Raw genomic sequence first — 115343 nt, 5'->3', positions numbered from 1 at the left:
GGATTGCGGGTTGCATACGCATTGCCACCGCGATATTTGAAAGCGGACCAACCGGCACCAGAGTGATATCGCCATCGCTTGCCATCAGGGTATCGATGATATATTTCACCGCATGGGTGTTTTCTGCCTGACGAGTCAGCGGTTCGAATACCGGGCCATCCAGTCCGGTTTCACCGTGAATATTATCGGCAACGATTTGTTGACGCATAATGGGTTGCGGCATCCCCGCATAAACCGGAACGTTAATCTCCAGTTTCTGGCAAACATTCAGGCCATTAATTAATGTTTTATCAAGCGTCTGATTACCCGCCACAATGGTGATACCTAATAAATCAATCGCCGGATGTTTCGCCGCCATCATTATGGCAATAGCATCATCATGACCAGGATCACAATCCAGAATAATCTTTCTCTTTTCCATTGTTTATTTCCTCTGTTTCCAGTTGCGTTATTTTTGCTACAGCAAAGAAATTTCTACCGGCCGATGATTGAATCTTAACAACAGCGTACGTATGCTAAATATGAGAAATCTCATAGCGGATAAACATCGTGAAAGAAATCCACAATAATGAATTGAAGCAACAACTGATTAACGAATCCGCATTTAAGGATTGCTTTTCAACGGATGTTTCAGCCGATGCACGGCTGTTTCATTTTTTAGCACGTGACTACATTGTGCAGGAAGGGCAACAGCCGTCATGGCTGTTTTACCTGACGCGAGGCCGCGCCAGGCTTTACGCCACGCTTGCAAATGGTCGCGTGTCGCTGATCGATTTCTTTGCCGCCCCCTGTTTTATTGGTGAGATTGAGTTAATCGATAAAGACCATGAACCACGTGCGGTGCAGGCGATTGAAGAGTGTTGGTGCCTTGCACTCCCCATGAAACATTACCGTCCGCTGTTATTAAACGACACGCTATTTTTACGAAAACTCTGCGTTACTTTAAGCCATAAAAATTATCGCAATATTGTTTCTTTAACTCAGAATCAATCATTTCCGTTAGTGAATCGCCTGGCAGCTTTTATATTACTCTCGCAGGAAGGTGATCTTTATCACGAAAAGCATACGCAAGCTGCAGAGTATTTGGGTGTTTCTTATCGACATCTTTTATATGTTCTCGCGCAATTCATTCACGACGGTTTATTAATTAAAAGTAAGAAAGGGTATTTAATTAAAAACAGAAAGCAGTTGTTAGGGCTGGCGCTGGAGATGGAGATGGACCCGGAGAATAAATTCTCCGGGATGATGCAGTAAAAAATAATCTGGAATAGTACGCGATTACCGGATGCAACGCTTAATAAGCGCGTACATCCGGCAATGAAACTCAAGCTAAACCAATAAAGAACCCGGCAATGGTCGCGCTCATCAGGTTGGAAAGCGTTGCTGCTGCCAACGCCCGTAACCCAAGCTGAGCGATTTCCGGCGCGCGTTTTGGCGAAATAGCCGAAAACGCCCCAACGACAACACCGATAGAACCAAAGTTAGCAAAACCACAAAGCGCAAAGGAGATAATCGCAATGGTTTTCACTTCCAGCGTGCCGCCCGTTTGCAGGTATGGGGAGAAACTCAGGTAAGCGACGAATTCGTTAATCGCCAGTTTCTGCCCAATCAGACTACCCGCAAGGTTGGCATCACTCCAGTCCACGCCCATGATCCACGCCAGCGGTGCCAGCACATAGCCAAAAATACTTTCCAGAGAGGCATTGGAAAAACCCAACCAGCCACCAATTCCGCCGATAATGCCGTTGATCAGCGCAATAATTGCCACAAACGCCATTACCACCGTCGCCACACCAGCGGCGATTTTCAACCCGGTCATCGCACCGCTCGCCGCCGCTTCGATAAAACTTTTTGGCGGCGTTTCGCTGAACGACAGATTTTCAAATGTCACCTGCGAAGGCTCGGTTGCCGGGCTAAGAATACGCGCAAACAGAATACCACCGGGGATCGCCATCAGCGATGCCGCTAACAGGTAGTCTATTGGTACGCCCATTCCGGCATAACCAATCATCATCGAACCAGCAATGGACGCCATCCCGCTGCAAATTGCGGTAAACAACTCGTTGCGATTCATGCGATCGATAAACGGTTTTACGATCGCCGGGATCTCATTTTGCCCAAGGAAAATAGTGGTAACCGCAACAAAAGATTCGATTTTGCTGATGTTGAGGGCTTTCTGAAAAATACTGCCAAGAATGCGGATTAGCAGCCCCATCACGCCAATGTAGTACAGCAGGCTGATGAGCGCAGTGACAAAAATAATCGCCGGAAGTACGCGAAAGGCGAAGATAAAGCCTGTGCCATCAAACAGGACATCCATTTTCGGCCCAACCAGCGAACCAAAAATGAAGGCGCTACCGGCATCACTGTAAGACATCACTTTATGAACGCCTAATGCCGCCTGCTCTACTGCCCATTATCCGGGTGGAAAATAGAGCATGATTCCGCCAATAGCGATTTGCAGCAGCAATGCAGCTCCGACCGTGCGTACGCTGATACGCTTTTTATTCACTGACAATAAGAATGCAATTGCCAGCAATACCACCATACCCACCAAACTTCTCATTATATCCATAATGATTTTCCTTTCATGCCAGTAAACCCGGCGCAAGCGCCAGGTTTCGGTATGTATGATCAGTACGGGCGACGGCTTTCTGCCCGTCAGAAATTAACCCGCGAGACGCTGGTATTCTTTGGCAATTTCGCTCGCCAGAATGGCGTTGTTGAACACCAGTTGGATGTTGGATTTCAGGCTGTCACCGCCAGTCAGCTCAGCAACACGAGCCAGCAGGAACGGTGTACTTTCTTTACCAATAACGCCCTGCTCTTCGGCTTCGGCGACGGCTTGATCTATGGCTGCATTGATAGATTCCTCCGGCATCGCAAACTGTTCCGGGATCGGATTCGCCACTACCAGGCCGCCGTTCAAACCGGTTTGCCATTTCACTGCCATTGCACGAGCGATTTCCGTGGCACTATCAAGGCGAATACTGACTTCAAATGGGCTGGTACGGCAGAAAAACGCAGGCAGCGCTTTTGTCTGATAGCCAATTAACGGCACACCGAAGGTTTCTAAATATTCTGTTGTTAATCCTAAATCGAGAATAGATTTTGCACCGGCACAAACAACGGTGACATTAGTATTTGCCAGTTCCTGTAAATCGGCAGAAATATCGAAGGTATGTTCCGCACCGCGATGCACACCACCAATACCCCCCGTTGCAAATACTTTAATTCCTGCCAGTGCCGCGATAATCATCGTTGAAGCAACGGTGGTCGCACCATTTTTCCCTGCGGCAACGACAAAAGGTAAATCACGGCGACTGACTTTCGTCACGTTATGCCCTTCACGGCCTAACAATTCAATTTCTTCTTTGCTCAAACCGACTTTCATGACACCACCAATAATGGCGATTGTTGCAGGTACAGCACCATTTTTACGAATTGTGTCTTCTACTTCAATTGCCGTCTGAGCATTTTGCGGAAATGGCATACCATGCGAAATAATGGTTGATTCAAGAGCAACAATCGGTTTTTTATTTTTTAAAGCTTCTTGTACTTCGGCAGATATTTGTAATAGTTCAGGGGACAGAGTTAATTCAGACATTCGGAGTTCTCCACTAACGATGTAACATTGGCAATTGATAATTCAGGGTTATTGGTATATTCACAGGCAAGTGCCATTGACGAACATCCTTGCGCAAATCGAACAGAATCGGTAAACGACATCCCATCTACCCAACAGGAGGCCAGCCCCGCCATCATGGCGTCACCTGCTCCGGTAACATTAATGACATTGGTTTTAATCGGCGCAGACCAGCCACTTTCACCGCCGATATCACTGTAATAAACACCATCACCGCCCATGCTCAGCACCAGGCGGTTCAGGCCGTGTTGATGAAACCAGGCAGCGACCTTTGCGACATCTTCACGCCCAGACAGTGCAATTCCACTCAGTGTTTCAGCTTCAAGACGGTTAGGTTTCAGAGTATGAATTTTGCTCAGATGATCGCGGATTTTGACGCATTTCCACGCCGATACTGGATCAATAAATACAGGTGTGTCCCCGGCATTCTGCATAACCCAGGCCATCGCGTCTTCACTCAGGTTGCAATCCGCGACAATAACATTTGCACCACGAATAAATTCCTGATGTTGAGACAGAAATTCCGCTGAAATACAGTCGCTAATATTCATGTCATTAATAGCAACAAGCATTTCTCCGGTATTATCGAGTAACGATAAATAACTGGAGGTATTTTCACCCGGCACAATTAAGCATTTATCGACATAAACACCAGATTGATTAGTTTGCGCCAGTAATGACTGTCCATAGAAATCACCGCCCACTGCACTTAAAAGCCAGGCATTTTTTCCCAGCAACGCCAGATTATGAGCGATATTTCTCCCCACACCGCCTGGGGTAAATTTTATTTTTCCGGGATTAGAATCCGCATAATTCAATGACTGGTGTGAATACCCCGCCACATCAATATTCGCCGAACCAATAATTACTATGTAGTCCTTTTCGCGCATAGCACGCCCCCTGGCAATAAATTGCCAACGAAGAAATTGGGTAAAATAGTCTTTATGAAAGATGAGACTATTAGAGCACATGTTCAGATTTAAACACGTGTTCATAATAGACCTGTTTAATGTAATGTAAATCGATCAGAAAAAGCGAAATAAGCCAGATATGAAGGCGGTCACAAAATTTGGTTGCTTATACAGCAATAAAAGGAAAAGTTGTGATGTGTAACACATTGTACTTGTCACACTTCACGTTGCATGTGCTGCGTCTGCGGGTTAATCGGCCTCAGGCCTCAGCCTTTCAGGACCAACACAAGCGTTGTTCAAAACGCCACTGCCGTTGTGTCCTGCAACTCGAATTATTTAGAGAATATAAGAACAGGGAAAGGAAAAGGGCAGAGAAGACTCTGCCCTGATGATGAAGAGGAATTATGCGGTTTTTTCTACTGCTTGTGTTTCGGGACGTTTGAGGAAGGCGTAAGACAAACCAGCCACCAACGTACCCGCGATAATTGCCACCAGATAACCCACTACTGGAGTGATTGCACCAGGGATGAGCAGCACAAACAGACCACCGTGTGGTGCCATCAGTTTCGCGCCAATCGCCATCGAAATTGCGCCTGTCAGCGCGCCACCAACGATACAGCACGGAAGTACACGCATCGGATCACGGGCAGCAAACGGAATCGCACCTTCAGAAATAAAGCACAGTCCCAGTACCAGAGCTGCTTTACCACCTTCCTGCTGCGCTTTGTCGAATTTGCGCCGTGCCACCATTGTTGCCAGCCCCATCGCCAGCGGTGGAACCATACCCGCAGCCATGATCGCCGCCATCGGTGCGTAAGTTTGTGTACTCAGCAGACCAACACCAAACGCATATGCTGCTTTGTTTACCGGACCACCCATATCGGTACACATCATGCCGCCGAGGATCGCTCCCAGCAGAACAGCATTCGCAGTACCCATGGTTTGCAGCCAGTGCGTCAAGCCTTCCAGAATACCTGCGACAGGTTTACCGATAAGGTAGATCATCGCCAGACCAACCACCAGGCTGGAGATTAGCGGAATAATCAGAATCGGTTTCAGCGCTTCCATACTTTGTGGCAGCTTAAGCTGAGTGCTAATGAGCTTCGCCATATATCCAGCCAGGAAACCCGCAATGATGCCGCCGATAAAACCTGAGCCGGTGCTGACAGCCAACATACCGCCAATCAAACCTGGCGTCAGACCTGGGCGGTCCGCAATAGAAAACGCAATATATCCCGCCAGTACCGGTACCATTAGCGCAAAGGCTGAGCCACCACCAATTTGCATCAAAGCCGCTGCCAGCGTACCCGGTTCTTTGAACGCTTCGATACCGAAGGCAAAAGAAAGGGCGATACACAGACCACCAGCAACCACCATCGGCAGCATATAAGAAACACCCGTCAACAGGTGACGATAGGCGCCAGCACTCTCTTTTTTACTTTCCGTTGGAGTGGCAGATTGCCCCGCAGGTTCATATGGTTTGGCTTCTGCTACTGCTTTATCCAGTTCCTGAGCGGTTTTCTTCAGCGCCAGTCCGGTTGAAGTACGGTACATCGGTTTACCGGCAAATTTGGCCAGATCCACTTCGATATCTGCCGCTACAATCACCAGATCTGCCGCAGCCACCTCTTCCGGAGTAATGGCATTACCCGCTCCCACAGAACCACGGGTTTCAACTTTCACCCACCAGCCGCGTTTTTTCGCTTCGGTTTCAATGGCTTCTGCCGCCATAAAGGTATGAGCAACACCTGTCGGACAAGCTGTCACCGCAACTACACGTTTCTGTCCGCTGGCAGGAACAGGCGTAGCAACAGCCGGAGAACTGTACAGTTTGGCATGACCTTTTGCTTCACTCAGAAACAGTTCAGGATGTGCAACCGCACGGTTGATATCACCCAGCCAGACCTTTTTACCGTTCAGGGCACTGTCGGCAGGCATAGTGCTACCCAGAATAATAGCCATATCGGCATCATTTGGGTTGTCGATAATATCCAGATTCGCTTTATGCGCCGCCGCGCCCAGCAGGGTTTTCGCCATATAGGCGCGAGCCTGACCGAGATTAGCGTCAATAATCAGCAGCGTTTTCATTATGCCTCTCCTGCTGTCAGTTAAACGGTTGTAAGTCGACGCGCGCCATCATTGCGGCCAACTGAGGACGATCAGTAATACCGACGTTACTCTGACTCACTGCCAGGGCAGCTACGGCGGTTGCCAGGCGTAACGTGTGTTCGCTGGATTCACGCATCAGCAGGCCGTAAATCAGGCCACCAACCATTGAATCCCCAGCACCTACAGTACTTACCACCTCAACAGCAGGCGGTTTTGCAATCCACTCACCAGACGCGTTAACCCACAGCGCGCCTTCTTCACCAAGCGAGATAACCACATGTGCAATGCCCTGTTCACGCAATGCATGTGCGGCTTCAATAACATCTTTCATTTCTGGCAACTTACGGCCTGCCCAGATTTCCAGCTCGCGGCGATTCGGTTTTACCAGCCACGGAGCGGCTTTCAGACCCGCGACCAGCGCTTCACGACTACTGTCGAAAATAATGCACGGACACTGGCTACGCAGGCGAGTCATCCAGTCAGTGAACGCCTCCGGGCTGACACCCGCAGGAAGGCTTCCGCTGACACAAACCATATCGAACTGCCCCAGCCAGCTCAGAGAATCATTGACAAAGCGCTCCCAGTCAGCTGGCGTCACTTCAAAACCAGAGAAGTTAAAATCAGTGACTTCACCATCTTTTTCCGTCAGCTTGACGTTAATACGGGTACGCCCCTGCACGACCTGAAAACGGTTAGCAATACCCAATTCGCTGAACAATTGCTGAAAACCGTCCTGATTATCTTTACCCAGAAAACCGCCAACGGTGACATCAATACCCAGATCTTTTAAAACCTTAGCAACGTTGATACCTTTACCCGCCGCATGCAGACCAGTGGTTTTCACCAGATTAACTTCACCACGTTCAATTTCCGGGCAGAAACCGACCAGATCATAAGCCGGGTTAAGGGTGATAGTGGCAACACGTCTGCTCATTACACACCCTCCCCAAGACCTGCTGCGATTGCATCGCCAATAGCATTCAGCGCCTGTTCAGCATCTTCACCTTGTGCGGTAAAGCGTAGACGATGACCTTTCTTAACTCCTAACGCTACGACTTTCATCAAGCTCCTTCCGTTCGCAGGTTTTCCAGTGCCATCAAGGTTTGTCACCGTGATTTCACTGTTAAATTGTTTAATCGTGTTCACCAACATTGTGCCAGGACGGGCGTGCAAACCGTGTTCATTACGCACTACAAATTCCGCACTTAACACGTCGTCAGTCGGCGCATCATCGCTGGTCAGCAGCGCCAGCAATGTCGCTGAATCTGCTTTCAGCAGACGATCTGCTTTGTTATCGAGCAGCAGATCGGCAACACGCTTCAGGACGGCTAACGGCTGTTCGTCATTCATGGCGACAGTCAGCAGTAATGCGGCAGGATCCCCTTCCACTTCAAATGCATTCGCTGCACGGCTGACCGCAACAGCGCTTGCCAGGTTGCCTTCAACACCATCATTGAGCCAAATCCCCTGTCCGAGATGCATCGGAGATTCATTGATAGCTTTAGCAACGAACACGGCATCAACAGCGCCAGCCTCTTTCAGACGTGCAGCATTCAACGCCTGTAAGGTGACCAGATCATTTGCAGCAACATCCAGCATCAGCATGTCATTATCTAATTTCAGCTGTTCGCTTTGCTTTTCACCCATCAGCAATGCCCGCAGCTCTTCCGCAGTCGTGGCTGATTTAAGTTGACCAGCAACAGAGTCATCACTCAATACGTGCGTTAACTGACGTAGCAAGCCGAGATGTTCATCAGAACTTGCCGCTATACCAATCGCCACATATGCGGTCTGCCCTTCGCCCCAGGTAACACCTTCCGGGAATTGAAACACCTGAACACCGGTTTTCAATACCTGATCACGCGTGTCAGTTGTGCCATGGGGAATAGCAATACCATTACCCAGGAACGTGGAGGTCTGCTGTTCGCGTGCCAGCATCCCATTGACGTAACCCTCAGCAACGTTACCGGCCTGTACCAGCGCAGCGGCAATGTGTCGAATGGCATCTTCTTTGTTTCCGGCCTGTTGGCCAGGATGAATATCTTGTACAGATAACTGGAACATGGTTCTCCTCTCCCGCTGAATTGAAACGATTCAGCCAACATGAGAAAAAAAGCGCCATTCGATCACTTGGTTGATAATACGATAGCGCTGAAACGTTTCAAGAAGTTTCGATCCATCTGCGGAACTTCGCAAGCAAAGCCGTAAAATTGATCACAAAAATTAGACACAATGCACATTTTTACGTCTAAAAATCTTATTTGCTGAACGATACATTACTTCAGCCAGCACGTTTTCAGCTGATTTCAGCCTTTGACATTTCGTGGCGTGCTTGATTTGGCAACCTGTTTATTTTCTGACAAGCCGCGTAAACTCCGCATCTCTTTACGTCACAGATACCGATGTATGCATAACTCCCCTGCTGTCTCCACGCCTAAGGCGTTTGATTTGACTGCCACGGCATTTCTCATCGTGGCCTTTCTCACCGGTATTGCCGGGGCGCTACAAACTCCCACATTAAGTTTGTTTCTGACGGATGAAGTCCATGCCCGGCCTGGTATGGTTGGTTTCTTTTTTACCGGCAGTGCGGTGATCGGCATTCTGGTAAGTCAATTTCTGGCAGGACGTTCAGATAAAAAAGGTGATCGTAAAAAGTTGATTGTCTTTTGTTGTCTGATGGGCACGTTGGCTTGTGTACTTTTCGCCTGGAATCGCAATTACTTTATTTTGTTGTTTCTTGGTGTATTTCTTAGCAGTTTCGGTTCGACTTCCAACCCACAAATGTTTGCTCTGGCGCGGGAACATGCCGATCGCACGGGTCGGGAAGCGGTGATGTTTAGTTCATTTTTGCGCGCTCAGGTGTCTCTGGCCTGGGTGATTGGTCCGCCGCTGGCTTATGCGTTAGCCATGGGGTTTGGTTTCACCGTGATGTACCTCAGCGCTGCGGTAGCATTTATTGTCTGTGGCGTGATGGTATGGCTGTTTTTACCTTCAATGCGCAAAGATGCTCCTCTCGCCGTTGGAACACTGGAAGCGCCACGTCGTAATCGTCGCGATACCCTGTTGCTATTTGCTATCTGTACGCTGATGTGGGGCACTAACAGCCTCTATATCATTAATATGCCGCTGTTTATCATTAATGAATTGCATCTACCGGAAAAACTTGCAGGTGTGATGATGGGTACAGCAGCAGGCCTGGAAATACCCACAATGCTGATTGCAGGTTATTTTGCTAAACGGTTGGGTAAACGCCTGCTGATGATCATTGCCGTAGCAGCAGGTTTTGCATTTTATGCAGGAATGTTGCTCGCTCACTCACCAATGGTATTGCTCGGCTTGCAGCTGCTGAACGCTATTTATATTGGGATTCTCGGCGGTATTGGAATGCTCTATTTTCAGGATTTAATGCCCGGACAGGCAGGATCAGCCACCACGCTCTATACCAATACGATTCGTGTTGGCTGGATTATCGCCGGATCGCTGGCCGGAATCGCCGCTGAACTGTGGAGTTATCATTCTGTCTTCTGGTTCGCATTAGCAATGACCGTTGCTGCCGTGTTTTGTCTTTTCAAAATTCGGGACGTTTAGGGAGCTGTCAGGGCTTCAAGTTCAATAAGCCAGGTCATCGCTTGCTGACGCGTTTGCCCGCACATTTCAGCACTGGGTTGTAACCCGGCACAGACTTTAGGGCGTAGTGGCGAGAGGAAAATTTTGCAGCGCTGTTGTTCATCAAGTTGAATACAAGGCGTATTTGCAGGTTTGCCGTCAGGCATTCCGGGGATGGGGCTTGATATTGAAGGCGCTGTGCAACATGCACCACAGTCCGGACGGCAATCCATAGGGTATTCTCTTGTTGGTTAACCACCGGAGTGATGAGCGCGCACATTAACACCTTTTTTACCACGACAAAAGTACGATTACCCCTTGCCTGAAAGGCCCGTCACGAGTAGTTTGACGCGATATTTTTGACACTTTGCAAAACAGGAATTTTTTCGATGCCAAGAGCGAACGAAATTAAAAAAGGTATGGTGCTGAATTACAACGGCAAACTGCTGTTGGTGAAAGATATTGATATTCAATCGCCGACGGCACGTGGTGCTGCAACGCTTTATAAAATGCGTTTTTCCGATGTCCGTACCGGGCTGAAAGTTGAAGAACGTTTTAAAGGCGACGATATTGTTGACACAGTAACGCTGACTCGTCGCTACGTCGATTTCTCCTATGTTGATGGCAACGAGTATGTCTTTATGGATAAAGAAGACTATACCCCGTATACCTTCACCAAAGACCAGATTGAAGAAGAGCTGATGTTTATGCCGGAAGGTGGCATGCCGGATATGCAGGTTCTGACCTGGGACGGCCAACTGCTGGCACTTGAATTACCCCAAACAGTTGATCTGGAAATTATTGAAACGGCACCGGGCATCAAAGGGGCTTCTGCCAGCGCCCGTAACAAACCAGCGACATTGAGCACGGGTCTGGTGATTCAGGTGCCGGAATACTTAAGCCCGGGCGAAAAAATTCGTATCCATATCGAAGAACGCCGTTATATGGGCCGCGCAGACTAATTTGCGCAATCTGAAACTGAGGGCGGCGCAGGCTGCCCTTTTTTATTAAACTTATTATACCAATCCCCCCTTCTTTCCGGCCAAAGATTGATATCCTTCACACTTCAGATTATTAACAAATCACACCAATATTATTTTCTGTCATATAACTTTAAAGTAACAATATTTAGTACAAACATTCTTAAGGTGTGCCATCAATGAAAACCATCGCCTCAGCCCAACTTCCCCAGGGAGTGCTGACACCACATTATGATCGGCAAAAGCTACAATCCCGTATTGTTCATTTTGGCTTTGGTGCGTTTCATCGGGCACATCAGGCTTTATTAACTGACCGGGTACTTAATGCCCGTGGTGGTGACTGGGGGATCTGCGAAATCAGCCTGTTTAGCGGCGATCATTTAATGCGTCAACTCCGTGAGCAGGACCATCTATTTACTGTTCTTGAGAAAGGCGCTGAGGGCGATCAGGCCATTATTATTGGCGCTGTTCATGAATGTCTTAATGCGAAACTGGATTCATTAGCCGCCATTATTGAGAAATTCTGCGAACCGCAGGTGGCGATTGTTTCACTGACCATTACAGAAAAAGGCTATTGCATCGACCCGTCTACGGGTGAACTTGATCTGCATAACGCAAGAATCCTTCATGACCTTGCATCTCCGCAAGAACCCCATTCTGCTCCAGGCATTCTGGTTGAAGCGCTGGCTCGTCGTCACCAGCGTGGCTTGCCACCCTTTACCGTGCTCTCTTGCGACAATATTCCTGACAATGGTCATGTTGTAAAAAATGCCGTGTTGGGAATGGCCGCAAGACGTTCACCAGAACTGGCAGAATGGATAAAAACACATGTCAGCTTCCCTGCCACAATGGTTGATCGAATTGTTCCTGCGGCAACGGAAGAGTCTCTGGCTGAAATATCTCAGCATCTGGGCGTTACTGATCCTTGTGCAATAAGTTGTGAGCCGTTTATTCAGTGGGTCGTGGAGGATGATTTTGTTGCCGGAAGACCTGAATGGGAAGTCGCAGGTGTACAAATGGTTCGGGATGTCGTGCCATGGGAAGAGATGAAATTGCGGATGCTTAATGGCAGCCACTCATTTCTCGCTTATCCAGGCTATCTCTCAGGCTTTGCACATATCAGCGATTGTATGCAAGACAAGGTATTTCGCCAGGCTGCGCGACGTTTAATGCTGCAGGAGCAAGCCCCCACGTTGCAAATTACGGATGTTGATCTCACGCTTTATGCCGACAAACTTGTAGAGCGCTTCGCTAACCCGGCTTTGAAGCATAAAACCTGGCAGATCGCGATGGATGGCAGTCAGAAATTGCCCCAGAGAATGCTCGCCAGTATTCGTATTCATTTGCAACGTGAAAGTACCTGGCCTCTGCTGGCGCTAGGTGTTGCAGGCTGGATGCGTTACGTCAGTGGCTTTGATGATGTAAACAAAACCATAGATGTTCGTGATCCGCTTAGTGACAAAATCGCCACACTCGTGGCAAAAAGCACATCGGCGCAGCGAGTAAAAACCCTGTTATCACTCAATGAAATATTCGGTGACGACCTGCCAGACAATCCTCGATTTGTTGAGGCGATTAGCGAAGCATGGCAGCAAATTGAGCAATATGGTGCTCATCAAGCCGTCGCTCATGCACTAAAAAATTAACAATTTCTGCGGTATAAGCGGGTGATCCCTCTGGTTACCCGCTCAGTTCTTCTCTTTTTGCTCTTTTTTGTCCAGGATTAATAGCAAATTTCGTTTCTCATCTTTTCTGGAGTGGCTGTGACCAGAACCAACCTTATTACCGGCTTTCTCGGCAGCGGGAAAACAACATCAATCCTTCATCTTTTAGCGCACAAAGATCCCGCTGAAAAATGGGCCGTCCTGGTTAACGAATTTGGCGAAGTGGGGATCGATGGTGCCCTGCTCGCGGATAGCGGAGCGTTATTGAAAGAAATTCCCGGCGGCTGTATGTGTTGTGTTAACGGCTTGCCCATGCAAGTGGGGCTGAATACTTTGCTGCGTCAGGGAAAGCCGGATCGTTTGCTTATTGAACCTACTGGACTGGGGCATCCTAAACAGATCCTTGATTTGTTAACCGCCCCGGTTTACGAACCCTGGATTGATCTGCGTGCCACTCTTTGCATTCTCGATCCCCGTCAGTTGCTGGATAAAAAAAGGGTTGATAACGAAAACTTCCGCGACCAGCTTGCCGCTGCGGATGTCATTGTGGCGAACAAAAGCGATCGGGCAACGGATGAAAGTGAAAACGCCCTGCAACAATGGTGGCAACAATATGGCGAAGATCGGCTACTGGTGCAGTGTGAACAAGGCCGAATCGATGGAAAACTCCTTGATCTGCCACGTAAAAATGTCACGGAGCTACCTGCCAGTGCAGCTCATAGTCATCAGACAGTAGAACGAAAAGGATTAGCAGCGCTAAGTTTACCAGCACATCAACGTTGGCGACGTAGCCTCAACAGTGGTCAGGGGCATCAGGCCTGCGGCTGGATATTCGATGCAGATACCGTCTTTGACACCATTGGTGTTCTTGAATGGGCTCGTCTTGCCCCTGTTGCACGCGTTAAAGGTGTAATGCGTATTGCCGAAGGTCTGGTACGGATTAATCGTCAGGGTGACGATTTGCATATTGAAACTCAAAATGTTGCTCCGCCCGATAGTCGTATCGAGCTTATTTCCAGTACCGATACCGACTGGAATGCCTTGCAGAGCGCGCTGTTGAAGCTTCGTTTAGTTACAGGTGAGTAAGGTTGCCCGCTGATTTTAGATAGTGAAGACGTAAATATGAAAATACAGCTAAACCGGATTCTGTTACTCAATTTATCAGGAGTGGGCTTATTCCTCTCCTGGTATCTTCCCTCCGAACATGGGATATGGGCAGCTGTTGATTCAGGCATTATCCATTATTTCAATCATAAGGTGATAGAAAGTCAGCCACTTCTCTGGTTGGTAGCAATAACCAATAATCGTGCTTTCGATGGCTGCTCGCTACTGGCTATGGGCGGTTTAATGCTCTGGTTCTGGTTGCAAGAATCAAAGGCTGGAAGGCGACGTATCGTCATTATTGGTCTGGTCATGCTGCTGACTGCCGTGATTTTAAATCAGCTCGGGCAGGCATTAATTCCGGTTAAACGCGCCAGCCCAACGCTCACCTTTTCGGATATTGTTCGCGTTAGCGAACTCAGTCAAATTCCTACAAAGGATGCTTCGCGTGACAGTTTTCCGGGTGATCACGGGATGATGTTGCTTATTTTTTCCGCTTTTATGTGGCGCTATTTTGGCAAAATCGCCGGAATTATCGGCCTTATTATTTTTGTGGTTTTTGCCTTCCCAAGAGTAATGATTGGCGCACACTGGTTTACTGATATCGCCGTCGGATCGTTAACAGTCATTTTGATTGGTTTACCCTGGTGGCTAATGACTCCATTAAGCGATCGTCTCATTTCTCTTTTTGGGCAATATCTTCCCGGCAAAAACAAACAAACTCAAAACAAATAACACACAGTGATTAACATGTTCATCAGGATTTAAAATGAATCCTGATGAATTTATCCTTATTCCGCCGCCATTCGTTCATCTTTTCATCATCTTATTCATGTTGAAAATTAATTAGTTGCTCAATTAACACACAACCTGATGTTTCTTTAGCCAATGCCGCTTATTAACTTTCTGTATCACTTTTTCTTATAAAAAATAGCGTAAAAGCACTCGCCAAGCCTGCTGTGATCGGGTAATCTCGAACTCGTTTTGCCTCGCCTGGTAATTATTCTTATCACGAATAAATTTGTGCGTTGTGCCACAGTTTTGTACATACACAATTGTCACCAGAAGCACAGGTAATTAGTCTCGTCACGTTTGGCATTTTTTATAACGATATTTATCGTTAAGGACTTCAAGGGATAACAAACAACATGGTCAAATCTCAACCGATTTTGAGATATATCTTGCGCGGAATTCCCGCGATTGCAGTTGCGGTTCTGCTTTCTGCATGTAGCACAACAAACACCGCAAAGAATATGCATCCTGAGACACGTGCAGTGGTTAACGATAATTCGTCACTGCAAGCTTCTCAGGATGAATTTGAAAATCTGGTACGTAATGTCGACGTTAAATCGCGAATTATGGATCAGTATGCTGACTGGAAAGGCGTACGTTATCGTCTTGGCGGCAGCACCAAAAAAGGTATCGACTGCTCTGGTTTTGTACAGCGTACATTCCGCGAGCAGTTTGGCTTAGAGTTACCACGTTCCACCTGGGAACAACAAGAAACCGGTAAATCTGTTTCCCGCAGCAATTTGCGTACTGGTGATTTGGTTCTGTTCCGCGCGGGTTCTACCGGGCGACATGTTGGTATCTACATTGGCAACAACCAGTTTGTTCACGCCTCAACCAGCAGTGGCGTTATTATTTCCAGCATGAACGAGCCGTACTGGAAAAAACGCTACAACGAAGCACGCCGGGTTCTGAGTCGCAGTTAATATTCGTTAGGTTGCTATCCCTTGGTTATCCTGACGAGAACATTAAAGCACTGCTTCGGCGGTGCTTTTTTGTTTCTGCCATTCGGCATAAGAAATGTATGACGATACAGCAAAATCCAGGCTATAGTCCTGCCTGATACCCCCTTTACTTACTGTAATTCTGCAGGATATCTTCAGTAACTATGTTTACAGCCGCCAACGCATCAGGTCGAAAAATCCTTCTTACCTGTTTCATTACAGGCCTGGTCGTTGCTGTTATCATCAGTTGCTTACAGTTTACAGTGAGCTGGCATAAACGTGAGGTGAAGTACGATACGCTGATCACAGATATCAAAACTTACCTGGTCCACTATTTTGCCGATCTGAAAACCTCTACCGACAAGCTGCAGCCATTGACGTTATCGTCCTGTAAAAAAGCAGCCCCTGAACTTACTGCCAAAGCTGCGTTCAGTCTTAATGTTCGGACCTTTTTGTTAGTCAGAGATAAAAAAGCATTTTGCTCGTCGGCAACAGGCAATATGGATATCCCCCTCGCCCACCTTGTTCCGGCACTGGATATTTCTAAAGATGTTGATATCGCCATCTTGCCCGGAACCCCCATGATGCCCGGGAAACCCGCCATGGTGATCTGGTATCGCAATCCGCTTATCAGCAACAGCGGTGTCTTCACTGCACTCAATCTTAATTTGACGCCTTATCTTCTTTATACCTCACGACAGGAAGATTTTGACGGGATTGCCATGATTGTTGGCGATACGGTGCTCTCAACATCTTCTTCTCACTTGCTCAATATCAATGAGCTAAGCGGTCCGCCAGCACGCCAGGTGAAAGTGGAAGGTATACCGCTGACAGTGCGCCTTTATGCTACTGAATGGACATGGAATGATTTGTGGTACGCCCTACTCCTTGGCGGTATGAGTGGTATCGCAGCGGGTCTGCTCTGTTTTTATATTCTGTCTGTTCGTCTGCGTCCCGGTAGAGAAATACTTACCGCGATTAAACGCGACCAGTTCTATGTGGTCTATCAACCGGCGGTAGATACACAAAGCCTGAAGGTAACCGGGCTGGAAGTACTCCTGCGCTGGCGTCATCCTGTAGCGGGCGAGATCCCACCGGATGCCTTTATTCACTATGCCGAAGCCCAGCGGATGATCGTACCGCTGACGCAACATCTCTTTGAACTTATTCGCCGTGATGCCCACGTACTGCAACGGGTACTACCAGTTGGCGTGAAGTTCGGCATTAACATTGCGCCTGACCATCTGCATGGTGAAACGTTCAAAAAGGATATCCGCCAGTTAGTCGAATCCTTACCGGCGCATCATTTCCAGATCGTTCTGGAGATTACCGAGCGTGATATGCTGAAGCAACACGAAGCTACGCAACTCTTTGAGTGGTTGCATTCCGTCGGTGTTGAAATCGCCATTGACGATTTTGGTACCGGGCACAGTGCATTGATTTATCTCGAACGCTTCACCCTTGATTACCTGAAGATTGATCGTGGCTTTATTAATGCGATTGGTACGGAAACGGTCACCTCACCAGTGCTTGACGCCGTACTCACTTTATCAAAACGCCTTAATATGCTGACCGTAGCCGAAGGTGTAGAAACGCCAGAGCAAGCCAAATGGCTGCGTGATCGTGGCGTTAATTTCCTTCAGGGCTACTGGATCAGCCGTCCATTGCCACTGAATGAGTTTGTGCAATGGCTGAAGAAACCAGACACACCGCAGTGGTAAGCCAGACAGGCGTCCATTATGATTAAAATATGACGCTTGCCGCTTGCGGAACAAATTATTAAGGAAAATCCCTTGCAGATGATTGCTCACCTGACGCTGATATTTGTCGCCCTGTTTAGTTTTGTGGCACAGGCGCAGGAAATTAAAGAAAGTTACGCTTTTGCTGTACTTGGTGAACCCAAATACGCCTTTAATTTTGATCATTTCGATTATGTGAATCCTGCAGCGCCCAAAGGAGGGGAAATCACACTTTCGGCAATTGGCACCTTTGATAACTTCAACCGCTATTCTCTACGCGGAAATCCTGGTGTACGCACCGAGCAACTCTATGACTCACTGTTTACCACCTCTGATGATGAACCTGGCAGCTACTACCCTCTGATTGCCGAAAACGCGCGCTATGCTGATGACTTCTCATGGGTCGAAGTCGCGATAAATCCCCGTGCGCGTTTCCATGACGGTACGCCCATTACCGCTCGTGACGTGGAGTTTACCTTTCATAAGTTTATGACCGAAGGTGTACCGCAGTTTCGTCTGGTATACAAAGGCACGACGGTAAAAACCATCGCACCTCTTACAGTACGTTTTGAGCTGGCCAAACCCGGTAAAGACGATATGCTCAGCCTGTTTTCTTTACCGATCATGCCGGAAAAATACTGGAAAGATCATAAACTCAGCGATCCGCTTTCAACTCCCCCCCTCGCCAGTGGCCCGTATCGTATTACGCAGTGGAAAATGGGGCAGAATATTGTCTATTCCCGTGTGAAGGATTACTGGGCGGCGAATTTACCGGTAAACCGTGGACGCTGGAACTTCGATACTATTCGCTACGACTACTATCTCGACGATAACGTCGCGTTCGAGGCATTTAAAGCAGGTGCTTTTGATTTGCGTCTGGAAAACGACGCCAAAAATTGGGCTACACGTTACAGTGGCAAAAATTTCGACCTTAAATACATCATCAAAGACGAGCAAAAAAACGAATCCGCGCAAGACACTCGTTGGCTGGCATTTAATATTCAACGTCCGGTATTCACTGATCGTCGTGTACGAGAAGCCATCACCCTGGCTTTTGATTTTGAATGGATGAACAAGGCGCTGTTTTATAACGCCTGGAGTCGTACCAACAGTTACTTCCAGAACACCGAATATGCTGCCAGAAATTACCCTGACGCAGCTGAGCTGGTATTGCTGGCACCAATGAAAAAAGATCTTCCCCCGGAAGTTTTCACCCAAATTTATCAACCGCCAGTATCAAAAGGTGAAGGTTATGATCGTGAAAACCTACTGAAAGCCGATAGTTTATTAAACGAGGCTGGGTGGGTAATGAAAGATCAGACACGAGTTAACGCAACCACAGGCAAACCACTCAGTTTTGAGTTGCTTGTTCCTTCCAGCGGCAATAACCAATGGATATTGCCTTTCCAGCATAGTTTGCAACGGTTAGGCATTACGATGAATATTCGTCGGGTCGATAACTCCCAAATCACCAATCGAATGCGTAGCCGCGATTATGACATGATGCCCCGACTATGGCGGGCAATGCCGTGGCCCAGCTCCGATTTACAAATTTCGTGGGCGTCACAATATATCGACTCCACTTATAACGCCCCTGGCGTGAAAAGCCCGGTGATAGATTCGCTCATTACGCAGATCATTGCAGCTCAGGGCGATAAAACCAAACTTGTGCCACTCGGTCGCGCACTGGACCGCGTTTTAACATGGAACTACTACATGTTACCGATGTGGTATATGGCAGAAGACCGACTGGCGTGGTGGGACAAATTCTCCCAACCGGCGATTCGCCCGATTTATACTATCGGGCTCGATACCTGGTGGTATGACGTCAATAAAGCCGCAAAACTACCTGCTGCCAAACGACAGGGAGAGTAAATGGGCGCTTATCTTATTCGTCGCTTATTACTGGTGATCCCGACTATCTGGGCCATCATCACAATTAACTTTTTTATTGTTCAGATTGCCCCAGGAGGACCGGTTGATCAGGCCATTGCCAATATTGAATTTGGCAATAGCAGCGCCCTGCCTGGCGCAGGTAACGGAGGGATGCAGGCCAGCCACGCGCAAACCGGTGTGGGTAATCTCAGCGACAGCAACTATCGTGGTGGGCGTGGCCTTGATCCTGAAGTCATTGCAGAAATTACCCATCGCTATGGCTTCGATAAGCCCATCCACGAGCGCTACTTCAAAATGCTCTGGGATTATATTCGTTTTGATTTTGGCGATAGCCTGTTTCGCAGCGCATCCGTGCTCTCGTTACTAAAAGAGCGACTGCCAGTTTCTGTCACCCTTGGATTATGGAGTACACTCATCATCTACCTGGTTTCGATTCCACTGGGTATCCGCAAAGCCGTACACAATGGCAGCCGTTTTGATGTCTGGAGTAGCGCATTTATTATTATCGGCTATGCCATTCCCACTTTCTTATTCGCCATTTTATTGATTGTATTCTTCGCAGGTGGCAGTTACTACGACCTCTTTCCACTGCGTGGGCTGGTTTCGGCAAACTTTGACACGCTACCGTGGTATCAAAAAATCACTGATTATCTCTGGCACATTACCCTGCCAGTCACAGCTACCGTGATTGGCGGTTTTGCCACACTGACAATGCTGACTAAAAACACTTTCCTTGATGAAGTTCATAAGCAGTATGTAGTCACCGCCCGTGCCAAAGGGGTCAGTGAAAAAAACATTCTCTGGAAGCATGTTTTTCGTAACGCCATGCTATTAGTGATCGCTGGCTTTCCTGCCACCTTTATCTCGATGTTTTTTACCGGTTCGTTGTTAATTGAAGTCATATTTTCACTCAATGGCATCGGTTTACTGGGCTATGAGGCAACCGTATCCCGCGATTATCCGGTAATGTTTGGCACTCTGTATATTTTTACCTTGATCGGCCTGCTGCTGAATATTATCAGTGATATCAGCTATACCCTGGTCGATCCTCGTATTGATTTCGAGGAACGATAATGTCGCGACTTAGCCCTATGAATCAGGCCCGTTGGGCACGTTTTCGTCGTAATCGTCGCGGCTACTGGTCGTTATGGATTTTTCTCATGCTGTTTGGCTTGAGCTTATGTGCAGAATTGATCGCCAACGATAAACCGTTATTAGTGCGCTACGATGGTAGCTGGTATTTTCCACTGGTGAAAAATTACAGTGAAAGTCAATTTGGTGGACCATTAGCCAGTGCTGCTGATTATCAGGACCCATGGCTCAAACAACGACTGGAAGAAAAAGGTTGGGTGCTGTGGGCGCCGATACGCTTTGGTGCGAACAGTATTAACTACGCGACAGATAAACCTTTCCCTTCACCACCTTCCGCACAAAACTGGCTGGGAACAGACGCTTACGGCGGCGATGTACTGGCACGTATTTTATATGGCACACGTATTTCAATTCTTTTTGGTCTGACACTGACATTTTTTTCCAGCGTAATGGGCGTCATAGCGGGTGCATTACAAGGATATTACGGTGGGAAAATCGATCTCTGGGGGCAGCGTTTTGTTGAAGTGTGGTCCGGGATGCCGACCCTGTTTTTGATTATTCTTCTTTCAAGTGTCGTGCAGCCGAATTTCTGGTGGTTGTTGGCAATAACCGTGATTTTTGGCTGGATGGGGCTGGTGCCTGTAGTACGTGCAGAGTTTTTGCGCACCCGAAACTTCGATTACATCCGGGCGGCACAAGCGCTCGGCGTCAGTGACCGTAGCATTATGTTTCGTCATATGTTACCTAACGCCATGGTCGCCACACTGACCTATTTGCCGTTTATTTTGTGTAGTTCGATTACGACCCTGACCTCGCTGGATTTTCTCGGCTTCGGTTTACCACTTGGTTCCCCGTCGCTCGGCGAATTACTCCTACAGGGGAAAAATAACCTACAGGCCCCGTGGCTTGGTATCACCGCTTTCTTGTCGGTGGCTGTTCTGTTGTCATTGCTGATCTTTATTGGTGAAGCAGTGCGCGATGCATTTGATCCCAGCAAGGCGGTATGAAATGAGTCAACCTCTGTTAACCATTGAAAATTTATCGGTGGGTTTTCGCAACCAGCAGACTGTACGCACGGTCGTAAATGATATTTCTCTGCAGGTTGCCGCCGGAGAAACACTGGCGCTGGTGGGGGAATCAGGTTCTGGGAAAAGTGTTACTGCTTTGTCAATATTGCGGCTGCTACCCTCTCCTCCTGTTGAATATCTGGCCGGAGATATTCGATTTCATGGTGAATCATTGCTTCATGCCAGTGAGCAGAAACTACGTGGTGTGCGTGGTAACAAGATCGCCATGATTTTTCAGGAGCCGATGGTTTCGCTAAACCCTCTGCATACTCTTGAAAAACAATTATATGAAGTGCTCGCGCTACACCGGGGTATGCGCCGGGAAGCCGCGCGTGGTGAAATTCTCAGTTGTCTGGATCGCGTGGGTATCCGTCAGGCAGCCAGGCGACTGAACGATTTTCCACATCAACTTTCTGGCGGTGAACGTCAGCGTGTCATGATTGCAATGGCATTACTGACCCGCCCTGAATTGTTAATTGCTGACGAACCCACAACGGCCCTCGACGTCTCGGTTCAGGCACAAATTCTGCAACTGCTGCGCGAACTGCAAGGCGAGCTGAACATGGGCATGTTATTTATCACACATAACCTCAGCATTGTCAGAAAACTGGCCGATAGTGTAGCGGTCATGCAAAACGGTCGCTGTGTCGAGCAGAATCGCGCTAAGGCGTTATTTGCTACTCCTGCGCATCCCTACACACAAAAACTCCTTAATAGCGAACCCGCAGGCGATCCCGTGCAGCTTCCCGAGCAAGCGGTCCGGTTACTCAACGTCAACCAGTTACAGGTGGCTTTTCCGATCCGCAAAGGTATTTTTAAGCGCGTGGTGGACCAAAACGTGGTGGTTAATGACGTGAGTTTTAACCTCCGAGCAGGTGAAACACTGGGGCTGGTTGGAGAATCAGGTTCCGGTAAAAGTACAACCGGACTGGCACTATTACGACTGATTAACTCTCAGGGAAGCATCGTGTTTGATGGTAAACCGCTGGAGAAACTTAGTCGCCGCCAGTTGTTGCCATTTCGTCATCGGATGCAGATTGTTTTTCAGGATCCAAATTCCTCGCTCAATCCCCGGCTGAACGTATTGCAGATCATTGAGGAAGGGTTACGGGTGCATCAGCCAGTACTTTCAGCAAAACAGCGTGAAGATCAGGTGATCGCGGTGATGAATGAAGTGGGGCTATTGCCTGATACCCGCCATCGTTACCCGTCAGAATTTTCCGGTGGTCAACGCCAGCGGATCGCTATCGCCCGCGCGTTGATCCTCAAACCTGCGTTGATCATTCTGGATGAACCAACGTCCTCACTGGATCGCACAGTTCAGGCACAAATTCTGGCATTGTTAAAATCGCTGCAACAAAAACATGGTCTGGCCTATATCTTCATCAGCCATGATCTGCACGTGGTACGTGCATTATGTCACCAGGTTATCGTTTTACGTCAGGGAAAGGTGGTCGAACAGGGGCCGTGCACACGCGTCTTCAATGCACCACAGCACGAGTATACCCGTCAGCTGATTGCCTTAAGCTGACGTTCAAAAAGGATTGTTGTTGGAAAAAGGCTCTGCTATCGCCACGCCGACATTTTTCAAACGACAGGTTGCAGCAAATTCATCCTGACGATTAACGAAAAGACACGGCTCGCCTTCACACTCCAGTACAGAACAGGAGAGTTTAATATCACTCAGGGCCTGGCTGAGTTTATGCATTACCGGCCATGCATTGTCGTCGTCCGGACTGAGCAGTTTGAGTGCCACAAGGCTGTTTTCGCCGCACTGACTGTTCTGCGGAATCGGTTCAACTTTTGAACCTGCGAAACCCGCCGACCAGCGATAGCTCTGCGGCAGACGATGAACGATTGAAAGTTGTAATGTAGTCACGATATTCCCCGGAAGCAAAAATACTTCACAATTTATTTACATCAATATTAACACATCATCAACAATCCGTCCTGAAACAGATTGCAAAGGTTATGCCCCGTCTGCCTGACCTGTTTGGCCATTGTTAAAATAATGTTTACAGACATAAGCAGATGACGGGCTATATGTACCCGTTTCTGCGATCCAACTCAACCTTTTTAAATACAATGGTGTGACTTTTTACATAAATTGATTTTACATAAATCAAACAAAAGGCGGAGAAATGATGAATTTGTCGTTGATATGCATCAACAAAGGGGGCCTTACGGCCCCCATATTGTGCAATTGATCACCGTTTTTTCGGTCGACTGGCGTACAAACAGAAGAGAATTGAACACGTCGCACAGAGAGCGATTGACCAGATCATTGGCCATGCGGAGTTGAAGGTTGCCAGCGATAGCAATGCACCAACAATGGCGCCAATACCAAAGCGGAAAGTGCCTGCCAGTGACGATGCCGTTCCTGCCATGTGTGGAAACTCATCCAGAATGACTGCCATCGCATTGGATGACACCATCGACACGCAGCCCACAAACGCCGCAACACCAACCACCAGAGACCAGAACCCCAGGCCCAGCAGCGCGCTAATGACCATCCATGCCGCCACCAGAAACTGGATCCATAATCCTGCCCGAAACATATTTAACGCGCCAATACGACGAACAAAGCGGCTGTTAAAGATGGTCATCACAAACAGGAAAACAATGTTCAGCGCAAAGTAATAACCAAAATTTTCCGGCGCGACGTGGTTAATTTCAATGTAGACAAACGGTCCGGCGCTTAAGAATGAGAACATCCCGGCAAAGCTGAAACCACTGGCCAGCATATAACTCAGGACACGCTTATGGCGGAACAGTGCCGCAAAGTTACCAATAGTGGTACGAATGTGAAATGGCTGACGGCGCTCTGGCGGCAACGTTTCTTTAATCAGGAAGAAAATCATTGCCGAAGCCAGAATCGCCGCCAATGCCAGGATCCAGAAGATATAATGCCAGCTTAACCATACCAGCACCCAGCCGCCGACAATCGGTGCCATCAACGGTGCAATAGTGGTCACCAGCATGACAAACGACATCATCCGCGAGAACTCTTCTTTCGGGTAGATATCGCGCATCAGGGCGTTAATGACCACGCTGGCCGCAGCTGCCGCCAGGCCGTGGAAGAAACGCATCACAATCAGCTGATCGATGGTTTGTGCCAGCGCACACGCCACCGCGGCGGCGGCAAACACCAGCGTACCGCCAAGAACCACCGGCTTACGCCCGAAGCTGTCTGCCATCGGCCCGTAGATTAACTGCCCTAACGCAAACCCCAGAATATAAGTACTCAGGGTCATCTGCGTACTACCCGCCGGTACGCCAAACTGCGCTGAAATTACCGGTAGCGCGGGTAGATACATATCAATCGACAGCGGCATCAACATGGCCAACAGGCCAAGGATAAAAACAATAGCAAACGATGAGTGCTGTCGAGTGGTCACAACGGGCTCCTGAAAGTCATTAAAGTGTTAGACGACGCTGGCAACTTCTTCTTCAGTTAACGGACGATATTCACCGGGGGCTAAATCTGCATCCAGGGTAATACCACCAATACGTTCACGATGCAGCTCAACCACGTGGTTGCCCACGGCGGCGAACATGCGTTTCACCTGATGATAACGCCCTTCGCTGATGGTCAGACGAACCTGCGTTGGGGTAATCACTTCCAGTACCGCAGGCTTAGTGAGATCTTTTTCATTATGCAACTGCACGCCTTTAGCAAATTGCTCTGCCGTATCGTCAGCTACGGGTGATTCCAGTGTCACCAGATAGGTCTTCTCGCAATGATGGCGCGGCGAAGTAATGCGATGCGACCACTGACCGTCGTCAGTCATCAGCACCAGACCGGTGGTATCGATATCCAGACGCCCTGCGGCGTGCAGTTTCCACGCTACCGGTTCATCAAGAAAATAGAGCACCGTTGGGTGATCCGGGTCATCAGTTGAGCAAACATAGCCCTGAGGCTTATTGAGCATGAAGTAACGAGGACCGTGTTGCTGCGCCAGCGGGTTGCCATCGTAAGCGACTTCATGTTCAGGTAGCAGTTTGAACGCTGCATTACGGACGATTTCGCCATCGACGGTGACACGATTGCCGCGGATTTCACGCCCGGCAATAGCACGGCTAACGCCGAGTTGCTGTGCGATAAATTTATCAAGTCGCATGTGTGTGATTTTGCCTGTAAAAACGGAGGTCGGGCATTGACCCGAAAATCTGAACTGTTGTCTGCCCAGTATAGCGGTCTAATAACATCCCTCAAGGGAAAAAGATCCATGGCATACTATTAGCAGAATAATCTACCTACGCGAGACCATGATTTTTACACTCCGTCCATATCAGCAAGAAGCCGTGGATGCCACGCTCAACCATTTTCGTCGTCATAAAACCCCTGCCGTTATCGTGCTGCCCACCGGTGCAGGTAAAAGCCTGGTGATAGCGGAACTGGCGCGGCTGGCGCGTGGTCGTGTGCTGGTGCTGGCACACGTTAAAGAGCTGGTGGCGCAAAACCATGCAAAATATCAGGCACTGGGACTGGAAGCCGATATCTTTGCCGCCGGGCTAAAGCGTAAAGAGAGCCACGGTAAAGTAGTATTTGGCAGCGTGCAATCGGTCGCCCGTAACCTTGATGCCTTTCAGGGTGAATTTTCACTGTTGATTGTCGATGAATGCCATCGTATTGGTGACGATGAAGAGAGCCAGTATCAGCAAATCCTCACTCACCTGACAAAAGTGAATCCCCGCTTACGCCTGTTAGGGCTAACTGCCACGCCTTTTCGGTTGGGCAAAGGCTGGATTTATCAGTTTCATTATCACGGCATGGTACGCGGCGATGAGAAAGCCCTTTTCCGCGACTGTATTTATGAGCTGCCGCTGCGTTATATGATTAAACACGGCTATCTGACGCCGCCAGAACGACTGGATATGCCAGTAGTGCAATACGATTTCAGCCGATTGCAGGCACAGAGTAACGGGCTGTTCAGCGAAGCCGATCTCAACCGCGAGCTGAAAAAACAGCAACGTATTACCCCGCACATCATCAGCCAGATTATGGAGTTCGCCGCAACGCGCAAAGGGGTGATGATTTTCGCTGCGACAGTCGAACACGCAAAAGAGATTGTCGGCTTGCTGCCCGCTGAGGATGCAGCACTTATTACTGGCGACACGCCAGGCGCTGAACGCGATGTATTAATTGAAGATTTTAAAGCCCAGCGTTTTCGCTATCTGGTCAACGTCGCGGTACTGACCACCGGATTTGACGCCCCGCACGTTGATCTTATCGCTATTCTGCGCCCTACCGAATCAGTGAGTCTTTACCAACAAATTGTCGGGCGCGGTCTGCGTCTGGCTCCCGGCAAGACTGATTGCTTAATTCTTGATTATGCGGGTAATCCTCACGATCTCTACGCGCCGGAGGTCGGTACACCAAAAGGCAAAAGTGACAACGTCCCGGTACAGGTTTTCTGCCCTGCCTGCGGTTTTGCCAACACCTTTTGGGGGAAAACGACCGCCGACGGGACATTGATTGAACACTTTGGTCGTCGTTGTCAGGGATGGTTCGAAGATGATGACGGACATCGCGAACAGTGTGACTTCCGTTTCCGTTTTAAAAATTGCCCGCAATGTAACGCAGAAAATGATATTGCCGCCCGCCGCTGCCGCGAATGTGACACCATACTGGTTGATCCGGACGATATGTTAAAAGCGGCGCTACGACTGAAAGACGCGCTGGTATTACGCTGTAGCGGCATGTCTTTACAGCATGGGCACGACGAGAAAGGCGAATGGCTGAAAATCACCTATTACGATGAAGACGGCGCGGATGTGAGTGAGCGTTTCCGTCTGCAAACGCCCGCCCAGCGTACCGCCTTCGAGCAGCTTTTTATCCGCCCGCATACGCGTACACCGGGCATCCCTCTGCGCTGGATCACCGCTGCTGATATCCTCGCCCAACAAGCGTTGCTGCGCCATCCGGATTTCGTCGTCGCACGAATGAAAGGCCAGTACTGGCAAGTGCGCGAAAAAGTGTTTGATTACGAAGGTCGTTTTCGTCGGGCACACGAATTACGCGGTTAATGGTAGTTTTAATTGATGTGCAAGGCGATTGAGTATAGAATCTCGCCCGCTTTTGCATATGCAAAGCAGATCACTTACCTGTTGCTGGGTCGCCTGTAGCAGGATTAATTTAAGAGAGAAAGAAATGTTTACTATCAACGCAGAAGTACGTAACGAGCAGGGTAAGGGTGCGAGCCGCCGCCTGCGTACCGCTAACAAATTCCCGGCAATCATCTACGGTGGCAACGAAGCGCCGCTGGCTGTTGCTCTGGATCACGACAAAGTCATGAACATGCAAGTTAAAGCTGAATTCTACAGCGAAGTTCTGACCATCGTTGTTGACGGTAAAGAAATCAAAGTTAAAGCTCAGGACGTACAGCGTCACCCGTACAAACCTAAGCTGCTGCACATCGACTTCGTTCGCGCTTAATCGCTGAATAAGTTGTAAAAATACCGCGCAGGCGGAAGTACTGTTTGAGCGTTTCTTCGCGAATCTTTAAATTCAGTACTAAAAAGCTCCCGATTTCGGGAGCTTTTTTATTGTTTCTTAGCGATGTTAATAAGTACTGTCTATAGTCACTCTCACTAGATCACTTATGTCTTCTGAAAGTAAATACTGTGATTTAGTCAACGTTTTGCCACTTGTTGTTTCAGGAACGCAGTAGTAGACATGTAAAAAAGCGTTGACTTATCAGGTGATTGAAATATCGCATGACCACTGCCTGGAATTATTGCCATCTCACCTTTTGGTAATAAATGATAGAGTTCTGTAACTTCTTCAACAGTAAAAAATTCATCACGATCACCCGCAATCACCATAACTGGCACTTGAATTTTTTTAACATCCTCAGCTATAGAGAATGGTGTTGTCCACATTGGCCAAATATTTTTTAAGAAAATTCGCCAATATTCAGGTTGCTCAGGATGATGCATATTCTGAAAAAAAGTCACCATTTCTGGCATGTCGCGTGCCATTTGACTCAAATAAGCGTCAGTCAATACTTGATGAGGCGCACCTTTGCCATAGAAAACCTCCATCCCCTTCATGTAATGAGCAGATGCAAAACGGTGTGTTGCACCTCCGACCACAGCAGCACTGGCTAAATCCGGGTAGCGACTTATCAGCTTCAGAACAACCATGCCGCCATCGCTGTACCCCATCACCAACGGCTTTTCAAGTTTTAGTGCTTTGATTAATTCAGCCATATCCTCGGCCATCAGGTCATAACTAAATTGACCATCAGGGTTATTTGTTAAACCATGACCACGACTGTCAGGCATAATGACACGAAAATTCTTCGCGGCAACAGCTGCCATTCCCTTCCAACTTTTTGAAGTCAGGCCTCCACCATGAATCAATAATAATGGAGGTCCGTTTCCCCCCTCCTGATAATGGATTTTAAGCCCATTAGCTTCGATAAATTTATCGGGACGTGATTCCGTTGCAGCTGTACTTAATGAAATTAAAGATGTGAATAGAAATATAATTAGCGCTTTAAATAAATTAACCACATACCCTCCTGATAATGGTACCAGGCTTTGACACCCAGATTATCCAATTCATTGTATTAACGATATTTTTCAAAACCTAATTTATATACACTGAATAATCAATAGTGGTAGCACCAAGTATGCGATCCAGTTTCGGACCTTCGTTTATTTGTGTTTTTTTAATTTGTGGGGACAAAAGAACGAGGTAAAAGCATTGTGGGAAGTTATTGATAAACAGGTTCAGAACAATTCACAGTATGCAGTTTAGAGCGCCATCGGATCATTCCAGATGGCGCTTAGCGCATGCAACTTGAAGTATGAAGAGTAGTGAAAGGTCGAGATTAGTTGCCAGACGTCCGGCGCTGCAATTGATCGCGCAGGTTCGGCGGCGTGCCTTTAATGGTCAGGGTATCGGTCGCCGGGTCCCAGAAAATACGCTCACCTAACAGCATCGCATCAAAGTTAATGGTTAAGCCTCCGCCGCTACCGGCAAACTTCGTCAACTGACGCAGCGTGCTGCGGTCTGCCGGGAAGCTCTCTTCCAGTTCGTAGCCTTTTTCCGCCGCAAATTCCGTGAAGCTCACTTCGCTGACGCCCGCCAGTTCTTTCGACAGCGATTCCAGCTCGATCTCTTCGCCCGCCTGCAATTGCTCATTACAGTAGCTATAGACCTGCTGGCGCACGTTCTGTCGTTCTGCTTTATCCAGTTGTGCTTCGGCAGTGAAATCATCGACCGCCTGTAACAGACCACGGTTTTGCGCTTTCGCATTCAACCCTTCGCTGGCACCAAGGAAATCCATAAAGAAATCCGCTACTTTGCGCCCTACTCGCCCTTTCAGGAAAGTCAGGTAGCGCGTTGATTCCGGGTTGGTTTCCCATTCGGTTAAATCGATGCGTGCAACGATATCAGCATGATTGATATCGAGATAATGGGTCGGGTTAATGTCGAGATTTTCATTAACACGCATACTGCTTAAATTGTTCAGCACGCAAATTAGCAAATACTCAACCGCCAGATAACGATAGTGGCAAAACAGCACAAAACCACCATCGGCAAAGGGATACTTTGCCAGTTCGTCACGCAGTCGCCCGGTTGCTGCCCGGCTAAAGGCGAGGAAATCCTCCTCCCCCTGCCGCTGCAAACGCAGAGCCTGCGCCAGTTCACTCTCTTCGCTGAACAGGCCATATGCTTTATTCTTGGCGCTGTAAACACGATGCAGTTCCGCCACCATTTCGCTAACGGTGTCAGTCGGTTCCAGTAATGAATCGCGCAGGACCAGCTCAAGATTTTGCTCATCGCGCTTGATAAGCTGGTGCAGGGCAATCTGGTTGATATCCAGACTCATGATAAACTCTCCTTTAAGACCGGGCGGTATTCAACCACCACCCGCGAGGCGACGCAACCGCCGAAGGCCGTCATTTTGCACCCTGGTCTGTAATACGTATGATTTAGGGTATAAAAAAGCAGAAAAAAAGCTGTTGCTACGGTAATATGTTGCCCTTTCATCAACTCATTGATTTTGATTTATGCCACAACTCTCTCGTTACAGTGATGAACAGGTTGAACAACTCCTTGGTGAGATGCTCAACGTACTGGAAAAACATAAGGCGCCTACTGATCTTTCCCTGATGGTTCTGGGAAACATGGTCACTAACCTTATAAACACCAGCATTGCCCCGGCCCAGCGCCAGGCGATTGCAAACTCTTTTGCCCGCGCACTGCAGTCATCGATCAACGACGACCCGGCGCATTAAGAGACGGCTTGGGGAAACGAACGACTCGTTATGGTAACTCATCGTCAGCGCTACCGTGAAAAAGTCTCCCAGATGGTTAGCTGGGGGCACTGGTTTGCACTGTTCAACATTTTACTGGCCATTGTTATTGGCAGTCGTTACCTGTTTGTTGCCGACTGGCCGACTACGCTTGCAGGTCGCATCTATTCTTACCTGAGCATTATCGGCCATTTCAGCTTTTTGGTGTTTGCCACCTACTTGCTGATTTTGTTTCCCCTGACCTTTATTGTCGGTTCCCAGCGGCTGATGCGGTATTTGTCAGCCATTCTGGCAACAGTGGGAATGACGCTGCTACTTATCGATAGCGAAGTCTTCACCCGCTTTCATCTCCATTTAAATCCTATTGTCTGGGAACTGGTCATCAACCCTGACCAGAATGAAATGGCACGAGACTGGCAACTGATGTTTATCAGTGTGCCCGTTATCCTGTTAATAGAAATGTTGTTTGCGACATGGAGCTGGCAAAAACTGCGCAGCCTGACGCGCAGACGGCATTTCGCCAAACCGCTGGCGGCCTTCTTTTTCGTCGCCTTTATCGCCTCCCATGTGGTTTATATCTGGGCCGATGCGAACTTCTATCGCCCTATTACCATGCAGCGTGCCAACCTGCCGCTTTCTTATCCGATGACTGCACGCCGTTTTCTGGAAAAACATGGGTTGTTGGATGCACAGGAATATCAGCGTCGGTTGGTTGAGCAGGGTAATCCTGATGCGGTATCCGTACAATATCCGCTAAGCGAGCTGCAATACCGTGATATGGGAACAGGCCAAAACGTCCTGTTAATTACTGTGGATGGCCTTAACTACTCGCGCTTTGAACAGCAGATGCCAGCACTGGCTGAGTTTGCTGAACAAAATGTGTCATTTACCCGGCATATGAGTTCAGGAAACACTACCGACAACGGCATTTTTGGCCTGTTCTATGGTATCTCACCGAGCTATATGGACGGTATTTTATCGACCCGTACACCAGCAGCGTTGATCAGCGCGCTCAACCAGCAGGGCTATCAGTTGGGGCTGTTCTCCTCTGATGGCTTTACCAGCCCGTTATACCGTCAGGCTTTGCTTTCAGATTTCTCGATGCCAAGCGTGCGGACACAGTCAGACGAGCAAACAGCCAGCCAATGGATCAACTGGCTGGGGCGCTACGCACAGGAAGATAACCGCTGGTTCTCATGGGTTTCCTTTAATGGCACAAATCTGGACGACAGCAATCAGAGTGGTTTCACCAGTCGTTATTCACGTGCAGCGGGTAAAGTCGATAAACAAATCGAGCGTTTAATCACAGCGCTACGAGATGCAGGAAAACTGGACAATACGGTGGTGATTATTACTGCCGGGCGAGGTGTTCCACTTACGGAAGAACAGCGTAATTTTGACTGGTCACGCGGTCATCTTCAGGTACCACTCGTGATTCACTGGCCAGGAACGCCAGCACAGCGTATTAACACTCTTACAGATCATACTGATGTCATGACTACGCTGATGCAGCGTCTGTTACATGTAAGCACACCTGCAAATGAGTATTCTCAGGGGCAAGATCTGTTCAACGCCAATCGCCGCCACAGTTGGGTAACGTCGGCAGACAGTCGTACCCTGGCTATCACAACCTCGGCCATGACGCTGGTCCTGAACAATAACGGCACCTACCAGACCTATAATTTGCAGGGTGAAAAACTTCGCGATCAGAAACCACAACTCAGTCTGCTACTGCAAGTACTGACTGACGAAAAACGTTTTATCGCTAACTGATTTATAATTAATCAGTTAGCCGTTTTCTCCCCTTGCAATCGGTGTGGAAAACGGTAGTATTAGCTCCCACGAGTCGGCACGTAGCGCAGCCTGGTAGCGCACCGTCATGGGGTGTCGGGGGTCGGAGGTTCAAATCCTCTCGTGCCGACCAAATCGCTCATTATTAATTATCGTTTTTATGAAATAAGCCCGCTAATTCATTGAATAGCGGGTTTTTTTATTGTTTTTAGTCATCGTTATTCGACGGTAACAGTGGTTTTCAGCCGTTTTTTTTAGTTATATGTTTAGTTATACGGGCTGGCGCATAGCTAAATCCGTATAACTAGAACCTGTTTTTTCCCGTGGATTCATAAACGTATGGCAAGAAAGGCGACCCCACTCACCACCACACAGATCAAAGCAGCTAAACCAGCGGAAAAAGAATACACCTTACAGGATGGCGGCGGGCTTTTTCTCGTTATTAAGCCGTCTGGTTCGAAACTATGGCGATTCAACTACTATCGACCATCGAACAAAAAACGAACAATCATTAGTTTGGGATCGCTTGATGAAGTCTCCCTGGCTGATGCCAGAAAACGCCGTAGCGAGTACAGGACGTTAATTGCGGCAGGAACCGACCCGCAGGAATACGAACGGCAAAAACTCGAAGCAGAGGCTCGACGACAGGGCAACACGTTCGAAAATGTGGCCGCATCGTGGTACGAAATGAAAAAAAACCAGAATCTCGCCCACAATACGATCAAGGACATCTGGCGCTCGCTAGAGAAATATGTATTCCCGTATATCGGAAACACACCGATAGATACTCTCACCGCTCGCCGCTTTGTTGAGATACTCACACCCATCAAGGCGCGTGGCAACCTGGAAACACTGAAACGCGTTTTACAGCGCATCAATGAAGTGATGGATTTTGCTGCCAACAGTGGACTGATTGACATCAACACCGCCGCGAACGTCCGCAAGGCATTCCCTTCCCCCACCAAAAAGCACATGCCAACTATTCGACCAGAGCAGTTGCCGCAACTTATGAACGATTTAACGATTGCCAGCATAGAACGACAAACCAAGTTGTTGATTGAGTGGCAGTTGTTAACCGCAACCCGTCCAGCCGAAGCCTCCGCCGCACGGTGGGAAGAAATCAATCTTGAGGCGGCAACATGGACGATACCAGCCGGACGCATGAAGATGCGCCGTGACCATGTGATCCCTCTTTGCACTCAGGCGATGGCAGTGCTTGAAGCCATGAAGCCGATTAGCGCACGAAGGGAGCATGTTTTCCCAAGTCTTAAAAATCCAGTGCAACCAATGAGCAGCCAGACAGCAAACGCAGCATTACGGCGAATGGGTTACGCTGGTGTGCTGGTATCTCACGGACTACGCGCAATATTCAGCACGGCGGCGAATGAGGAAGGATTTGAGCCTGACGTGATCGAAGCCGCACTAGCCCACGTAGACACAAACGAAGTTAGACGGGCATACAACCGAAGCAACTACCTGGAAAAACGTAAAGTGTTAATGTGCTGGTGGGGGAATTTTGTGGAAGCAGCCGCAACCGGAACAACCATCGCCAGCGGGCACAGGGGATTACGCGGAATAAAATAAAATATTTAAAAATTATTGGTTCCTAATTGACACCAACCAAGAGCCAATTTGGAGCCAATTTAAACCGCTTAGTTTTATGTTAGAAAAATACATTTAACTTTCTAACGCCCATTATTTAAAGTTAGAAGAAAAATAATTAGTTTTTGCCAAATGGCTCTTGACTTACTTTTTTATAGATTTGTATTCTTTTTATATGCTTCATGTGGTTACCGTCACTTTCATTCAAGAAGTGATATTTGCTGTCTTTAGGAGAAATAAGATGAGAGCTATTCTTTTACGACCAGAGGTAAAGGCCTTGCTACGCATCAAGTCTGACTCGACCCTAACGGAGATGATTAACAAGGGCGGGTTCCCCAAAGGATTCCGTATCGGGCTGCGTCGCATTGGCTGGTATGAAGATGAGGTGCTCGCTTGGTTGAAAGAACGTGAGAGAGAAACTCGCGAAGCGTAAGCGTGATTAACGCTCGCCTGATTACTATCAAGCAACAAGACAATTAAGAGAGAACATTATGAATACTGGCAAAAATGCCCAAACAGGGGCAGGTTTTCGTTCAACCATAAAAAATATGGCTGATGTTATTATTCAGTTCAAACCTTACGAAAGAATCAATTGAACTAATCGCACTTCCGTTTTAAACGGAAACGTACAATCGCATAGCTTAAACGACAAAAGAAATATGCTTGTTACAAATAAAATAAAGGCGACCGCAGAGGGCCGCCAGAGGACATGTATTAAACTTGAACGCATCGCTAACAATGCCACATTTGCGGCTGGTGGGCAAAGTAATTTGTATGGTGGACATACCATCAACACATCCGACCACATGAGCCGGAAAACGGGATATACTCACCGAATCCCTTATAAAACGGGGATCGGGATTACCACCCCGCTGAAGCAAAAGGCGATACAGACGCGCCACGCGTCTTTTTTTGTATCGACGCACACGCACACCTTATCAATGGTGGGCTGTATAGGGCTGACTTCGGTCAGGCTGGTTTCCTTTTGCGCCAGTTGTGGTAACCCTGTACAGTCCACCGCCAGCGAGCTTACCACCTCCTGCGGTGGGTATATCCCAACGCAAAAGGAGGCTGCCAAATGGCTACTATCCCTGCCCTCGCACATACTCAGAACGCCTTTATCTGGCGCTTTATCATCGTTAATCCGAGTGATTCCCGCGTCGTTCACGTCGTGGCGTCAACCGAGCAGGAAGCGCGTAACCGTTGCCCGTCCGGCTGTGTTGCTGTATTCGCTGCCCGTATTCGTCAGGGGGTAAGTCATGCTTAAGCGATTCCAGATAACCGCACGCGCTGTAAATCATCAAGGCCACGTTATTGATATTCGGCAAAACGTGAACGCCACCTGCGTTAGTGCAGCTATAGAAATATTGAAAGAAGAGTTAATCGGCTGTGGGTTCACGCAGGTGATGATCCGTGTCGTAGTTGAAGTGTCGACTATTCATTAATTCAGCTTTAACAAAACGTAATTCGACAAATGAAAGTAAAAAATTCTGGCTTTACTGCCAGCGGTAAAACTCGTCCTAAATTCATGCACGGCGATATTTACCGCGATAAATACGGCAGCACGGTAATGATTAAGGGCGTGAGTGAACGACGCATTACCTACCGCCGTGAAGGATACAAATATGACTGCGTGATGCCTGTTTATCAGTTCCAGCGTGATTTTACGCTGGTGGATCATCGTGAAACCGTAAATCAGAACCGTGCAGCAAGATACATCCGCAAAATCCGCGAAATGATGGTTACTGGGGGCAAGAAATGAAACGCGCACCGAACTTAAAGCACCAGCCAGCCGACAAAATGACGGAGGTTATCATTTTTGCGGGTAGTGATGCGTGGAGCCATGCGAAAGAGTGGCAGGAATGGGCAGGTAAGCATATTGCCGCCGACAATGTGCCGCCTGTCGTTCTGTCAGATGAACACCTGAAAGATATTACCGGTTATCAGATTATTGATGATAGCCGTCAGTGTGTGCGTGTTTACCGCGCAGGGCACATCACTGAACGTAGCCTTACACAGATCGTCACATTGCTGGCTGTGGCTGGCGTGAAGACCGTATACGAATATGCGGGAATAACTGACACCAGCCCGGCGGATTTATCCGACCAGTTGCCTCGCCTCAAAGACGAATACGAGCGCGGGGAAAGTCTGGTGTTGCCCTTAAAGAAAAAAATCACAGAAAGCCAGGGCGATGATGAATTAAAACCCCGCGTTGAAAGTCGCGCCGATGGTGTTTTCTGGGTAACGCCCAAAGTTGACAAACAATCAGGCGAAATTATCCGGCCTGAGACGTGGTTATGTTCCCCGCTTGAACTACTGGGAACGGGAACAATCGGTAAAGAGCATTACCGCGTGATGCGCTGGAAAAAACCGGCAAACCATGAATCCATCACAATGGCGATCCCGTGTGGTGGCATTGGCGACCGTGACGGCTGGCGGTTGCTTAAAGATCACGGCCTGAACGTGACAACAAACGGCAAATACAGGGCTATCCTGGCTGACTGGATGCAGTTAAGCGGAAACCATGAGGAATGGCAGTTAAGCACAACAACGGGGTGGCATTTTGGCGCGTACATCATGCCGGACGGTTCAGTCATTGGTGAGTCTGAAAAACCGATCCTGTTTACCGGAAAAACGGCAGCCGTTAATGGTTATTCCGTAGCAGGAACGGCGGAGGGCTGGCGCGATACCGTGGCGCGACTGGCTGGTGGTAATCCGTCCATGATGCTGGGTGTGGCGGTATCGTTATCAGCACCATTAATCGGGCTGGTGGGCGCTGACGGCTTCGGGGTACATCTTTTCGAACAATCATCAGCAGGGAAAACCACCACACAGAACATAGCATCAAGTTTATGGGGAGAGCCGGACGCGCAACGGCTGACCTGGTACGGAACGGCGTTAGGTATCGCCAACGAGGCAGAGGCACACAACGACGGGCTGTTACCCCTAGATGAAATAGGCCAAGCCGGAAACGCACGGGAGGTGTCCACGTCGGCTTATACGCTGTTTAACGGTTCGGGGAAATTACAGGGGGCGAAGGACGGCGGCAACAGGGAGATCAAACACTGGCGCACGGTGGCAATCAGCACCGGAGAAATGGACGTTGAGACATTCCTCAAAACGGAGGGGATAAAAGTCAAAGCGGGGCAGCTTGTCCGCCTGCTTAACGTGCCGATGGAGAAGTCTACGCAGTATCACGAATACAGCACAGGAAAGGCGCACGCAGACGCGTTAAAAGCCGCCTGGACAGAAAACCACGGGGCGGCGGGTCGTGAATGGGTTAAATGGCTGGCAGCCCACCAGCAGGAGGCTAAGGACACGGTAAGGGCGTGTCGTGAACGGTGGCGCAACCTGATACCGGAGTGCTACGGCGAACAGGTTCATCGCGTGGGGGAACGATTCGCCATACTGGAGGCCGCGCTTGTGCTGTCCGGTCATGTTACGGGCTGGAATGTTCAGACGTGCCGTGATGCCATTCAGCATAACTTTAATGCCTGGGTGAAGGAGTTCGGCACGGGTAACAAGGAACACAGGCAGATTATTGAACAGGCAGAAGCATTTCTTACTGCCTACGGCATGAGCAGGTTTGCGCCTGTCAATTATGACCCTGCAAGCCTGCCGATTTCAGAACTGTACGGCTACAGGGAAAGCGAGGGGCGTTACGGTGAGCCTGTTTTGTTTTACGTCCTGCCGGAGCCATTTAAATCGCATGTGGCGAAGGGATTTAACAAGGATGCCGTAGCAAGAGCCCTTCACGAAGCCGGAATGCTGAAAAAGCCAGCCAGCGGGGAAGGATGGCAAATCAGAACACCACGTCTTAAGCACATGAAGGGGGCACGACTAAGGGTGTACGGCCTTTTACTTGCACAGGATCATGATGATGAAGGTGGTTAATCTCTCGCGTGTAGGTATAAAAACTCTTGTCCCACCTGTCCCAACCTGTGAAAAACACACATAACACACTGAATTATACTGGGTTACATCAGAAAAAGTGGGACAAGAGCGGGACAAGTTAAGGTGATTTTGGGACAAGTTAGGAGCATTTTGGGACAAGTCAGCAGGCGTTATTTTTACCTGGCTGGTGGACATTAAAAATCCAACCAACATTTAAAACCAGAGAGCAGACAATATGACGGCACAAATATCAGCTTACGGGCGGCTGGTGGCTGACCCGCAGTTAAAGACCACCAGCAAGGGAACACCAATGGCGCTGGTGAGTATGGCTGTTCCCCTTCCGTGCAGTCAGGCATATGACGGAACAGCGACGATGTGGTTATCCGTCCTGGCGTTTGGCAGACAGGCCGATGCGCTGGCAAAACACCAGAAAGGCGAACTGGTGAGCGTGGCGGGTAACATGCAGATAAGCCAGTGGACAGACCAGAACGGGGAAATGCGACAGGGCTGGCAGGTCATCGCAGACAGCGTAATCAGTGCGCGAACCGTACGACCAGGAGGCAGGAAAGGACAGCAAGGGCAGGCTACTGACGCACTGAACAGGGCAAAGCAGCAGACGGGCCTGCAGGATGCCCCATATGAGGACGAAATACCATTTTAACTGCCAGTGGATTCACTAACAGAGGCTAACAAATAATGACTACACTGACTATTAGCAGAAAACCGAAAGGCATTTACGGCATACCACAGAAAAAGACACAGACGACACAGCAGCAGGATAAAACCACATCAGCGCATAAAGTGATACCCGGCAATCAGAACGCACCGCAGAGCCGCAAACAGAAGCCCACAGGGGCGACACCGTGGCGGCATATGACCAAACGCCAGGGCAAAAACCGCAGGCGCGTTAACCGTCTTATTGAACTATGGCCTGAATTATTCAGCCTGGAATCACCGAAGCCGCTTAAGGTAGGGATATTTGAAGACCTGATACAGGATATTGCCGTCAGGGCGCTGGCTTTTGGGTCAGGGGCATTACGTGCGGCGCTAGCATCTTATGCTCATTCTCCGGGTTATTACCGTGCCTTAATGGCTGGTGGCGTGCGTTACGATCTGAATTGCCAGCCATGCGGTGAGGTGACACAACAGGAACAGCAGGACGCGGAAGCACGACTGATGGCACTGAAAGAGAAGCGCAAACGTAAGTCGAACAAGGAACAAGCTGGCGTATGAGTATGATTCACGACAGTAAAGCGGAAGATCTGGAGGCTAAAGGCCTGTACCGGAGAGCGGCGACCCGATGGGCTGAGATCATGCAACAGGTGAACACCGATAAGGAGCGCGAACAGGCAGTAAAGCGTCGCGCGGAATGTATCCACAAGGCAGCACGTTCGCCCGTCATGCTGGATAATTTCGGGGGCTTGAGAGAGGCAGCAAACCGCACACAGGCGGATATGGGGATAGAAATCGCAAAATCTGTCTGGCGTAACTACCAGACAGACAAAGTTTTATAGTGGCAGTTCTGCATTATTTTTGTGTTATTGAGTTGTAGAGCGTTTCAGGAGTTTTTTGAATCACATGAACGTTTCGCTGGTGGATATTCTTGACAAGTTGCAGCCAGGCCGACGCGTGCCAGCTCGCCGCAGTGCCTGGCATCTTCCGTACATCGTCTTTCTCGAACGGCGCGGAAACGATTTGATTGCGTTGAATCCCGTCACAGAGGATAGCGTTACGCTATCTCCTGAGAGTCTACTAGCCACAGACTGGGAGTACTGCTAAACACAAACGCATCGAGGGTGCTGGCGTGTTGCCAGCCCCACCCCCTCCGAAATGATCCCCCAAAAAGTGCAAAATGACCCCCCATTAACGAACAGAAAACAAACAAACAAAGAGCAACAAATAAGCATTATTTACAATTCTTGACAAAAACACCCCCTATTTATAACCCTACCAAATTTAAAATTACATATACAAAACAATAAGTTACAAAATCAGCAACGGATCATTTCGGAAAAAACGGTTAGTCCCTTTTTCGAAAAGGGATCATTTTGTTGCTTAAACTCATATGCGGATTACATATCAATACGCTAGTGATAGCCGTTCTGGAATGCCACAGAAACGCGCTGTAATCGATTCTGGCGCAATTAGCTGTGCTAGGTAATGATTTACCTATCTGGGGATGTTGCGCACGTCTGGATTGCGTTACCACCGAAGATTGTGCGCGTATGGTGGCTGTTACGGTGGCCTCCCGACAACGCAAAATTGCGGCGGCACAGTCGGTTTACCGCGCTAACACGGCTTGATTCACTCGCTCGACTTGTCCCACCTCCCCCCAACTTGTCCCAAAACAGCCTAGACTTGTCCCACCTTACCTAATTTATTTCTAACAAAATCAATTTGTTAGGTGCTAGCGGGACAGGTGGGACGGGTGGGACGGGTGGTTTTGTATATATATACGAAAAATTGCATTCAGGAGGGGGGCGAAATTCCTGCAATCCATTACTTATGGAACTGTCCGCCCCGTCAAATTTTTACGCCCGCGCAATTAAAAAAATGCGTCACGCAGGTGGGCATGATGCCGATATGCTTGTCGGGTTCAGCTTTTTAAGGCGGCTGTAGATGTCAGGTTATCCGTGCTCATCCACCAGCCAGCTTCATAGCGGATAGCCGGAAAATGGTAACGGTTAAAGCTGTACATTTTTGCAGCAAATCATTTTAGTTATACGTTTAGATATACGATTTCAAAACTCAATCAATCTACATCTTTAAAATCATGCAGTTACAGAATCAATTAAACTACTCTCGTGAAATCCCAAGAAAACCAACCCATTGCGGTTGGTTTTTTTATGCCTGTTTTTTGTGCGGGGAATTATTGGGGAGTCACCGGGCGAAAACTGCCACGTGTTTGAGCTAACAACAACAGTGTCAGGCTCCTGGTCTCTGTAAATTCCCTTATTTGGTGGAGAAAGTAAAAATATTATTGAGAACTACCTTAAATTAATAAATACTTCTAAAAAACACCAACAAATAAATAACATAATCAATCACGCCTAATCACATATTGCCATAAAGCATCAACTATCCCTCATCATCAAATAATGTTATTGGTATTAAAAATTAGCACCCTATTTAAAAGTTTACTGAGCATAATATATTAATTATCGTTTAAGAGTATTCTTATACAGGATTAATTCCGCATCGTTACCATTGGTTCTGCGTTTATCAAAGCGCATTACCAGACGTTCTTTACTTAATTTTAATGAAGAAGAGAACCCTGCATGGATATTTCATCTAAACCTCGGTCATCTAATTTGAAGAAACATACGTTAGCTTTAGGGCTTATATCAGCTTTATTTTTTTCCTTTCAGGCTCACGCCGATCTGAGCAGAACTTCTAAAGGTGCATTATTAGGTGCCGGTGTTGGTCTGTTGTCGGGAAATGGCGTTAACGGTGTACTGAAGGGTGCCGCTGTTGGCGCTGGCGTTGGTGCCGTGACAGAAAAAGGAAAAGACGGAAAAAAAGCCCGTAAAGGGGCCAAAGTTGGCGCAACTCTCGGTGCTGTTGCTGGCGTTCTGATCGGTAATGGTCTGGAAGGCGCAATTAAAGGTGCAGTAATTGGCGGTGCCGGCGGTGCCATTGTTGGCAAAATGAACTGAGGAATGATTATGAAAAAAGTAGCATTATTAGCGGGCTTATTTATTTTTGCGCCAATGACCTTTGCGCAGAATTATGACATTAAAAACGGACTGCCTTCAGAAGCGTATATGACCTGTGCAGATGCCAATGAACTGGCTAAAACTGATAGCGCTTATGTGTCTGAAGTTGTAGCCGTGATGGGTAATGCCAGCGTCACCAGCAGAAACCTGAAAATTGAACAATCCCCGGAACTGAGCAACAAAGTCGTAGAAAAACTGAATCAGGCTTGTGCAAAAGATCCGCAAATGCTGTTAATTACCGCCATTGACGATACCATGCGCCAATTGAGCAAATAACAGACTTGTTCTGCCGGGCTTTGGTAATTAAGCCCGGTTTTGCATTAATAGCCCTTCAAAGATTTCCCCTCTTCTACTTGAAATAGTTTTTCACCGGTATAGATGAAAAACTTGATATTCTGCTGTGTTAATAAACAATTTTTACTACTTACCCATAAGGAAAATAGGGTAAAATTCCTGGTCTCGTCAGCATAATTAATCATGCTGATTTTCACGCCATAAACAATAACGATTCTAATAATTACTCAGGAGATGAATATGCCTGAAACAACACCTTTTCAGGTGCTGATCGTGGATGATCATCCACTGATGCGACGAGGAATTCGTCAATTACTGGAACTGGACCCGGCATTTGAAGTGGTCGCCGAAGCAGGCGATGGCGCAAGCGCGATCGATCTGGCTAATCGCCTTGATCTTGATCTGATCCTGCTGGATCTGAACATGAAGGGTATGAGTGGTCTGGATACCCTCAATGCTCTACGCCGGGATGGCGTGACGGCACAAATTATCATCATTACTGTTTCTGACTCTGCCAGCGATATCTATGCGTTAATCGATGCGGGTGCAGATGGCTATCTACTGAAAGACAGTGAGCCGGAAAGTCTGTTGGCCGCGATTCAAAAAGGGGCGAACGGTGGAAAAGTATTCAGCGCCCGCGTCAGTGAATATCTGCGCGAACGTGAACGCTTTGGTTCAAAAGATGATCCGTTCAGCACTCTTACAGAACGTGAGCTTGATGTATTACACGAACTGGCGAAAGGTTTATCCAATAAACAGATTGCCTCGGCACTGAATATTTCCGAGCAGACAGTAAAGGTACATATCCGCAACTTACTGCGTAAACTTAATGTCCGCTCCCGTGTGGCGGCCACCATTCTGTTCCTGCAACATCGCGGAATATAATAAAAAAATAGCCCGATGGATTTCCTATCGGGCTTGTTCTTATTTACTCTCCTGTGGTGATAAGTGCTGCATCGCCTGAGCGATACTACGTTCAATCACCGCACGGCGAGTATCGTTGGCAGGTAAGAGTTTCAACATCATCTCCCACGCGGCAACGGCTTCGCCAAATCGCTGCTGCTCAAAGGCATTGAACGCATACATGCTTAACACACGGATATTGCTGTGGTCGCTTCTTACTAACTGGCGTAGCAGTTCACCACCCAGGCGGTTGTCATTGGGATCAGATGAACGAGTCAACGCTTCAGCGTATCCGAGTACGGCATCACTGTTCTTCGGATCGAGGCGATACGCAGTGGCGTATGCATCGGTGGCGATACTGGCGTTACCCAGCGCCATGCCAACGCGGCCCAACATAATCCAGCCTTCTATATCTCCCGGATTTTTTTGCAGTTGGGTACGCATCCCCAGCGCAAGGCGGGACATCTCTTCTTTGTTGAGCGGATCGGCTTTCGGATCCAGCGCTCTGTCCAGCAACGCCGGAGCCTGTGCCGTGGCCTGCTGCCAGATTTTCACCTGCTGATAATTGCCGGTCTGGTAGTAGCTGACGCCAGCCACAATTAACGCGACTGCAATACCCGGCAGATAAACAACATATCCGGCACGCTTACCTTCCGGCACGCTTTGTTCAGGAAACGCTTCCTGCACCACGCGTACCCGACGCCGCGAGCGGGCGTAAATGACCCAACCGCCAATGCCAATAGCCACCACCGGTAGCACCCACAGCAGCACGGTCAGCGGCGTTAACGGCGGGTCGTAAGTGACGAAGTTGCCGTAACGCGCCACCATATAATCGACAATCTCTTTCTTACTTTTACCTTCCTGCATCAGTTCGTACACTTTCTGGCGCAGGTCGGTGGCAATCATCGAGTTGGAATCGGCAATGCTGTTGTTCTGGCATTTCGGGCAGCGCAGTTCTTCAGTAAGCTGACGAAACTGTTGTTCCTGTGCCTCATCTTTAAACTGCAACACGTCGATGGTCGCCAGCGCTGAGCCGGAGATCATCAGCATCAGCACGCCCAATAAAAACCTCATTGTGCGGCCTCCTTACTGTATTTCTCCCACAGCGGCTTGATCTCTTCTTCCCAGACGCGGGGGTTGAGATCGCCCGCATGGCGATAGCGAATGATGCCATTGCCGTCGATAAGGAACGTTTCTGGCGCGCCATAGACACCCAGATCCAGCCCTAACATGCCGTCACCGTCAAACAGACTTAACGCATAAGGATTACCCAGCTCTTTCAGCCAGCTGATCGCTTTCTGGCGATCGTCTTTATAGTTCATGCCGACGACTCGGATGCCCTGCGCAGAAAGCTGATTCAGGTATTGATGTTCCGCGCGGCAGGTCGGGCACCAGGTCGCCCAGACGTTGAGCAGTACCGGTTTGCCCTGGGTCAGCACGTCCGCCTGATAAAACTGACCAGGATTGTCCAGCGATTCGAGGCGAAACTTTGGCACCGGCTTGCCAATGAGCGCCGATTCCAGATTGGTCGGATCATCCCCTTCGGCATTACGCGCCAGCTGCCACAGCAACGCTGCAGCAATCGCCAGGAAGATAATTAAAGGAATTAACAATACTTTGCGCTTCATACAGCCTCCGGCGCAGTTTTTTGCGGGCTTACGCGCTTACGATAGCGAGGATCAAACAGGCACAGCAGCCCGCCCAACGCCATCATCAGCCCGCCCGCCCAAATCCAGCGAACAAACGGTTTGTAGTAAAGGCGCACAGCCCACGCACCGTTTTCCAACTCTTCACCGAGCGCTGCGTACAGGTCACGCGTGATGCCACCGTCAATCGCTGCTTCGGTCATCATCGACCCGGCTGTGTTGTAATAACGTTTTTCCGCATACAGCACCGTTTCCGGCTTGCCATCTCGCGTTACGCCGATAGTCGCCACACCGCCGCGCCAGTTCGGACCAGTCACTTCTTTGACATCACGGAAGGTGAAGTGATATTCATGAATATCGACGCTATCGCCGGACTTCATGCGCACATCACGCTCAACGCTATAGTTCTGGCTAAAGGCAATACCAACAATTGTTACCGCCAGCCCCAGGTGAGCCGCCACCATGCCCCAATAACTAAAGGTGGTTTTCGTGCCGAGTGAAATACGCAGCGCAGCTTCCGCAATGGCCAGCACTGCAATCCAGCAGGCCATTGCCAGGCCGAGCACCGTCATCGCCACAACTTTGCTTTCGAACAGCCACGGCACTATCAGCGACAACACCAGCGTAGAGATGAAAGCGATAATCAATAAATTGCGGATTTTACGTGGGCGATCGCGCCCCCAGCGCACCAGTGGACCGACACCAAGCAGTAGCGCAAACGGCACCATCAGCCAGGTAAACATAGTGTTGAAGAACGGTTCACCAATCGAAATACTGCCCAGCCCAAGTTGCTTATGCACCAGCGGCAGCAGCGTCCCCAGCAACACCACCAGCATTGCGGCGACCAGCAAAACGTTGTTCGCTAACAGCAAAGATTCCCGCGACCACAGCGCATTGTTTACGCGTGAGCGAACTTTGTGTCCACGCGCGGCAAACAGCAGCAGCGAACCGCCAATCACCAGCACCATAAAGGCGAGGATAAACATACCGCGCGCCGGATCAGACGCAAACGCGTGTACCGATACCAGCACGCCGGAACGCACGAGGAAAGTCCCCAACAGACACAACGAGAAGGCACTGATTGCCAGCAGTAATGTCCACGCTTTGAAGCTGGCGCGCTGTTCAGTGACCGCCAGCGAGTGCATCAGCGCAGTACCCACCAACCACGGCATAAACGAGGCGTTTTCTACCGGATCCCAGAACCACCAGCCGCCCCAGCCGAGTTCGTAATAGGCCCATGCGGAACCGAGCACAATGCCGAGCGTCAGGAAAATCCACGCCGCCAACGTCCACGGACGGGTAAAACGCGCATAGGTGCTGTCCAGACGTCCACTCAACAAAGAAGCAATGGCGAAAGCAAACGCCACCGAGAAACCGACATACCCCATATAAAGCAGAGGCGGATGGAAGATCAGCCCCGGATCCTGCAACAGCGGGTTAAGATCGCGCCCTTCAATCGGGAAGTTCGGCAACGTGCGTGAGAACGGGTTAGAGGTAAAGAGAATGAACAGCAAAAAGCCGACACTGACCATCCCCATTATCGCCAGTACACGGGCCACAATATCCAGCGGAATACGCTGACTAAAAATCGCCACCGCAAAGGTCCAGCCGCTCATCAGCAGCACCCACAGCAGTAGCGAGCCTTCATGCGCACCCCAGGTTGCCGCCACGCGATACCACACCGGAAGCTGGGTATTGGAGTTGCTGGCAACATAGGTGACAGTAAAGTCATTCACCACGAAAGCATTGACCAGCACCAGAAATGCGCCAGCCACAGACATAAATAGCAGCCAGGCAAACAAGCGCGAAGAAGCCATCATGCGCGCATCCCCGCGCGCCACGCCCCATAGCGGATACACGGACAGCAACAGCGCAATTCCTAGCGCCAGGCACAGCAGTCCGTTACCAATTTCTGGCATCATGATGCTGGGCCCTTATAAACACTCGCCGGGCGACGGTGATTAGCTTCCATCGCTTTCTCGACTTCTGGCGGCGTGTAGTTTTCATCGTGTTTCGCCAGTACTTCTTTCGCAAGGATATGATTGCCTTTTTCCAGTTCGCCCTGCACCACAACGCCCTGCCCTTCACGGAACAGATCCGGCAAAATGCCTTCGTAAGAGACATCTACTGAACCTTCAGCGTCGTAAATGGTGAACGTTACTTTTAGCGAATTCGGATCGCGCTGCACGCTACCCGGCATTACCATCCCGCCAACGCGCAGACGCTGACCGACTTCCGGCATCTGTTGAGTTTCACGCTTGCCGTAGAGAATTTCCCCCGGCGTATAAAAAAGATCGATATTCGAGCGCAGCGCATACAACACCAGGCCGATAGTCAGCGCCAGCCCCGCCAGCACGGCACAGGCAATCCACAAACGGTTTTTACGGCGAATATTCATGCAGCCTCCTGCTGTTGCGCAGCACGTAAACGCGCCTCACGCGCCCGCTGTTGCGCCACGCCACGCAGAATTGCGCGATGCTGCATCACCGAGTGCACGACCAAAACCACCAGCGGAATAACGGTCATCACCACCGCCAGCCAGACAAAAAAGGCGTAACCGCCCATTGCGAAAAATTCATTCCAGGAAGCAAATGCAGGGGTCATTTACGGCCTCTTTTTAGTATCAGTTCACTCACCCACGGACGGCGTTTTTCCATCAGCAAAATCAAATTACGCATCCGCATCAGCGTCAGCGTGGCAGACAGCAGCAGGAAACCAAAAATCGACCAGCGCAGCGGCGAACGCATCGCTGGATCAATACTTTGCTGCATCCGCGTAGATCCCTGATGCAGGGTGTTCCACCACTCCACGGAGTAATGAATAATCGGCAGGTTCACCACGCCAATCAGCACCAGAATACCTGCCGCACGGCCTGCCAGACGGCGATCGTCGAAGGCGTGCCACAGGGCAATCACACCAACATACAGAAACAGCAGCACCAGTTCAGAGGTCAGGCGTGCGTCCCATACCCACCAGGTGCCCCACATCGGTTTTCCCCATGCAGAGCCGGTAACCAGGGCAATAAAGGTAAACACGGCACCAATGGGGGCCATCGCCGCCACCGCCAGGTTGGCCATTTTCATCTGCCAGACCAGGCCAATAAACGCTGCCACCGCCATTGATGCATAAATGCCCATCGACCAGATCGCCGCAGGCACATGCAGGTAGATAATGCGATAGCTATTTCCCTGCTGATAATCAGCAGGAGCAAAGCCGAATCCCCAGATCCAGCCGACGGTAAGCACGACCACACTGGCAATTGCCAGCCACGGTATAAACCAGCCACAGATTTGATACAGCCGTGGTGGGATCGCCAGTTGATGCAGTGTTTTCCACATAGTTTCGATACCAGACTCGAACAAAAATCAGTAATCCAGCGTTATTGAATGCTGATTCGTAACGCTGCCGCCGTCGCAAAAGGACTTAATGTCGCGGTGCCTGCCAGCAACGCGCCTAAAATTGCCAGATACCCGTCAACGGGCAAATGCATCGAAGCCGCGTCCATCGCGGCGGTGGCAAAGATGAGTAATGGGATAGTCAGCGGTAACACCAGTATGCTGAGCAGCACACCACCGCGTTTAAGTCCCACTGTCAGCGCCACGCCCGGTGCACCGAGAAAACCAAGCGTTGGGGTTCCCAGCAGCAGCGTCAGCGCCATCACTTGCCAGCCATAAACATCCATTCCCAGTAGCATTGCTACCAGAGGCGAAAGGATGAGTAACGGCAGACCTGTTACCATCCAGTGCGCCATCACCTTCGCCAGCACAACGGCGGGCAAGGGTAACGGCAACAACATCAATTGTTCAAGACTGCCGTCCTGCAAATCGTCACGGAACAGTCGTTCCAGTGCCAGCAAGGATGAAAGCAGCGCGGCAACCCAGATAATGCCCGGCGCAATACGCGCCAGCAGTTGCGGCTCCGGACCGATACTGAGCGGAAAAAGGGTAATTACAATCAGGAAGAACCACAGCGGGTTGGCGATTTCGGCGCTATGGCGAAACGCTACGCGCAGCTCAAGACGGAAAATGCGCCAGAACATCATGCGGCCCCCGTTTGCGTCAGTGAAATGCGGCGAATTTTACTTTCAGCAACGTTGAGCGGCTGGTGGGTAGTCAGAATCACAATCCCCCCCTGCTCCGTATGCTGCGCCATACGCTGGGTCAGACGATCGACGCCGTTAACGTCAATCGCGGTAAAAGGCTCGTCGAGTATCCATAACGTGGCACGGGTCAGCCACAGACGCGCTAAAGCGACGCGGCGTTGTTGCCCGGCAGAAAGTTGATTTACCGGAATATCTTCGAATCCGGCAAGCCCGGCCTGCGCCAGGGCTTCCAGACATTGTGCGGTATCGCCATCGCGATGATAAAAGTGCAGATTTTCCAACGCCGTCAGCCGGGTTTTGATCCCCGGCTGATGGCCTATCCATAACAGGTTTTGATGGTAGCTGTCGCGTACCTGATGCAAGGGCTGCCCTTGCCAGAGAACCTCGCCTGCGTCAGGGCGCGATAACCCTGTCAACAGGCGGAGAAGTGTCGTCTTCCCCGCACCGTTACTTCCGGTAATCTGCACCCACTCCCCTGCTTTCAGGGAAAACGATAAATCACTGAACAACGTTCGTTCATCACGCTCGCAGAGCAAACCTCTGGCTTCAAGCATTACCACTCATCTTTACCTTGTCAGAAACCTGGCTCAACTTCGCGCATATCAGGCAGCTTATGTGCAATCCCTTTATGGCAGTCGATACAGGTTTGCCCAGCTTTTACTGCCTGGTCGTGCATTTTTGCAGCGACAGATTTCTGGGCAGTTGCATCCATATACTCGAAGTTGTGACAGTTACGGCACTCCTGCGAGTTGTTATCTTTCATGCGCCGCCATTCGTTTTGCGCCATCGTCAGACGATGTGCTTCAAACTTCTGCGGTGTATCAATGACACCGAAAATCTTGCCGTACAGCTCTTTACTGGCTTTGAGTTTACGGATCATCTTCGGCACAAACTCGTGCGGGACATGGCAATCAGGGCAGGTCGCACGGACGCCGCTACGATTGTTGTAATGCACGGAATCCATGTATTCCTGATACACCGTGTTACGCATTTCGTGGCAGCTAATGCAAAACTCTTCAGTGTTAGCTTTTTCCATCCCGGTGTTAAAGCCGCCCCAGAAGACGATACCGCCAACAAAACCGATCAACAGCAGCGTACCCAGCGCCAGACGGCTGGGGGTACGCCACCATTTCCACAGGCGCTTAATCAGACCAGGCTTACGGTCAGAATTTCCCATAATAACCTCTTATTTCCCGTAACCTTTTGACGGGGTAAAGGTATTCCCCACGATTGGCGCGGTATCAGCCTGCGGTACGTGACATTGCAGACAGAAGTAACGACGTGGAGCCACTTCCGCGCCCACTTTGCCGTCGCTGTCCATAAAGTGAGTAGGACTGATGCGCGGCGCGCCAGTGGTGCGATAGCTTTCGACACCGTGGCACTGCAAGCAGCGGTTGGTATTGGTCGTTACCTGATAACCTTCAACGCTATGCGGGATCATTGGCGGCTGATTCACATAGTTCAGCGGCATCCGTTCCTGCTCTTTTGGCATCCGAATGGCCCCTTCCTGCGTCCCGGATACTTCCGGCGACTGGCTAAAATCGACGCCATTAGCCGCCCAAACCGCGCCGCTCACCACCAGGGCCAGCATCGCCGTCCATTGACACAGCGCTTTCTTCAGGTCATGGCTTTTCATGATTTCGCTCCCGAACTCCATCGTGTAGTTATTGTAAATACATCCTCAGAACAGACATCCACGCAGCGACCGCACGTCATGCAATCGCGGCTGGTGACCTGCACCGGGCTTTGTTCATCCAGCACCGGGGCACGTAGCACATGCGGTTCCGGGCAAACATGAAAACAATCCATACAGCGGTTACATTTCTGCCGATCGGTGGCCGCAACGGTAATCACACCTTTGCTACCCAATACGCCATACAGCGCACCAACCGGACAAATGTGCCCGCACCAGCCGTGTTCAACGACCAGTAGATCAAATAAAAACAGCGCGAGAATAAGCAGCGCGCCGCTGCCGAAGCCCATTACCAGGCTGCGCCCCATCAGAGAAACGGGGTTGATCCATTCCCAGATGAGTGTGCCGGTTAAGGCCGATCCCAGCAGAATGACCACCAACAGCACGTAGCGAATGTGGCGTGGGATCGTCGCAGACTGATTGAGGTCAAAGCGCCTGCGTAACCAGTTCGCTAAGTCGGTAATCGGGTTCAGCGGGCAGACCCAGCTGCAAAATAATCGCTTTCCTGCCAGGGCGTAGAGCACGGTGATAATCACCGCACCGGTCAACGCCACCGTGGCAGGCAGATGACCGCTGGCAAGACTTTGCAGCGTCATCAGCGGATCGGTCAGTGGAACGGTGTCGAATAACAGGCTACTGCTGTAGTTGCCGTGCAAGATCCACACACCAAACCACGGACCGCTCAAAAACATCCCCAGCACGAAGAACTGACAAAGGCGACGTAACACCAGCCAACGGTGACTGCGCCACCAGCCTTTTTTCTCCAGCGCCTCGCGCCCGGCGTCACGTTTACGATTTGCCATTGTTCCCCTCCAGCCAGCCGAAGCGGTAATGGTGACCTAACTCCCCTTTCGCCAGTGACAGCGGTAACACCTTGATTGCCGGTTGTTCCAGCACGCATACTTTTTCGCACTTACCGCAGCCGGTACAGGCGTCGCTGTGAACCGTTGGCAGAAAACGGGCGTGCTTACCGGTACGTGTGTTGCGCTCCAGTTCCAGGGTGATGGCCTCATCAATTTTCGGGCATTCGCGATAACAAACATCGCAGCGCAGCCCCTGAAAGTTGAGACAGTTTTCCTGGTCCACCAGTACCGCCAGCCCCATCCGCGCGTCGTCGATCGATTCGATCTCTCGATCCAGCGCACCGCTCGGGCACACTTTGGCGCACGGAATGTCCTCACACATTTCGCAAGGAATATCCCGCGCGACAAAGTACGGCGTACCTGCCGACAGGCCAGAGGCCAGTGTCGCCAGTTTTAAGGTGTCGTAAGGGCAAGCCTGAACACACTGACCGCAACGTACGCAGGCACTGGCAAAGGCGTTCTCGTTTATGGCTCCGGGCGGGCGCAACCGCACACCAGATGCGCGTGCGGTTTGCTGTTGTAACCCCAGCGCCACACCCACGGCAGCCAACCCACCAGCTGTGCGAACGACATCGCGCAGAAAGCGGCGGCGACCATTTTGAGGTTTCGCTGACCGGGACATAATGGCTTACACCTTCTCCAGTTTGACCGCGCACTTCTTGAAGTCCGTCTCTTTCGAGAGCGGATCGGTCGCATCCAGCGTCAGTTTGTTAACCAGCTGTGCGGCGTCGAAGAACGGCATATACACCAGGCCCTGCGGCGGACGGTTACGACCGCGCGTTTCAACAATCGAGATCACTTCGCCACGGCGAGAAACCACTTTCACTTTGTCGCCACGACGCAGATCGCGCGCTTTCGCATCCAGCGGATGAATAAACAGTACCGCTTCCGGGAAGGCACGGTGCAGTTCCGGTACACGGCGAGTCATACTGCCGGTGTGCCAGTGCTCCAGGACGCGCCCGGTAGATAGCCACAGATCGTACTCTTCATCCGGTGCTTCCGCCGCCGGTTCGAACGGCAGTGCGAAGATCACCGCTTTGCCATCCGGTTTACCGTAGAACTTGTAGCCTTCGCCCGCTTTCACGTACGGGTCGTTACCTTCGCTGTAACGCCACTGCGTTTCTTTACCGTTCACCACCGGCCAGCGCAGACCGCGTGCTTTGTGGTAGTCATCGAACGGTGCCAGATCGTGACCGTGACCGCGACCAAACCATGCGTACTCTTCGAACAGCCCTTTTTGCAGATAGAAGCCCAGCTCGCGGGATTCATCGTTCAACTGATCTTCTGCCAGTTCGGATACCGGGAATTTGCTCACTTCCGGGGTAGCATACAGAACCTCATACAGCGTTTTGCCACGCAGTTCCGGTTTCTTCGCCAGCAACTCTTCCGGCCACACTTCTTCAGTTTTGAAGCGGCGGGAGAACTGAACTAACTGCCAGAGATCCGATTTCGCTTCGCCCGGTGCCTGTACCTGCTGACGCCAGAATTGAGTACGGCGTTCGGCGTTACCGTAAGCCCCCTCTTTTTCTACCCACATTGCGGTCGGCAGGATCAAGTCGGCTGCCAGCGCACTGACTGTCGGATACGGATCGGAAACGATGATAAAGTTGCGCGGATCGCGCCAGCCCGGCATACGCTCTTCATTAATGTTCGGCCCGGCCTGCATGTTGTTGGTACACATGGTCCAGTAAACATTCAGTTTGCCGTCTTTCAGCGCACGGTCCTGTGCCACCGCGTGCAGACCGATTTTCGCCGGAATGGTGCCGCTCGGGATATTCCACTTCTTCTCGCAGATATCACGGTGTTTCTCATTGGTCACCACCATGTCCGCAGGCAGACGGTGAGCAAAGGTGCCGACTTCACGCGCAGTACCGCACGCAGAAGGCTGCCCGGTCAGGGAGAACGGACCGCAACCCGGCTGAGAAATTTTGCCAGTCAGCAGGTGCAGGTTGTAGACCAGGTTGTTGGCCCACACGCCACGGGTATGCTGGTTAAAGCCCATCGTCCAGTAGGAGATGACTTTCTTGTTCGGATCGGCATACAGCTGCGCCAGTTGTTCTAGCTGGTCTTTCGGCACGCCGGTCATTTCAGCGGTTTTTTCCAGCGTATACTCGGCAACGAAGGCTTTGTAATCTTCAAAGCTCATCGGCTCGGAAGCGTCAGAACCTGGATTCTTTGCTGCTTTTTCCAGCGGATGGGTCGGACGTAAACCGTAGCCGATGTCGGTCGCCCCTTTGCGCAGGTTAACGTGTTTGCTAAAGAAGTCCTGATTTATCGCGTTGTTTTGAATGATATAGTTGGCGATGTAGTTCAGGATCACCAGGTCAGACTGTGGCGTAAAGATGATGCCGTTATCCGCCAGCTCGAAGCTACGATGCTGGTAGGTAGAAAGCACCGCCACGGTGACGTTCTGGTTAGAGAGACGACGGTTGGTGATGCGCGACCAGAGGATCGGGTGCATCTCCGCCATGTTAGCGCCCCACAGCACAAACGCGTCAGCCTGTTCGATGTCGTCATAGCAGCCCATCGGCTCATCCATACCAAAGGTACGCATAAAGCCAACTACCGCCGACGCCATACAGTGACGCGCGTTCGGGTCGATGTTGTTCGAACGGAAGCCCGCTTTGAACAGCTTGGACGCGGCATAACCTTCCCAGATAGTCCACTGACCAGAACCGAACATACCGATCGATTCCGGCCCTTTTTCTTTCAGGGCAGTCTTGAATTTTTCTTCCATCACATCGAAGGCTTGATCCCAGGTGATTGGGGTGAACTCGCCTTCTTTGTCATATTTACCGTTTTTCATACGCAGAAGCGGCTGCGTCAAACGGTCTTTACCGTACATGATTTTGGGCAGGAAATAGCCCTTAATGCAGTTCAGACCACGGTTAACCGGTGCGTCCGGGTCGCCCTGACAGGCCACCACACGCCCCTGCTGCGTTCCGACCAGAACGCCACAACCAGTACCGCAGAAACGGCATGGTGCTTTATCCCATTTAATGGCTTCCTGCTGACCAACAACGGCGCGGGCAACGCCCGGCACGCTGAGACCGGCAGCCGCCGCAGCGGCCGCAACGGCGTTAGCTTTCATAAAGCTACGACGACTGAGTTTCATGGTGTTTCCTCACCTTGCTCTTCCTGCTGGTGATAAACCAGCGACACCGCCAGCACGCCCTCTACGTTGCGTACTGACTCAATGGTTTGGATCAGCGTTTCGCTGTCTTCTGCTTCCACCACCACAATCAACTGACCGCTCGGCGCGTCGCTGACAGCGACTTCACAGCCGGGAAAGGCGTTCAGTTGGGTGCTGATGTCTGAAATTCGTTCGCTTTTGGCCTGCACGACCAGGCTGCAAACTTGCCAGTTAGTGTGCATGGAGATACTCCGCAGTTATGGCTGATACCGGACAGCTGGCTGCACATGCTCCACATCCGTTGCAAAGTTGGCTATTAAGTTGCGGCTGGTAGATCCCGGAGAGCGTCGGGCGAAAGATAATTGCCATTGGCTCACAGCTATCCTGACAGCGGCGGCATTCAACTGACTGATACGCCAGGCACGCGTCCCCAATGGTGAACTGCAAATCCCAGGCCCTGGTGTGGCGCGGAGAAAATAGCGATTCGGGGCAAGCTTGCGCGCAGGCATAACAGAAGCTGCACTCGTTGTTTTTGAAATTAACGCTCGGATAGCCGCCCGCGCCGCGTTGCAGAATGTTGTTTTCACAAGCATTAATACAGGCGTCACAGCGGGTGCAATGGGTCAGAAAATGAGATTCATCACCTGACCAGGGCGGACGGATACCGTTACTGGCTTTGCGCCAGCGACCAGTGAGTATGCCCCGACGGGATGCATCAATCTTCACATTGACCTTCCAACATTAACGCGCTCTGAAAATTGAGAGCGAGCAAATAAACCACACAACTAATAAGCTATTTTTATGCCCGCTAAGATATAAAAGGTTGTGTCAAAGATGCATACCCCGATCGGGGTAAAACATGTTGTCGGATCAAAAGAGCAGCAGTAAAGGAAGCAAAAATGCGATTTTACTCACATTTCATATGGTTAGGCATCTAATTATATAGCGCGCATTTAACCAAATAATTTCCTACCTTGAAATTTAATAGAAGCATATAACACCAATAGATTAGGTAAAACTGTCTGAATATTCTTTAAGTTATTCATAAAGCAAATTAATAAATACGATGAATATGTTAACCTTCAACGACATCATCGGTGAAAACCTATAAATGAAGAAGGAAAGCAAAAATGAAGACCATTCTACCTGCAGTATTGTTTGCCGCTTTCGCCACCACCTCCGCCTGGGCGGCAGAGAGCGTCCAGCCACTGGAAAAAATCGCGCCTTATCCGCAAGCTGAAAAAGGCATGAAGCGTCAGGTGATTCAGTTAACCCCGCAAGTAGATGAATCTACCCTGAAAGTAGAACTGTTAATCGGTCAGACGCTGGAAGTCGATTGCAATTTACATCGTCTTGGCGGGAAGCTGGAAAGCAAAACGCTGGAAGGCTGGGGCTATGATTATTATGTCTTTGATAAAGTTAGCTCGCCGGTTTCCACGATGATGGCCTGCCCGGATGGCAAGAAAGAGAAGAAATTTGTCACCGCGTATCTGGGCGATGCCGGAATGCTGCGTTACAACAGCAAGCTGCCTATCGTGGTGTATACCCCGGACAATGTGGATGTGAAATACCGCATCTGGAAGGCAGAAGAGAAAATTGACAACGCAGTAGAAAAATAAGTCGCTCACACCTGGTCATCTGCCAGTCTCGACGTGGTATTACCCATTCTCGTGACAGCTGATGGATGACCAGTTAAATCTTCACTGCCTGAAATAACCCCCCGGAATCCTCTCATTTAAAATCGCCCCTCCTCCAGCATCTATACTTATCTTTTTGCTCTGTTTTCTCACTGGAGGAGTCATGCGGTGGATCCTGTTCATCCTCTTCTGCCTGCTGGGCGCACCTGCCCACGCGGTATCCATACCCGGCGTTACAACCACACCGATAACAGACTCAACGACTGAACCGGCCCCGGAACCGGATATCGAACAAAAAAAAGCGGCCTATGGCGCACTGGCAGATGTGCTGGATAACGACACCTCGCGTAAAGAGTTGATCGACCAGTTGCGCACCGTCGCCGCTACGCCCCCGGCAGAACCCGTACCAAAGATCGTGCCGCCGACGCTGGTTGAAGAGCAAACCGTGCTGCAAAAGGTCACCGAAGTCAGCCGCCATTATGGTGAAGCCCTTTCTGCCCGCTTCGGACAACTTTATCGCAATATCACCGGCTCCCCGCATAAGCCGTTTAATCCACAAACCTTCAGCAATGCGCTGACCCATTTTTCAATGTTAGCGGTTTTAGTGTTTGGTTTTTACTGGCTGATTCGCCTGTGCGCGCTGCCGCTGTATCGCAAAATGGGCCAGTGGGCGCGGCAAAAAAATCGTGAGCGCAGTAACTGGTTGCAGCTTCCGGCGATGATTATCGGGGCGTTTATTATCGACCTGCTGTTACTGGCACTGACATTATTTGTCGGTCAGGTTTTAAGCGACAACCTGAATGCGGGCAGTCGCACCATCGCTTTCCAACAAAGTTTGTTTCTCAACGCCTTTGCCCTGATTGAATTTTTCAAAGCCGTACTACGCCTGATTTTTTGCCCCAACGTGGCGGAGCTGCGCCCGTTTACGATTCAGGACGAAAGCGCCCGTTACTGGAGTCGTCGCCTGAGCTGGTTAAGCAGCCTGATTGGGTATGGTCTGATTGTAGCTGTGCCGATTATCTCTAATCAGGTGAATGTGCAAATCGGTGCGCTAGCGAACGTCATCATTATGCTGTGCATGACCGTCTGGGCGCTGTACCTGATCTTTCGTAATAAAAAAGAGATTACGCAGCATTTGCTCAACTTCGCGGAACACTCGCTGGCCTTTTTCAGCCTGTTTATTCGCGCTTTTGCGCTGGTGTGGCACTGGTTGGCAAGCGCCTATTTTATCGTGCTGTTTTTCTTTTCGTTGTTCGATCCGGGCAACAGCCTGAAATTTATGATGGGTGCAACGGTACGCAGCCTGGCGATTATTGGTATCGCCGCGTTTGTTTCCGGTATGTTTTCCCGCTGGTTGGCGAAGACCATCACTCTCTCGCCACATACTCAGCGTAATTATCCGGAACTGCAAAAACGGCTGAATGGATGGCTTTCGGCGGCACTGAAAACAGCGCGTATTCTGACCGTCTGCGTGGCGGTAATGCTGCTGTTGAGCGCATGGGGATTGTTCGATTTCTGGAACTGGCTGCAAAACGGTGCGGGGCAGAAAACCGTAGATATCCTGATCCGTATCGCACTCATTCTTTTCTTCTCGGCGGTTGGCTGGACGGTGCTCGCCAGTTTGATCGAAAACCGGCTGGCTTCGGATATTCATGGCCGCCCGCTACCGAGCGCCCGCACGCGTACTCTGCTGACGCTGTTTCGCAACGCGCTGGCGGTGATTATCAGTACCATCACCATCATGATTGTGTTGTCAGAAATCGGCGTCAATATCGCGCCATTGCTGGCAGGTGCCGGGGCATTAGGTCTGGCTATCTCATTTGGTTCGCAAACGCTGGTGAAAGATATCATCACCGGCGTGTTTATACAGTTTGAAAACGGCATGAACACTGGAGATTTGGTGACTATCGGGCCGCTGACCGGCACTGTGGAACGGATGTCGATTCGCTCCGTGGGAGTGCGTCAGGATACCGGGGCGTATCACATCATTCCGTGGTCTTCGATTACCACCTTTGCTAACTTTGTCCGCGGCATTGGTTCGGTAGTGGCAAATTACGATGTTGATCGCCATGAAGATGCTGATAAAGCCAATCAGGCACTGAAAGATGCGGTAGCGGAATTGATGGAAAACGAAGAAATTCGCGGGCTGGTTATTGGTGAACCGAACTTTGCCGGGATTGTCGGCTTAAGCAATACCGCATTTACACTGCGAGTTTCGTTCACTACGCTGCCACTCAAACAGTGGACGGTACGCTTTGCCCTCGACAGCCAGGTGAAAAAACATTTCGACCTGGCTGGCGTTCGCGCGCCGGTGCAGACTTATCAGGTGCTGCCTGCTCCGGGCGCGGCCCCGGCTGAACCGCTGCCACCGGGAGAACCGACACTTTAACGCTGGCGATTAACAAAACGACGGCGCTGCTCGTCGTTCATAAAGGTCCAGGCAATAAAGCGACTCTGCTTTTGCCCCTGGGCCATCTCTTTTTTAACCACTTTCACCGCGCCCACGTCCGTCAGAGCACGATACAACGGCGGTAAGTTTTCGCCACGAGATACCAACGAGGTAAACCACATCACCTGCTTCGCGAAGCCTTTGCTTTCTTCAATCATCTTTTTGATAAAAGCCACTTCACCGCCGTCACACCACAGCTCCTGTTGCTGACCGCCAAAGTTCAGTGCATCGTCTTTGCTCAGCCCCAGGTTACGCCGTTTACGCTCACTACCCGCCCGTGCCGCAGCGGCGGAATCGTGGAATGGCGGGTTACACAAGGTCGCGTCGTATTGCTCGTTTTTGTGGATAATACCGTTAAAAATCGCCCCGCTCTCTTTCTGCCGACGCAGACGAATGGCGCGGTTAAGCCCCGGATTAGCACTGATGATCGCCTGCGCGCTGCTTAACGCCTGGCTGCTGGTTTCACTACCGGTAAAACGCCAGCCATATTCGTGTACGCCAATCAGCGGATAAATACAGTTCGCACCAACGCCAATATCCAGAATGCTGGCCCTGGCAGGGATCGTTCCGCTTGCTTCAGCCAGTAAATCAGCAAGATGATGAATATAATCCGCCCGGCCCGGTACTGGTGGGCAGAGAAAACCGTCTGGAATATCCCAGTTCGCCACAGCGTAAAAATGGGCCAGTAACGCCTTATTGAGCGCCTTCACCGCCAGTGGATTGGCGAAGTCTACGCTTTGTTCCCCGGCAGGCGTTAGCGTGAGGAATTGCTTCAGTTCAGGATTCACCTGACAAAGCGTGGCAAGATCGTAGCGGCTGTGATGACGGTTGCGCGGATGCAACCCCGGTTTCTGGGCGGACATAGCATTCTCCTTTAAGCAGCGGCGTAAGATACCCGCATAACGCGACAGGGTAAATATCTGGCTGCGTTTATCATTCTCCAAACCTTAACATGACTATGGTTTATGGCAATTCACCATAAAAATCAGCATCATGCATGTCATTGATTTGTCTTATTTTGTAAAAATATATCGTTCAAAAAATAAGCACATCTCTGTCAATTTTTTGCGTCATTTGCATCGCGCAGGCGACCTACACTTATCAGGCACTACCCGTTGTATTTATGAGGATGTCATTATGAAAAAGTGCCTCACACTACTGATTGCCACCGTCCTGAGCGGGCTCTCTCTCACGGCTTATGCCGCGCAACCAATGAGTAACCTGGACAGCGGTCAGCTACGGCCTGCCGGTACCGTTTCAGCAACTGGCGCATCAAACCTAAGCGATCTGGAGGATAAACTGGCAGAAAAAGCGCGCGAACAAGGCGCGAAAGGTTATGTCATTAATTCCGCAGGCGGAAATGACCAGATGTTCGGTACTGCAACCATCTACAAATAACCCCACCAACGTAACTGCATTCGCCTCTGGATGCAGTTTTCGCCTATTTTGTAATCAAAAAACATCAAATATGAACTTAATGTAAATAAATGTATTTCTTTTTCGCGCAATGGGTGATAGAAAATCGCGCCAAGTGATAATGCTTATCAAAATTATTATCACTTGCACGAATGCTATCACGGGATTAACAGTGGCATCGCATCCGCAGAGATGCTTTCTCGTGACAGTGAAAATTTCAACATATAAGAAAAAGTCACCTGCAAAATGGAAAACAATCGCAATTTCCCTGCCAGACAATTTCATTCGCTCACGTTCTTTGCCGGTCTTTGTATTGGTATTACGCCTGTGGCACAGGCACTCGCCGCCGAAGGGCAAACTAACGCGGATGACACGCTGGTTGTCGAAGCATCAACGCCTTCGCTTTATGCACCACAACAATCTGCCGATCCGAAATTCTCGCGTCCGGTAGCGGATACGACCCGCACGATGACGGTGATTTCTGAACAAGTGATTAAAGATCAGGGCGCAACCAACCTTACCGATGCGCTCAAAAACGTCCCCGGAGTGGGTGCGTTTTTTGCTGGTGAGAACGGTAACTCCACCACTGGCGACGCCATTTATATGCGCGGTGCCGATACTTCTAACAGTATTTATATTGATGGCATTCGCGATATCGGCAGCGTCTCGCGCGACACCTTCAATACCGAGCAGGTCGAAGTGATTAAAGGGCCGTCAGGCACCGACTACGGGCGCAGCGCGCCGACGGGCTCGATCAATATGATCAGCAAGCAGCCGCGCAATGATTCCGGCATTGACGCCTCCGCGAGTATTGGCAGCGCCTGGTTCCGCCGCGGCACGCTGGACGTCAATCAGGTCATTGGTGATACCACCGCGGTGCGGCTGAATGTGATGGGTGAAAAAACGCACGATGCCGGACGCGACAAAGTTAAAAATGAGCGTTACGGCGTCGCCCCTTCTGTCGCTTTTGGCCTTGGCACAGCGAATCGTTTGTATCTTAATTATCTGCATGTCACCCAGCACAACACGCCAGACGGCGGCATTCCGACCATCCGTTTGCCGGGCTATTCTGCCCCATCTGCGGGAACGGCGGCCCTGAATCATTCCGGAAAAGTTGATACGCATAACTTTTACGGCACGGATTCCGATTACGACGATTCGACCACCGACACCGCTACCATGCGTTTTGAGCACGACATCAACGATAACACCACCATTCGCAATACTACCCGTTGGTCGCGCGTAAAGCAGGATTACCTGATGACGGCGATTATGGGCGGGGCATCGAATATTACCCAGCCCACCAGCGATGTGAATAGCTGGACGTGGTCACGTACGGCGAATACCAAGGATGTGAGTAATAAAATTCTCACCAACCAGACCAACCTGACCTCGACGTTCTATACCGGTTCTATCGGTCATGATGTCAGTACTGGCGTGGAATTTACCCGTGAAACGCAGACTAACTATGGCGTTAATCCGGTCACGTTACCTGCGGTGAATATTTATCATCCTGACAGCAGCATTCATCCTGGCGGCCTGACGCGTAACGGCGCAAACGCCAATGGTCAGACGGATACCTTCGCAATTTATGCCTTCGATACGCTGCAAATCACCCGTGATTTTGAGCTGAACGGCGGGATCCGTCTGGATAATTATCATACTGAATATGACAGTGCCACCGCCTGCGGCGGCAGTGGCCGAGGTGCCGTTACCTGCCCAGCTGGCGTGGCGAAAGGTTCTCCGGTCACCACTGTTGACACCGCCAAGTCTGGCAATCTGGTGAACTGGAAAGCCGGGGCGCTGTATCACCTGACGGAAAACGGCAATGTCTATATTAACTATGCCGTTTCCCAACAGCCGCCGGGCGGCAACAACTTCGCCCTTGCGCAGTCTGGCAGCGGTAACAGTGCCAACCGTACCGATTTTAAACCGCAAAAAGCCAACACCAGCGAGATTGGCACCAAATGGCAGGTTCTGGATAAACGCCTGTTGCTCACCGCCGCGCTGTTCCGTACTGATATCGAAAATGAAGTTGAGCAAAATGACGACGGGACTTACTCGCAATACGGTAAGAAACGCGTCGAAGGCTATGAGATATCCGTAGCCGGGAATATCACTCCCGCGTGGCAGGTGATTGGCGGCTATACCCAGCAAAAAGCAACCATCAAAAACGGCAAAGATGTTGCCCAGGATGGTTCCTCATCGCTGCCGTATACCCCGGAGCACGCCTTTACCTTATGGAGCCAGTATCAGGCAACCGATGATATCTCTGTTGGCGCGGGCGCTCGCTATATCGGCAGTATGCATAAAGGTTCAGACGGCGCGGTGGGAACGCCAGCATTTACCGAGGGTTATTGGGTCGCCGATGCCAAACTGGGGTATCGGGTTAATCGCAATCTCGACTTCCAGCTAAACGTCTACAACCTGTTTGATACCGATTACGTCGCCTCAATCAACAAGAGCGGCTACCGTTATCACCCGGGCGAGCCAAGAACCTTCCTGCTCACGGCCAATATGCATTTCTGATTGAGATGTGGGGCGCAGGCCCCACTTTTTGGAGAACTTGTATGATGTACCACATTCCCGGCGTGTTATCGCCACAGGACGTCGCCCGGTTTCGCGAACAACTGGAACAAGCCGAATGGGTGGATGGACGCGTCACCACCGGCGCACAAGGCGCGCAAGTTAAGAACAATCAACAGGTCGACACCCGCAGTGCGTTATACGCCGCCCTGCAAAATGAGGTGCTGAACGCGGTTAACCAACATGCATTGTTCTTTGCCGCTGCCTTGCCGCGTACCCTTTCCACGCCGCTGTTTAATCGTTATCAGAACAATGAAACCTATGGTTTTCATGTGGATGGCGCGGTACGCAGTCACCCACAAAACGGCTGGATGCGCACTGACCTTTCTGCCACGCTGTTTTTAAGCGATCCAGAAAGCTACGACGGCGGCGAACTGGTCGTTAATGACACCTTCGGACAACATCGGGTAAAACTCCCGGCAGGCGATCTGGTGTTGTACCCTTCCAGCAGCCTGCACTGCGTGACACCCGTAACCCGTGGCGTACGGGTGGCATCATTTATGTGGATCCAGTCGATGATCCGCGATGATAAAAAGCGCGCCATGCTGTTCGAACTGGACACCAATATTCAGTCGCTGAAAAGCCGCCATGGCGAAAGTGAAGAGATCCTGTCGCTGCTCAATCTTTATCATAATCTGCTGCGGGAATGGTCGGAGATCTGACGCTTGAACTGCCCGAGTTCGTCCCTATATTAGCTACACTTAACTGTACAAGCATTGATATGGGGAGGACGATATGGCATCCGGTTGGGCTAACGATGACGCCGTCAACGAACAGATCAACAGTACAATTGAAGATGCGATTGCTCGTGCCCGGGGTGAAATTCCGCGTGGCGAGAGCCTGTATGAATGTGAAGAGTGCGGCGCCCCCATCCCGCAGGCCCGTCGGGAAGCCATTCCTGGCGTGCGCTTATGCATTCACTGCCAACAGGAGAAAGATTTACAAAAACCAGCTTATACAGGATATAATCGCAGAGGTTCGTAAGACAGCCAGTTACGTTAACTGTAACTGGCGGGATGTTTAGTGAGTGTAATTTGTATTTTGCGTGGCATTCCGTGCCTTTAACGCTGCCGTGAGCACCACGCGGTACAAAACGGATTCATAAATACAACAAATAAATGGTTTATCAGTATGTTAGAAATCAATCAATTTATTTGAACAAGGCGGTCAATTCTATTCGATTTTATCTCTCGTAAAAAAACGTGATACTCATCACATCGACGAAACAACGTCACTTATACAAAAATCACCTGCGAGAGATTAATTATGAAAACTATCAATACTGTTGTTGCTGCTATGGCTCTTTCAACTTTGTCATTTGGCGTGTTCGCGGCGGAACCGGTAACGGCATCCCAGGCACAGAACATGAATAAAATCGGCGTGGTTTCTGCCGATGGTGCATCCACCCTCGATGCCCTGGAAGCGAAACTGGCTGAGAAAGCTGCGGCAGCTGGGGCGAGTGGATACAGCATCACTTCTGCCACCAACAACAATAAATTAAGCGGTACTGCGGTAATTTATAAGTAATTCGTAAGCCGGATCAGGCGTTGACGCTACGTCCAGCAAAAGTATTTCCCTGTCTGTTTGCCGACAGACGCATATGCTCTAACCCTCATTGATCCTATGTTACCCTTGTTTGCCCGTCCGTCACTGGACGGGCTTTTTTTTTAGCTGGCTAACTGCTGACAGAAAGCCTGCAACGTCTCTTCCGGCATACCAATCTGCCGCGCCGCATCGCAAATGGCCTGCCAGCTTCCCGCGTCCAGTGGAATCCCCAACTCCTGCCGTTCGCAACGCGTGTTCACTTCCCACTCGCCCGGTAGCAAAATCGGCTTATCGTCATCATGCGGCGAGGCTTTCACCCACTCGGCAAAGGCTTCGGTCTGCGCACTACAATCCGGCGCGCCGAACAGTTCCGGGTTGATAATGATAGTGGTCATGCAGTTAATAATGGCATCGGGACTGGTTTGTAACGTTTCCTGATGCGTCGTTTTACCGCCGGAAAGCGCCCCGCCAAGAATTTCACACATCGCCGCGAGGGCGTAGCCTTTATGTTCGGCAAAGGTCAACAACGAACCCAACGGCGACTCCTGCATTACCGCCGGATTTGTCGTCGGTACGCCGTTAACGTCAATCAGACAGCCTGGCGGCACGGGTACGCCTTTATGCCAGGCGACGCGAGTTTTACCAAATGCGATGGCGCTGGTGGCGTAATCGAGCAACAGCGGGAAATTATCTTTACGTGGGAAAACCACACAGAACGGGTTGGTGCCAAAGCGGCTGTCGCGGCCGTGGAACGGCGCGACCATTGGAATACCCACCACGCTAACAAAGTGGATAGAGACAAACCCCGCCGCCGCGCACTGTTCTGCCCAGTAACCAATACGACCGATGTGATGCGAGTTATGCAGCGCCACGGCGGCTATGCCGTGCTGATGCGCTTTCTCAATCCCCAGCGCCATCGCTTCGTGTGCTGCTACCTGACCAAATGCGCGATCGCCATCGAGCGTGACCGCCGCCCCCGCCTCTTTAACGATTTTGGCATGGTGGTTAATTTGCAGATGCCCCTGACTCCAGGAGCGCACATAGCTTGGGATCATGCCAATACCATGTGAATCATGCCCTGCCAGGTTTGCCGCGATTAAATGATCGGCGACTAATTTCGCTTCCTGTTCCTCGCTACCCATCTGACGAAATACAGCCTGAATAAAACTGTGCAGCGTCTGAGCATCAAAGCGATGACCACTTTCCATGATTAACTCCTGTTTATGTTATGTGTTTGTTGTTTTTTTATGCTGCACGCCGGGCGCGGGAAGGTCAATAAAGATGCAGGAATTTCATATTGTTGTGGGGTAAAGGCCGGATGACATTGTTCATCCGGCTGAGAAAAGAATTAAAATGCCTGATGAACGCGCGCCAGGCCATCGCTAATAGTTGCCGCCTCACCTGTTGCCACCAGGCAGCAAGCCATCTGGATTTTCAGCGATTCGGGAATCGGCTCGCTGCCAGCCAGGCAACGCTCAATCCACTGCGCCGTGGTTTCCGGGTCTTTTGCTTGTGGCAGTCGCTCGCTGCCAGCAGTGTCCTGTTTTTCATACAGCACCCGCATCCCTTCGCGGTCAATGAGATTGATCTGCGGGCAGCGCTGCGGATTAGCATACACTTCACCTTCAGTACCATGCATTAGTAGCGCTCGCCCGCCGATATCGCTAAAGAACTTCGCGACGCGTCCAATGTATTCCGGATGCGAAACGCTGGAAAGACGCAGCGCCTCACCTTCGGCAAATGGTGTTGCCAGTTTCGCCAGGGTATGCGCACTGTTACGCACGCCCATCCGCCAGCGCATCGCCAGTTGTTTTTCCAGCGGCGGGCAAAACGCGCCGACTGGCATAAACACCGGTTGATGTTCGTCGAGCTTCGCCTGCGCCTGCCCGCCGTGCAACGTTGGCGTAATACCCATCAGTTCGAAAATGGTTTCTGTCAGCACGCGAGTTGGATCTTCGCTAACCCCGTGAACCACCACAGGAAAACCGAGTTTGTGCAGCAGAATCGCCAACAACGGCGTCAGGTTGGCCTGTTTACGCGCGCCGTTGTAACTGGGGATGACTATCGGCATCGGCTTGCTAACAGGCGGCGTCAGTTTGATGGTGTGATTTTGCATGGCTTCGTAAAAGCCGAGCATCTCTGCTTCCCCTTCCCCTTTGATACGCAGCGCAATCAATACGCCGCCCAACTCAAGGTCAGGGACTTCACCATTGAGCATATGGGCATACAGACCGCGCGCAGTATCCCGGTCTAAATCGCGCGCGTGGTTTTTCCCGCGCCCGATCTCTTTAATGATTTTGCGATAGTCCATTTACGACTCCTTACCTGACTCACATCATTAACGCCGCCGACGGCGTGGGGATTTCGTTTTTTCTTTCTTTTTAACTATACCTTCAGGGACTTCCGGTTGCTCTATCGGAAATACCGGTAATGCATCCAGTAGTCGCTTGCCATAATTTTTGGTCAGCAAGCGTTTGTCGTAAATCACCACTTCGCCCCAGCAACCGTGGCTTCGAATCAGTCGCCCAACCTGCTGAATCAGGTTAAACGAGGCGCTCGGCAGGCTTTGTACTTCAAACGGATAGCGGTTGAGGCTTTTCAGCCATTCACCTTCGGTGATCACCACCGGGCTGTCGATGGGCGGAAAAGCGATTTTGTGGATATGCACCTGGCTTAACAGATCACCTTTCAAATCAAGCCCTTCGGCAAATGACTGTAAACCCACCAGCACGCTGCGCTCACCGTTGGCAACGCGTTTGCGGTGCAGTTCAACTAAACGGTAACGCGGCTGATCGCCCTGCACCAGCAGCATCAGACGTAAATCCGTCACATAATCGAGAAACCGCTGCATCGCCCGTCCGCTGGCAAACAGTACCAACATACCGAGATGTTTTTTGCTCTCCACCTGCTTACGGAAAAAGGCCGCCATCTCGGCAATGTGCTGCTCTTCATTGTCGATGGAAGGCTCAAAGCGCATCCGGGGAATAACAATTTTGCCCTGTTCGCAGTGGTTAAAGGGCGAATCCAGCGCCACAAAGCGGTCACCCGCTTTCTCTTTCAGCCCGCTCATCTCCTGCAAACGCGAAAAACTGTTCAGCGAACGCAAGGTTGCGGAGGTAACAATAATGTGCGGAATACTGCGCCACAGCAGCCTTTCCAGTTGGTCGCTAACACGAATACCCACACAGTGAAACCACAGATGTAGCTGCCCTTCGCGTTCCTCCCGCGTCGCCCATTTGGTCACCGGCGCACCGGAAGATTGCGCCAGAGAAGCCAGCCGCCAGAGTTTGCTTTGCACCTCGAACATCCCCAACGCGCGGTTCATCTGCAAAATCAACCGATGCAGGCGTACAATGTCGTGACTGCCGGTTTTCTCGCTTAAATCGTTAAGAAATAACTCCGCCAGACCACGAAGCATCTCGGTGAGCTTTGCCAGCCGCTGACAGATTTCCAGCACTTCCTCAGGCAGTTCCCCCATCGCAAAACGGTGCTCTGCCTCCTGCCCGGCAGGCATGTAGAGATTGAGAATGTTGTTTAACGAGGCGATAAGCTCATACAGCTCTTCACAATGCGCATTCAAACGTTCAGGGATCGCCAGCGGTGGGATGGTCTTCGGGCGAAACTGCTCCATGCAGGTAGCGACCAGCTTCGTGAACAAGTCCAGCTGTAGCCGATACCACGGCGCGGTGATTTCGGCGCTCATCTCCAGCGCATCCCGCGCCACATCCGGCAGGTGATGACCTTCGTCCAGCACCAGCAGTAAATTTTTCGGGTCAGGCAATACGGCTTCGCTTTCCATCGCCGCCATCACCAGCGCATGGTTTGCCACCACCACTTCCGCTTCCTGAATTTCCCGACGAGCGACAAAAAACGGGCATTCGCGATAGTAGTAACAGTTGCGGTTGAGACAGCTGGCTTTGTCGGTACTCAAACGACGCCAGAGATCGTCATCTATAGCGATATCCGTATGATCGCGCAGGCCATCCCATTTATAAGTGTCGAGATCGCCCTTCAGCTTCGCACAACGTTTTTGCTCTTCCTGATTGTTCGGCGTCAGTTCGTCGTCAAGAAACGCCAGCAGATCCTGTTGCGTGGGTTCAGTGCTGGCGAGCGCCGTCAGATTACGCGGGCAAACATAGCGCCCACGCCCGAAAGCGGCGGTAAATTTAAGATCGGGAATGATCTTTTTCAGCAGCGGTAAATCTTTGCTGTAGATCTGATCCTGCAACGCCACGTTGGCGGTACTCACCACCAGCGTTTTTTGCTCTTCGCGGGCAATGGCGATACCGGGGATCAAATAGGAGAGCGTTTTCCCAACGCCGGTGGGTGCTTCAATCGCCAGATGCCGCCCTTCTTCTCCGGCCAGCGTTTTGGCGACGTCCGCAATCATCTGCCGCTGCGGCGCACGGGGAATAAAGTCGGGGATCTGTTCCTGAAGCGCCTTATACCAGGCGGCAATTTGCGCTTTAAGCGCGGCGGTTAATGCCATGAGAAAACCTGAAATACTGTATAAACAGCCAATATTGTGGCATTTTTCGGTTTTCAGGGGTAATGGTTTTTCTGTTTCTGGAAAGAGGCTCGCAAAGACGTTTTCCGGATGTGGGGTTTTCCTCTCATCCATTCAGGGAAAGGGGAACAGGCCAGGATTTTTGGGTCTTTGTCATCTGTTTTATGCCGGGCATAGCCCGGCATAAAAGATTACTGCGCAGCGGCAGGTTTACGCGGACGGCGGCGACGTTGTTGTTCGCCTGCCGGTTTGGCATCGCCGAGACGACGAGACGGTTTTTCTGCGGGCTTCGCGTTACCAGACTTCGTACCACTTTCCGTACGGCGTGGTTGCTGTTGACCGCGACCACCGCCTTGTCCACGACCGCCGCCACGTTGCTGGCGACCGTTCTGTATCGGTTCGGCCTTGATTGACGGGTCCGGCTCATAACCCGGAATCGCAATGCGTGGAATCTCTTTTTTCAGCAGTTTTTCGATATCACGCAGAAGTTTGTGTTCATCCACACACACCAGCGATAACGCTTCACCAGTTGCCGCTGCACGACCGGTACGCCCGATACGGTGGACGTAATCTTCCGGTACGTTTGGCAGTTCATAGTTGACGACGTGCGGCAACTCTTCGATATCCAGACCGCGCGCAGCGATGTCAGTTGCCACCAGTACACGAATATCGCCCGATTTAAAATCGGCCAGCGCACGAGTACGCGCACCTTGCGATTTATTACCGTGGATCGCCGCACTACGGATGCCATCTTTATTGAGCTGTTCAGCGAGATGGTTAGCGCCATGTTTGGTACGGGTAAACACCAGCACCTGCTGCCAGTTCCCTTTCCCAATCATGTGCGACAGCAATTCGCGTTTGCGTTTCTTATCAACAAAGTGAACGTGCTGGGTCACCTGATCAGACGCGGTATTGCGGCGTGCCACTTCGATTTCCAGCGGGTTGTGCAGCAGTTTTTCCGCCAGGGCTTTAATATCGTCAGAGAAGGTCGCGGAGAACAACAGGTTCTGGCGCTTCGCTGGCAGCTTAGTCAACACACGACGGATATCGTGGATAAAGCCCATGTCGAGCATGCGGTCAGCTTCATCGAGGACCAGGATTTCTATCTGGTCCAGCTTCACTGCATTCTGATGTTCCAGGTCCAGCAGACGTCCCGGCGTTGCCACCAGCACATCAACGCCGCCACGCAGCTTCATCATCTGCGGGTTAATGCTCACACCGCCAAATACGACCAGCGAACGAATGTTCAGGTATTTGCTGTAATCACGGACGTTTTCGCCAATCTGTGCAGCCAGTTCACGGGTTGGGGTAAGAATGAGCGCACGGACCGGACGACGCCCTTTGGCGTGCGGCTGGCGGGTAATCAAATGTTGCAACAGGGGCAGCGTAAAGCCTGCCGTTTTGCCGGTGCCAGTCTGGGCACTGGCCATCAGGTCGCGGCCTTCCAGCACCGCTGGGATCGCCTGCTGCTGAATAGGGGTGGGTTCACGGTAACCTTGCTCGGCAACGGCGCGCAAGATATCAGGGCTTAACCCCAAAGAATCGAAAGACATAACTACTCCGAACCGCCCCGACCGTTACCGGTGTAGTTTTCAGGGAGATACTGAAAAGGAAAATGACAAAAACCACAATGTCATGAGGGGGCGGAGTGTAGCAGTTTTTGTGACACAGCGCATAAATTATCCCTGTGACTGGCATAGCTAAAATTCTTAGCCATACTGGACAACTCCAGGATGGAGACATAATCTTAATCAATCATTTGATTAAGAATGGACTGTGCGATGAATAATCCTGCCATGACAATCAAGGGTGAACAGGCGAAAAAACAGCTGATTGCTGCCGGACTGGCGCAGTTTGGTGAATATGGAATGAACGCCACCACCCGCGAGATAGCCGCCCAGGCCGGGCAGAATATCGCTGCCATCACCTATTACTTCGGTTCGAAAGAAGATTTGTACCTCGCCTGCGCCCAGTGGATTGCCGATTTTATTGGCGAGCAGTTCCGTCCGCATGCCGAGGAAGCCGAACGCTTGTTCGCCCAACCACAGCCTGATCGGGCTGCCATCCGTGAACTGATCCTTCGCGCCTGCAGGAACATGATTAAGCTGCTCACCCAGGATGACACCGTCAACCTCAGCAAGTTTATCTCCCGTGAGCAACTCTCTCCTACGGCAGCATACCACCTGGTGCATGAACAGGTGATTAGCCCGCTACACAGCCACCTTACACGCCTGATTGCCGCCTGGACCGGCTGCGACGCCAACGACACCCGCATGATCCTCCATACCCATGCGTTGATTGGCGAGATTCTGGCGTTTCGTCTTGGCAAAGAAACTATTTTGTTACGTACCGGCTGGACCGCGTTCGATGAAGAAAAGACCGAACTGATCAACCAGACGGTGACCTGTCATATCGACCTGATTTTGCAAGGATTATCGCAAAGGAGTTTGTAGTGATGAAAAAACCTGTCGTGATCGGACTGGCGGTAGTGGTACTTGCCGCCGTGGTTGCCGGAGGCTACTGGTGGTATCAAAGTCGCCAGGATAACGGCCTGACGTTATATGGCAACGTGGATATTCGCACCGTGAATCTTAGCTTCCGTGTTGGGGGGCGCGTTGAGTCGCTGACCGTGGACGAAGGTGATGCGATTAAAGCGGGCCAGGTGTTGGGCGAACTGGATCATAAGCCGTATGAAATTGCCCTGATGCAGGCAAAAGCGGGCGTCTCGGTGGCACAGGCGCAGTATGACCTGATGCTTGCCGGGTATCGCGATGAAGAAATCGCTCAGGCCGCCGCAGCCGTAAAACAGGCGCAGGCCGCATATGACTATGCGCAGAACTTCTACAACCGCCAGCAAGGGTTGTGGAAAAGTCGCACTATTTCGGCAAACGACCTGGAAAATGCCCGCTCCTCGCGCGACCAGGCGCAGGCAACGCTGAAATCAGCACAGGATAAATTGCGTCAGTATCGCTCCGGTAATCGTGAACAGGACATCGCCCAGGCGAAAGCCAGTCTCGAACAGGCGCAGGCGCAACTGGCGCAGGCGGAGCTGAATTTACAGGACTCAACGTTAATAGCACCGTCTGATGGCACGCTGTTAACCCGCGCGGTAGAGCCGGGTACGGTGCTCAATGAAGGTGGCACGGTGTTTACCGTTTCACTAACGCGTCCGGTGTGGGTGCGCGCTTATGTTGATGAACGTAATCTCGACCAGGCTCAGCCGGGACGCAAAGTGCTGCTTTATACCGACGGTCGCCCGGACAAACCGTATCACGGGCAGATTGGTTTCGTTTCGCCTACCGCTGAATTTACCCCGAAAACTGTCGAAACGCCGGATCTGCGTACCGACCTCGTCTATCGCCTGCGTATTGTGGTGACCGACGCCGATGATGCCTTACGCCAGGGAATGCCGGTGACGGTGCAATTCGGTAACGAGGCAGGACATGAATGATGCCGTTATCACGCTGAACGGCCTGGAAAAACGCTTTCCGGGCATGGACAAGCCCGCCGTCGCGCCGCTCGACTGTACCATTCATGCTGGTTATGTAACGGGGCTGGTGGGGCCGGATGGCGCAGGCAAAACCACGCTGATGCGCATGCTGGCGGGATTACTGAAACCCGACAGCGGCAGCGCCACGGTAATTGGCTTTGATCCGATCAAAAACGACGGCGCGCTGCACGCCGTTCTCGGCTATATGCCGCAGAAATTCGGCCTGTATGAAGATCTGACGGTGATGGAGAACCTCAATCTGTACGCGGATTTGCGCAGCGTTACTGGTGAGGCGCGGAAGCAGACATTTGCTCGCCTGCTGGAATTTACATCTCTTGGCCCGTTTACCGGACGCCTGGCGGGCAAGCTCTCCGGCGGGATGAAACAAAAACTTGGCCTGGCCTGTACCCTGGTGGGCGAACCGAAAGTGTTGCTGCTCGATGAACCCGGCGTCGGTGTTGACCCTATCTCACGCCGCGAACTGTGGCAGATGGTGCATGAGCTGGCAGGCGAAGGAATGTTAATTCTCTGGAGCACCTCGTATCTCGACGAAGCCGAACAGTGCCGTGACGTGTTACTGATGAACGAAGGCGAGTTGCTGTATCAGGGAGAACCGACGGCCCTGACGCAAACCATGGCCGGACGTAGCTTTCTGATGACCAGCCCACACGAGGGCAACCGCAAACTACTACAACGCGCCTTGAAACTGCCGCAGGTCAGCGACGGCATGATTCAGGGGAAATCGGTGCGTCTGATCCTCAAAAAAGAGGCCACGCCAGACGATATTCGCCACGCCGACGGGATGCCAGAAATCAACATCAACGAAACTACGCCGCGTTTTGAAGATGCGTTTATTGATTTGCTGGGCGGTGCCGGAACCTCGGAATCGCCGCTGGGCGCAATATTACATACGGTAGAAGGCACACCCGGCGAGACGGTGATCGAAGCGAAAGAACTAACCAAGAAATTTGGTGATTTTGCCGCCACCGATCACGTCAACTTTGCCGTTAAACGCGGGGAGATTTTTGGTTTGCTGGGGCCAAACGGCGCGGGTAAATCAACCACCTTTAAGATGATGTGCGGTTTGCTGGTGCCGACATCCGGCCAGGCGCTGGTGCTGGGGATGGATCTGAAAGAGAGTTCTGGCAAAGCGCGCCAGCATCTCGGCTATATGGCGCAAAAGTTTTCGCTCTATGGCAACCTGACGGTTGAACAGAATTTACGCTTTTTTTCTGGTGTGTATGGCTTACGCGGGCGGGCGCAGAACGAAAAAATCGCCCGTATGAGCGAGGCGTTTGGCCTGAAAAGTATCGCCTCCCACGCGACCGATGAACTGCCCTTAGGTTTTAAACAGCGGCTGGCGCTGGCTTGTTCGCTGATGCATGAACCGGACATTCTGTTTCTCGACGAACCGACTTCCGGCGTTGATCCCCTCACCCGCCGCGAATTTTGGCTGCATATCAACAGCATGGTAGAGAAAGGCGTCACGGTAATGGTCACCACCCACTTTATGGATGAAGCAGAATATTGTGACCGCATCGGCCTGGTGTACCGTGGGAAATTAATCGCCAGCGGCACGCCAGATGATTTGAAAGCGCAGTCGGCCAACGACGAGCAACCCGATCCCACAATGGAGCAGGCCTTTATTCAGTTGATCCACGACTGGGATAAGGAGCATAGCCATGAGTAATCCGATCCTGTCCTGGCGTCGCGTGCGGGCGCTGTGCGTCAAAGAGACGCGGCAGATCGTTCGCGATCCGAGTAGCTGGCTGATTGCAGTGGTGATCCCACTGTTGCTGCTGTTTATATTTGGCTACGGCATTAACCTCGACTCCAGCAAGCTGCGGGTCGGGATTTTGCTGGAACAGCGTAGCGAAGCGGCGCTGGATTTCACCCATACCATGACCGGTTCGCCCTACATCGACGCCACCATCAGCGATAACCGTCAGGAATTGATCGCCAAAATGCAGGCGGGAAAAATTCGTGGCCTGGTGGTGATTCCGGTGGATTTCGCCGAACAGATGGAGCGCGCCAACGCTACCGCGCCGATTCAGGTGATCACCGACGGCAGTGAGCCAAATACCGCTAACTTTGTGCAAGGTTATGTCGAAGGGATCTGGCAGATCTGGCAAATGCAGCGGGCAGAGGACAACGGGCAGACTTTTGAACCGCTTATCGACGTCCAGACTCGCTACTGGTTTAACCCGGCGGCGATTAGCCAGCACTTTATTATCCCCGGTGCGGTGACCATCATCATGACGGTTATCGGCGCGATTCTCACCTCGCTAGTGGTGGCGCGAGAATGGGAACGCGGCACCATGGAGGCGTTACTCTCTACGGAGATAACCCGCACGGAACTGTTGCTGTGTAAGCTGATCCCTTATTACTTCCTTGGGATGCTGGCGATGTTGCTGTGTATGCTGGTGTCGGTGTTTATTCTCGGCGTGCCGTATCGCGGGTCGCTGCTGATTCTGTTTTTTATCTCCAGCCTGTTTTTGCTCAGTACTCTGGGAATGGGACTGCTGATTTCCACAATTACCCGCAACCAGTTCAACGCCGCACAAGTTGCCCTGAACGCCGCTTTTCTGCCATCGATTATGCTTTCCGGCTTTATTTTTCAGATCGACAGTATGCCCGCGGTGATCCGCGCGGTGACGTACATTATTCCCGCACGTTATTTCGTCAGCACCCTGCAAAGCCTGTTCCTCGCCGGGAATATTCCGGTGGTGCTGGTGGTGAACGTGCTGTTTTTGATCGCTTCGGCGGTGATGTTTATCGGCCTGACGTGGCTGAAAACCAAACGTCGGCTGGATTAGGGAGAAGAGCATGTTTCATCGCTTATGGACGTTAATCCGCAAAGAGTTGCAGTCGTTGCTGCGTGAACCGCAAACCCGCGCGATTCTGATTTTACCCGTGCTGATTCAGGTGATTCTTTTCCCGTTCGCCGCCACGCTGGAAGTGACCAACGCCACCATCGCCATCTACGATGAAGATAACGGCGAGCATTCGGTGGAGCTGACCCAGCGTTTTGCCCGTGCCAGCGCCTTTACCCATGTGTTGCTGCTGAAAAGCCCGCAGGAGATCCGCCCAACCATCGACACGCAAAAGGCGTTATTGTTGGTACGTTTCCCGGCTGATTTCTCACGCAAATTGGATACCTTCCAGACCGCGCCATTGCAGTTGATCCTCGACGGGCGCAACTCCAACAGTGCGCAAATTGCCGCCAACTACCTGCAACAGATCGTCAAAAATTATCAGCAGGAGCTGCTGGAAGGAAAACCGAAACCCAACAACAGCGAGCTGGTGGTACGCAACTGGTATAACCCGAATCTCGACTACAAATGGTTTGTGGTGCCGTCGCTGATCGCCATGATCACCACTATCGGCGTAATGATCGTCACGTCACTTTCCGTCGCCCGCGAACGTGAACAGGGTACGCTCGATCAGTTACTGGTTTCGCCCCTCACCACCTGGCAGATATTTATCGGCAAAGCCGTACCTGCGTTAATTGTCGCCACGTTTCAGGCAACCATTGTGCTGGCGATTGGTATCTGGGCGTATCAAATCCCCTTCGCTGGATCGCTGGCGCTATTCTACTTTACGATGGTGATTTACGGTTTATCGCTGGTGGGATTCGGTCTGTTGATTTCGTCGCTCTGTTCAACGCAACAGCAGGCGTTTATCGGCGTGTTTGTCTTTATGATGCCCGCCATTCTCCTTTCCGGTTACGTTTCGCCGGTGGAAAACATGCCAGTATGGCTGCAAAACCTGACGTGGATTAATCCTATTCGCCACTTTACGGACATTACCAAGCAGATTTATTTGAAGGATGCGAGTCTGGATATTGTGTGGAATAGTTTGTGGCCGCTACTGGTGATAACGGCCACGACAGGGTCAGCGGCGTACGCGATGTTTAGACGTAAGGTGATGTAACTTCTTATCTTTCGCCAGCAAAGACACTACCGCCGGGCCGGCAAGGATTGCCAGCCCTGCAATCGCCAGCAAAAAGTTGTTTTCCAGTACGCGGGACAACAGCCACAGCACAATCAGCGCTGCGCCAAAATACCAGGTCGTGGTCAGTTCTTCCAGCACATCTGCCACCTCACGCCAGCGTTGCTCGGGGTGGCGCTGAAACACCAGCATCATCACTACCGTGACACAATACAGTGCGCATAATCCTACGCCAACGTGAACCAGAGTTTTACTCATCCAGCCCACCACCAGCAGCGCCACTACCAGTAAATGCAACATAATCTGCCAGCAACTTAGACCAGTTGCGACACGAACACGTTGTTGCCACTTCATGGCTTCTCTCCTGAAGAATTTATCTCTACATACTCAGAGTACCGAACTTTACGGAAAATTCCGTAAGACCGCACCTTTTTGTGACGCCGACTACACTATTTCAATGAGATAAGAGGCAAAGACAGGAAAATTATGCCCGTTCAAACACAACAATTTTCGTTCAAGGTGCTCACCATCAATATTCACAAAGGCTTTACCGCGTTTAACCGACGCTTCATTTTGCCGGAACTTCGCGACGCCGTGCGTACCGTCAGTGCCGATATTGTTTGCCTGCAAGAAGTGATGGGTGCGCACGAAGTTCATCCGCTGCATGTGGAAAACTGGCCCGATACCTCGCACTACGAGTTTCTCGCCGACACTATGTGGAGCGATTTTGCCTACGGTCGCAATGCCGTATACCCGGAAGGGCATCACGGTAACGCCGTACTGTCGCGCTATCCCATTGAACATTATGAGAATCGTGATGTTTCGGTCGATGGTGCGGAAAAGCGCGGCGTGCTCTACTGCCGTATTGTGCCGCCGATGACCGGGAAAGCGATTCATGTGATGTGCGTACATCTGGGCCTGCGTGAAGCGCACCGTCAGGCGCAGCTTGCGATGCTCGCTGAATGGGTGAATGAGCTGCCGGACGGCGAACCGGTATTAGTGGCGGGTGATTTCAACGACTGGCGGCAAAAAGCTAATCATCCGTTAAAAGTGCAGGCCGGACTGGATGAGATATTTACCCGCGCCCACGGACGCCCGGCGCGCACGTTTCCGGTGCAATTTCCTCTACTACGACTGGACAGGATCTACGTCAAAAATGCCAGCGCCAGCGCGCCAACCGCGTTGCCGCTGCGGACATGGCGACACCTTTCTGATCATGCCCCTTTAAGTGCGGAGATTCATTTATGAAATGTAGCTGGCGTGAAGGCAATAAGATCCAGTTGCTGGAAAACGGCGAGCAATATTATCCCGCGGTGTTTAAAGCAATTGGCGAGGCGCAAGAACGCATCATTCTTGAAACGTTTATCTGGTTTGAGGATGACGTCGGCAAACAGCTGCATGCGGCGCTACTGTCAGCAGCGCAACGCGGGGTAAAAGCGGAAGTCTTGCTGGATGGCTACGGTTCACCGGATCTCAGCGATGAGTTTGTCAATGAACTGACTGCGGCTGGCGTGGTATTTCGTTATTACGATCCCCGCCCTCGCCTGTTCGGTATGCGTACTAATGTATTCCGCCGGATGCATCGCAAAATTGTGGTGGTCGATGCACGTATCGCCTTTATTGGTGGACTGAATTACTCCGCCGAGCATATGTCCAGCTACGGCCCAGAGGCTAAACAGGATTACGCGGTACGTCTGGAAGGACCGATTGTCGAAGATATTCTGCAATTTGAACTGGAAAATTTGCCAGGACAGAGCGCAGCACGACGCTGGTGGCGACGTCATCATAAAGCAGAAGAGAACCGCCAGCCGGGAGAAGCGCAGGTATTATTGGTTTGGCGCGATAACGAAGAACATCGCGATGATATCGAACGTCACTATCTGAAAATGCTCACTCAGGCGCGCCGGGAAGTGATTATCGCCAACGCCTACTTCTTTCCTGGCTATCGATTTTTGCACGCCTTACGTAAAGCGGCACGGCGCGGGGTGCGGATCAAACTGATCATTCAGGGCGAACCGGATATGCCCATTGTCAGAGTCGGCGCGCGTTTACTGTACAACTATCTGGTAAAAGGCGGCGTTCAGGTATTTGAGTACCGCCGCCGCCCGCTACATGGCAAAGTCGCTTTGATGGACGACCACTGGGCGACGGTAGGGTCCAGTAATCTCGATCCGCTCAGTTTGTCGCTGAATCTCGAAGCAAACGTCATCATCCACGATCGTAATTTTAACCAGACGCTACGCGATAATCTGAACGGCATCATCGCCGCCGACTGTCAACAGGTGGATGAATCCATGCTGCCGAAACGCACCTGGTGGAACCTGACCAAAAGCGTGCTGGCATTCCATTTTTTACGCCACTTCCCGGCGCTGGTGGGCTGGCTTCCGGCGCACACGCCGCGTCTGGCGCAAGTTGATCCCCCCGCACAACCGACAATGGAAACGCAGGATCGGGTAGAAACTGAAAATACGGGGATGAAATCCTGATGAGTAAATCACGCCCGCGCTGGCGCTTAGCAAAGAAGATCCTCACCTGGCTGTTTTTTATCGCGGTGATTGTGTTGCTGGTGGTCTACGCCAAAAAAGTGGACTGGGAAGAGGTCTGGAAGGTCATCCGCGACTACAATCGCGTTGCGTTGCTCAGTGCGATTGGGCTGGTGGTCGTCAGCTATCTGATTTACGGTTGCTACGACCTGCTCGCCCGTTTCTACTGCGGTCACAAACTGGCGAAGCGCCAGGTGATGCTGGTGTCGTTTATCTGCTACGCCTTCAACCTGACACTCAGTACCTGGGTCGGCGGCATAGGTATGCGCTATCGTTTGTACTCCCGACTGGGGTTGCCGGGCAGCACTATTACACGAATTTTCTCACTCAGTATTACCACTAACTGGCTGGGCTATATTTTACTGGCGGGGATTATCTTTACCGCAGGCGTGGTGGAACTACCGGATCACTGGTATGTCGATCAAACTACGCTGCGTATTCTCGGCATTGGCTTACTGCTGATTATCGCGGTTTATTTGTGGTTTTGCGCTTTCGCGAAGCACCGCCATATGACCATCAAAGGGCAGAAGCTGGTGCTGCCCTCATGGAAATTCGCCCTCGCCCAGATGCTGATTTCCAGCGTTAACTGGATGGTCATGGGGGCGATTATCTGGCTGTTACTTGGTCAAAGCGTGAACTATTTCTTTGTACTGGGCGTGTTGCTGGTTAGTAGTATTGCTGGCGTCATCGTGCATATTCCGGCGGGAATTGGTGTACTGGAAGCGGTGTTTATCGCGCTACTGGCTGGGGAGCATACCTCCAAAGGCACAATTATCGCCGCCCTGCTCGCTTACCGTGTGCTGTATTACTTTATCCCGCTGCTGCTGGCGCTGATCTGTTACCTGTTGCTGGAAAGCCAGGCGAAGAAGCTACGAGCGAAAAATGAAGCGGCGATGTGAAGTTTAGTTAAGTTCTTTTGGTTTAAGTTCGGGATGCTGTTTATAGATGGGGTTCATGATATCGATTAACATGCGCCCCATAATTTCCCCGACGGCGGAACGATAAATATTAAGCTCAGATTCATCGCAAGCTTGCTGAACATATAATACTGACGCATCTAATTGAGAACCAATATTGAGCATTAATGCGCTGATATCTGCTGCCAGAGTTTTATCTTTGAACATTTTATAAACCTTTTTAATCTCTAAACATAAAAGATACTGCATGTTCCATTTTATTACTCAAAGGATAACTATCTTTTATTGCATATGTAAAATCACTTGTTTTGATTATTAAGTTTTTTATAGCATCATCAAGATACTCAGGAACTAATGATTCAATATTTTCAAGATCACAACCAAGATCAATTATCTCTATTAGCTCTTTATCACAATCATTTTTGTGTAAAAGCCTGGAAATAAAAGGTCTGAAAACTAGTAGTTCAGATTCATCTATAGTTATCGTGCCTTCTTTCAAGGAATGTAACACTCCTGAAAGCAGTATAGCCATAAATTTATCCATATATTTATTATCGATGGTACAAACTAACTGCATGATATTCTCCACTATTGTATTTCAGATACTACATTTCTAAACGTAAGTCGAAAGTGCGTTAAATATGAAACCGCGTATGCCTTTGCCAGACAAGCGTTATCGCTATTGCTGCAAGAATCCCAAAGAAGCCGATAAAATAGTAATAGAGTGTTAATGCACCTGTAACAGCGCAACGAACCGGACTCCACAACTCTTCGCTATGGCATTTTCCTGCCAGTTCAAGGAGCTTATTTCGTCCATGCGAGATAATGCCTGACCATAAAACAATCATTAAGCAACTTATTACCCAAATGGGCCGTTCACTCATTAATGCGGCATTCACGATGATCACCAGGGCCAACCCTGTCAACGTCATCATAATGATAAAACGATGAGAACCAGGATCAACATTAAATAATAAACCGGCCAGCATACTGATTAAAAACATCGCGCCCGCAGTGCTGAACACAAGGATAATGGCAGATACAGGAACTAAACTTGCAACCACAATCGCCACCAAAGAGATTAAAAACAGATATATAACGCCTGAGATGGCAGCATTTATCTTGTTGATATCCTTACTTAAACCATACATACAAAGTAATAATAATCCTATGGCGACATACATTTGCGGTGAATCATATTTTGTTGCCGTAATTTCGAGATAATTAGCTATCCAGGCCAGACCTGCGGTTGCCGCCAAACCGACAGCGGTAATGAGCCATATGGCGTTTAATATTTTCGCCTCACACATGTAATCGAATTTATCATTGTTTTTCGAGTATGATTCCATTCTTTTAGTTGTCCTTAGTGAAAAACTTAAATTACTATTGTGAATGAACCTAAAGTTATTCATACAAAATATTTTTATATTTATGGATGCGAAAAAGGCAACCGCCATGTGGTAAAACGTATTTTATGGTCTGGCACTTGTCTGGTGTATTTTGAATAAGAATCAGGGAGCACCTGACGATGCTCCCCAGACATTAATTTACAGCGGATTAGGACTGGCTTCGCGATAAGGAATCTTTTTCTTCGGTGAGGCAAAGGTATCACGCAGATCTTTATATTCAAAGACTTTAGCTCGACTACCGTCCGTTACAGGGATAGATGTCGCAGGACGATAACATTCAGACAACGGAGAGTTGCACCGTGTTTCGCCAGTGGAAATGCCCAGCCAGTCAAGCATCATTGCATAGTTATTGAGCAACGAATAGTTCTCACGAATATGACCAAGCTTACGCGATTGACTGTTCAATGCCTCAGAACTGTACCAGATAAATTGCGGTACATCGTAGGCTTCTTTACTTGGTGTATCTGCGCCATGCATATAAAGTGACGGAATATCAGGATTTTTTTCCAGGCCATGATCAGAAAAATAAAGCAATGAGGATTTACTACCTTCAAGACGCTTTATGACCTCACCAATAACATAATCAGTGAACAATATAGAGTTGTTGTAGCAATCCTCATATTTATTGCCAGTTTTGAATTTATCTGCCCATTCAGGATAACGCGTACAGGCAATTTCATGACTACCATTGATGTGCAACATGATGAGTTTTTTACCTTTTTCTTTTAAGGCTTCATCAAGATGGGGTAAAAGGGCATCGTCATATTCACCTGTCATCCACTGCGATTTATTGCTGGCACTTCCGATAAGGGTAATGTAGTTATTATGTTTACCCACAACATTCTGTGTACTCAGCCATGTTGTTTGAAAACCAGCTTTATTAGCTAACGTAACAATATTGTTTGATAAATCGGCAGCAGTAAAACTTTCTGTTGATGCCTTACTGAGAATCATTGGAATCGAAGTCACTGTCGCCGCCGCAGGTGAAATAGCGTTATCAAAAATTAGTGCCTGCGGTGCGATTGTATTTTGTACGGGCGTAGTATTCTGTTCGAAACCATACAAGCTCATATTACTGCGACGTGCAGACTCACCAATAATGATTACATAGGTATCAATATCAGTGTCTTTAGTCGTTAACCCCGGTAAATCTATATCAATCTGCTTTAGCTCTTTTGCAAAAGCAATGTCACGGTATGCAACAATAAAATTTGAAGCAACGTAAAATGGTGTAACTTTTAATGCGCGAGCGCTTAAAGGATAATAGCCGCCAAGACCATCTTTCTGCTGTTTTTTCCATTGACTGTAAGTAAACCATGCCAGAAAAATCAATAATATGACCATTGCGGCGTGTTGAATTTTAGAAGAGAGACATTTTGCACCATTGTGTATGGAGAAATATGTCAATAGAAAATAAATGACGCATACCGGCATCCATGAAATATACATACCCGTCATCGATTTAACTTCAGCCCAATGAGTTTCAAGAATACTCATCGCAAATACGATATTGAAATCGCTTTGATATATTTCCCATGTACAAAGCGCAATCATAAAATTAACAGTGAGTAATAATGACACCCCCAGCGCTAAAATTTTCCCCACCAACAGGCGATAACATGCTGTCAGAGATAATATAATTAGCATGTTGCATGCACCAACACGTAATATTACCCGGAGAGGTTGTAAATGATATAAAGGCCAAAGTTGAATCAATGTTGAAGTAAATAATAGCGCTAAAAAAAGATATATTTTTCTCTGCCGTGGATAAACAGACAATGAAGGCAATACAGAAGACATAGAGAATTAATCCATTTTTTTCATGAATGTATGTTCAATGTTCGACATTTTCAATAAAATAACAATGTCGCAACAAAACTTCAGCGAGTTAGTAATTTATTGCATCGGAGTTTGCTAAAAAAAAGACAACCACCTTAACCGATATTAAACCGCCGAATTGTACTCTATTATTCTTCGTTTGCACCAAATTTTTAGAGAAAAGCTATTGTATTTCAATTAAATAGCTGACTGATAATTTAAGCCAGTAAACTCACCAGCGAACATCATTAATGACATTAATAATTGCAAAACAATTAATTAATTGCCGTTATTATACAGATAAAAAATCCCGACTACGGGTCGGGATTCAACGCAAGTAAAATATTCAGCGACGGTTGCCAAATATTCTCAGCAACATTAGGAACAGGTTGATGAAGTCGAGGTAAAGGGTTAATGCCCCCAGGATGGAGTATTTACGCAGGTTGGAGGTATCGCGGGTATCAATCTGCTCACCCATATTTTTTAGTTTCTGAGTGTCATACGCCGTCAATCCAACAAAGACAATCACGCCGATGTAGGTAACTGCCCACATCAACGCTTCGCTTTTCAGCCAGAAGTTCACCAGCGATGCCAGCACAATGCCGATCAACGCCATAAACAACATATTGCCGAAGCCACTTAAATCACGTTTGGTGGTGTAACCGTACAGGCTCATTGCGCCGAACATCCCGGCAGTGACAACAAAAGTGCTGGCAATAGACGCCGCGGTATAAACAATGAAAATACTGGAAAGCGTTAGTCCGGTTAGCGCCGAATAGAGCATAAATAGTGTCGTCGTTACACCCGCACTTAACTTTTGAATCATCGCTGATAACACGATAACTAAAGCTAATTGTGCTATCACCAGGCCTATCAGAAAGACGCGATTGGTGAAAAGTAGCTCCATCAGAGCTGCCGAATTGGCTGCATACCAGGCAACAAAAGCGGTAAGCAGCAGGCCAGCTGTCATCCAGCCATATACCTGCGCCATATAGGTTTGCAGGCCGGAACGCGCCTGCACAATGGAATCGGAACGTGGGAAACGGTCCATGGCATCCTCCTGGTAGAAAGTGATACGTTAAGCGTATCACATTATTCTACCAGCGTTTTGCCGCCTGCTGATCGCTCTCCCGAGCTTCAACCCAGCGGTCGCCTTCCGGCGTGGCTTCGCGCTTCCAGAACGGTGCGCGGGTTTTGAGATAGTCCATAATAAACTGCCCGGCTTCAAACGCACTGCTGCGATGCGCACTGGTGACACCGACAAAAACGATTTCATCGCCCGGCCATAATTCCCCGATGCGGTGAATCACCGTGACGCGCCCCAGCGGCCAGCGGTTACGCGCTTCATCGACAATTTCTGCCAGTGCTTTTTCAGTCATCCCCGGATAGTGTTCGAGGGTTAATGCTTTGACGCTGTCGCCCAGGTTATGGTTGCGCACATTACCGGTAAAGGTGACTACCGCACCGTCTTCGTCACGCTCCGCCAGCCACGGATACTCTTCTCCTACGCTGAACGGCTGCGGGCCGACAACAATTTTGGTTTCTGCCATTTTAGCCTCCGGTTACCGGCGGGAAGAAAGCCACTTCGTCGCCGTCAGTCAGCGGATGGTCAAAACTCACCAGCGTCTGGTTGACGGCAGCAAGCAATTTGCCATCTTCCAGCGCCAGCGCCCAACGATCGCTCTGCGCAGCCAGATGCTGGCGTAACGCTTCCACGGTTGGGAAATCCGCAGCCACTTCGGCTGCATCTGTTCCTACCAACTCGCGCACCTGGGCGAAAAAAAGAACTTTAATCATCCGCTTCCACCTTAAAGTCACCCGACTTGCCACCGCTCTTCGCCAGCAAACGTACCGGACCAATCACCATATCTTTTTGCACCGCTTTACACATGTCATAAATGGTCAGCGCGGCCACGGAGGCCGCCGTTAACGCTTCCATTTCGACGCCGGTTTTCCCGGTCAGGCGGCATAAGGTTTCTATACGCACCCGATTGTGCTCCGGCTCGGCCTGCAAATTGACTTCAACTTTACTGAGCATCAGCGGATGACAAAGCGGGATCAAATCCCATGTGCGTTTTGCTGCCTGAATACCGGCGATACGCGCAGTGGCAAATACGTCACCTTTGTGGTGGCGACCATCAATGATCATCGCCAACGTCTCGCTGCGCATGGTGACAAAGGCTTCGGCGCGCGCTTCACGCACGGTTTCCGCTTTGGCGGAGACATCCACCATGTGCGCTTCGCCAGCGGCGTTGATATGGGTCAGTTGCGACATACTTATTTCTTCAAATGTGGATGGAAATTACACGGACGCGTACGGGCATCCAGCTGCGGTGCGATGATATTTTCCCAGGCGGTACGGCACGCTTTGGTTGAACCGGGCATGGCGAAAATTAGCGTTTTGTTAGCGACGCCCGCTACCGCACGAGATTGCAACGTTGAGGTGCCAATCTCTTCGAACGACAACATACGGAACACTTCACCAAAACCTTCAACTTCACGGTCGAACAGCGGCAGCAGTGCTTCAGGTGCCTGATCGCCTTCGGTCAGGCCAGTACCACCCGTAATCAACACTACTTGTACATCGTCGCTGGCGATCCACGCAGATACCTGAGCGCGAATGGCATAGCGGTTTTCTTTCACAATGGCTTTATCGACAACGTGATGGCCCGCTTCCTGCGCCGAATCGCGCAGATAGTGACCGGAAGTATCGTCTTCTTCACCGCGACGATTAGAAACCGTAAGAATAGCAATACGGGTCGGGATAAATTCAGTGCTTACCTGACTCATCTGATCTCTCCTTTTGACGTTTTAGCCGCCAATGTACGATAAGTTTTGCGTAATACCGGTGTTGTTTTGATGCAGGAAATGGGTCTGTTTTTTCTCCCGCAGCGCCGCTGAAATACGCGCTTCCAGCGCCTGTTGCTGGGTATCGTCTTCCAGCAGATCGCGCAAGTTAACGCCGCCTTCACCAAACAGGCAGAGATGGAGTTTACCAATGGAGGAAACGCGCAGGCGGTTACAAGTGGCGCAGAAGTCTTTTTCATACGGCATGATAAGGCCAATCTCTCCGGCGTAATCCGGATGACAAAAGACTTGCGCGGGACCATCGCTGCGTTGACGTAATTGGTGGATCCAGCCGCGACGCAGTAGCTCGTCACGTAGAACCTGACCAGAGATGTGATGCTTACGGAAGAGCTCGCTGCCCTCGCCCGTTTCCATCAGTTCGATGAAACGTAACTGGATAGGGCGATGCTGGATCCAGTTCAGAAAGGTGTCGAGCTGGTGATGATTAACATCACGCATCAGCACGGTATTGACTTTGACCTTCTCAAAACCGGCCTCAAATGCAGCATCGATCCCTGCCATGACCTGATTGAATTTATCCTGTCCGGTAATAGCCTGAAACTGGCGAGCGTCGAGGCTATCGACACTCACGTTGATACCAGTAAGACCAGCATCACGCCAGTTCGCCACGTCGCGTTCCAGACGGTAACCATTGGTGGTGACCGCTATCTGGCGAATAGCGTCGTTTTCTCGCACAGCGGCGATGATATCGGTAAAGTCACGACGCAAAGACGGCTCTCCGCCCGTCAGACGGACTTTTTCGGTACCCAGACTGGCGAAGGCGCGCGTAACCCGGCGAATTTCATCGACGGTAAGAAAGCCTTTATTGGTGACGCCGCTCGGTTTGTAGCCATCCGGCAGGCAGTAGGTGCAACGGAAGTTACACACATCGGTAATCGACAGGCGCAAGTAGTAAAACTTACGCGCAAATGCATCAGTCAGTTGTGAAGCCATGTACACCTTTCCAGATACGGGAGGCGAAGTCATTTCTTCCTTCGCCCTGGTGGCAATCTTTGTAAGCATTGTCACGGCCAAAGCACCGTATCAGTTGACCCAGGTGCAGAGGCTAGAGTGTTTAGTGGTTATGCCGATACTAACGTGTAAATGGGATTTTTACCATTCACAACTTTCGCTATGTAATCGTATATATAGCGTCATGATCGAGCTATTTCGCTACAGAATAAGGAAAAATGAGCGTTTTACCTTGATATATATCATCAGCCTGGAAAGCGTGTATTACTCGTTGGAGGTAGTCTCTGAAAAAGAGTTTTCGGGATCTTTACAGCTTAATTGCCGATTCCCTATGAGTTGCGCTACTGTAGCGCGGTGAATTTGATTTCAGGAATCTATATGCGCAATCGTACGCTGGCTGACCTTGATCGTGTCGTTGCTCTCGGCGGAGGGCATGGATTAGGACGCGTTCTCTCATCGCTTTCATCTTTAGGCTCTCGCTTAACGGGTATCGTAACCACCACGGATAATGGCGGCTCGACGGGGCGTATTCGTCGCTCAGAAGGCGGCATTGCCTGGGGCGATATGCGCAACTGCCTCAACCAGTTGATAACGGAACCCAGCGTCGCTTCCGCAATGTTTGAATATCGTTTTGGCGGTAACGGTGAACTTTCCGGGCACAACCTTGGAAACCTGATGTTAAAGGCACTGGATCACCTTAGCGTGCGGCCCCTGGAAGCGATCAATCTGATTCGCAATCTGCTGAAAGTGGATACACATTTGATTCCAATGTCGGAACATCCGGTGGATCTGATGGCCATTGATGATCAGGGACATGAAGTTTACGGCGAGGTCAATATTGACCAGCTCACTGCGCCGATACAGGATCTACTCTTAACCCCCAACGTACCTGCCACACGTGAAGCGGTGCTGGCGATTAATGAGGCGGATCTGATCATTATTGGGCCAGGGAGTTTTTATACCAGTCTTATGCCCATTCTGCTGCTCAAGGAAATCGCGCAGGCATTACGCCGAACGCCTGCCCCGATGGTGTATATCGGTAATTTGGGGCGAGAATTAAGCCTGCCTGCTGCTAATCTCAAGTTGGAAAATAAGCTGGCGATTATGGAGCAGTATGTTGGTAAAAAAGTGATTGATGCGGTAGTTGTTGGACCGAAAGCTGATGTATCCGCAGTTAACAACAGAATTGTGATTCAGGAAGTACTGGAGGCCAGCGATATTCCCTATCGTCATGACCGCCAGTTGCTGCATAACGCACTGGAAAAGGCGTTACAGGCATTAGGTTAACACGAAGCCGGAAGAAAATTCCGGCTTCGTCATCTTGTCACGAAGCCGCAATGAACAGCTCACGCAGCTGATGCAACTGGTCACGAATTTGCGCCGCTTCTTCGAACTCCAGATTTTGCGCGTGTTGCATCATCAGCCCTTCCAGTTCATGGATTTTCTGCTGCAACGCCTTCGGCGACATATCCATCGGCACATTATCCGGCTCAACAATCGGTCGCGATTTTCCTCTGCCCTTCGCTTTGGTTTTAGCAATGTTCTGCCCCAGCGCCAGGATATCGACCACTTTCTTGTTCAAGCCTTGCGGCGTAATGCCGTGTTCCTCGTTGTACTTCTGCTGTTTCTCGCGGCGACGTTCGGTTTCGCCAATTGCTTTTGCCATTGACGGGGTGATCTTATCGCCGTAGAGAATCGCTTTACCATTGACGTTACGTGCCGCACGACCAATGGTCTGGATCAACGAACGTTCAGAACGCAGGAAGCCTTCTTTGTCGGCGTCGAGGATCGCCACCAGCGAAACTTCCGGCATATCCAGACCTTCGCGCAGTAAGTTGATCCCTACCAGCACGTCGAACTCACCCAGACGCAAGTCGCGGATGATTTCCATGCGCTCGACGGTATCGATATCTGAGTGAAGATAACGTACACGCTCACCGTGTTCTTCGAGATATTCCGTGAGATCTTCCGCCATTCGCTTGGTCAGTGTTGTGACCAGCACGCGTTCGTTAATTGCCGCTCGCTGGCGAATCTCCGAAAGAAGATCATCAACCTGTGTTGCCACCGGTCGCACTTCGATAATCGGATCAAGCAATCCGGTTGGACGCACGACCTGATCCACCACATCACCACCGGATTTTTCCAGCTCGTAATTACCCGGCGTCGCCGAAACATAGATGGTTTGCGGCGCTAATGCTTCGAACTCTTCAAACTTCAGCGGACGGTTATCCAGCGCTGATGGTAGGCGGAAACCGTACTCCACCAGTGTCTCTTTACGCGCCCGGTCGCCTCGATACATACCGCCAATTTGTGGAATGGTGACGTGAGATTCATCGACGACCAGCAGCCCATCGGCAGGCAGGTAATCAAACAGCGTCGGCGGTGGCTCACCTGGTCCACGGCCGGAGAGGAAGCGCGAGTAGTTTTCAATGCCCGAGCAATATCCCAGTTCGTTCATCATCTCCAGATCAAACTGGGTACGCTGAGTCAGCCGCTGCTCTTCCAGCAGTTTGTTGTTCTCTAACAGCACCTTGCGTCTAGCGGCCAGTTCTTCTTTAATTTCTTCCATCGCCTGCACAATGCGCTCGCGCGGCGTAACGTAGTGCGTTTTCGGGTAGATGGTAAAACGTGGAATGGTGGAAACAATCTGCCCGGTTAGCGGATCAAATAACGACAATCGTTCCACTTCCTCGTCAAACAGTTCCACGCGAAGTGCAATGTCATCCGATTCTGCCGGGAAGATATCAATCACCTCGCCACGAACGCGGAAAGTACCGCGCTGGAATGCTTGATCATTCCGGGTGTATTGCAGCTCCGCCAGGCGGCGCAGGATCGCGCGCTGATCGATAATCATACCGACCGTAAGATGGAGCATCATCTTGAGATATAAATCAGGATCGCCCAGACCATAAATCGCGGAAACCGACGCCACCACAACCACATCACGCCGCTCCAGCATCGCTTTGGTGGCGGACAAACGCATCTGCTCGATATGTTCGTTTACCGAGGCATCTTTCTCAATGAAGGTGTCGGAACTCGGTACATAGGCTTCCGGCTGATAGTAGTCGTAGTAGGAGACGAAATACTCCACCGCGTTTTCCGGGAAGAACTCTTTCATTTCGCCGTACAGTTGGGCCGCCAGCGTTTTGTTGGGCGCAAGTACCATGGTTGGGCGCTGAAGGTCAGCAATGACATTGGCAATGGTGAAGGTTTTCCCGGAACCCGTCACGCCAAGTAACGTCTGGTGCGCCAGACCATCTTCCAGCCCCTCTTCGAGACGTCGAATCGCCTCTGGCTGATCGCCAGAAGGTTTAAAAGCGGAATTCAGTTTGAACGGTTTACTCATGAGTCGCTACCTGAAGGAGTTGGGCGGGCAGGTATGTAATTTTACTCGTCATGGTTAATAATGCCAGTAAAAAAGACTGGATAAAATTCCAGTAGCGCACAACAATATTTGTGTTACATCGCAGCCCTATGACATTTACCCAAGACTAATTTCATCTCTGGCAAGATATTATGCTAATTCACAATGGTTATCCCCAAAGCAAAGACTTTCTTAACATTTGTCAAGCCGATTGATGAAGGTTTTATGGCAGTCAGCGACTCTTTTCCTGGAGCCATTGCTTTTATCTAACCAACTGTAAATAAAACAATATTTTTTGGAGACGTCTTTCGCAGCAATTTAGCTGCAAGCCGCGTGTTCTCTCGCTTGCCTGACGTTTTCTAACTCTAATGCACATGGTTATCCACAGGAATGGTGGATAACTGCTTCCAGCCCATATGGCTTGCCGCCTGCACTATTCCCCCACAAATCTCATGTTGTGGGGGTAAAAAAAATTTCTCTGTTTTTTTCGATTTCAATTGCTTAAACAAACACCAGGAAATTACGCGATCCCGCTCGCAAATTGGTCAATTTTATTACTGGCTTAACAAGGCAAGATTTATGTACTTTCCGGTTGCCGCATTTTCTGGATTTTCTGCAAGCCAGGGAATTTCCCCCAGCAGCGGTGCGGGAATCATGCGGGTGAGCGTGGCCATATATTCAGCGTGACGTTTTCCTGGAGGCGTGACATCGTTCGCCACCCAACCCGCCAGAGTCAGTCCGGCGTGTTGTATTGCCTGTGCAGTCAACATCGCGTGATTAATACAGCCGAGTTTCACGCCAACTACCAGTATCACCGGCAGTTGTTCCTGTGTTACCCAATCTGCAAAAGTGAAAGTGTCAGAAAGCGGCGTAAACCAGCCGCCCGCGCCTTCCACTAACACCCAGTCAGCCTGTTGTTCAAGCGCGTGTAATCCAGCGCTCATTACCGATGATTCTATCGGCCTGCCCTCTAGCGCGCTAATGATGTGCGGCGAAGTGGGTTCTGCAAAGGTGTAAGGATTTACCATTACGTAATCCAGCAGCAGGCTGCTGTTGCGCTGTAACGCCAGCGCGTCGCTGTTGCGTAAGCCTTCCGCGTTCATTTCACTGCCTGAAGCCACCGGTTTATACCCTGCCGTCCGGTAGCCTGCGGCTTTTGCGGCCTGTAACAGGGCACCACTGGCGACGGTTTTCCCCACTTCGGTGTCCGTTCCGGTGACAAAATAACGTTTACTCACGAGCAATCACTCCCAAAAAAAGATGATACGTCAGAGGATATCGCCCCTGTTGTTGCGGCCAGGCCAGTTGCAATCGCTGCAACTGCGAACGCGTTAATATTCGTGGGTAGCGCCCTTCATGAAGATGCGTTGCACCGATGCCTTTCAGCGAACGCATGGCACTGAGCGCATCATCAAACCAAAGCGTGATGGGCAGAATATGGTGTTGATAATTAACGCCGTTCAGCGACTGTTCGATTTCATCTGGCGGTAAAAAGCGATTAGCATGCGGGCGCTCGTCCACCGCCTGCCACGCCAGATGCAGTTCGGGTATCGATCCCTGCGCCAGCGTGGTAAACGCGACCATGCCTCCGGGGCGCACCACCCGATACAGCTCGTGGAGTGCCGTGGATAAATTACCGCACCACTGCACCGCGAGATTGCTCCATGCGAGATCGAACATCGCAGTCGCTAACGGCAGGGATTCGATATCTCCCGCCAGATAATGGTCTGCGGCATCCTTCTGGCGTGCCTGCTCAAGCATAAGTGGCGAAAGATCTAACGCCGTCACCCGCGCGTGACGTTCACGCCAGTGGCGGCTCATCCAGCCTGGTCCACAACCCGCGTCCAGCACGTGGGTGAATGTACGCTGTGGGAGCATTGCCAGTAAGGCGTCAGCACTCTGACGCTGTAGATCTGCGTGTTGCTCATAGTGTGCGGCTGCCCGACCAAATGCCGCGGCAATGGCTTGTTTATTAACCGTTGCCATGCAGCACCTCCAGCAGCCGGTCGATATCCTGCGTTTCATGTGCTGCGGTTAAGGTCAGGCGCAGTCGCGCAGTGCCTGCGGGTACGGTTGGCGGGCGAATCGCCGTGACCCAACAACCTTGCTGGCGCAGTTTCTCTGCCAGATGTAACGCTCGGCTGTTATCGCCTACGATTAATGGCTGAATGGCGCTACATGAATCCGCAAGAGTAAACGGCAAACCCTGCACTCCGGCACGAAAACGCGTAATGAGTACCGCCAGTTTTTCGCGCCGAGCGTCCCCCTCTTCACCGCGAATGACCGCCAGCGACGCGCGTAATGCCTGCGCCTGAGCGGGCGGCATACTGGTGCTGTAGATAAGATGGCGGGCGAATTGCAGCAGATAATCCGCCACTGTATTGGAGCAAAGCACCGCTGCCCCGCTGACGCCAAATCCTTTGCCAAAAGTGACCACCAGCAATTCTGGTTTTACCTTTTGCAGCCAGCAGTTGCCGCGCCCCTGTTCACCGATAACACCCGTGCCGTGGGCATCATCGACCATCAACCAGCCATTGTGCTGTTGCGTTACCTGCTGGATTTCCGCCAGTGGCGCACTATCGCCGTCCATGCTGAACACGCCTTCTGTCACCACCAGTTGCTGCCCCGGACAGGGGGAAGCAAGCAGTCGCGCCAGATGAGCGACATCGTTATGGGTAAAACGGCGAAGCTGCGACGGGCTTAAACTGGCAGCTTCCAGCAATGAGGCGTGACTCAGCCGGTCGGCAACAATGCGGTCCTCTTTTGCCATCATCGCGGCAATGACCGCCTGATTAGCGGCAAAACCGGAGATAAACAGCAGCGCCCGCGAATAGCCCAGCCACTCGGTCAGTTCTTCTTCCAGCGCCTGATGCGCCACGCTATAACCGCTGACGTGACCGGAGCCGCCGCTACCGACGCCAAATTGTTCCGCCCCCTGCTGCCAGGCGCGGATGATATGTGGATGATGGCTTAAACCTAAATAATCATTACTGGAAAAGTTCAGATACTGGCGATCATCCGCCACCAGCCAGCGTCCGGCGCCTTGCGCCACCGGATAACGGCGACGCAGGGCATCGGCAGTACGCCGCGCATCGAGCGCCGCGTTGATTTTCTCCTGCCAGCTCATAGTGCTGCCGCGTTGTAATATTCGTCAGTGTCCGGGGTCATCAGTGCCTGCTCCAGACGCTGCTGTTGTTCGTTATCCCCTGCCAGCACGGCAGTTTGCTGCGGATTTAACCCCAGTTTGCGGAACAGTTGCAGGTCTTTATCTTCTTCCGGATTCGGCGTGGTTAGCAGTTTGCAACCGTAGAAAATTGAGTTAGCCCCGGCCATAAAGCACATCGCCTGAGTCTGTTCATTCATCTGCTCGCGTCCGGCAGAAAGGCGCACGTATGAGGTCGGCATCATGATCCGCGCTACGGCAATGGTGCGAATAAAATCAAAGGCATCGACATCATCGTTATCTGCCAGTGGCGTGCCTTTCACCTTCACCAGCATGTTGATTGGTACGCTTTCCGGCGGCGTCGGCAGGTTTGCCAGTTGTAGCAATAATCCGGCGCGATCTTTTACCGTTTCGCCTAAGCCTACAATGCCACCTGAACAGACTTTGATCCCGGCATCACGCACTTTTTCCAGCGTGTCGAGACGTTCCTGATAAGTGCGTGTGGTGATGATATTGCCGTAAAACTCCGGCGAGGTGTCGAGGTTGTGGTTGTAGTAATCCAGCCCGGCGTTCGCGAGGCGCTGCGCCTGAGATTCACTCAACGTGCCCAGCGTCATACACGCCTCCAGGCCCATCGCTTTTACCCCCTGCACCATCTGTTCCAGGTACGGCATATCGCGTTCGTGGGGGTTCTTCCACGCCGCGCCCATGCAAAAACGCGTCGATCCCGCCGCTTTCGCTTTACGCGCCGACTCCAGCACCTGTTCAACTTCCATCAACCGCTCAGCTTCCAGTCCGGTTTTATAACGCGAGCTTTGCGGGCAGTATTTGCAATCTTCCGGACAAGCTCCGGTTTTAATCGACAGCAAAGTGCTGACCTGGACCTGACGAGGATCGAAATGCTGACGATGCACCTGCTGCGCTTCAAACAGCAGATCCAACAACGGTTTTTCAAATAATTCTGTGACTTGCGACAATGTCCAGCGTGGGTGGTGAGCCATGGGGCTTCTCCAAAACGTGTTTTTTGTTGTTAATTCGGTGTAGACTTGTAAACCTAAATCTTTTCAATTTGGTTTACAAGTCGATTATGACAACGGACGATCTTGCCTTTGACCAACGCCATATCTGGCACCCATACACATCCATGACCTCCCCGCTACCGGTTTATCCGGTGGCGAGCGCCGAAGGGTGCGAGCTGATTTTGTCTGACGGCAGACGCCTGATTGACGGTATGTCGTCCTGGTGGGCGGCAATCCACGGCTACAACCACCCGCAGCTCAATGCGGCAATGAAGTCGCAAATTGATGCCATGTCGCATGTGATGTTTGGCGGTATCACCCATGCGCCCGCCATCGAGCTGTGCCGCAAACTGGTGGCAATGACGCCGCAACCGCTGGAGTGCGTTTTTCTCGCGGACTCTGGTTCCGTAGCGGTGGAAGTGGCGATGAAAATGGCGTTGCAGTACTGGCAAGCCAAAGGCGAAGCGCGCCAGCGTTTTCTGACCTTCCGCAATGGTTATCATGGCGATACCTTTGGCGCGATGTCGGTGTGCGATCCAGACAACTCAATGCACAGCCTGTGGAAAGGCTATCTGCCAGAAAACCTGTTTGCTCCCGCGCCGCAAAGCCGCATGGATGGCGAATGGGATGAACGCGATATGGTGGGCTTCGCACGTCTGATGGCGGCGCATCGTCATGAAATCGCGGCGGTGATCATTGAACCGATTGTCCAGGGCGCTGGCGGAATGCGCATGTACCATCCGGAATGGTTAAAACGAATCCGCAAAATGTGCGATCGTGAAGGTATCTTGCTGATTGCTGACGAGATAGCCACCGGTTTTGGTCGTACCGGCAAACTGTTTGCCTGCGAACATGCGGGGATCGCGCCGGACATTTTGTGCCTCGGTAAAGCCTTAACCGGCGGTACGATGACCCTTTCCGCCACGCTCACTACGCGCGAAGTGGCTGAAACTATCAGCAACGGCGAAGCCGGATGCTTTATGCACGGGCCAACCTTTATGGGCAATCCGCTGGCCTGCGCGGCAGCAAACGCCAGCCTGGCCATTATCGAATCTGGCGACTGGCAGCAGCAGGTAGCGACTATTGAAGCACAACTGCGCGAGCAACTGGCTCCTGCCCGTGACGCCGAAATGGTTGCCGATGTGCGCGTGCTGGGAGCGATTGGCGTGGTCGAAACCACTCGTCCGGTGAATATGGCTGCGCTGCAAAAATTCTTTGTCGAACAGGGTGTCTGGATCCGACCTTTTGGCAAGCTGATTTACCTGATGCCACCCTATATTATTCTACCGCAACAGTTGCTGCGCCTGACCGCAGCGGTTAACCGCGCGGTACAGGATGAAACATTTTTTTGCCAATAACGGGAAGTCAACGTGAGGGTTTCTGGCTACACTTTCTGCAAAAAAGAAAGGAGGTTTCATGAAACTCATCAGTAATGATCTGCGCGATGGCGATAAATTGCCGCATCGTCATGTCTTTAACGGCATGGGTTACGATGGCGATAATATTTCGCCGCATCTGGCATGGGATGATGTTCCTGCGGGAACCAAAAGTTTTGTCGTCACCTGCTACGACCCGGATGCGCCAACTGGCTCCGGCTGGTGGCACTGGGTAGTTGTTAACTTACCTGCGGATACCCGCGTATTACCGCAAGGGTTTGGCTCTGGTCTGGTAGCAATGCCAGACGGCGTTTTGCAGACGCGAACTGACTTTGGTAAAACCGGGTACGATGGCGCAGCGCCGCCGAAGGGCGAAACTCATCGCTACATTTTTACCGTTCACGCGCTGGATGTAGAACGTATTGATGTCGATGAAGGTGCCAGCGGCGCGATGGTCGGTTTTAACGTCCATTTCCACTCTCTGGCAAGCGCCTCGATTACTGCGATGTTTAGTTAATTGCTCAACCAGATGGCGCAATGCCATCTGGTATCACTTAAAGGTATTAAAAACAACTTTTTGTCTTTTTACCTTCCCGTTTCGCTCAAGTTAGTATAAAAAAGCAGGCTTCAACGGATTCATTTTTCCATTTCATAGCCCGGAGCAACCTGTGAACACATTTTCAGTTTCCCGTCTGGCGCTGGCACTGGCTTTTGGCGTGACGCTGACCGCCTGTAGCTCAACACCGCCCGATCAACGTCCTTCTGATCAAACCGCGCCTGGTACCGCTTCTCGCCCGATTCTGTCGGCAAAAGAAGCGCAGAATTTCGATGCGCAGCACTATTTTGCGTCCCTGACGCCGGGCGCAGCATCATGGAATCCATCACCGATTACTCTGCCTGCACAACCTGACTTTGTTGTCGGCCCGGCGGGTACTCCGGGTGTAACGCATACCACGATTCAGGCGGCGGTAGATGCGGCAATTATCAAGCGCACCAATAAGCGCCAGTATATTGCCGTGATGCCTGGTGAATATCAGGGAACGGTGTATGTCCCTGCCGCTCCGGGTGGAATTACCGTTTATGGTACAGGCGAAAAACCGATTGATGTGAAGATCGGCCTTTCGATTGACGGCACAATGAGCCCTGCCGACTGGCGTCACGACGTCAATCCGCGCGGCAAATACATGCCGGGTAAACCGGCGTGGTATATGTACGATAGCTGCCAGAGCAAGCGTAGCGACAGTATCGGTGTTCTGTGTTCTGCGGTCTTCTGGTCACAAAACAATGGCCTGCAACTGCAAAACCTGACCATCGAAAACACGCTGGGCGATAGCGTAGATGCGGGTAATCATCCGGCGGTGGCGCTGCGTACTGATGGCGACAAAGTGCAGATCAATAACGTCAATATTCTCGGTCGTCAGAACACCTTCTTTGTGACCAACAGCGGTGTACAGAACCGTCTGGAAACCAATCGTCAGCCACGTACGCTGGTGACGAATAGCTATATTGAAGGGGATGTGGATATCGTTTCTGGTCGCGGCGCAGTGGTGTTCGATAATACCGAATTCCGCGTGGTGAACTCCCGTACCCAGCAAGAAGCGTATGTGTTTGCACCGGCTACGCTGTCAAACATCTATTACGGTTTCCTCGCCGTAAACAGCCGTTTCAATGCTTCCGGTGATGGCGTGGCGCAACTGGGCCGCTCGCTGGATGTTGATGCCAATACCAACGGTCAGGTGGTGATCCGTGATAGCGCCATCAACGAAGGTTTTAACACGGCTAAACCGTGGGCCGATGCGGTGATTTCCAATCGTCCATTTGCGGGTAATACCGGCAGCGTTGATGATAACGACGAAGTACAGCGTAATCTGAATGACACTAACTACAACCGCATGTGGGAATACAATAACCGCGGTTTAGGTAGCAAAGTGGTTGCGGAGCCGAAGTCATAACCCTTAGCAAATAACTTGAGTTGCAGGACAAAACGTTTACGTTGGCCCTGAAAGGCCGGGTAATGCAACTTGAAGTATGACGAGTATAAGCGTTAAAAAAGGGTCGCTATATTGCATAGCGGCCCTTTTATCCAAAGAGCTCAATTAATGAGCGTTCACCACGACCCACATCGGTCCTTGCCCTACCGCATAGCGACCTTTCTCTGTGAGTAAGCCCTGCTCACCGTGTATTTCATAGACTGCGATATGATGGGATTTCTGCCCGGCAGCGATTAAATATTTACCACTGTGATCAACATTAAAACCACGCGGCTGAGTTTCAGTGGACTGATAGCCTTCTTTCGTCAACACGCTACCATCTTCAGAAACACTAAACACCGTAATCAGACTGGCGGTACGATCACAGGCATACAGATGACGGCCATCCGGGGTGATGTGAATGTCTGCTGCCCAGCGGGTATCGGAGAAATCAGCAGGCATCATGTCCAGTGTCTGAACACATTCGATATTACCGTGCGGATCTTTAAGCTCCCAGACATCTACCGAACTGTTTAACTCATTGACGCAATATGCGTATTGTTCGTTCGGATGAAATACCATATGACGTGGGCCAGCGCCTTCAACAGTTGTTACTTCTGCCGGATCCTGGGCTGCAAGGTAACCATCATCGCTTACTGTAAACAGGCAAATGCGATCCTGTTTTAGTGCCGGCACCCAAAGAGTGCGATTATCCGGCGTGATATTCGCTGAGTGGCAACCATCCAGACCTTCCACAACATCGACGACTTCCACTGGCAGGCCATCCTCCAGACGAGTGACACTCACGCTGCCCGCATTGTATGAGCCAACAAACACAAAGCGTCCCTGGTGATCGGTGGAAATATGCGTCGGGCTGCCCGGTAAGGCGGATTCAGCGGCAAAAGTCAGTGCGCCATCATCGGGGGCGATTCGATAGGCCAGTACACGAAATTCAGGGCGCACGCCAACGTAGAGATAACGTTTATCCGGGCTTACGACCATCGGTTGCACCTGCCCCGGCACATCAACCACCTGAGTCAGCGTCAGAGCGCCATCATGATTCAGGTTCCAGACATGGATTTGCTGGCTCTCTGGGCTGGCGATATAAACGGTTTGTTTCATGAATGCTCCTTAACTTTTAGCATCTGGCTTGATTTGCGTAATACAGCTAAAACTAGTCGCTTTTGGCGTTCAATGCTGAATATACGCACAAAATTTTGTCTACTATCTGACTCGGTGTACCATTCGCGCAGACAAAACTCTTAACCTTAATCTGGAAAAATACCCCATGTCCGCTCGCGTGATTGCCCTTGATTTAGACGGAACGTTACTGACGCCGAAAAAGACATTACTCCCTTCTTCCCTTGAAGCGTTATCACGCGCCAGAGAAGCGGGATATCAACTTATCATTGTCACTGGTCGCCATCACGTCGCTATTCATCCTTTTTATCAGGCACTGGCATTAGATACACCTGCAATTTGCTGTAACGGAACCTATTTGTATGATTATCAAGCAAAAAAGGTGTTACAAGCCGATCCAATGCCTGTTGACCAGGCATTACAATTAATTGATTTGCTCAATCAGCATAATATTCCTGGCCTGATGTACGTCGATGATGCGATGGTGTATGAGCATCCTACCGGGCATGTTATTCGCACTTCTAACTGGGCTCAGACTCTGCCTGAACATCAGCGTCCTACTTTTACACAAGTGCCTTCACTGGCGCAGGCGGCACGTGATGTCAATGCCGTATGGAAGTTTGCATTAACCGATGAAGACCTGCCGAAATTACGCCAGTTCGCTAAGCAGGTGGAACAGCAGCTGGGCCTCGAATGCGAATGGTCATGGCATGACCAGGTGGATGTTGCACGCAAAGGTAATAGCAAAGGCAAACGCCTTACTCAATGGATCGAAGCGCAGGGCTGGTCGATGGAAAATGTTATTGCGTTTGGCGATAACTATAACGATATCAGCATGCTGGAAGCCGCAGGTACTGGTGTTGCTATGGGCAATGCAGATGATGCAGTGAAAGAACGTGCCAATATTGTGATTGGTGATAACACTACCGACAGCATTGCCCAGTTTATTTACAGCCGCCTGATTTGATCAGGCGGTTATCGACACACTCTTAATTTGTGCATACAACCACAGGCCAGGTTTGATCGCCAGTTCATCCCTGGCCCAGGGGCTAATTCGTGCCCACAACGTTTTCCCCCCCACCTCGAGTTGCACTTCCACCTGGCCATTATCGTCGTAACAGTGGGCGACTTTGGCCCGCAAAATATTGCGAATACTCGAATGCTGTGGAGGTTGTAACACCAGTGAGACATCTGACGCCTGAATACGAATACGCAACGTCGATTGCAGTGGTGCATCCAGTTTATTTACCCACAGATGTTGATCCCCCAACGCCAGCGCAGTCATTGCGTAATGGGGATGATGTTCCAGCACGTAGACTTTAAGAATGGTGCTCTGCTGCTCTTTGGGTAGCCACGGATGCATAACGCTACTGCTCCAGACCTCCTCCAGAGGGCCAAACGCCTTCACCTGCCCGTTTTCCAGCACCATCACCCGGTCTGCCAGATGTTGGATTTCATCCAGAGAATGGCTGACATAAAGCATGGGGATATTGATTTCCCGGGTCAGACGTTGCAGATAAGGCAACAGTTCTCGTTTACGCGGAATATCCAGTGACGCCAACGGCTCATCCAGCAGCAACAATTCCGGTGCTGTCAGGAGCGCCCGACCTATCGCCACCCGTTGTTTTTCACCACCTGAAAGACTTCCTGGCAGGCGATCAAGCAATGCTTCTATCCCTAACAATGCCACCAGCTTATCAAACTGACTGACCATGTTTTTCGCCATACCATAACGCAAGTTACCACGCACTTTGTAATGCGGGAACAGTCGCGCATCCTGGAAAACATAGCCCACCCGGCGCTGTTCCGGCGTCAAACAAATGCCTTTTTCGCAATCATTTAACACCCGACCATTGAGGACAATACGCCCTTGTTGCGGACGCGTCAGGCCACTTATCGCATTAATTAATGAGGTTTTCCCCGCCCCGGAGACACCAAATATCGCCGTGATCCCGGTTGCTGGTAACGTTTCGTTTACGCTCAGGCAGTGATTTCCCAGCGTCTGGGAGAAATTCAATTCCAGCATGATTATCTCCCCGTCCGTGCGCGACTGACCCGGGCCAGCCATTCAGAAATAAGCAGGGAGATCATTGCCAGTGCAATGGAGAGAAGACAAAGCCTTGCGGCTCCTGTTTCACCACCAGGCGTCTGAATCAAGGTATACATTGCTGAAGGAATGGTGCGCGTTTCACCAGGAATATTGGAAACGAAGGTAATGGTCGCGCCAAATTCACCAAGCGAACGGGCAAAAGCCAACACCGTACCGACAATAATGCCAGGTAAGGTCAGCGGTAAGGTAATGGTGAAGAAGACGCGCCAACGTCCGGCCCCCAGTGTTCTGGCCGCCTGCTCCAGTTTGATATCCACACTTTCCAGGGCCAGACGAATTGCCCGCACCATCAGGGGAAAGGACATCACCGCAGCAGCAAGCACCGCACCTCGCCAGCTAAAAGCGAAAGTAATGCCAAACCAGTCATACAGACGTTCGCCGATAAATCCACGTCGGCCCATTGAAATCAACAGCAAATAGCCCACCACGACTGGCGGTAACACCAGTGGCAGATGTAAGACACTGTCTAACAGAGCTTTGCCTGGGAAGGTACAACGCACCAGTAACCAGGCAAAAAAGATCCCAAACGGCAGGCTGAAAAGCACGGCCAGGGATGAAACTTTCAGGCTGAGTAAAACGGCCTGCCATTCTGGATCGGTCAGAATCATTACTTAGTTGTAAATCCGTAACGTTTAAAGATTTCAGCCGCTTGTGGCCCTTTCAGATAGTCATAAAACGCGGCTACCGTTGGGTTGTTGTGCCCTTTCACAATAGCAACCGGGTACTCTACTTTTTTATGAGTATCTTCCGGGAAGGTAGCTACGACTTTCACGCCTTTGCTGGCAACCGCATCAGAACCATAAACAATGCCCAGTGGCGCTTCATTGCGCTCTACCAGTGCCAGCGCACCGCGAACATCTTCTGCCGGAGCAAGTTTGCCTGAAAGGGTATCCCATGCGCCCAGTTTTTGCAGCGCTTCTTTGGCATAAATTCCGGCAGGAACGTGCTCAGGATCACCAACAGCCAGTCGTCCGCCATGTAACAACGTTGTCCAGTTTGTTTCTTTGTTGATGGTAAAATCTTGTTGCTCACTGGATTTCGGCGCGACAACTACAAGGCTATTACCTAGCAGAGTTTCACGTGTGGCCGTATCGATGGCTTTTTTATCGACGGCATAATCCATCCATTTTTGATCAGCAGAAATAAATAGATCAGCAGGAGCTCCCGCTTCAATCTGACGAGCCAGTGTCGAGGAAGAGGCAAAAGAGGAAACAACATCCACGTGTTTCTCTTTTTGGTATTGCGTTGCAATATCCTGCATCGCGTTAGTCAGCGAAGCCGCTGCAAAAACGGTTATTTTAGCGTCATCCGCTAATGCATGACTTGCAACACTTAAAGACAGTGCAGCTCCGGCAAAAAGGTGTAACCATTTCTTCTGTGCCATGATAAATCCTTATCCGTTTCGTTATGTTCGTCAGAATATAACGGTAATCTCAGGATTTTCCTAGGGGGTTGTTAACCCTGGCAGGCACTGCGGTGAAATAAGGGAATAATGAAAACGCCCGACTGAGCGGGCGTTAAGGGAAAATCAATGATTTTGTCTGGACTGGTCTTTCTGACCGATGCCGGAGAAAATGTTAAACACTTCACCAAGACCGTAGATCAAACCCAGGATGATTGCCATCACAATAGGTACCATGATTACGGCGAAAACCAGACTTTTCAATAACTCTAACATGGTTAACTCCAGATGTAGTCCTTTGTTTATTCTAACCGTATAACGCAGAAAAGCACTCCCCTTTTGTGCGGTCGTCTTTGCGCGACAGTGGTTTTCCGTCACAATAGTCTTTTTATCAGGACATTGTTATGCAGGCCGAAATCCTTCTTACCCTGAAACTTCAGCAAAAATTGTTCGCCGATCCGCGCCGGATTTCGCTACTAAAACACATCGCACTTTCTGGTTCTATCAGCCAGGGAGCGAAAGATGCAGGAATCAGCTATAAAAGCGCCTGGGATGCCATCAACGAAATGAACAAACTGAGCGAGCATTCGCTGGTTGACCGCGCTACTGGCGGAAAAGGCGGTGGTGGTGCGGTACTGACTCGTTACGGTCAGCGACTGATTCAGCTTTATGATTTGTTGGCACAAATTCAACAAAAAGCATTCGATGTTTTAAGCGATGACGATGCTCTGCCACTCGATAGCCTGCTGGCGGCGATCTCCCGTTTTTCCCTGCAAACCAGCGCCCGTAATCAGTGGTTTGGCACCATAACTGCCCGCGATCACCATCAAGTACAGGAACATGTCGATGTATTACTGGCTGATGGAAAAACGCGATTAAAAGTCGCTATCACCGCTCGTAGTAGTGAGCGCCTTGGTCTGGAAGAAGGTAAAGAAGTTCTGATTCTGCTTAAAGCACCGTGGGTCGGTATTACTCAGGAGACGAGTGTTGCCATGGCTGCTGACAACCAGTTGCCGGGTATTATTAGTTATATAGAACGAGGCGAGGAGCAGTGCGAAGTGTTGATGACGTTACCAGATGGACAAACACTTTGTGCCACCGTACCGACAGAAAAATCGGCAAACCTACAAGAAGGTAGTTCTGTGACTGCATATTTTAATGCCGACCGGGTGATTATCGCGACCTTGTGCTAAGCACATTGACAATCTTTGCTGGAACACGTATCCCTGTCAGTAATCGCTGCAAAAAATGGGATATAAAATGTCATCGTTGCAAATTTTGCAAGGCACGTTTCGTCTTGGCGACACAAAAACGCTGCAATTGCCTCAGCTAACGTTAAACGCGGGTGATAGTTGGGCGTTTGTCGGTTCTAATGGCAGCGGGAAATCGGCGCTGGCCCGCGCGCTGGCGGGGGAACTTCCGCTTTTGAAAGGTGAACGGCAAAGTCAGTTTTCCCATATTACTCGTCTCTCCTTCGAGCAATTGCAAAAGCTCGTCAGCGACGAATGGCTGCGGAATAACACCGATATGCTCGCCCCTGGCGAAGATGACACCGGGCGTACCACGGCTGAAATCATTCAGGATGAAGTAAAGGATGCACCGCGTTGCATACAACTGGCGCAGCAGTTCGGTATTACCGCCCTCCTCGACCGACGCTTTAAATACCTTTCCACTGGCGAGACGCGAAAAACCCTGCTCTGTCAGGCGCTGATGTCGGAGCCAGACTTGTTGATTCTTGATGAGCCGTTCGATGGCCTGGATGCTGCCTCACGTCAGCATCTGGCTGAGCGACTCGCCTCGTTACATCAGTCCGGTATTACTCTGGTACTGGTGCTCAATCGCTTCGATGAGATCCCGGAATTTGTCCAGTTTGCTGGCGTGCTGGCGGATTGCACGTTAGCGGAAACTGGCGCTAAAGAGGAACTGCTCCAACAAGCACTCGTCGCGCAACTGGCGCATAGCGAACAGCTTGAAGGTGTGCAACTGCCGGAGCCAGATGAACCTTCAGCACGTCACGCCTTACCCGCCAACGAACCGCGCATTGTGCTGAAAAATGGCGTGGTTTCTTATAACGATCGCCCCATTCTTAATAACCTTAGCTGGCAGGTGAATCCAGGCGAACACTGGCAAATTGTCGGGCCAAATGGCGCGGGAAAATCGACGCTATTAAGCCTGATTACTGGCGATCATCCGCAAGGTTACAGCAACGATTTAACGCTTTTTGGACGACGTCGCGGCAGCGGCGAAACCATCTGGGATATCAAAAAGCATATCGGTTACGTCAGCAGTAGTTTGCATCTGGATTACCGGGTCAGCACTACCGTGCGTAATGTGATCCTTTCTGGCTATTTTGATTCGATTGGCATTTATCAGGCCGTTTCAGATCGCCAGCAAAAACTGGTGCAGCAGTGGCTGGATATTCTCGGCATTGATAAACGCACGGCTGACGCGCCTTACCATAGTCTTTCCTGGGGACAGCAACGTCTGGCGCTGATCGTTCGCGCACTGGTGAAGCATCCGACTTTGCTTATTCTTGATGAACCTTTACAGGGACTTGATCCACTCAATCGCCAGCTTATCCGCCGTTTTGTTGATGTGCTGATTAGCGAAGGTGAAACGCAATTATTGTTTGTTTCACACCACGCCGAAGATGCGCCCGCCTGTATTTCCCATCGTCTTGAGTTCGTGGCGGACGGTGACCTCTATCGTTATGCGCTGACAAAAATAAACTGAGTCGGTAATGCTGACTGTACCGGAGGCGGCCTTAGCGCCCTCTCCGGCCTAAAGTTCGACACATCCAGGTATGAAACCGCGTCTTTTTTCAGATAAAAAGCGCAATCATTCATAAACCCTCTGTTTTATAATCACTTAATCGCGCATAAAAAACGGCTAAATTCTTGTGTAAACGATTCCACTAATTTATTCCATGTCACACTTTTCGCATCTTTGTTATGCTATGGTTATTTCATACCATAAGCCTAATGGAGCGAATTATGAGAGTTCTGGTTACCGGTGGTAGCGGTTACATTGGAAGTCATACCTGTGTGCAATTACTGCAAAACGGTCATGATGTCATCATTCTTGATAACCTCTGTAACAGTAAGCGCAGCGTACTGCCTGTTATCGAGCGTTTAGGCGGCAAACATCCAACGTTTGTTGAAGGCGATATCCGTAACGAAGCGTTGATGACCGAAATCCTGCACGATCACGCTATCGACACCGTGATCCACTTTGCCGGGCTGAAAGCCGTTGGCGAATCGGTACAAAAACCGCTGGAATATTACGACCACAATGTCAACGGCACCCTGCGCCTGATTAGCGCCATGCGCGCCGCTAACGTCAAAAACTTTATCTTCAGCTCCTCCGCCACCGTTTATGGCGATCAGCCCAAAATTCCATACGTTGAAAGCTTCCCGACCGGCACACCACAAAGTCCTTACGGCAAAAGCAAGCTGATGGTGGAACAGATCCTCACCGATCTGCAAAAAGCCCAGCCGGACTGGAGCATTGCCCTGCTGCGCTATTTCAACCCGGTTGGCGCGCATCCGTCGGGCGATATGGGCGAAGATCCGCAAGGTATTCCGAATAACCTGATGCCATACATCGCCCAGGTTGCTGTAGGCCGTCGCGACTCGCTGGCGATTTTTGGTAACGATTATCCGACCGAAGATGGTACTGGCGTGCGTGATTACATCCACGTAATGGATCTGGCGGACGGACACGTCGTGGCGATGGAAAAACTGGCGAACAAGCCAGGCGTACACATCTACAACCTCGGCGCTGGCGTAGGCAGCAGCGTGCTGGACGTGGTGAATGCCTTCAGTAAAGCCTGCGGCAAACCGGTTAACTATCATTTTGCACCGCGTCGCGAGGGCGATCTTCCGGCCTACTGGGCGGACGCCAGCAAAGCCGACCGTGAACTGAACTGGCGCGTAACGCGCACACTCGATGAAATGGCGCAGGACACCTGGCACTGGCAGTCACGCCATCCACAGGGATATCCCGATTAAGGAACGACCATGACGCAATTTAACCCCGTTGATCATCCACATCGCCGCTATAACCCGCTCACCGGGCAATGGATTCTGGTGTCACCGCACCGCGCTAAGCGCCCCTGGCAGGGGGCGCAGGAAACGCCAGCCAAACAGGTGTTACCTGCGCACGATCCAGATTGCTTCCTCTGCGCAGGTAATGTGCGGGTGACAGGCGATAAAAACCCCGATTACACCGGGACTTACGTTTTCACTAATGACTTTGCGGCCTTGATGTCTGACACGCCAGATGCGCCAGAAAGCAACGATCCTTTGATGCGTTGTCAGAGCGCGCGCGGTACCAGCCGGGTGATCTGCTTTTCACCGGATCACAGTAAAACGCTGCCAGAACTGAGCGTTGCGGCATTGACGGAAATCGTCAAAACCTGGCAGGAGCAAACCGCAGAACTGGGGAAAACATACCCGTGGGTGCAGGTCTTTGAAAACAAAGGCGCGGCGATGGGCTGCTCTAACCCGCATCCGCACGGACAGATTTGGGCAAATAGCTTCCTGCCTAACGAAGCTGAGCGCGAAGACCGCCTGCAAAAAGAATATTTCGCCGGGCAGAAATCACCAATGCTGGTGGATTATGTTCAGCGCGAGCTGGCAGACGGTAGCCGTACCGTTGTCGAAACCGAACACTGGTTAGCCGTTGTGCCTTACTGGGCTGCCTGGCCGTTCGAAACGCTACTGCTGCCCAAAGCCCACGTTTTGCGGATCACCGATTTGACCGACGCCCAGCGCAGCGATTTGGCTCTGGCGTTGAAAAAGCTGACCAGCCGTTATGACAACCTCTTCCAGTGCTCCTTCCCCTATTCTATGGGCTGGCACGGCGCGCCATTTACTGGCGAAGAGAATCAACACTGGCAGCTGCACGCACACTTTTATCCACCTCTGTTGCGCTCCGCCACCGTACGTAAATTTATGGTTGGTTATGAAATGCTGGCAGAAACCCAGCGTGACCTGACGGCTGAACAGGCAGCAGAGCGTTTGCGCGCAGTCAGCGATATCCATTTTCGCGAATCCGGAGTGTAAGTAATGAGTCTGAAAGAAAAAACACAATCTCTGTTTGCCAATGCATTTGGCTACCCTGCCACTCATACCATTCAGGCGCCTGGCCGCGTGAATCTTATTGGCGAACACACCGACTACAACGACGGTTTCGTTCTGCCCTGCGCAATTGATTATCAAACCGTCATTAGCTGTGCGCCACGTGATGACCGTAACGTTCGCGTGATGGCAGCCGATTATGAAAATCAGCTTGACGAGTTTTCCCTTGATGCGCCTATTGTCGCACATGAAAACTATCAATGGGCTAACTACGTCCGTGGCGTAGTGAAACATCTGCAACTGCGTAACAACAACTTTGGCGGTGTGGACATGGTGATCAGCGGCAATGTGCCGCAGGGTGCAGGGTTAAGTTCTTCCGCTTCACTGGAAGTCGCGGTCGGAACCGTATTGCAGCAACTTTATCATCTGCCGCTGGACGGCGCACAAATCGCACTTAACGGCCAGGAAGCAGAAAACCAGTTTGTTGGCTGTAACTGTGGGATCATGGATCAGCTGATTTCCGCGCTCGGCAAAAAAGATCATGCCTTGCTGATCGATTGCCGCTCACTGGGCACCAAAGCGGTTTCCATGCCGAAAGGTGTGGCTGTCGTCATCATCAACAGTAACTTCAAACGTACCCTGGTTGGCAGCGAATACAACACCCGTCGTGAACAGTGCGAAACCGGCGCGCGTTTCTTCCAGCAGCCAGCCCTGCGCGATGTCACTATTGAGGAGTTCAACGCTGTTGCACATGAACTGGACCCGATCGTGGCGAAACGCGTGCGTCATATCCTGACTGAAAACGCCCGTACCGTTGAAGCAGCCAGCGCACTGGAGCAAGGCGACCTGAAACGTATGGGCGAGTTGATGGCGGAGTCTCATGCTTCTATGCGCGATGATTTCGAAATCACCGTGCCGCAAATTGACACTCTGGTAGAAATCGTCAAAGCTGTGATTGGCGACAAAGGTGGCGTACGCATGACCGGCGGCGGATTTGGCGGCTGTATCGTCGCGCTGATCCCGGAAGAGCTGGTGCCTGCCGTACAGCAGGCTGTCGCTGAACAATATGAAACAAAAACAGGTATTAAAGAGACTTTTTACGTTTGTAAACCATCACAAGGAGCAGGACAGTGCTGAACGAAACTCCCGCACTGGCACCCGATGGTCAGCCGTACCGACTGTTAACTTTGCGTAACAACGCAGGGATGGTAGTCACGCTGATGGACTGGGGTGCGACTTTACTTTCCGCCCGTATTCCGCTTTCCGATGGCAGCGTCCGCGAGGCGCTGCTTGGCTGCGCCAGCCCGGAATGCTATCAGGATCAGGCCGCGTTTCTGGGGGCCTCTATTGGTCGTTATGCCAACCGCATCGCCAATAGCCGTTATACCTTTGACGGTGAAACCGTAACGCTTTCGCCAAGTCAGGGCGTCAACCAGCTGCACGGCGGCCCGGAAGGGTTCGACAAACGTCGCTGGCAGATTGTGAACCAGAACGATCGTCAGGTGCTGTTTGCCTTGAGTTCAGATGATGGCGATCAGGGCTTTCCGGGGAATCTCGGCGCGACAGTGCAGTATCGTCTGACCGACGATAACCGTATCTCTATTACTTATCGCGCCACGGTTGATAAACCTTGCCCGGTGAATATGACTAACCACGTCTATTTCAACCTCGACGGCGAGCAGTCTGACGTACGCAATCACAAGCTACAGATTCTGGCAGACGAATATCTGCCGGTTGATGAAGGCGGCATTCCGCACGACGGCCTGAAATCTGTCGCCGGAACGTCTTTTGATTTCCGCAGCGCCAAAATCATCGCCAGTGAATTTCTTGCCGACGATGATCAGCGCAAAGTGAAAGGTTACGATCACGCGTTCTTGTTACAGGCTAAAGGTGATGGCAAGAAAGTGGCGGCGCATGTCTGGTCAGCAGATGAAAAATTGCAACTGAAGGTCTACACCACCGCTCCGGCTCTGCAATTTTACTCCGGCAACTTCCTTGGTGGCACGCCGTCACGGGGAACTGAACCTTACGCCGACTGGCAGGGTCTGGCGCTGGAAAGCGAGTTCCTGCCGGACAGCCCAAACCACCCTGAATGGCCGCAACCGGACTGCTTCCTGCGTCCTGGCGAAGAGTATTCCAGCCTGACTGAATATCAGTTTATAGCTGAATAACTTTAAGCCCTCGCGATGAGGGCTTTCTCCTTATATTGCTCAAATCACCAGCAAACACCGACATATTTGCAACTCAATATTCACAACAACCTTACACTGCGACACTATTTTCGCTATGGTTATGCGTAAGCATTGCTGTTGCTTCGTCACGGCAATATAATGAGAATTATTATCATTAAAAGATGATTTGAGGAGTAAGTATATGGCTGTAACTAAGCTGGTTCTGGTTCGTCATGGCGAAAGTCAGTGGAACAAAGAAAACCGTTTCACCGGTTGGTACGACGTGGATCTGTCTGAGAAAGGCGTAAGCGAAGCAAAAGCAGCTGGTAAGCTGCTGAAAGAGGAAGGTTACAGCTTTGACTTTGCTTACACCTCTGTGCTGAAACGCGCTATCCATACCCTGTGGAATGTGCTGGACGAACTGGATCAGGCATGGCTGCCCGTTGAGAAATCCTGGAAACTGAACGAACGTCACTACGGTGCGTTGCAGGGTCTGAACAAAGCGGAAACCGCTGAAAAATATGGTGACGAGCAGGTGAAACAGTGGCGTCGTGGTTTTGCGGTAACTCCGCCGGAACTGACTAAAGATGATGAGCGTTATCCGGGCCACGATCCACGTTACGCAAAGCTGAGCGAGAAAGAGCTGCCGCTGACGGAAAGCCTGGCGCTGACCATTGACCGCGTGATCCCTTACTGGAATGAAACTATTCTGCCGCGAATGAAGAGCGGTGAGCGCGTGATCATCGCCGCACACGGTAACTCGTTACGTGCGCTGGTGAAATATCTCGATAATATGAGCGAAGAAGAGATTCTTGAGCTGAATATCCCGACTGGCGTGCCACTGGTTTATGAATTCGACGAGAATTTCAAACCGCTGAAACGCTATTATCTGGGTAATGCTGACGAGATCGCGGCGAAAGCAGCGGCCGTTGCTAACCAGGGTAAAGCGAAGTAAACGTCATTCGCTTAAAAATGAGAAAGCCGACTGCAATTGAGTCGGCTTTTTTATCGCTTACAATGGAGCACATTGCCTGATGCGACGCTGCGCGCCTTATCAGGGTTACAAACGTACAGTCATGGCGATTCGACTATAAATTACCCGCGACGCGCTTTTACTGCATTCGCCAGTTGACGTAACAGAGCATCGGTATCCTCCCAGCCAATGCAGGCATCGGTGATGCTCTTGCCATAGGCCAGCGGTTCCCCGCTCTCCAGGCTCTGATTGCCTTCCACCAGATGGCTTTCCACCATCACACCAATAATGGCTTTTTCGCCACTGGCAATCTGCTGGCAAACGTCAGCACAAACATCCATCTGCTTTTTAAACTGTTTGGACGAGTTGGCATGGCTGAAATCGATCATCACCTGCGCTGGCAGGCCTGCTTTGTTCAGCCCTTCTTTCACTTCTGCGACATGTTTCGCACTGTAATTAGGCTCTTTACCGCCGCGCAGAATGATATGGCAATCGCCATTACCGCTGGTGTTCACGATCGCCGAATGCCCCCATTTAGTCACTGACAGGAAGCAGTGCGGCGCACCGGCGGCATTTATGGCATCGATAGCCACTTTAATCGTACCGTCGGTGCCATTTTTAAAACCTACCGGACAAGAAAGACCAGACGCCAGCTCACGGTGCACCTGCGATTCCGTTGTACGTGCGCCAATTGCTCCCCAGCTCATCAGGTCCGCGAGATATTGCGGGGTGATCATATCCAGGAATTCACCCGCTGCTGGCAGACCGCTATCGTTAATATCGAGCAGCAATTTACGGGCAATACGCAAGCCGTCGTTGATCTGGAAGCTGTTATCCATATGCGGATCGTTAATCAGCCCTTTCCAGCCCACTGTGGTACGCGGCTTTTCAAAGTAGACGCGCATTACGATTTCCAGCTCATCTTTTAGCTCTTCACGCAGCGCCAGCAAGCGAGTGGCATACTCTTTAGCCGCGACGGGATCATGAATAGAACACGGACCAATCACCACCAACAGGCGATCATCATTACCTTTCAGGATCTTATGGATCGCTTTTCGGGCATGGGCAACCGTATTCGCGGCATTTTCAGTAGCAGGGAATTTTTCCAGCAATGCGACAGGAGGAAGTAACTCTTTGATTTCTTTGATGCGTAAATCGTCGTTCTGATAATTCATGTCTGTTCCAGTGTTGCCATACTTATCTTAGTGAATGCAATACTTCCAATCTATATCTTCCGTCAGAATGTGTAAACGGGGTTTTACACTATGAACGGATTAATCCTGGAATTAGCAAGAAAAACGCCAGATTGTCGCGAAAAACGAGATCTCTCCTACAATTTCTAACTGTAACTCCTTTGTTTGTTAATTATTTCAAGATTCTCTGCTGCGTTTTATAACCTGGCTGAAATCTTAAACCATTGCCTTATATTCACCTGCAAATGCACTGTTGGAAGAGGTTATCCGACATAACGACCATAACAGGAGCATCCTATGAAAATGACAAAACTGGCCACACTATTTCTGACTGCCACTCTAAGCCTTGCCAGCGGAGCCGCACTGGCTGCCGATAGCGGAGCGCAAAGCAATAACGGCCAGGCAAACGCCGCGGCAGATGCGGGCCAGGTTGCCCCGGACGCTCGTGAAAATGTCGCGCCAAATAACGTCGACAATAACGGGGTAAATACCGGTTCTGGTGGCACAATGCTGCATCCGGATGGTTCTTCAATGAACAATGACGGCATGACCAAAGATGAAGAGCACAAAAACACCATGTGCAAAGATGGTCGCTGCCCGGATATTAATAAAAAAGTCCAAACCGGTGATGGCATCAACAATGATGTTGATACCAAAACCGACGGTACCACCCAGTAACGTTACAAAGTAGCCAATATTGGGAGAGCGGAGTCTCTCCTTTTTTATTTTTCTCTTCTAAAAGCAGTATGATGTCATAAAGTTAAGTGAGAATAATTAAGGGATGACTCGTCATGGCACACTCACACAGTTCCTCACACCTGCCAGAAGATAATAATGCTCGTCGCTTGTTATATGCTTTCGGCGTGACTGCCGGGTTTATGCTGGTAGAAGTCATTGGTGGTTTTCTTTCCGGTTCTCTGGCATTGCTGGCCGATGCGGGTCATATGTTGACCGATACTGCCGCCCTGCTTTTCGCCCTACTCGCCGTGCAATTTTCACGTCGCCCTCCCACCATTCGCCACACTTTCGGTTGGCTAAGATTGACCACGCTCGCGGCGTTTGTGAATGCTATTGCTCTGGTGGTGATTACCATTTTGATTGTCTGGGAGGCGATAGAACGCTTCCGCACGCCGCGTCCGGTCGAGGGTGGCATGATGATGGCTATTGCCGTGGCTGGGCTGCTGGCAAATATACTTTCTTTCTGGTTACTTCATCACGGCAGCGAAGAGAAAAACCTCAACGTGCGCGCAGCGGCACTGCATGTGCTCGGAGACCTGCTGGGTTCGGTTGGGGCTATTATTGCCGCGTTGATTATTATCTGGACCGGCTGGACACCTGCTGACCCCATTCTCTCAATACTGGTATCGCTTCTGGTTCTGCGTAGCGCCTGGCGGCTATTGAAAGACAGCGTGAATGAATTACTTGAAGGTGCGCCAGTTTCGCTGGATATCGCTGAAATGAAACGTCGTATGTGCCGGGAAATTCCGGAAGTCCGTAATGTACACCATGTGCATGTTTGGATGGTGGGTGAAAAGCCAGTGATGACACTACATGTACAGGTGATCCCGCCACACGATCACGACGCGTTGTTGGATCAGATCCAACATTATCTGATGGATCACTATCAGATTGCACACGCCACCATCCAGATGGAATATCAACCTTGTCATGGGCCAGACTGCCACCTGAATGAAGTGGTGTCTGGCCACTCGCATCATCACCATTAATGGGACAGCGCGCGTGAACCTCTTTCATGCGCGCTGTTAATCCACATCCGACTGCCGTTAAGGGCAATAAACGTCAGGATAATGTACTCCAGCGACATGGCATAAACGCCCTGAAGTGCAAAAATAACGACGCTAATCACGTTAATAATCACCCACAATAGCCAGTTTTCCACATACTTACGCGTCATCAGTATCATTGCCACGATAGATAACACCATCATGCAGGAATCCCAGAACGGGAAGGCATCCGGTTGCAGTTCAGGCATTGCAACCTGTAATCCTAACGCTTGCATGATCATAACTGCCAGGCGGGTCAGAAATGCAAACACTGGGTTGATAAATACCGTCATCAGGCCAATCGAAATAACGCAAACTGCCAACCAGGTTAACGCCTTCGGTAGTGGCAGCCAGCGAATTTTTAACTCAGCCTCGTTCTGACTGGTTTGTCGCGACCACGCATACCAGCCGTAAATATTCGCGGCAAAGAAAAACACCTGTAGTAGCAGGCTGGCATACAGCTGAATCTGAAAGAAAATAATGCCAAACAGGGTAACGTTGATCAGGCCAAAGAAGTAGTTGCTGATCTTCTCCAGACTGGCGAGGCCAATACACAGCAACCCGGCGATCGTGCCTACCGCTTCGATCCATGAGAGATCATAACCGCCAGCACCTATTGGTATATGTACCAGGATATTCTGCACACTAAAAAAATCCATCTTTCCCCCAAAGCGTAACCTGACGCCTTATTATCAGTTATCCACGTAGTGTAGCCGCAAAATCCAGCATACGATTAAGCGGCACCAGCGCCCTCTCTCGCAGCCTTTCATCAACATGAACCTCGTGATTGCTTTCTTCCTGTTCTAATGCTTCTGCGATGGCCTGAAGGCCATTCATCGCCATCCACGGACAATGCGCGCAGCTGCGGCAGGTAGCACCCTCGCCTGCGGTTGGTGCTTCCAGTAACTCTTTATCTGGCACTGCCTGCTGCATTTTGTAGAAAATACCCCGATCGGTTGCTACGATAAGCCGCTGATGTGGCAATGTTTTCGCAGCAGCGATCAGTTGACTGGTGGAACCGACCGCATCTGCCATATCTACAATAGCTTGTGGTGATTCTGGATGCACCAGTATGGCAGCATCCGGGTATTGTTTTTGCAAGCGGGTTAACGCCTGAGTCTTAAATTCATCATGCACAATGCAGGCACCCTGCCAGCATAAAATGTCTGCGCCCGTCTGTTTTTGCACGTAACGCCCCAGATGTTTGTCGGGTGCCCAGATGATTTTTTCCCCCAAACTATCCAGATGATCAATAAGTTCGACGGCAATGCTTGAAGTTACCACCCAATCTGCGCGCGCTTTTACCGCCGCAGAAGTGTTGGCGTAGACGACGACAGTACGGTCGGGATGGGCATCGCAAAATGCGTTAAATTGATCAACAGGGCAACCGAGATCCAGTGAACATTCAGCCTGAAGTGTCGGCATCAGAATTGTTTTTTCCGGACTGAGAATCTTGGCGGTTTCTCCCATAAATCTCACCCCAGCGACTAACAACGTAGAAGCGGGATGCTTTGCACCGAAGCGCGCCATTTCCAGAGAATCAGAAATACAGCCACCGGTTTCTTCTGCCAGTTGTTGAATTTCGGGGTCGGTATAGTAGTGGGCAACCATCACCGCATTACGTTCTTTTAGCAGACGTTTTATCTTCTCGCGGTAATACGCTTTTTCATCAATGCTTAACGGCGTCGGTTTCGGGGGGAAAGGATAAATCGCCGTGTCTGGATCAAACATCACGCTCATCTCACCATCTCGTTTTACAGGCTTAACGTTAAAACCGACATAAGCGTGATATTCGCTGTTATCGGCATAATTTGTTTTATATGCTAAACAAGATAGTCGAATGGTAGGGAAAAGTCACTCGAATTACGTATGAGATGCCGAATGCCACACTTTGCGTCTTATTCCTCCGACGTAGAGTCGTTTACGCAGCAAGCGCGGAGTATGTCATCAGGGTCAAGAATTGAAATTGAGAGATGCCTGAATAGCAAAAAAGCGCCTTTAGGGCGCTTTTTTACATTGGTGGGTCGTGCAGGATTCGAACCTGCGACCAATTGAT

At 50.6% G+C, this 115343-nt stretch carries 115 protein-coding genes, 1 tRNA gene, 2 pseudogenes and 1 riboswitch (1 of these 119 running past the window's edge); of the genes and pseudogenes, 60 read left to right on the top strand and 58 right to left on the bottom strand.

Annotated elements, in window-relative coordinates:
• Positions 1-421, bottom strand: partial view of a ribosylpyrimidine nucleosidase gene (rihB, locus tag K0335_RS15365; protein WP_000415422.1) — the beginning only. 521 nt of this gene lie to the left of the window's left edge; 421 of the gene's 942 nt are visible here — the first part of the coding sequence; its start codon is at positions 419-421; its stop codon lies beyond the left edge, outside the window.
• Between the two features lie 128 nt (positions 422-549).
• Here rihB and K0335_RS15360 point away from each other — a divergent pair, with 128 nt between their 5' ends.
• On the top strand, positions 550-1254 hold the full coding sequence (locus K0335_RS15360) for a transcriptional regulator YeiL (protein WP_104919418.1): 705 nt from the start codon (positions 550-552) through the stop codon (positions 1252-1254).
• A 70-nt stretch (positions 1255-1324) separates the two neighbouring features.
• Here the strand turns inward: K0335_RS15360 and K0335_RS15355 are convergent.
• The 6 genes and pseudogenes from K0335_RS15355 to fruB all read right to left on the bottom strand — a co-directional run bounded on the left by K0335_RS15355 (position 1325) and on the right by fruB (position 8730).
• Positions 1325-2575, bottom strand: a pseudogene (locus tag K0335_RS15355) (NupC/NupG family nucleoside CNT transporter).
• A gap of 93 nt (positions 2576-2668) precedes the next feature.
• Positions 2669-3607, bottom strand: a complete 939-nt coding sequence (gene psuG / locus K0335_RS15350) for a pseudouridine-5'-phosphate glycosidase (RefSeq protein ID WP_001293152.1) — start codon at positions 3605-3607, stop codon at positions 2669-2671.
• Entirely contained in the window at positions 3595-4536 is a 942-nt protein-coding gene (locus K0335_RS15345; RefSeq protein ID WP_104919416.1) for a pseudouridine kinase, read from the bottom strand. Before K0335_RS15345 ends, psuG begins: the two co-directional genes overlap by 13 nt.
• Positions 4537-4959: 423 nt before the next feature.
• A complete protein-coding gene (fruA, locus tag K0335_RS15340) occupies positions 4960-6645 on the bottom strand; it encodes a PTS fructose transporter subunit IIBC (RefSeq protein ID WP_104919415.1) in 1686 nt (561 codons plus the stop codon).
• Between the two features lie 16 nt (positions 6646-6661).
• Positions 6662-7600, bottom strand: a complete 939-nt coding sequence (gene fruK, locus K0335_RS15335) for a 1-phosphofructokinase (RefSeq protein ID WP_000091256.1) — start codon at positions 7598-7600, stop codon at positions 6662-6664.
• Positions 7600-8730 carry a fused PTS fructose transporter subunit IIA/HPr protein gene (fruB, locus tag K0335_RS15330; RefSeq protein ID WP_000487296.1) on the bottom strand — a complete coding sequence of 377 codons (1131 nt, stop codon included), beginning with the start codon at positions 8728-8730 and terminating at the stop codon, positions 7600-7602. The genes fruK and fruB overlap by 1 nt, the downstream gene beginning before the upstream one ends.
• A gap of 342 nt (positions 8731-9072) precedes the next feature.
• Here fruB and setB point away from each other — a divergent pair, with 342 nt between their 5' ends.
• Positions 9073-10254, top strand: coding sequence for a sugar efflux transporter SetB (setB, locus tag K0335_RS15325; RefSeq protein WP_000551996.1), 1182 nt, complete (start codon positions 9073-9075; stop codon positions 10252-10254).
• Here setB and K0335_RS15320 read toward each other — a convergent pair.
• The gene (locus K0335_RS15320; RefSeq protein WP_015953559.1) at positions 10251-10505 is read right to left on the bottom strand and encodes a YkgJ family cysteine cluster protein; all 255 of its coding nucleotides are present in this window, start codon (positions 10503-10505) and stop codon (positions 10251-10253) included. The genes setB and K0335_RS15320 overlap by 4 nt on opposite strands.
• Before the next feature lie 156 nt (positions 10506-10661).
• Between K0335_RS15320 and yeiP the strand changes: the two genes are divergently transcribed.
• The 10 genes from yeiP to yejF all read left to right on the top strand — a co-directional run bounded on the left by yeiP (position 10662) and on the right by yejF (position 23075).
• Positions 10662-11234, top strand: coding sequence for an elongation factor P-like protein YeiP (gene yeiP, locus K0335_RS15315; protein ID WP_002431443.1), 573 nt, complete (start codon positions 10662-10664; stop codon positions 11232-11234).
• A 197-nt stretch (positions 11235-11431) separates the two neighbouring features.
• Positions 11432-12898 (top strand): mannitol dehydrogenase family protein, encoded by a 1467-nt coding sequence (locus K0335_RS15310; protein WP_160194133.1) that lies wholly within the window; start codon positions 11432-11434, stop codon positions 12896-12898.
• Positions 12899-13015: 117 nt separating this feature from the next.
• Positions 13016-14002 carry a GTP-binding protein gene (locus K0335_RS15305; protein WP_104919412.1) on the top strand — a complete coding sequence of 329 codons (987 nt, stop codon included), beginning with the start codon at positions 13016-13018 and terminating at the stop codon, positions 14000-14002.
• 36 nt (positions 14003-14038) lie between these two features.
• Positions 14039-14752, top strand: a complete 714-nt coding sequence (locus K0335_RS15300) for a phosphatase PAP2 family protein (RefSeq protein WP_104919411.1) — start codon at positions 14039-14041, stop codon at positions 14750-14752.
• Positions 14753-15165: 413 nt separating this feature from the next.
• Positions 15166-15732 carry a bifunctional murein DD-endopeptidase/murein LD-carboxypeptidase gene (gene mepS, locus K0335_RS15295; RefSeq protein WP_000241014.1) on the top strand — a complete coding sequence of 189 codons (567 nt, stop codon included), beginning with the start codon at positions 15166-15168 and terminating at the stop codon, positions 15730-15732.
• Positions 15733-15914: 182 nt separating this feature from the next.
• Entirely contained in the window at positions 15915-17471 is a 1557-nt protein-coding gene (locus K0335_RS15290; protein ID WP_000493376.1) for a cyclic di-GMP phosphodiesterase, read from the top strand.
• Between the two features lie 78 nt (positions 17472-17549).
• On the top strand, positions 17550-19364 hold the full coding sequence (locus tag K0335_RS15285; RefSeq protein ID WP_000560235.1) for an extracellular solute-binding protein: 1815 nt from the start codon (positions 17550-17552) through the stop codon (positions 19362-19364).
• Positions 19365-20459 carry a microcin C ABC transporter permease YejB gene (locus K0335_RS15280; protein WP_000501574.1) on the top strand — a complete coding sequence of 365 codons (1095 nt, stop codon included), beginning with the start codon at positions 19365-19367 and terminating at the stop codon, positions 20457-20459.
• The gene (locus K0335_RS15275) at positions 20459-21484 is read left to right on the top strand and encodes an ABC transporter permease (RefSeq protein WP_000088891.1); all 1026 of its coding nucleotides are present in this window, start codon (positions 20459-20461) and stop codon (positions 21482-21484) included. The genes K0335_RS15280 and K0335_RS15275 overlap by 1 nt, the downstream gene beginning before the upstream one ends.
• Position 21485: 1 nt before the next feature.
• Positions 21486-23075, top strand: a complete 1590-nt coding sequence (gene yejF / locus K0335_RS15270; RefSeq protein ID WP_160194134.1) for a microcin C ABC transporter ATP-binding protein YejF — start codon at positions 21486-21488, stop codon at positions 23073-23075.
• A gap of 3 nt (positions 23076-23078) precedes the next feature.
• Here yejF and K0335_RS15265 read toward each other — a convergent pair whose 3' ends face one another.
• From K0335_RS15265 to rsuA, 3 genes are all read right to left on the bottom strand, one after another.
• The gene (locus K0335_RS15265) at positions 23079-23423 is read right to left on the bottom strand and encodes a YejG family protein (protein WP_000209718.1); all 345 of its coding nucleotides are present in this window, start codon (positions 23421-23423) and stop codon (positions 23079-23081) included.
• A 328-nt stretch (positions 23424-23751) separates the two neighbouring features.
• Positions 23752-24942 (bottom strand): multidrug efflux MFS transporter Bcr, encoded by a 1191-nt coding sequence (gene bcr, locus K0335_RS15260; RefSeq protein ID WP_000213372.1) that lies wholly within the window; start codon positions 24940-24942, stop codon positions 23752-23754.
• Positions 24943-24969: 27 nt separating this feature from the next.
• Entirely contained in the window at positions 24970-25665 is a 696-nt protein-coding gene (gene rsuA / locus K0335_RS15255) for a 16S rRNA pseudouridine(516) synthase RsuA (protein ID WP_001234856.1), read from the bottom strand.
• A 148-nt stretch (positions 25666-25813) separates the two neighbouring features.
• On the opposite strand from rsuA, the gene K0335_RS15250 reads away from it, so the two are divergent.
• Both K0335_RS15250 and rplY read left to right on the top strand, forming a co-directional pair.
• On the top strand, positions 25814-27574 hold the full coding sequence (locus tag K0335_RS15250) for a DEAD/DEAH box helicase (protein ID WP_000578096.1): 1761 nt from the start codon (positions 25814-25816) through the stop codon (positions 27572-27574).
• 124 nt (positions 27575-27698) lie between these two features.
• Entirely contained in the window at positions 27699-27983 is a 285-nt protein-coding gene (rplY, locus tag K0335_RS15245) for a 50S ribosomal protein L25 (protein WP_000494197.1), read from the top strand.
• Between the two features lie 197 nt (positions 27984-28180).
• Here the strand turns inward: rplY and K0335_RS15240 are convergent, their stop codons facing one another.
• On the bottom strand, positions 28181-29065 hold the full coding sequence (locus K0335_RS15240) for an alpha/beta fold hydrolase (RefSeq protein WP_000247640.1): 885 nt from the start codon (positions 29063-29065) through the stop codon (positions 28181-28183).
• A 320-nt stretch (positions 29066-29385) separates the two neighbouring features.
• Positions 29386-30390, bottom strand: coding sequence for a nucleoid-associated protein YejK (gene yejK / locus K0335_RS15235; RefSeq protein ID WP_000050772.1), 1005 nt, complete (start codon positions 30388-30390; stop codon positions 29386-29388).
• A 181-nt stretch (positions 30391-30571) separates the two neighbouring features.
• On the opposite strand from yejK, the gene K0335_RS15230 reads away from it, so the two are divergent.
• The 17 genes and pseudogenes from K0335_RS15230 (at position 30572) to narP (ending at position 42999) form a co-directional block, all read left to right on the top strand.
• Entirely contained in the window at positions 30572-30799 is a 228-nt protein-coding gene (locus K0335_RS15230) for a YejL family protein (protein WP_001135908.1), read from the top strand.
• Positions 30800-30829: 30 nt separating this feature from the next.
• The gene (yejM, locus tag K0335_RS15225; protein ID WP_000256138.1) at positions 30830-32590 is read left to right on the top strand and encodes an LPS biosynthesis-modulating metalloenzyme YejM; all 1761 of its coding nucleotides are present in this window, start codon (positions 30830-30832) and stop codon (positions 32588-32590) included.
• A gap of 74 nt (positions 32591-32664) precedes the next feature.
• Positions 32665-32741, top strand: a tRNA-Pro gene (locus tag K0335_RS15220).
• Positions 32742-32947: 206 nt separating this feature from the next.
• On the top strand, positions 32948-34192 hold the full coding sequence (locus K0335_RS15215) for an integrase domain-containing protein (protein ID WP_047668740.1): 1245 nt from the start codon (positions 32948-32950) through the stop codon (positions 34190-34192).
• Between the two features lie 259 nt (positions 34193-34451).
• On the top strand, positions 34452-34643 hold the full coding sequence (locus K0335_RS15210; RefSeq protein ID WP_047668755.1) for an AlpA family transcriptional regulator: 192 nt from the start codon (positions 34452-34454) through the stop codon (positions 34641-34643).
• 226 nt (positions 34644-34869) lie between these two features.
• Positions 34870-35250: pseudogene (locus K0335_RS22635) on the top strand (hypothetical protein); the annotation flags it as partial.
• Between the two features lie 38 nt (positions 35251-35288).
• Positions 35289-35477, top strand: a complete 189-nt coding sequence (locus tag K0335_RS15200) for a host cell division inhibitor Icd-like protein (RefSeq protein WP_004013533.1) — start codon at positions 35289-35291, stop codon at positions 35475-35477.
• Positions 35470-35655 carry a hypothetical protein gene (locus K0335_RS15195; RefSeq protein ID WP_050010202.1) on the top strand — a complete coding sequence of 62 codons (186 nt, stop codon included), beginning with the start codon at positions 35470-35472 and terminating at the stop codon, positions 35653-35655. The genes K0335_RS15200 and K0335_RS15195 overlap by 8 nt, the downstream gene beginning before the upstream one ends.
• Before the next feature lie 29 nt (positions 35656-35684).
• Positions 35685-35972: a DUF4222 domain-containing protein gene (locus tag K0335_RS15190; protein ID WP_050010203.1), complete on the top strand. Its 288-nt coding sequence runs from the start codon at positions 35685-35687 to the stop codon at positions 35970-35972.
• On the top strand, positions 35969-38104 hold the full coding sequence (locus K0335_RS15185) for a DUF927 domain-containing protein (RefSeq protein WP_032353618.1): 2136 nt from the start codon (positions 35969-35971) through the stop codon (positions 38102-38104). Before K0335_RS15190 ends, K0335_RS15185 begins: the two co-directional genes overlap by 4 nt.
• A gap of 235 nt (positions 38105-38339) precedes the next feature.
• Complete coding sequence (locus K0335_RS15180) at positions 38340-38765, top strand: single-stranded DNA-binding protein (RefSeq protein ID WP_048230356.1); 426 nt, start codon at positions 38340-38342, stop codon at positions 38763-38765.
• A 35-nt stretch (positions 38766-38800) separates the two neighbouring features.
• A complete protein-coding gene (locus K0335_RS15175) occupies positions 38801-39337 on the top strand; it encodes a ProQ/FINO family protein (protein WP_047668754.1) in 537 nt (178 codons plus the stop codon).
• Positions 39338-39339: 2 nt separating this feature from the next.
• Positions 39340-39618 (top strand): PerC family transcriptional regulator, encoded by a 279-nt coding sequence (locus tag K0335_RS15170; RefSeq protein ID WP_047668756.1) that lies wholly within the window; start codon positions 39340-39342, stop codon positions 39616-39618.
• A 636-nt stretch (positions 39619-40254) separates the two neighbouring features.
• Positions 40255-40407 carry a hypothetical protein gene (locus K0335_RS15165; RefSeq protein ID WP_001384688.1) on the top strand — a complete coding sequence of 51 codons (153 nt, stop codon included), beginning with the start codon at positions 40255-40257 and terminating at the stop codon, positions 40405-40407.
• A gap of 1008 nt (positions 40408-41415) precedes the next feature.
• Positions 41416-41760, top strand: coding sequence for a YMGG-like glycine zipper-containing protein (locus K0335_RS15160; RefSeq protein WP_219393919.1), 345 nt, complete (start codon positions 41416-41418; stop codon positions 41758-41760).
• A gap of 3 nt (positions 41761-41763) precedes the next feature.
• Positions 41764-42096: a YmgD family protein gene (locus K0335_RS15155; protein ID WP_000605457.1), complete on the top strand. Its 333-nt coding sequence runs from the start codon at positions 41764-41766 to the stop codon at positions 42094-42096.
• A 258-nt stretch (positions 42097-42354) separates the two neighbouring features.
• On the top strand, positions 42355-42999 hold the full coding sequence (narP, locus tag K0335_RS15150) for a nitrate/nitrite response regulator protein NarP (protein WP_001115371.1): 645 nt from the start codon (positions 42355-42357) through the stop codon (positions 42997-42999).
• Positions 43000-43038: 39 nt separating this feature from the next.
• Here the strand turns inward: narP and ccmH are convergent, their stop codons facing one another.
• From ccmH to napF, 15 genes are read right to left on the bottom strand one after another with little or no spacing between them, the layout of a single operon-like run.
• Positions 43039-44091: a cytochrome c-type biogenesis thiol:disulfide oxidoreductase CcmH gene (gene ccmH, locus K0335_RS15145; RefSeq protein WP_104919409.1), complete on the bottom strand. Its 1053-nt coding sequence runs from the start codon at positions 44089-44091 to the stop codon at positions 43039-43041.
• On the bottom strand, positions 44088-44645 hold the full coding sequence (dsbE, locus tag K0335_RS15140) for a thiol:disulfide interchange protein DsbE (protein ID WP_000824439.1): 558 nt from the start codon (positions 44643-44645) through the stop codon (positions 44088-44090). The genes ccmH and dsbE overlap by 4 nt, the downstream gene beginning before the upstream one ends.
• Positions 44642-46585, bottom strand: a complete 1944-nt coding sequence (gene ccmF, locus K0335_RS15135; RefSeq protein ID WP_104919408.1) for a cytochrome c-type biogenesis heme lyase CcmF — start codon at positions 46583-46585, stop codon at positions 44642-44644. Before ccmF ends, dsbE begins: the two co-directional genes overlap by 4 nt.
• Positions 46582-47061: a cytochrome c maturation protein CcmE gene (gene ccmE, locus K0335_RS15130; protein WP_001026420.1), complete on the bottom strand. Its 480-nt coding sequence runs from the start codon at positions 47059-47061 to the stop codon at positions 46582-46584. The genes ccmF and ccmE overlap by 4 nt, the downstream gene beginning before the upstream one ends.
• A complete protein-coding gene (gene ccmD, locus K0335_RS15125) occupies positions 47058-47267 on the bottom strand; it encodes a heme exporter protein CcmD (RefSeq protein WP_000186540.1) in 210 nt (69 codons plus the stop codon). The genes ccmE and ccmD overlap by 4 nt, the downstream gene beginning before the upstream one ends.
• Positions 47264-48001 carry a heme exporter protein CcmC gene (gene ccmC, locus K0335_RS15120; RefSeq protein WP_001295447.1) on the bottom strand — a complete coding sequence of 246 codons (738 nt, stop codon included), beginning with the start codon at positions 47999-48001 and terminating at the stop codon, positions 47264-47266. Before ccmC ends, ccmD begins: the two co-directional genes overlap by 4 nt.
• A gap of 41 nt (positions 48002-48042) precedes the next feature.
• Entirely contained in the window at positions 48043-48705 is a 663-nt protein-coding gene (ccmB, locus tag K0335_RS15115) for a heme exporter protein CcmB (protein ID WP_000971730.1), read from the bottom strand.
• Positions 48702-49325: a cytochrome c biogenesis heme-transporting ATPase CcmA gene (gene ccmA, locus K0335_RS15110; protein ID WP_002431439.1), complete on the bottom strand. Its 624-nt coding sequence runs from the start codon at positions 49323-49325 to the stop codon at positions 48702-48704. The genes ccmB and ccmA overlap by 4 nt, the downstream gene beginning before the upstream one ends.
• 14 nt (positions 49326-49339) lie before the next feature.
• Entirely contained in the window at positions 49340-49942 is a 603-nt protein-coding gene (napC, locus tag K0335_RS15105; protein ID WP_000528370.1) for a cytochrome c-type protein NapC, read from the bottom strand.
• A 9-nt stretch (positions 49943-49951) separates the two neighbouring features.
• Positions 49952-50401: a nitrate reductase cytochrome c-type subunit gene (napB, locus tag K0335_RS15100; protein WP_000835177.1), complete on the bottom strand. Its 450-nt coding sequence runs from the start codon at positions 50399-50401 to the stop codon at positions 49952-49954.
• Positions 50398-51261: a quinol dehydrogenase ferredoxin subunit NapH gene (gene napH / locus K0335_RS15095; protein WP_000013506.1), complete on the bottom strand. Its 864-nt coding sequence runs from the start codon at positions 51259-51261 to the stop codon at positions 50398-50400. Before napH ends, napB begins: the two co-directional genes overlap by 4 nt.
• A complete protein-coding gene (gene napG / locus K0335_RS15090; RefSeq protein WP_000091291.1) occupies positions 51248-51943 on the bottom strand; it encodes a ferredoxin-type protein NapG in 696 nt (231 codons plus the stop codon). Before napG ends, napH begins: the two co-directional genes overlap by 14 nt.
• A gap of 6 nt (positions 51944-51949) precedes the next feature.
• Positions 51950-54436 carry a periplasmic nitrate reductase subunit alpha gene (gene napA / locus K0335_RS15085; RefSeq protein ID WP_000778067.1) on the bottom strand — a complete coding sequence of 829 codons (2487 nt, stop codon included), beginning with the start codon at positions 54434-54436 and terminating at the stop codon, positions 51950-51952.
• Positions 54433-54696: a chaperone NapD gene (napD, locus tag K0335_RS15080; RefSeq protein ID WP_000557378.1), complete on the bottom strand. Its 264-nt coding sequence runs from the start codon at positions 54694-54696 to the stop codon at positions 54433-54435. Before napD ends, napA begins: the two co-directional genes overlap by 4 nt.
• Entirely contained in the window at positions 54686-55180 is a 495-nt protein-coding gene (gene napF, locus K0335_RS15075; RefSeq protein ID WP_000686723.1) for a ferredoxin-type protein NapF, read from the bottom strand. Before napF ends, napD begins: the two co-directional genes overlap by 11 nt.
• Positions 55181-55584: 404 nt before the next feature.
• Between napF and eco the strand changes: the two genes are divergently transcribed.
• Positions 55585-56073, top strand: coding sequence for a serine protease inhibitor ecotin (gene eco, locus K0335_RS15070; protein ID WP_000849220.1), 489 nt, complete (start codon positions 55585-55587; stop codon positions 56071-56073).
• 181 nt (positions 56074-56254) lie between these two features.
• On the top strand, positions 56255-58480 hold the full coding sequence (gene ybiO, locus K0335_RS15065) for a mechanosensitive channel protein (RefSeq protein WP_219393899.1): 2226 nt from the start codon (positions 56255-56257) through the stop codon (positions 58478-58480).
• Here the strand turns inward: ybiO and rlmF are convergent.
• Entirely contained in the window at positions 58477-59403 is a 927-nt protein-coding gene (gene rlmF / locus K0335_RS15060) for a 23S rRNA (adenine(1618)-N(6))-methyltransferase RlmF (protein ID WP_160194139.1), read from the bottom strand. The genes ybiO and rlmF overlap by 4 nt on opposite strands.
• 274 nt (positions 59404-59677) lie before the next feature.
• On the opposite strand from rlmF, the gene mcbA reads away from it, so the two are divergent.
• The 5 genes from mcbA to ybiJ all read left to right on the top strand — a co-directional run bounded on the left by mcbA (position 59678) and on the right by ybiJ (position 64069).
• Positions 59678-59938 (top strand): DUF1471 family periplasmic protein McbA, encoded by a 261-nt coding sequence (gene mcbA / locus K0335_RS15055; protein ID WP_024256498.1) that lies wholly within the window; start codon positions 59678-59680, stop codon positions 59936-59938.
• 264 nt (positions 59939-60202) lie between these two features.
• On the top strand, positions 60203-62485 hold the full coding sequence (locus tag K0335_RS15050; RefSeq protein ID WP_219393898.1) for a catecholate siderophore receptor Fiu: 2283 nt from the start codon (positions 60203-60205) through the stop codon (positions 62483-62485).
• 41 nt (positions 62486-62526) lie between these two features.
• Entirely contained in the window at positions 62527-63204 is a 678-nt protein-coding gene (ybiX, locus tag K0335_RS15045; RefSeq protein ID WP_000990168.1) for a PKHD-type hydroxylase YbiX, read from the top strand.
• Between the two features lie 73 nt (positions 63205-63277).
• Positions 63278-63526 (top strand): C4-type zinc finger protein YbiI, encoded by a 249-nt coding sequence (ybiI, locus tag K0335_RS15040; protein WP_219393896.1) that lies wholly within the window; start codon positions 63278-63280, stop codon positions 63524-63526.
• Between the two features lie 282 nt (positions 63527-63808).
• A complete protein-coding gene (gene ybiJ / locus K0335_RS15035; RefSeq protein WP_000849301.1) occupies positions 63809-64069 on the top strand; it encodes a DUF1471 family protein YbiJ in 261 nt (86 codons plus the stop codon).
• Between the two features lie 13 nt (positions 64070-64082).
• On the opposite strand, the gene ybiE is transcribed toward ybiJ, so the two are convergent.
• The 5 genes from ybiE to rhlE all read right to left on the bottom strand — a co-directional run bounded on the left by ybiE (position 64083) and on the right by rhlE (position 70147).
• A complete protein-coding gene (gene ybiE, locus K0335_RS15030) occupies positions 64083-64142 on the bottom strand; it encodes a protein YbiE (RefSeq protein ID WP_213089466.1) in 60 nt (19 codons plus the stop codon).
• A gap of 67 nt (positions 64143-64209) precedes the next feature.
• The gene (gene hcxB / locus K0335_RS15025) at positions 64210-65295 is read right to left on the bottom strand and encodes a hydroxycarboxylate dehydrogenase HcXB (protein WP_000443504.1); all 1086 of its coding nucleotides are present in this window, start codon (positions 65293-65295) and stop codon (positions 64210-64212) included.
• A 140-nt stretch (positions 65296-65435) separates the two neighbouring features.
• Positions 65436-66398 carry a DNA-binding protein YbiB gene (gene ybiB, locus K0335_RS15020; protein ID WP_160194141.1) on the bottom strand — a complete coding sequence of 321 codons (963 nt, stop codon included), beginning with the start codon at positions 66396-66398 and terminating at the stop codon, positions 65436-65438.
• 27 nt (positions 66399-66425) lie between these two features.
• Positions 66426-68576, bottom strand: coding sequence for an ATP-dependent DNA helicase DinG (gene dinG / locus K0335_RS15015; RefSeq protein WP_104919403.1), 2151 nt, complete (start codon positions 68574-68576; stop codon positions 66426-66428).
• 209 nt (positions 68577-68785) lie between these two features.
• The gene (rhlE, locus tag K0335_RS15010) at positions 68786-70147 is read right to left on the bottom strand and encodes an ATP-dependent RNA helicase RhlE (protein WP_104919402.1); all 1362 of its coding nucleotides are present in this window, start codon (positions 70145-70147) and stop codon (positions 68786-68788) included.
• A 228-nt stretch (positions 70148-70375) separates the two neighbouring features.
• Between rhlE and cecR the strand changes: the two genes are divergently transcribed.
• From cecR to K0335_RS14985, 5 genes are read left to right on the top strand one after another with little or no spacing between them, the layout of a single operon-like run.
• Positions 70376-71047, top strand: coding sequence for a DNA-binding transcriptional regulator CecR (gene cecR, locus K0335_RS15005; RefSeq protein WP_104919480.1), 672 nt, complete (start codon positions 70376-70378; stop codon positions 71045-71047).
• A gap of 2 nt (positions 71048-71049) precedes the next feature.
• Positions 71050-72045 carry a secretion protein HlyD gene (gene hlyD / locus K0335_RS15000; RefSeq protein ID WP_141095956.1) on the top strand — a complete coding sequence of 332 codons (996 nt, stop codon included), beginning with the start codon at positions 71050-71052 and terminating at the stop codon, positions 72043-72045.
• Entirely contained in the window at positions 72038-73774 is a 1737-nt protein-coding gene (locus K0335_RS14995; protein WP_104919400.1) for an ATP-binding cassette domain-containing protein, read from the top strand. The genes hlyD and K0335_RS14995 overlap by 8 nt, the downstream gene beginning before the upstream one ends.
• Positions 73767-74900 carry an ABC transporter permease gene (locus K0335_RS14990; RefSeq protein ID WP_000070131.1) on the top strand — a complete coding sequence of 378 codons (1134 nt, stop codon included), beginning with the start codon at positions 73767-73769 and terminating at the stop codon, positions 74898-74900. The genes K0335_RS14995 and K0335_RS14990 overlap by 8 nt, the downstream gene beginning before the upstream one ends.
• A gap of 10 nt (positions 74901-74910) precedes the next feature.
• Positions 74911-76017, top strand: a complete 1107-nt coding sequence (locus tag K0335_RS14985; RefSeq protein WP_000469031.1) for an ABC transporter permease — start codon at positions 74911-74913, stop codon at positions 76015-76017.
• Here K0335_RS14985 and K0335_RS14980 read toward each other — a convergent pair.
• Entirely contained in the window at positions 75979-76389 is a 411-nt protein-coding gene (locus tag K0335_RS14980) for a YbhQ family protein (RefSeq protein ID WP_000871982.1), read from the bottom strand. The two genes, K0335_RS14985 and K0335_RS14980, sit on opposite strands and share 39 nt — an antisense overlap.
• Positions 76390-76521: 132 nt before the next feature.
• Between K0335_RS14980 and K0335_RS14975 the strand changes: the two genes are divergently transcribed.
• Genes K0335_RS14975 through K0335_RS14965 form a run of 3 tightly spaced genes read left to right on the top strand, consistent with a single transcriptional unit; the run spans position 76522 to position 79477 of the window.
• The gene (locus tag K0335_RS14975) at positions 76522-77283 is read left to right on the top strand and encodes an endonuclease/exonuclease/phosphatase family protein (RefSeq protein WP_001145121.1); all 762 of its coding nucleotides are present in this window, start codon (positions 76522-76524) and stop codon (positions 77281-77283) included.
• Positions 77280-78521, top strand: coding sequence for a cardiolipin synthase ClsB (clsB, locus tag K0335_RS14970; RefSeq protein ID WP_104919398.1), 1242 nt, complete (start codon positions 77280-77282; stop codon positions 78519-78521). The genes K0335_RS14975 and clsB overlap by 4 nt, the downstream gene beginning before the upstream one ends.
• Entirely contained in the window at positions 78521-79477 is a 957-nt protein-coding gene (locus tag K0335_RS14965) for a YbhN family protein (RefSeq protein ID WP_104919397.1), read from the top strand. Before clsB ends, K0335_RS14965 begins: the two co-directional genes overlap by 1 nt.
• A gap of 3 nt (positions 79478-79480) precedes the next feature.
• Here the strand turns inward: K0335_RS14965 and K0335_RS14960 are convergent, their stop codons facing one another.
• From K0335_RS14960 to moaA, 10 genes are all read right to left on the bottom strand, one after another.
• The gene (locus K0335_RS14960; RefSeq protein WP_000471748.1) at positions 79481-79702 is read right to left on the bottom strand and encodes a hypothetical protein; all 222 of its coding nucleotides are present in this window, start codon (positions 79700-79702) and stop codon (positions 79481-79483) included.
• A gap of 13 nt (positions 79703-79715) precedes the next feature.
• Positions 79716-80072 (bottom strand): DUF3969 family protein, encoded by a 357-nt coding sequence (locus K0335_RS14955; RefSeq protein WP_001177701.1) that lies wholly within the window; start codon positions 80070-80072, stop codon positions 79716-79718.
• A gap of 58 nt (positions 80073-80130) precedes the next feature.
• Positions 80131-80844, bottom strand: coding sequence for a Bax inhibitor-1/YccA family protein (locus K0335_RS14950; RefSeq protein ID WP_104919396.1), 714 nt, complete (start codon positions 80842-80844; stop codon positions 80131-80133).
• A gap of 198 nt (positions 80845-81042) precedes the next feature.
• The gene (locus K0335_RS14945) at positions 81043-82704 is read right to left on the bottom strand and encodes a phosphoethanolamine transferase (protein WP_104919395.1); all 1662 of its coding nucleotides are present in this window, start codon (positions 82702-82704) and stop codon (positions 81043-81045) included.
• 364 nt (positions 82705-83068) lie between these two features.
• Positions 83069-83773 carry a Bax inhibitor-1/YccA family protein gene (locus K0335_RS14940; RefSeq protein ID WP_046076718.1) on the bottom strand — a complete coding sequence of 235 codons (705 nt, stop codon included), beginning with the start codon at positions 83771-83773 and terminating at the stop codon, positions 83069-83071.
• A gap of 46 nt (positions 83774-83819) precedes the next feature.
• Entirely contained in the window at positions 83820-84272 is a 453-nt protein-coding gene (moaE, locus tag K0335_RS14935) for a molybdopterin synthase catalytic subunit MoaE (RefSeq protein WP_104919394.1), read from the bottom strand.
• A 1-nt stretch (position 84273) separates the two neighbouring features.
• Positions 84274-84519, bottom strand: coding sequence for a molybdopterin synthase sulfur carrier subunit (gene moaD / locus K0335_RS14930; protein WP_000598602.1), 246 nt, complete (start codon positions 84517-84519; stop codon positions 84274-84276).
• Positions 84512-84997, bottom strand: a complete 486-nt coding sequence (gene moaC, locus K0335_RS14925) for a cyclic pyranopterin monophosphate synthase MoaC (RefSeq protein WP_000080885.1) — start codon at positions 84995-84997, stop codon at positions 84512-84514. The genes moaD and moaC overlap by 8 nt, the downstream gene beginning before the upstream one ends.
• Positions 84998-84999: 2 nt before the next feature.
• Entirely contained in the window at positions 85000-85512 is a 513-nt protein-coding gene (gene moaB, locus K0335_RS14920) for a molybdenum cofactor biosynthesis protein B (RefSeq protein WP_000084639.1), read from the bottom strand.
• Between the two features lie 21 nt (positions 85513-85533).
• Positions 85534-86523 carry a GTP 3',8-cyclase MoaA gene (gene moaA / locus K0335_RS14915; RefSeq protein WP_002432387.1) on the bottom strand — a complete coding sequence of 330 codons (990 nt, stop codon included), beginning with the start codon at positions 86521-86523 and terminating at the stop codon, positions 85534-85536.
• A riboswitch (molybdenum cofactor riboswitch) is annotated at positions 86511-86655 on the bottom strand. (Overlaps the previous gene by 13 nt.)
• A 264-nt stretch (positions 86656-86919) precedes the next feature.
• On the opposite strand from moaA, the gene yvcK reads away from it, so the two are divergent.
• Positions 86920-87828 (top strand): uridine diphosphate-N-acetylglucosamine-binding protein YvcK, encoded by a 909-nt coding sequence (gene yvcK, locus K0335_RS14910; protein WP_001246043.1) that lies wholly within the window; start codon positions 86920-86922, stop codon positions 87826-87828.
• Between the two features lie 37 nt (positions 87829-87865).
• Here the strand turns inward: yvcK and uvrB are convergent, their stop codons facing one another.
• The 5 genes from uvrB to bioB form a co-directional block, all read right to left on the bottom strand.
• Positions 87866-89887, bottom strand: a complete 2022-nt coding sequence (gene uvrB / locus K0335_RS14905; protein WP_000042541.1) for an excinuclease ABC subunit UvrB — start codon at positions 89885-89887, stop codon at positions 87866-87868.
• A gap of 572 nt (positions 89888-90459) precedes the next feature.
• On the bottom strand, positions 90460-91143 hold the full coding sequence (gene bioD, locus K0335_RS14900) for a dethiobiotin synthase (RefSeq protein ID WP_104919393.1): 684 nt from the start codon (positions 91141-91143) through the stop codon (positions 90460-90462).
• The gene (bioC, locus tag K0335_RS14895) at positions 91136-91891 is read right to left on the bottom strand and encodes a malonyl-ACP O-methyltransferase BioC (protein WP_104919392.1); all 756 of its coding nucleotides are present in this window, start codon (positions 91889-91891) and stop codon (positions 91136-91138) included. The genes bioD and bioC overlap by 8 nt, the downstream gene beginning before the upstream one ends.
• A complete protein-coding gene (gene bioF, locus K0335_RS14890; protein ID WP_104919391.1) occupies positions 91878-93032 on the bottom strand; it encodes an 8-amino-7-oxononanoate synthase in 1155 nt (384 codons plus the stop codon). The genes bioC and bioF overlap by 14 nt, the downstream gene beginning before the upstream one ends.
• Positions 93029-94069, bottom strand: a complete 1041-nt coding sequence (bioB, locus tag K0335_RS14885; RefSeq protein WP_000930076.1) for a biotin synthase BioB — start codon at positions 94067-94069, stop codon at positions 93029-93031. The genes bioF and bioB overlap by 4 nt, the downstream gene beginning before the upstream one ends.
• A gap of 86 nt (positions 94070-94155) precedes the next feature.
• Here bioB and bioA point away from each other — a divergent pair, with 86 nt between their 5' ends.
• From bioA to K0335_RS14870, 3 genes are all read left to right on the top strand, one after another.
• On the top strand, positions 94156-95445 hold the full coding sequence (gene bioA / locus K0335_RS14880; RefSeq protein WP_104919390.1) for an adenosylmethionine--8-amino-7-oxononanoate transaminase: 1290 nt from the start codon (positions 94156-94158) through the stop codon (positions 95443-95445).
• A 58-nt stretch (positions 95446-95503) separates the two neighbouring features.
• Positions 95504-95980, top strand: a complete 477-nt coding sequence (locus K0335_RS14875; RefSeq protein WP_000767391.1) for a kinase inhibitor — start codon at positions 95504-95506, stop codon at positions 95978-95980.
• Positions 95981-96131: 151 nt separating this feature from the next.
• The gene (locus K0335_RS14870) at positions 96132-97415 is read left to right on the top strand and encodes a putative acyl-CoA thioester hydrolase (protein WP_104919388.1); all 1284 of its coding nucleotides are present in this window, start codon (positions 96132-96134) and stop codon (positions 97413-97415) included.
• Positions 97416-97559: 144 nt separating this feature from the next.
• On the opposite strand, the gene pgl is transcribed toward K0335_RS14870, so the two are convergent.
• The gene (gene pgl / locus K0335_RS14865) at positions 97560-98555 is read right to left on the bottom strand and encodes a 6-phosphogluconolactonase (RefSeq protein ID WP_046082211.1); all 996 of its coding nucleotides are present in this window, start codon (positions 98553-98555) and stop codon (positions 97560-97562) included.
• A gap of 166 nt (positions 98556-98721) precedes the next feature.
• Here pgl and K0335_RS14860 point away from each other — a divergent pair, with 166 nt between their 5' ends.
• Positions 98722-99540: a pyridoxal phosphatase gene (locus K0335_RS14860; RefSeq protein WP_001276280.1), complete on the top strand. Its 819-nt coding sequence runs from the start codon at positions 98722-98724 to the stop codon at positions 99538-99540.
• Here K0335_RS14860 and modC read toward each other — a convergent pair whose 3' ends face one another.
• The 4 genes from modC to K0335_RS14840 all read right to left on the bottom strand — a co-directional run bounded on the left by modC (position 99541) and on the right by K0335_RS14840 (position 102361).
• Positions 99541-100599, bottom strand: a complete 1059-nt coding sequence (gene modC / locus K0335_RS14855; RefSeq protein ID WP_000891656.1) for a molybdenum ABC transporter ATP-binding protein ModC — start codon at positions 100597-100599, stop codon at positions 99541-99543. It abuts the gene before it with no gap.
• Between the two features lie 2 nt (positions 100600-100601).
• Entirely contained in the window at positions 100602-101291 is a 690-nt protein-coding gene (gene modB, locus K0335_RS14850) for a molybdate ABC transporter permease subunit (RefSeq protein ID WP_000604030.1), read from the bottom strand.
• Positions 101291-102067 (bottom strand): molybdate ABC transporter substrate-binding protein, encoded by a 777-nt coding sequence (modA, locus tag K0335_RS14845; RefSeq protein WP_000057526.1) that lies wholly within the window; start codon positions 102065-102067, stop codon positions 101291-101293. The genes modB and modA overlap by 1 nt, the downstream gene beginning before the upstream one ends.
• A gap of 144 nt (positions 102068-102211) precedes the next feature.
• Positions 102212-102361, bottom strand: a complete 150-nt coding sequence (locus K0335_RS14840) for an AcrZ family multidrug efflux pump-associated protein (protein WP_000891511.1) — start codon at positions 102359-102361, stop codon at positions 102212-102214.
• A gap of 128 nt (positions 102362-102489) precedes the next feature.
• On the opposite strand from K0335_RS14840, the gene modE reads away from it, so the two are divergent.
• The 7 genes from modE to gpmA all read left to right on the top strand — a co-directional run bounded on the left by modE (position 102490) and on the right by gpmA (position 110292).
• Positions 102490-103278, top strand: coding sequence for a molybdenum-dependent transcriptional regulator (gene modE / locus K0335_RS14835; protein ID WP_001147427.1), 789 nt, complete (start codon positions 102490-102492; stop codon positions 103276-103278).
• Between the two features lie 67 nt (positions 103279-103345).
• Entirely contained in the window at positions 103346-104818 is a 1473-nt protein-coding gene (gene modF, locus K0335_RS14830) for a molybdate ABC transporter ATP-binding protein ModF (RefSeq protein ID WP_104919387.1), read from the top strand.
• Between the two features lie 260 nt (positions 104819-105078).
• A complete protein-coding gene (gene galE, locus K0335_RS14825) occupies positions 105079-106095 on the top strand; it encodes a UDP-glucose 4-epimerase GalE (protein WP_104919386.1) in 1017 nt (338 codons plus the stop codon).
• A gap of 9 nt (positions 106096-106104) precedes the next feature.
• A complete protein-coding gene (gene galT, locus K0335_RS14820) occupies positions 106105-107151 on the top strand; it encodes a galactose-1-phosphate uridylyltransferase (protein ID WP_000191513.1) in 1047 nt (348 codons plus the stop codon).
• A gap of 3 nt (positions 107152-107154) precedes the next feature.
• A complete protein-coding gene (gene galK, locus K0335_RS14815) occupies positions 107155-108303 on the top strand; it encodes a galactokinase (RefSeq protein WP_104919385.1) in 1149 nt (382 codons plus the stop codon).
• Positions 108297-109337 carry a galactose-1-epimerase gene (galM, locus tag K0335_RS14810; protein WP_000931389.1) on the top strand — a complete coding sequence of 347 codons (1041 nt, stop codon included), beginning with the start codon at positions 108297-108299 and terminating at the stop codon, positions 109335-109337. Before galK ends, galM begins: the two co-directional genes overlap by 7 nt.
• A gap of 202 nt (positions 109338-109539) precedes the next feature.
• The gene (gene gpmA, locus K0335_RS14805; RefSeq protein WP_001295305.1) at positions 109540-110292 is read left to right on the top strand and encodes a 2,3-diphosphoglycerate-dependent phosphoglycerate mutase; all 753 of its coding nucleotides are present in this window, start codon (positions 109540-109542) and stop codon (positions 110290-110292) included.
• Between the two features lie 140 nt (positions 110293-110432).
• Here the strand turns inward: gpmA and aroG are convergent, their stop codons facing one another.
• Entirely contained in the window at positions 110433-111485 is a 1053-nt protein-coding gene (aroG, locus tag K0335_RS14800) for a 3-deoxy-7-phosphoheptulonate synthase AroG (RefSeq protein WP_001109201.1), read from the bottom strand.
• Positions 111486-111800: 315 nt separating this feature from the next.
• Here aroG and K0335_RS14795 point away from each other — a divergent pair, with 315 nt between their 5' ends.
• Together K0335_RS14795 and zitB are read left to right on the top strand one after the other, a co-directional pair.
• The gene (locus K0335_RS14795) at positions 111801-112181 is read left to right on the top strand and encodes a YbgS-like family protein (protein ID WP_000784342.1); all 381 of its coding nucleotides are present in this window, start codon (positions 111801-111803) and stop codon (positions 112179-112181) included.
• A 113-nt stretch (positions 112182-112294) separates the two neighbouring features.
• Positions 112295-113230: a CDF family zinc transporter ZitB gene (gene zitB, locus K0335_RS14790; RefSeq protein ID WP_046076709.1), complete on the top strand. Its 936-nt coding sequence runs from the start codon at positions 112295-112297 to the stop codon at positions 113228-113230.
• Here the strand turns inward: zitB and pnuC are convergent.
• Entirely contained in the window at positions 113227-113946 is a 720-nt protein-coding gene (gene pnuC / locus K0335_RS14785; protein WP_000345421.1) for a nicotinamide riboside transporter PnuC, read from the bottom strand. The genes zitB and pnuC overlap by 4 nt on opposite strands.
• A gap of 37 nt (positions 113947-113983) precedes the next feature.
• Positions 113984-115027 carry a quinolinate synthase NadA gene (gene nadA, locus K0335_RS14780; RefSeq protein ID WP_104919383.1) on the bottom strand — a complete coding sequence of 348 codons (1044 nt, stop codon included), beginning with the start codon at positions 115025-115027 and terminating at the stop codon, positions 113984-113986.
• Positions 115028-115343 lie beyond the last annotated feature (316 nt).

This window comes from Escherichia sp. GZ89, from assembly GCF_019366485.1.
Classification (GTDB): Bacteria; Pseudomonadota; Gammaproteobacteria; order Enterobacterales; family Enterobacteriaceae; genus Escherichia; species Escherichia fergusonii.
The sequence above is the reverse complement of the archived record's forward strand: the minus strand, read 5'-3'. Positions and strand labels throughout refer to the sequence as shown.

Bases quoted from the DNA above. Each gene is read 5' to 3' on its own strand.
- K0335_RS15155 (WP_000605457.1), top strand. From the start codon at position 41,764: ATGATTATGAAAAAAGTAGCATTATTAGCGGGCTTATTTATTTTTGCG.
- yvcK (WP_001246043.1), top strand. From the start codon at position 86,920: ATGCGCAATCGTACGCTGGCTGACCTTGATCGTGTCGTTGCTCTCGGC.
- ccmE (WP_001026420.1), bottom strand. From the start codon at position 47,061: ATGAATATTCGCCGTAAAAACCGTTTGTGGATTGCCTGTGCCGTGCTG.
- napB (WP_000835177.1), bottom strand. From the start codon at position 50,401: ATGAAAAGCCATGACCTGAAGAAAGCGCTGTGTCAATGGACGGCGATG.
- bioF (WP_104919391.1), bottom strand. From the start codon at position 93,032: ATGAGCTGGCAGGAGAAAATCAACGCGGCGCTCGATGCGCGGCGTACT.
- K0335_RS14985 (WP_000469031.1), top strand. From the start codon at position 74,911: ATGTTTCATCGCTTATGGACGTTAATCCGCAAAGAGTTGCAGTCGTTG.
- yejM (WP_000256138.1), top strand. From the start codon at position 30,830: ATGGTAACTCATCGTCAGCGCTACCGTGAAAAAGTCTCCCAGATGGTT.
- fruB (WP_000487296.1), bottom strand. From the start codon at position 8,730: ATGTTCCAGTTATCTGTACAAGATATTCATCCTGGCCAACAGGCCGGA.
- pnuC (WP_000345421.1), bottom strand. From the start codon at position 113,946: ATGGATTTTTTTAGTGTGCAGAATATCCTGGTACATATACCAATAGGT.
- K0335_RS14945 (WP_104919395.1), bottom strand. From the start codon at position 82,704: ATGTCTTCTGTATTGCCTTCATTGTCTGTTTATCCACGGCAGAGAAAA.
- K0335_RS14995 (WP_104919400.1), top strand. From the start codon at position 72,038: ATGAATGATGCCGTTATCACGCTGAACGGCCTGGAAAAACGCTTTCCG.
- ybiO (WP_219393899.1), top strand. From the start codon at position 56,255: ATGCGGTGGATCCTGTTCATCCTCTTCTGCCTGCTGGGCGCACCTGCC.
- yejF (WP_160194134.1), top strand. From the start codon at position 21,486: ATGAGTCAACCTCTGTTAACCATTGAAAATTTATCGGTGGGTTTTCGC.
- fruK (WP_000091256.1), bottom strand. From the start codon at position 7,600: ATGAGCAGACGTGTTGCCACTATCACCCTTAACCCGGCTTATGATCTG.
- K0335_RS15230 (WP_001135908.1), top strand. From the start codon at position 30,572: ATGCCACAACTCTCTCGTTACAGTGATGAACAGGTTGAACAACTCCTT.
- K0335_RS15320 (WP_015953559.1), bottom strand. From the start codon at position 10,505: ATGGATTGCCGTCCGGACTGTGGTGCATGTTGCACAGCGCCTTCAATA.
- cecR (WP_104919480.1), top strand. From the start codon at position 70,376: ATGAATAATCCTGCCATGACAATCAAGGGTGAACAGGCGAAAAAACAG.
- yeiP (WP_002431443.1), top strand. From the start codon at position 10,662: ATGCCAAGAGCGAACGAAATTAAAAAAGGTATGGTGCTGAATTACAAC.
- napH (WP_000013506.1), bottom strand. From the start codon at position 51,261: ATGGCAAATCGTAAACGTGACGCCGGGCGCGAGGCGCTGGAGAAAAAA.
- narP (WP_001115371.1), top strand. From the start codon at position 42,355: ATGCCTGAAACAACACCTTTTCAGGTGCTGATCGTGGATGATCATCCA.
- rlmF (WP_160194139.1), bottom strand. From the start codon at position 59,403: ATGTCCGCCCAGAAACCGGGGTTGCATCCGCGCAACCGTCATCACAGC.
- K0335_RS15310 (WP_160194133.1), top strand. From the start codon at position 11,432: ATGAAAACCATCGCCTCAGCCCAACTTCCCCAGGGAGTGCTGACACCA.
- K0335_RS15195 (WP_050010202.1), top strand. From the start codon at position 35,470: ATGCTTAAGCGATTCCAGATAACCGCACGCGCTGTAAATCATCAAGGC.
- ccmC (WP_001295447.1), bottom strand. From the start codon at position 48,001: ATGTGGAAAACACTGCATCAACTGGCGATCCCACCACGGCTGTATCAA.
- K0335_RS15190 (WP_050010203.1), top strand. From the start codon at position 35,685: ATGAAAGTAAAAAATTCTGGCTTTACTGCCAGCGGTAAAACTCGTCCT.
- napD (WP_000557378.1), bottom strand. From the start codon at position 54,696: ATGCACACTAACTGGCAAGTTTGCAGCCTGGTCGTGCAGGCCAAAAGC.
- K0335_RS14875 (WP_000767391.1), top strand. From the start codon at position 95,504: ATGAAACTCATCAGTAATGATCTGCGCGATGGCGATAAATTGCCGCAT.
- eco (WP_000849220.1), top strand. From the start codon at position 55,585: ATGAAGACCATTCTACCTGCAGTATTGTTTGCCGCTTTCGCCACCACC.
- zitB (WP_046076709.1), top strand. From the start codon at position 112,295: ATGGCACACTCACACAGTTCCTCACACCTGCCAGAAGATAATAATGCT.
- ybiB (WP_160194141.1), bottom strand. From the start codon at position 66,398: ATGGACTATCGCAAAATCATTAAAGAGATCGGGCGCGGGAAAAACCAC.
- hlyD (WP_141095956.1), top strand. From the start codon at position 71,050: ATGAAAAAACCTGTCGTGATCGGACTGGCGGTAGTGGTACTTGCCGCC.
- modF (WP_104919387.1), top strand. From the start codon at position 103,346: ATGTCATCGTTGCAAATTTTGCAAGGCACGTTTCGTCTTGGCGACACA.
- K0335_RS15275 (WP_000088891.1), top strand. From the start codon at position 20,459: ATGTCGCGACTTAGCCCTATGAATCAGGCCCGTTGGGCACGTTTTCGT.
- K0335_RS15175 (WP_047668754.1), top strand. From the start codon at position 38,801: ATGACTACACTGACTATTAGCAGAAAACCGAAAGGCATTTACGGCATA.
- K0335_RS15210 (WP_047668755.1), top strand. From the start codon at position 34,452: ATGAGAGCTATTCTTTTACGACCAGAGGTAAAGGCCTTGCTACGCATC.
- gpmA (WP_001295305.1), top strand. From the start codon at position 109,540: ATGGCTGTAACTAAGCTGGTTCTGGTTCGTCATGGCGAAAGTCAGTGG.
- K0335_RS14860 (WP_001276280.1), top strand. From the start codon at position 98,722: ATGTCCGCTCGCGTGATTGCCCTTGATTTAGACGGAACGTTACTGACG.
- galK (WP_104919385.1), top strand. From the start codon at position 107,155: ATGAGTCTGAAAGAAAAAACACAATCTCTGTTTGCCAATGCATTTGGC.
- K0335_RS15300 (WP_104919411.1), top strand. From the start codon at position 14,039: ATGAAAATACAGCTAAACCGGATTCTGTTACTCAATTTATCAGGAGTG.
- K0335_RS15050 (WP_219393898.1), top strand. From the start codon at position 60,203: ATGGAAAACAATCGCAATTTCCCTGCCAGACAATTTCATTCGCTCACG.
- K0335_RS14955 (WP_001177701.1), bottom strand. From the start codon at position 80,072: ATGCAGTTAGTTTGTACCATCGATAATAAATATATGGATAAATTTATG.
- rplY (WP_000494197.1), top strand. From the start codon at position 27,699: ATGTTTACTATCAACGCAGAAGTACGTAACGAGCAGGGTAAGGGTGCG.
- ybiI (WP_219393896.1), top strand. From the start codon at position 63,278: ATGGCATCCGGTTGGGCTAACGATGACGCCGTCAACGAACAGATCAAC.
- K0335_RS14795 (WP_000784342.1), top strand. From the start codon at position 111,801: ATGAAAATGACAAAACTGGCCACACTATTTCTGACTGCCACTCTAAGC.
- K0335_RS14990 (WP_000070131.1), top strand. From the start codon at position 73,767: ATGAGTAATCCGATCCTGTCCTGGCGTCGCGTGCGGGCGCTGTGCGTC.
- modA (WP_000057526.1), bottom strand. From the start codon at position 102,067: ATGGCACAGAAGAAATGGTTACACCTTTTTGCCGGAGCTGCACTGTCT.
- moaE (WP_104919394.1), bottom strand. From the start codon at position 84,272: ATGGCAGAAACCAAAATTGTTGTCGGCCCGCAGCCGTTCAGCGTAGGA.
- K0335_RS15180 (WP_048230356.1), top strand. From the start codon at position 38,340: ATGACGGCACAAATATCAGCTTACGGGCGGCTGGTGGCTGACCCGCAG.
- psuG (WP_001293152.1), bottom strand. From the start codon at position 3,607: ATGTCTGAATTAACTCTGTCCCCTGAACTATTACAAATATCTGCCGAA.
- K0335_RS15345 (WP_104919416.1), bottom strand. From the start codon at position 4,536: ATGCGCGAAAAGGACTACATAGTAATTATTGGTTCGGCGAATATTGAT.
- K0335_RS15185 (WP_032353618.1), top strand. From the start codon at position 35,969: ATGAAACGCGCACCGAACTTAAAGCACCAGCCAGCCGACAAAATGACG.
- mepS (WP_000241014.1), top strand. From the start codon at position 15,166: ATGGTCAAATCTCAACCGATTTTGAGATATATCTTGCGCGGAATTCCC.
- moaD (WP_000598602.1), bottom strand. From the start codon at position 84,519: ATGATTAAAGTTCTTTTTTTCGCCCAGGTGCGCGAGTTGGTAGGAACA.
- K0335_RS15170 (WP_047668756.1), top strand. From the start codon at position 39,340: ATGATTCACGACAGTAAAGCGGAAGATCTGGAGGCTAAAGGCCTGTAC.
- setB (WP_000551996.1), top strand. From the start codon at position 9,073: ATGCATAACTCCCCTGCTGTCTCCACGCCTAAGGCGTTTGATTTGACT.
- moaC (WP_000080885.1), bottom strand. From the start codon at position 84,997: ATGTCGCAACTGACCCATATCAACGCCGCTGGCGAAGCGCACATGGTG.
- K0335_RS14840 (WP_000891511.1), bottom strand. From the start codon at position 102,361: ATGTTAGAGTTATTGAAAAGTCTGGTTTTCGCCGTAATCATGGTACCT.
- yejK (WP_000050772.1), bottom strand. From the start codon at position 30,390: ATGAGTCTGGATATCAACCAGATTGCCCTGCACCAGCTTATCAAGCGC.
- bioC (WP_104919392.1), bottom strand. From the start codon at position 91,891: ATGGCAACGGTTAATAAACAAGCCATTGCCGCGGCATTTGGTCGGGCA.
- napA (WP_000778067.1), bottom strand. From the start codon at position 54,436: ATGAAACTCAGTCGTCGTAGCTTTATGAAAGCTAACGCCGTTGCGGCC.
- K0335_RS14975 (WP_001145121.1), top strand. From the start codon at position 76,522: ATGCCCGTTCAAACACAACAATTTTCGTTCAAGGTGCTCACCATCAAT.
- modE (WP_001147427.1), top strand. From the start codon at position 102,490: ATGCAGGCCGAAATCCTTCTTACCCTGAAACTTCAGCAAAAATTGTTC.
- ccmH (WP_104919409.1), bottom strand. From the start codon at position 44,091: ATGAGGTTTTTATTGGGCGTGCTGATGCTGATGATCTCCGGCTCAGCG.
- modB (WP_000604030.1), bottom strand. From the start codon at position 101,291: ATGATTCTGACCGATCCAGAATGGCAGGCCGTTTTACTCAGCCTGAAA.
- K0335_RS15290 (WP_000493376.1), top strand. From the start codon at position 15,915: ATGTTTACAGCCGCCAACGCATCAGGTCGAAAAATCCTTCTTACCTGT.
- hcxB (WP_000443504.1), bottom strand. From the start codon at position 65,295: ATGGAAAGTGGTCATCGCTTTGATGCTCAGACGCTGCACAGTTTTATT.
- dinG (WP_104919403.1), bottom strand. From the start codon at position 68,576: ATGGCATTAACCGCCGCGCTTAAAGCGCAAATTGCCGCCTGGTATAAG.
- fruA (WP_104919415.1), bottom strand. From the start codon at position 6,645: ATGAAAACGCTGCTGATTATTGACGCTAATCTCGGTCAGGCTCGCGCC.
- napG (WP_000091291.1), bottom strand. From the start codon at position 51,943: ATGTCCCGGTCAGCGAAACCTCAAAATGGTCGCCGCCGCTTTCTGCGC.
- uvrB (WP_000042541.1), bottom strand. From the start codon at position 89,887: ATGAGTAAACCGTTCAAACTGAATTCCGCTTTTAAACCTTCTGGCGAT.
- K0335_RS15285 (WP_000560235.1), top strand. From the start codon at position 17,550: ATGATTGCTCACCTGACGCTGATATTTGTCGCCCTGTTTAGTTTTGTG.
- K0335_RS14980 (WP_000871982.1), bottom strand. From the start codon at position 76,389: ATGAAGTGGCAACAACGTGTTCGTGTCGCAACTGGTCTAAGTTGCTGG.
- nadA (WP_104919383.1), bottom strand. From the start codon at position 115,027: ATGAGCGTGATGTTTGATCCAGACACGGCGATTTATCCTTTCCCCCCG.
- ybiJ (WP_000849301.1), top strand. From the start codon at position 63,809: ATGAAAACTATCAATACTGTTGTTGCTGCTATGGCTCTTTCAACTTTG.
- rhlE (WP_104919402.1), bottom strand. From the start codon at position 70,147: ATGTCTTTCGATTCTTTGGGGTTAAGCCCTGATATCTTGCGCGCCGTT.
- clsB (WP_104919398.1), top strand. From the start codon at position 77,280: ATGAAATGTAGCTGGCGTGAAGGCAATAAGATCCAGTTGCTGGAAAAC.
- aroG (WP_001109201.1), bottom strand. From the start codon at position 111,485: ATGAATTATCAGAACGACGATTTACGCATCAAAGAAATCAAAGAGTTA.
- ybiX (WP_000990168.1), top strand. From the start codon at position 62,527: ATGATGTACCACATTCCCGGCGTGTTATCGCCACAGGACGTCGCCCGG.
- dsbE (WP_000824439.1), bottom strand. From the start codon at position 44,645: ATGAAGCGCAAAGTATTGTTAATTCCTTTAATTATCTTCCTGGCGATT.
- K0335_RS14940 (WP_046076718.1), bottom strand. From the start codon at position 83,773: ATGGACCGTTTCCCACGTTCCGATTCCATTGTGCAGGCGCGTTCCGGC.
- ccmD (WP_000186540.1), bottom strand. From the start codon at position 47,267: ATGACCCCTGCATTTGCTTCCTGGAATGAATTTTTCGCAATGGGCGGT.
- K0335_RS14960 (WP_000471748.1), bottom strand. From the start codon at position 79,702: ATGTTCAAAGATAAAACTCTGGCAGCAGATATCAGCGCATTAATGCTC.
- bioA (WP_104919390.1), top strand. From the start codon at position 94,156: ATGACAACGGACGATCTTGCCTTTGACCAACGCCATATCTGGCACCCA.
- K0335_RS14965 (WP_104919397.1), top strand. From the start codon at position 78,521: ATGAGTAAATCACGCCCGCGCTGGCGCTTAGCAAAGAAGATCCTCACC.
- K0335_RS15250 (WP_000578096.1), top strand. From the start codon at position 25,814: ATGATTTTTACACTCCGTCCATATCAGCAAGAAGCCGTGGATGCCACG.
- moaA (WP_002432387.1), bottom strand. From the start codon at position 86,523: ATGGCTTCACAACTGACTGATGCATTTGCGCGTAAGTTTTACTACTTG.
- rsuA (WP_001234856.1), bottom strand. From the start codon at position 25,665: ATGCGACTTGATAAATTTATCGCACAGCAACTCGGCGTTAGCCGTGCT.
- galT (WP_000191513.1), top strand. From the start codon at position 106,105: ATGACGCAATTTAACCCCGTTGATCATCCACATCGCCGCTATAACCCG.
- mcbA (WP_024256498.1), top strand. From the start codon at position 59,678: ATGAAAAAGTGCCTCACACTACTGATTGCCACCGTCCTGAGCGGGCTC.
- pgl (WP_046082211.1), bottom strand. From the start codon at position 98,555: ATGAAACAAACCGTTTATATCGCCAGCCCAGAGAGCCAGCAAATCCAT.
- K0335_RS14950 (WP_104919396.1), bottom strand. From the start codon at position 80,844: ATGGAATCATACTCGAAAAACAATGATAAATTCGATTACATGTGTGAG.
- K0335_RS15200 (WP_004013533.1), top strand. From the start codon at position 35,289: ATGGCTACTATCCCTGCCCTCGCACATACTCAGAACGCCTTTATCTGG.
- moaB (WP_000084639.1), bottom strand. From the start codon at position 85,512: ATGAGTCAGGTAAGCACTGAATTTATCCCGACCCGTATTGCTATTCTT.
- ccmB (WP_000971730.1), bottom strand. From the start codon at position 48,705: ATGATGTTCTGGCGCATTTTCCGTCTTGAGCTGCGCGTAGCGTTTCGC.
- K0335_RS15280 (WP_000501574.1), top strand. From the start codon at position 19,365: ATGGGCGCTTATCTTATTCGTCGCTTATTACTGGTGATCCCGACTATC.
- modC (WP_000891656.1), bottom strand. From the start codon at position 100,599: ATGCTGGAATTGAATTTCTCCCAGACGCTGGGAAATCACTGCCTGAGC.
- K0335_RS15215 (WP_047668740.1), top strand. From the start codon at position 32,948: ATGGCAAGAAAGGCGACCCCACTCACCACCACACAGATCAAAGCAGCT.
- bioB (WP_000930076.1), bottom strand. From the start codon at position 94,069: ATGGCTCACCACCCACGCTGGACATTGTCGCAAGTCACAGAATTATTT.
- galE (WP_104919386.1), top strand. From the start codon at position 105,079: ATGAGAGTTCTGGTTACCGGTGGTAGCGGTTACATTGGAAGTCATACC.
- napC (WP_000528370.1), bottom strand. From the start codon at position 49,942: ATGGGAAATTCTGACCGTAAGCCTGGTCTGATTAAGCGCCTGTGGAAA.
- ccmF (WP_104919408.1), bottom strand. From the start codon at position 46,585: ATGATGCCAGAAATTGGTAACGGACTGCTGTGCCTGGCGCTAGGAATT.